We start from the raw sequence: 115,343 nt of genomic DNA on the forward strand, positions 1-115,343 counted from the left end.
AAGGTCTTCGCCAATCCTGAGCTGCTCAATGCCATGCGTTGCCGCGCCATGGCCGCTCCGTTCAATTGGCATAAGGCGATAGAACCCTATGCCGAACTCTATGTGGAACTGCTGGCGGCTGAGCGTGCAGCGCGTCGGAGCTAAACGGGGCGGACCGCCATGACCCTCCTGGACCCTGGCGGTCGGCACGTGACTACGTTATAGCCGCTCCCAATTTACCGTGAGGTGGGTTTCATCATCACTGTAGTGGTAGTGAGAGTTGCCTTTATAAGCTGCATTAAGTGCATGACCTATACGGCTGGCAAGGTGGATGCCTGTGGTAGTCACTTCGAGCGTATCATCCACTTCAACCACTTTAATGATTCTTTCCTGAGCGTGTTCGGCTTTCTCCACCTCCTCCGTGTGGTGGATCAGGTTCAAAATCTCCTCTTGGTGGTCGTGCAAAAATTTTCCAGAGAGCTTCAACGTGCCAGCGGGCCTGTCGTCTGCAATGCGCCGACACGCAGGGCAAACAGTCTCTTCTGCATCCCCGACGATAGTGCTTTCCGGGATATGCCACGTCCAGTTGCCTTCCTGATAGAGTGCGCCGCACTGTGGGCAGAGCGCCGTGCCGCTGACATGTTCCATCCGGTAGGGATCATGGGTGCCTTCTTTGAAAATTTTGTTCTTCTGACTCTGCTGATACTTGTCCATCGTCTTGCCCCCCGAGAGTGAGCTATTGCTGCATACGAGCTTCAATGTGCCTCCGTTCTACCCTTGGGCATCTTGATATTTGTCAAACCTGACGCGGACAGGCTGCACCCTCCTCCACTTCAATCTTTTCCGCACTTTTTTCAAGGCTGTTATCCCCTGAAAATATCGAAAGGCTCGATTCTGAGGACCTTGCGTATCCCCACATAACTGGAAACTCCGGCGATCAATAGCACCATGCCGAACGCAAGCCCCAGGTTCCAGAAGGTGATGATGGCCGCATAGTTCGGCACATTGGATCGTGCGATAGAAATCATTAACGTGACCAGGCCAATGCCCAGTCCATAACCGGTCATCGCCGTAAACGTCGCCATAAACAGGATCATATAAATCAGCTCGCGCCCCTTCGCACCGATAGCTTTCAAGGCAGCAAATTTGTCCAGATTTTCCAGGATAAAGGTGTAGAAGGTCTGCCCGGAGATCGACAGTCCGACGAGAAAACTGATAATGGTCATCATCAAGATGTTGACGCCCACCCCCGTCTGGTAGATGTAAAAATGGGTAATGTGCTGGTTGAACTCGTCCTTGGTCAGCGCGACATAACCCAATTGATCCACTTGCTTTTGAATACTCGCCACGTCCTCTGTGTTCTTTGGTTGAAGCAATATGTAAGAAACGGTGAACCGCGTGGTCGGGATGTATTCGATGGCACGTCGATAGGTTGTGTAGAGCGTCGGTACGCCCGTCAGCCCACTGGCAGCAACCTTGGCGATAGCGACGATCGTGCCACGATGGTCATTAAGTTCGAATGAGGTACCCACCTTCGGATTCTCCAGTTTGGAAAACTCAGCGTCATGCACCATGATGAAGGCGTTGTCAGCATAGATGTCTTCGATGTGTCCCTCTTCAAGTTCAGGACGGCCGAATAGACTGGAGTCGTCCAGACCGATAACGCTGACAGATTGATAGGTTCCGCTGTCCAGCCTGACCTGCGCGCCACCAATAAAGATGGGGACCGCGTAACTGACCTCATCCATGCTGCGTACGGCGTCGAGCAAATAGTCAGGGAGCGGGATGGTACTGGTCGGGGTATTGACCGCCGGGTCCATGACCCACATCGTCGCCCCAATGTTGGTCACGGTCGAGTAAGCGCGGTTCAGGATGCCCGCGAACATGGCGGTCATTTGCATCATTAGAAATACAGAAAAGGTGATCCCTATCAGCAAGGCAGAAAACTTGGCCTTGTCATTCACCAACAGCTTGAAACCGATTCGCAAGATGCCGGCGTACTTCATGGCGCGTGCTCATGGCTGACAGAACCCGGCGTATTCCACCAGCCGCCCCCCAGCGCGACGAACAGCGCAACCGTGTCCTGATGGCGTTGGGCGAGTGCTTGAAGATAAGCAATATTTACTTCATGAAGCTGTATGTCCGCCACCAGCAAGTCCAGGTAGGTCACCAGCCCCGACCGATAGCTGACTTGCAACACCTGAAGCGCCTCTTCGGCCGTCGCCTGCGCCTCCCCTTGTTTTTGCAGGGCTTGCGCATCGAACTCCAGCGCCCGCAGTGCGTCGGCGACCTGTGCAAACGACTCCAAGACGATTTGTCGATAGGTTGCGGCGGCTTGCTGATACGCCTCTATCGCCGCTTGGCGGCCATACCATAAGCTGCCGCCTTGAAACAAAGGCGCATCAACCGCAGGCCCTATGCTCCAGAATCTGTTTCCCCCGCCAATCAGTGAGCCCAGGCTGGAGCTGCCGGTCCCGTAGGTTCCGCTCAAGCTGAAGCTGGGAAAAAGGGCGGCCGTTGCAACCCCGATGTTGGCGCTAGCCACGTGCAATTGTGCTTCGGAGGACAGGATGTCCGGGCGTTGACGGACCAGCGCGGACGGCAAACTGACAGGCAAATCCTGGGGCAATGCAAGTCCCGCCAAATCAATGTCGGGCAATATGACGTCAGTCGGCACCACGCCTTCAAGCGTCGCCAGTAAATGTTCGGTTTGACTGATTTTCTGTTTTAGCGCCGGTAGCGCCGCTTCATTCGTGGCGATCAGGCTGCGCAGGCTCAGCACGGACGAGTAAGGCGCTGTACCGGCGCGAACCTGGACATCGGTGGTCTGAAGTTGTTCGTTTTCAAGCGCAATAAGCTGCTCGGTCGCACGCACTTGTGCGGCATAAGCGGCGCGAGCAATGGAGGTGTTGACGACATTCGCGGTCAAGGTCAGGTACGCCGCCTTGTTCAGGTACAACTGACGGTCGACCTGGGCTTGCAAGCCCTCGACTGTTCGCCGCTCGCCACCAAAGACATCGAGCGCATAACTGATGGTTCCACTCAGGGTCACCACGTTAAAAATCGAACCGGGCACCGTCGAACCCTGTTGTATCGGGGCGCTTAATTCACGAGAAGCACCAAAACGGGCGTCAACATGCGGGTAGAACACACCATACCCGGCGCGGAGATTGTCCTGGCTTTGACGCAAGCTTGCTTCCGCCGCCTGAAGGGTAAGGTTGTGGGAGATCGACTGACGGACAGTCGCATTCAACGGCTCGGATTTGAACAGTCGCCACCAATCGTGGGGCACTTCGGAGCCCGACAGAAAGTGTTGCGCCTGCCCTTCTGCCGTGACGGTGCGGGTCATCGGATCCTGCGTGTAGCGGCTCAGCGCAGGCGGTTCCGGGCGTGAGAAATCAGGACCGACCGTACAGGCATTCATGAACACAATACTGATGATCGGCCATGCAATGCCCTTGAGTAAACCCAGAGGTTTGCGAGGCAATGAACTGCAGGGCTTGCGCATTATTTCTGCCCTATGAAGACATCTACCAGTTGCCCCGGATACAGCCCCGGAAAGTCTTTTTTCTGGAACCTGAAAATGACCGGTAACACCCGGAGATCAACTTTCTCCTGACGTTGATTAGACAGCTCGATTTTCGGCGACACATAAGGCTGAACGCGAACGAATTCCAGGGGGACTTTTATGTCCGTGCCGCGAATAGACATTTGCGCACGAATATGGTCCGGAGCAGGTAAACGCGAAATCAGTATCTCGTCCACATAACAGCGCACAGCCAGGGTAGCCACAGAAGCGCTCATGACCACCAGCGGACTGAACCCCTGGATGTACGTGTCGTATGCGCCCTGAGACGATACATAGCTGCCAACAGTGGTATTGACGGCCAATATCACACCCTCCACTGGCGCCCTGACTGTATATTGCTGGAGTAATGCACTGGAGGCTTTCAGCGCTGCACTTGCTTGTCCCTCAAGGTCTTTTGCCGTATCCAGCGTGTCCTTACTGATCGACTTGGGATCAATCGTGTAAGAGGCAAGACGCTTTTGGTATTGGTCACGGGCCGTTTTCAAATTGGACTCAGCCAACTCAAGGTTGGCTCTGGGCACTGAGTCGTCGATGCTCAGCAATGGCATCCTGGTCGACACGACCTGACCTTCATGCACAAATACCTGGGTGACAGGCCCAGACACTTGCGGGTAAATCACAATGTTCGAACCACCCGACTGCTCGCCTTCAATGATGCCATTGGCAAAAATGGCAGTCTCATAGGGGCTGCTGGCTGGCTTGAACACGGGGGGTAACGCTTTTGCCTCTCTGCCAAGAATGTAAGCGGCTGTAAGCCCGGCCAACACACCCAGCACAGCAAGTGCGAACAGAATCTTGTTCCTCATTCAGTACCCCCATCGACATCCTTAATGCGACCATCCTCCATATGGATGATGCGGTCCGCATACTCGTTGATCCGCGCGTCATGGGTGACGATCAGGATGCAACGGCTTTTGTTGAGGACCTTCTCCTTCACAAAGGCGATGATCATCCTGCCGGTGTCACCGTCGAGCGAGGCTGTCGGCTCATCAAGAATAAGTATCTGCGGGCTGCTGACAATGGCACGAGCAATGGCGACCCGCTGCTGCTCTCCTCCTGAAAGTTTTACCGGTAGCACATCCCCCCGACCCTTGAGGCCGACCACTTCCAGGCTTTTCGTAGCCTGAGCGATGGAGTCATCCCAATCGTGATGTTTGAGGATCAGCGGGATCGCGACATTTTCGGCAGCCGTCAGTCGCGGAAACAGGTGATAGTCCTGGAATACGAAGCCAATGGTGTTCAGGCGAAAGTCAGCCAATTGATCGCTGCTCAACGCCCAGATGTCTGCGCCGTTGACCGTCACCGTCCCGGTGTTGGGACGCAAAATGCCAGAAATCATGCTCAAGAAGGTGGTCTTTCCACTGCCAGAGGGACCGACGATGAACACCATTTCGCCAAAATGCGCGACAAATTCAACGTTGTCCACGGCCGTCATTCGCACATCGCCTTCGCCAAACCACTTGCTCAGACCTGTCGAGACGATGGCCTGACTCTCGGATTTTTCTAAATGATCAGCGTTCATAGACCTTCCTGAGCACTCATAAACGCCAAAAAACAGATCCGAACACTCCATAACGATGGGGCAAAGCACTCAAAAAATTATGTTCTTCCTCTTCGCGGCTGATCGCGTTGATATATATCAATCGGTACGACGATCTGTCCACCGCCCTCGACCTGTGTCATGCCCCGGCACGGCTTACTCGAATTGAACAAACTCAAGACAAAGGGCCACGTTGATTTACATCAAGCTGATCGGTGGCTGCGGGTCTAAAGTTGAACGGTATCCACGTTCGCCCAAAAGCGGCTGAATGACCTTATGTTGCGTTGTAACGGGCTGATGTCCACATTCGTTGTTCACCCTTGAGCGAAGGCCATGAAGAAGAACCATCAGTTGAATATTTCATATTTTTTTATTGCCTTTGTTGCGCTGACACTGGTCCAGTTCTTGTTTGCCGGACGGGCGGCAGTGGAGTCGATTCCTTACAGCCAATTCCTTCAGTTGCTCAATGAACACAAAGTTAGCGAGCTGAGCGTCGAGAAGGATCATATCAGCGGAAAACTGCAAGAACCGATCAATGGGCACAACCAGTTCTCGACGGTCCGGGTTGACTCCACCTTGGCCACAGAGCTTGCTCAATCCAATGTCAGCTTCTCCGGTGTCAACGAAAATACACTTCTGAATGCGCTGTTGGGCTGGCTTCTGCCCTTCGTCATGATCATGGTGGTCTGGCACTTTCTGTTTCGCGGCCTCGCCGATAAACAAGGCATCGGTGGCATGATGAACGTCGGTAAATCCAGGGCGAAAATATTCGTCGAGCGCGATACAGGGATCACCTTCGCTGATGTGGCGGGCATCGACGAAGCCAAGGCAGAGCTTGTGGAGGTGGTGTCCTTTTTGAAGGATAAAGCCAAGTACGCCCGCTTGGGCGCCCACATACCGAAGGGCATTTTGCTGGTCGGCCCTCCAGGTACCGGCAAGACCCTGGTCGCCAAGGCCGTCGCAGGAGAAGCCGGGGTGCCATTTTTTTCCATCTCAGGCTCCGAATTCGTCGAGATGTTCGTCGGCGTCGGCGCAGCCAGGGTGCGCGACCTGTTCGAGCAAGCTCGACAGGCTGCGCCGTGCATCATATTCATCGACGAGCTGGACGCGCTGGGAAAGATGCGGGGCGTTGGCGCGTTTGGGGGCAACGACGAAAAAGAACAGACGCTCAACCAGCTATTGGCAGAACTGGACGGCTTCGATCCTCGCGAAGGCGTGGTACTGCTGGCGGCCACCAATCGCCCGGAAATTCTCGACCCGGCACTGCTGCGGGCCGGCCGCTTTGATCGTCAAGTTCTCATCGACCGCCCGGATCGCAAGGGGCGAGTCGCTATTCTCAAAGTGCACATCAAAAACATCACCGCCGAGCCCAGCGCCGACTGTGAACGCATTGCCGAGATCACCACCGGTTTCACCGGCGCAGACTTGGCAAACCTGATCAACGAAGCCGCGATTGTCGCAACCCGTCGCGGGGCCCAGGCGGTCAGCCTGGATGACTTTACGGCGGCGGTGGAGCGTATCGTCGCCGGCGTGGAGCGCAAGAGCAGCTTGCTGCAGCCCGAGGAACGCCTGGTAGTCGCCTACCACGAAATGGGCCATGCCTTGGCTGCCGGAACCTTGCCGGGAATGGACCCAGTGCATAAAGTCTCGATTATCCCCCGCTCCATCGGCTCGCTGGGCTATACCCTGCAACGCCCGACAGAGGATCACTTCCTCATCAGTTGCCAGATGCTCAAGGATCGTATCGCAGTGTTGATGGCCGGTCGTGCTGCCGAGTTCATCGCCTATGGTCAGATCTCGACAGGCGCCGCTGACGACCTGACCCGGGCCACTGATATAGCCCGACAACTGATTACCCGCTTCGGCATGAGCGCAGAGCTTGGTCAGTCGGTACTGGAGCGGCAAAATCCCACGTACCTGAGCGACCATATACCGGGATTGGGCCAGAAGGACTACTCAGAGCAAACTGCACGGGAAATAGACCTCGGCATCAGGGCCTTACTCGATGAAGCCTACAGTCGCGCCAAGGAGTTGCTTGAGAGTCGACGGGCTGACTTGGATACTGGCGCCAAACTCCTGATGGAAAAAGAAACACTGACGCCTGAAGAGTTTCCGGCGCTAATGTCCCTCAACCCCGCGGGGGCCGGGCCACGGTTGATGGTTGCTCGCAAATAGACTCATCGGCTGCCGATCCATATCCCGGATCTGTCAGGTGTTTAGTCATTGTCAGGGCATTTTCGAGTCCAATGTGATCGTCTCTCCGTCGACCACGAACCGACCGTAGCCCTGATGATGGATCGTCTTGGGGGCCTTCTGCTCTGGATCGATCCACGCCTTTACCACCTCGAGCACAAACAGATTGAATTTGTTCACCAGCCTCGTATCCACCACCTTGCATTCGAGATTGGCGAAGCACTCTGCAACCAGAGGCGCCGCAACCTCATGCGCGGGTATCGGCGTGAGTCCGAACTTCGTAAACTTGTCGACATTACGCCCAGAGCAATTGCCGACCTCAACCACCTTGGGTGCCAGCTCCAGCGCCGGGATGGCGATGACGCACTCCTTGGTCGCGCGCAATGCCGTGAAACTGTAATCGGCGCTGCTCACGATGCAGGCCACCAATGGCGGCGCGAACTCGACCATCATGTGCCATGACAAAGTCATGACGTTGCTACACCCACCGCTCGCGGTCGTCAGCAAGACCACCGGGCCCGGTTCAAGCAGCTGGTATACCTTGGACAGAGAAAGCACTTTCATCGTAGTCATGGTTCCTGGCTCGTGATGTCTTTCATAGAGACGGCGAAAGTCTGCTTGCCATCCTCTCCGGGGCTGTATTCAACCTAGCGGCTCGCCGAGCAGGTCAATAACGCCGGCAGCCAGTTTTATCCCCTGCTTTTTGGCTTCGTCGAAGCTCCGGTAAACAGCCTTTTCCCGGAGGATATGGATTTTTCTATCGGCGAATTTCACGGTGATACGCAGCCCCTTCGGGACCAGGTCATCTGTTGCACCCCATATAAAATGAATCTTTGCCGTCACGCCGTCCGGGTGAACGTAATCAACCGTCGAGACCTGATCCACGCGCGCCCTCATCTCAGCCCCCTTGATTCGGCTGCATGCCGAGGCGTAAACCAATAAACCACTGTTTAAAATCGCACCGAGTCGCCCGCAAACAGGCTTATCCCTTGCCAGAACATGACGTCAGATACCCTCTCAGTTCGACCAGCGAACGTGTATTGAGGACATCGTGTTTCTCCAGCCAGGCGCGTCGTGCCTGACCGACGCCATACTGCAAGTTAGCGAAGTCAGCGGTCCGGTGCGCATCCGAGTTGATGCAAATCATCACGCCTTGATCCTTGGCGTAATGGCACTGCAGGTCGATCATGTCCATGCGTTGCGGCTGCGCGTTCAGCTCCAGGCAGCAACCACGCTGTTTTGCTGCCTTGATGACCTCGGGCAGGTCAATGACCAGTGCTTCTCGCTCGTTGATCAAGCGGCACAAAGGATGCGCCAGAATCGTGAAATAACGATGCTCCATCGCACGCAGCAAGCGGCGAGTCTGTTGGCGTAGCGTCAGGCCGAAATGGCTGTGCACAGCACCGACCACCAGGTCCAGACGCCGCAAAATGTCATCCGGGAGGTCCAGATCGCCCTCCTCGAGAATGTCCACCTCAACCCCCTTGAGCAAGGTAATGCCCGACAAGCGTTCGTTGAGTGCATCGATCTGGTCGATTTGCCTCAGTAATCGGTCGGCATCCAGACCGTGGGCGATCCTGAGGTGTTGTGAGTGATCGGTGATTGCCAAATATTCCAACCCGGCCGCACGCGCGGCAAGCGCCATGTCTTCGAGACTACTGCCGCCGTCGGACGCCGACGTGTGGGCATGCAGGTCCCCTTTCAGATCGCGCAACTCAATCAGCTTGGGCAGTCGACCTGCTTGAGCCGCAGCCACTTCGCCACGGGCTTCGCGTAATTCCGGCTCGATCCATTCCAGCCCCAAGGCCTGGTACACGGAAGACTCGGTGACGCCGGCTATGCGCTTTTTTTCCTTGAACACGCCATATTCGCTAAGTTTCAGACCTTGCTTCTGCGCCCATTGGCGAATTTCGATGTTATGCGCTTTGCTGCCGGTGAAGTACACCAGGGCTGAGCCGTAGGCCGACGGTTTGACCACGCGCAGGTCAACTTGCAACCGGGTGCTCAGCACCACACTGGCGCGAGTAGGACCGTGAACCAGTACGGTCGCTATGTCCGGATGTTTGAGAAAAGAGGTCATGACCTCAACCGAGGGCTCGGCAGCAACCAGAATATCGATATCGCCGACGGTATCGCGCATGCGCCGCAAGCTCCCGGCCACTGTGGCTGAAACCACGCCGGGGATTTTCTGCAGATAATCGATCAGCGTTTGCGCGATGGGGGCGACAAAGGCCAACGGCAGACGCCGGTCTACGCCGATCCCCTTCTGCGCAGCCTCCAACAGTCGAGCCTCCATCTTTGCACCGAAGCCATGCAGATGACGAATGCGCCCCTCTTTGGCCGCCTGGCACAGCTGCTGCACGGTCTCGATGCCCAGATCGTGATAGAGGTGCTTCACCCGTTTAGGGCCCAGACCGGCGACAGACAGTAATTCAACCAACCCAGACGGCAACGTCAGACGTAACCGCTGGCGCAGCACGCAGTCGCCTGTGGCTACGATTTCTTTGATTTTGCCCGCAAGATCAACCCCGATACCTGGCAACTTGGGCGGCTCTTCACCCCGTCCGATCACCCGCGCAAGCTCAAGCGCCAGAGCCCTTAGGGTCCGCGCCGCATTGCGGTAGGCCCGGATACGAAAAGGATTGGCATCCTCGATTTCCAGCAGGTCGGCAATATCATCGAAAATCGCCGCAATCTGATCATTACTGACCACGTGTCCGAGTGTTGCCGGTGACGACTCCGGGTCTGGCAACAGGCTCTTGAGGGGTACTCCGGTGGGCGTCATGGCGCGGTACCGACACGTGGGCGTGGCAATGGGCGTAATAACGAGCATTGCCTATCCTGCCAGCCGCTCCTTGATGTAGATCAGAGTTCATGAAAGCACCCGTAGTGAATGGCCGCAGAGCAGATCATGGGTTTTATTGCGCCCGTTGTTGATGCAACTCAAACAATCGCCTGAATCCAGGCGTAGGAATGAGCAAAGAGGCAGCGCCTGAAGCGGAGGATCAACGCAAGATTCAAAAAAAGCGCTGCACGTCGAGTAACCCACACTCATCGGGATGACGGTCATGAACTCACCTTTGCAGAACATACTGAAGACATTCACAGGCCCCCATGGCAGCGGTACCCAGCCCCCCATTGCGCCCCTGTTGCGCCAATGCGCAGAACCGCTACCCGCGCTGGACTCAGAGGACTTCGGCGAAATGTTCGACCGTTATGCCGACGCTCGCGTAGTGATGATCGGTGAAGCCAGCCATGGCACCTCCGACTTTTACCGAACCCGAGCCGCCATCACGAAACGTCTGATTGAACGGCATGGGTTCACTATCGTTGCTGTCGAAGCGGATTGGCCGGACGCGGGCCATGTCGACCGTTATGTTCGCGGGCTGGCGCCCTCAGCCTGGAAACGCCACGTGTTCAGTCGATTCCCGGTCTGGATGTGGCGTAATACCGATGTGCAGGCGTTCGCCCGCTGGCTACATCATCACAATCATCAGAAGGCGCCCGAACTGCGCGTCGAATTCCGCGGACTGGATGTTTACAGTTTGCGCAACTCCATTCGCGAGGTCTTGAACTACCTGGACCGGGTCGACCCTCAGCTTGCGCACGAAGCACGGCGACGTTATGGCTGCCTGACACCTTGGCAAGATGATCCTGCGCTGTACGGCCACTTTGTCGAACGTGGTGGCGTAATGCCCTGTGAGCAACCCGTGGTCGAGCAACTCAATGCCATGCTGGCCGAGCAATTGGCCGGGTTTATCAAAGACGACGAAGCATTCTTCAATGCCACACAAAATGCCACGGTCGTTCAGGCGGCGGAACAATATTACCGCGCCATTTATCGCGGGACGTCAGCCTCCTGGAATCTGCGTGACAGGCACATGTTCGATACCTTGCGCGCGCTGCTCAAGCATCGAGGACCTGAAGCCAAGGCTGTGGTGTGGGCGCACAACTCTCATATTGGCAACGCAGCCGCCACGGAAATGGGCTGGGAGGGCCAGTTCAATATCGGCCAACTGTGCCGCACCGCTTATGGACGCGACGTTGTGCTTATAGGCATGAGCACAGACCGTGGCCAGGTGGCCGCAGCCGATGACTGGGACGGCGACATGCACATCAAGGACGTCCGCCCTTCGCGTGCGGACAGTTGGGAGCATCAGTTTCTTGAAGCGGGCGTCGCCGCGTCATTGACCGACTGGCGCGATCCCCTGCGCGAAGATTTGCGCCAGGCGCTGTCCACGCCACTGCTTGAGCGGGCCATCGGTGTGATCTACCGACCTGAAAGCGAGCGCAGCAGCCATTATTTCAAGGCGGTACTGGCCGAGCAATTCGATGCCATGGTCTGGATTGAACAGACACAAGCAGTGACTGCGATTCCACTGCCGTCAAGCCAAAGCGTGGAACCGGAAGACGACATGTTTCCCTTTGGCGTGTGATCCCCATCAACGGATGAAAAGCTTTATCGGGACGGTGTTTTTGTTACCGGCGTGCGCAGATGCACTTCAAACCAGTCGCCAGCCAGTCTGGCGACTTCCTCAAGGGTTCCGGGTTCTTCAAACAGGTGGGTGGCGCCCGCGACGACTTCCAGGCGCTGCTCACACTGCAGGGCATCGGCGCTTTCGCGGTTCATATCGAGCACCTGCAGGTCCTCACCACCAACGATCTGTAAGGTTGGCGCCTTTACCCGCCCCAGCGCCGGCCCGGCCAGGTCAGTCCGCCCTCCTCGGCTGACCACGGCATGCACCACGTCAGGCCGCTCTACCGCCGCCAACAGCGCTGCCGCAGCTCCGGTGCTCGCCCCGAACAGGCCGATACGCAAGGGTCTCAGTTCAGCACTGCCTTCTATCCAGTCGATCACACCCACCAGCCGTCTGGTCAGCAGCGGGATATCAAAGCGCAGTTCCCGTGTCAGGCGGTCCAGGACTTGCTCCTCGTCGGTCAGTAAATCGAACAGCAACGTGCCCAAACCTCGCTCGGACAGGTACTGCGCAACCTGCTGGTTACGCGGGCTTGTACGACTGCTGCCGCTGCCATGAACGAACACCACCAACCCGATAGCGTTTTTCGGCAGGCGCAAATCGGCTGATAAGTCCACATCTGCCAAGTCCAGTTTTCGATACTGCGGCTTAAACATCGGGATTCTCCAGAGGGGTCAGTGTGCTGACTTGGATTCTCTGCTCCAGGCCTGCTGCAACAGGTTGATGACTTCCTCGTCCGAGGTCTGAGAAAAGTCCATGTACCAATTGCCGATCGATACCAGCCACTCGGGTTCCATCGGGCAAACGACCTCATCCACTTCGCCACGCAATACCTCTGCGGTATCAAACGACGCCACCGGTACCGCAACGACGATCCGTGAGGGTTTTTGCAGAAGTACGGCTTGTATCGCCGCCCGCATGGAAGCGCCTGTGGCCAAGCCATCATCGACCAGAATCACCACTTGGCCCTGCAGATCCAAAGCAGGACGTGCTCCACGGTAGACGCGCTCACGACGCAGCAGCTCCGTCGTTTCCCGCGCGACCACACTCTCGATTGTGCGTTGATCGATATGGTTAGTCCGAACGACGTCTTCGTTGATTATCCGTATGGAGCCACTGGCAATGGCGCCCATTGCATATTCCTCGTGGAACGGAACGCCGAGCTTGCGGACCAGCATCAGGTCCAGACGGACTTCCAGTGCAGTGGCGATTTCATACGCGACCGGAACCCCGCCACGAGGCAACGCAAGGACAATCACATCGGGCCTTCGACGGTATTTCAGCAGTGGCTCCACCAAGCTTTGGCCCGCAGCAGTCCTGTCACGCAACGTGGTTTGCATAGAGGGATAATGAGTCATTTGACAACCTCCTATAGGTGGTATGCCTCGCCAAATAGCGCCGGACGGTTCTTGGCTGACAGCCTGAGTTGCTGGCCCGCCGGCCGATAACTGCAGTTCAGCTTGCACCGCGCGATCCCCTGTTACTTTGACTTTCATCAATTCCGGGCCAACGGATGCTCTGCGTCTGATGCCCCGTGTTGCGCCAGATAAGCGACGAGCGCATCCAGCGTGCTCACACGTTGGTAATCGACTTCAGGAATGTTGACCCCTACCCGCTGATACACGGCTGCGATGAAGCGCAGCCAGTCCATCGAGTCCAGATCGACCTCCTCGCGAAGTGGCCGGTCATTGCGTAAACGCTCCGCTTCGACTTCTGGAGCAATGCTCTTCAGGGCGATCAGCACGTGGCTACGGATGAGTTGCTGGTCCACTGTCTACTCCTCATAGATGCTCCGGCTCAAAGATTCTCTGGCGTTTGCAATACGCGACGAACTTCACCCAGGAAGCGTGCGCCATAGTGCCCATCGCTGGCACGGTGGTCGGCCGCCAGGCTAGTGACAACGGTAGGCATCACACACAGTTGGCCGTCCCGAACCCAAGGCCGCTCGCAGATGCGACCAAAGCCGATCAGCGCCACTTGGGGCGGATAGATCACGCCAAGCACACTGTCCACACCCTGGTCACCGAGTTGAGTGACCGTCACACTTGCGTCGCTCAGTTCTGAACTGCGCAGGGAGCCGTTGCGCGCGCGTTCCACCAGACTGGCGAGTTCACTCATCACCTGTGTCAGTGTCTTGTCGGCGACATCGTGCAGTGCTGGAGCGACCAAACCACCTTGGCGCAGGGTGATCGCTACGCCCAGATGGATCCCGGTTGCCGGCTGGAAAGCATTGTTTTTCCAGAAGCCATTGAGTTGCGGCAGCTCACGCAGGGCCACCGCGACAGCCTTGAGCAACAAGGCACTCGGCAATACGCGTTGCTGCGGCTTGCTTTGAGCATTGTGTGCCTGCAGCCACGCCATGGCATTTCCCAAGGGGATGGTCTCAAACAGGTAGTAATGGGGAATCTCACGTTTCGAGCGGCTCATGGCCACAGCAATGGCATGCCGCATGGCCCGATTGCGATCGGTCGGCTCAGCCTGACGGCCAGCATCCTCAACGTCCTCCAGGGTGACCACGCCCTGTGGGCCGCTGCCTTTCAACTCATCGAGGTTGATACTCAGTTCGGCCGCCCGCTTGCGCGCCGCTGGCGATACCCGTGGGCGGCTGGCTGATGCCATTGTTCCCTCAATCAGCGCGGTGACGGGCGTTTCAACAGGTGCAGGCGTTGGTGTGGGTCGCACGCTTGGCAAGGTCTCCCCTGACTCCAGCAACGTGGCAATCGGTGTCCCTACCGGAACCTTGGCCCCGACGCCAATAAGCAGTTCAAAGACCGTGCCATCATGCCAGCACTCCACCTCCACGGCGGCCTTGGCAGTATCGACGACAGCGATCACCTGTCCGCGATGGACCTTGTCACCGGGATGGATCTTCCACTCCAGCAAGGTGCCTTCGTCCATATCGGCACCCAGGGATGGCAGGTCGAATTCGATCATGATGGGTACTCCCGCCCTGGGTCAGCTGTTGCAATCATGGTCATGGCCCTCGGCACAAGCTCTGTGCGGCAGCAACGATCATCGACACTTGTGGTAGCGCCGCCTCTTCCAGATGCCGGGGATACGGCGTCGGCACTTCGGCGCCGCAGACGCGTAAGGGCGGCGCATCCAGTTCGAAAAATGCCTGTTCGACGATACGCGTAATAATCTCGGCGGCAAGACTGCCACTGCGCCAACCTTCGTCGACCACCAACGCTCGACGGGTTTTGCAGACCGAAGCCATGATCGTCACGTCGTCCAGTGGTCGCAGGACGCGCAGGTCAATGACTTCGACGCCAATACCCTCATCGGCCAGTTGCTCGGCAGCCGCCAGCGCCTTGCCGAGGGTACCGCCGTAGGTGATCAATGACAGATCGCTACCCTCCCGACGGACCTTGGCGGAGCGTATGTCCACTTCCGCTCCCTCACTCAGCTCACCTTCCTGGTTGTAGAGCTGGGCATGCTCGAAAATCAGAACCGGATCGGGATCGAGGAGTGCGGGCCAGAGCATTCCGCGGGCGTCTTCGAGGGTGGCCGGGGCGAGGATTTTCAGCCCGGGAATGTGCGCGTACCAGCCTTCCAGGCTATGGGAGTGCTGCGCCGCGAGCTGGCGTCCGGCCCCCGTAGCCATTCGCAGGACAAGGGGTACAGAGAACTGCCCGCCAGACATATGCCTCAGGGTTGCCGCCGTGTTCATCAGCGCGTCGAGGGCGAGCAGACTGAAGTTCACGGTCATGATTTCGACGATTGGCCGCATCCCCCCCAGCGCGGCACCAATGCCGGCACCGACGAAGCCTAATTCGGACAATGGCGTGTCGCGTATGCGCTCCGGGCCAAACTCAGCCAGCATCCCCTTGGAGACGGCATAACTGCCACCGTATCGACCGACGTCCTCACCCATCAAAAATACCCGGGCATCGCGCTGCAGGGCTTCGCGCATCGCCTCGCGCAGTGCCTCGCGGTACGTCGTGCGGCGGCTCACGAGGCCGACTCCGGTGTATAAACATCTCGACACAGGTCCTCAACCGGCTCCAGGCTGCCAGCCTCGGCATACACGACGGCAGCCTCTACCTCAGCCTCTACCTGGACGGTGATGGCGAGAAAGCCCGCTTCGTCCAGCAAGCCCTGGGCCTTGAGCCGCGCACTGTAGGTATGAATCGGCCCGCGCGCTTTCCATTGCTCAACCTCTGCCTTGTCCCGGTACAACTCTGGGTCGAACATCGAGTGGGCCCGAAATCTATAGGTCCGGAACTCCAGGAAAAACGGCCCGTGCCCTGCTCGAATCTGTTCCACCGCTGCACGGGTGGCCTCGTACACCGCGACCACGTCCATACCGTCGACCGATTGAGTGGCAACCTTGTACGCCGAGGCCTTGGCGCACAAATCAGTTTGCGACTGCGAACGTTCAAGCGCAGTGCCCATGGCATAGAGGTTGTTCTCACAGCAGAACAGCATCGGCAATTTCCACAGTGCCGCCAGATTGATTGACTCATGAAAGGCTCCTTCCGCCATCGCCCCTTCCCCAAAGAAGCACGCGGCAATCCGTGAACCACTCTGCAGTTTTTCGGCCAGGGCCAGCCCCACCGTCAGCGGCAAACCGCCGGCAACGATGGCATTGCCACCGAAGAAGCGTGTCCTGGCGTCGAACAGGTGCATCGAACCGCCGTGTCCTCGCGAGCATCCCTCCTGCCGGCCATACATCTCGGCCATGATCGCCGTCATGGGCACACCCTTGATCAACGCATGCCCATGTTCGCGATAGGTAGCGACCACCGCATCGTTCGCCGCGAGCGCATGCAGAGCGCCAACTGCCACGGCTTCTTCGCCGATATACAGGTGCAGGAAGCCTCGGATTTTTCCCTCCCCGTACAGTTCGGCGGCGCGCTCCTCAAGCCGACGAATTCGCAGCATGTCGCGCAGCAGATCGAGAGCAAAATCTCGCGTATAAGGCAGCGGCTCAATGCTCATCCCGGGTTCTCCAGGCTGGAGGTATCGCCTTCAGGCAGCCCCAGCTCCCGTGCCTTGAGCAGACGCCGCATGAGTTTGCCGCTGCGCGTGTGCGGGAGGTCCGGCAGAAACGTCAGCTCCTTGGGCGCCACCACGGCACCTAGGCGTTTACGCGCATGGCCCATCAGCTCATCGTGCAGGGCCTGGCTGGGAGTGAAACCGCTCTTGAGTGAGACAAAGGCCTTCACCGTTTCACCCAGCAAAGGATCGGGCTTGCCGATCACTGCAGCCTCCGCCACGGCCGGGTGTTCCATCAGCGAACTTTCAACCTCGAAAGGACCGATCAGGTGCCCGGCCGACTTGATCACATCGTCGCTGCGACCAATGAACCAGTAATAGCCATCAGCATCACGACGCGCCAGATCGCCACTCAAGTACCAGTCGCCGACAAAGCACTGGCTGTAACGCGCCTCTTGTCCCAGATAGGAACGGAACATGGCGGGCCATGGTTTTTTCAGGGCCAGGTCGCCAACCTCCCCATCACCGAGAAACGCCAATGCTCCGTCTTTGCCGCGTGCAACAATGGCCGCCTCAACGCCCGGCAGCGGTTTGCCCATAGAACCCGGTTTGATGTCCATGGACACTGTATTGGCAATCATGATGCCGCCGGTTTCGGTCTGCCACCAGTTGTCATGGATCGGTAAGCCCAGTACCTCCAGGCCCCACCAGACGGCCTCGGGATTGAGCGGTTCACCGACACTGGCAATAAAACGCAGATGCGGAAAGTGATGGTCACGCGCCAATTCTGCGCCGGCTTTCATGAGCAGGCGGATCGCCGTCGGGGCGGTGTACCAGACAGTGACTTGCTGTTTTTCGAGCAGGCGATACCAGCGTTCTGCATCGAACTCGCCGCTGTCGACCACACTGGTCACGCCCAGCAGCAGGGGGGCGAATATGCCGTATGAGGTGCCGGTGACCCAGCCGGGATCGGCACTGCACCAATAAATATCCTCAGGGTGCAGGTCCAGGGCGTATTTTCCGGTAACCCGGTGGGTCAGTGCTGCACCGTGTACATGCAGCACACCTTTCGGGGTCCCCGTGGTACCGCTGGTGAAGTGTAAAAGCGCGGGGGTATCGGCCGTGGTCTGTGCAATGTTGAAGTCTTCGCCTGCCTCAGCCAGCAATCGGTGCAAACTGAGCGTCCCTTCCACAGGTGTGGTGTTGCCGCCATTTTCGTCGTACAGCAACACATGTTTGAGTGCCGGTAAACGTTCACGGATACCTGCGACCTTGCGTTGGTAAAGTGTCTCGCTGGTGATCAGCACACCGCCCTCACCGAGGCGCAAGCGAGTCTCAATCGGCTCTGGACCGAACGCACAAAATAGCGGCGAAACCACGCAGCCATTCTTCAGACCACCGAGTACGCTCAGGTACAGTTCCAGCCCTCTGCCACTGAGCACGAACAGGCGGTCGCCCGGACCAACGCCCAGTGTTTTCAGGACATTGGCGAAACGGTTGGTCATGCTGCTCAATTGGGCGAAGCTGATGTCTCTGGGCCCACCGTTGCGATCAATAATACGCAAGGCCGTATGCTTCCTGTGCGCTCCCATGGCATGCCTGTCGACCGCCTCATACGCGAGATTCAATCCACCCCCCGGCAATCCGGCCAACTCGCCGGCTTCCGTCTGCCAGGAAAAAGCCTCACGGGCTTGCGCGCTGTCGAGCCAGTTAGGTACCACCGGGCAGTCGACCGGCGTTTTCTTGATAGTCGGCGAATGCATGATTTACCTCACAGCACGGTGTAGAGTTACCCGTCGCGGAACAGGTCGTCGAAATGCTCGGAGCGCCGTGCATCAATGTTGGCCCCGGCCTAAACCGCGAGAATGCTGCAGGACGTCTGGTACAAAATATGTTCGGTCGTACTGCCGATCAACTTCTCCAGCCCGTGGCGGTGGATTCGCCCCATCACGATGACATCCACCTGATGCTGGCTAGCGAATTCGGCGAGCACCGAGACCGGTTGTCCAAGGATGAAGTGCCGCCGATCAGGTGGCACGCCGTAGTGGTCCGCAAGCGTGAGAAAAGACTTCTCCAGCACGTTTCTCAGCTCCTTGGTCAGATTCGTCAGCGCCAGGCCACCACCGCCCGCATCGCCCAGATAAACCGATGACACGTCATAGGCATGCAGCAGGTGCAGTTCCGCGTCGCACTGGAGCGCCAGGCTGTTCGCTTCCTGAATAATCCGGTCATTGAGGCCGCTTTCCTGCAACTCAGGCCGTGAAGGATCAACAGCAGCGACGATGTTGTGCGGCAACGTATGACCGGTCGCACCGACCAGATAGACCGGGACCGGACACTCGCGAAGCAGGTACCAATCCATCGGAGTGATGAAGGCCCGCTTGATCGCAGGTTCATGCTGCACGTCCTTGATCAGCAGGTCAGGCTGTATTTTCGTGACGTGCTGGAGGATTTCGTACTCTGTGTCGTCAGCCCACGTCACCTCGGTAGTGACGTCGATGCCTCTCACGCGCATTCTTGTGGCTTCATCCTTAAGCCACTCACTGTGGTCCTTGAAGTAACTTTCGCGGACCTTCTCCTGAATATTTTTTTCGAGCAACAAGAGGGTTTCCACAGGTTTTATCAACGCGGCGATATGTAAGGTCGCGCCACTGGCCTTGGCCAAGGCGGCAGCACGGTTTATAGCGGGGGAGTGGCGTAACGCCGGGTCGATGATCAGCAACAGCCGTTGATACTGGCTCATGGTCTGCCTCCAGAAAGAGTGGGCTTCGACGCCTGCAGCTGATCAATCACCTGTTGCCAGCCCATGCGCCAATGCCGGATTGAGTACCAGCACAGGTCCACACTGCTCCCATGCAATGCCCGTTAACTTGATTTACATCAAATCTCTTCCTTGGGTTTTCAACGCGCCCGCCATACTCGGGCGTTTGCAAACATTCGACGTTGCCTGTGACAGCGCAACGCCGGGTTATGTGCCGATCAACCGTACGGGAAGGTCCGGATCATCCTGGATACGGAGGTTCCGCTGGCGTGTCCTTTTCCGGAATCTCGGTCATGGTCGCCTCTGTCAGTAGCAGGATGCTGGCGACCGAGACGGCGTTTTCCAACGCAATACGCACGACTTTTGTCGGATCGATGATCCCGGCTTCATACATATCCACGTAACAATTGGCCGACGCGTCGAAGCCGACATTTCCAGGCTCCGCTAGCATCCGGGCAACGACGACCCCGGCGTCCACCGCCGAATTTTCCGCGATGACTCGGGCGGGCGCTTCCAAAGCCCGACGAAGAATCTGTAACCCGGTTTTTACGTCACCCTCATAGAGGGCCTCCTCTGCCACGATAATCGGCACGGCCTTGAGCAGTGCCAAGCCGCCACCGGGGACGGTGCCTTCGGCAATCGCCGCCTTGGTCGCTGAAATAGCGTCGTCCAGAGCATCCTTGCGCGCCTTCATTTCAGCTTCGGTGGGTGCGCCCACCCGGATCACCGCGACACCGCCAGACAACTTGGCCAAGCGCTCCAGCAATTTCTCACGGTCGTAGTCGCTGGTCGTCGCGTCGACTTGCTGGCGGATCTGTTGCAGCCGGGTTTCAATCGCCTTGTGCGTGCCCGCGCCACCAATCAGGGTGGTGTTGTCTTTTTGCACCACCACGCGATGAGCTCGCCCCAGTTGGCTCAACTCCACGTGCTCCAGGCTAATACCCAGCTCGCTGGAAATCACCGTGCCCCCCGTTAGAATGGCAATATCCTGCAGCATCTCTTTACGACGGTCGCCGAAGCCGGGCGCCTTGATCGCCACCGCGCGCAATACGCCGCGAATCTGGTTGACGACCAAAGTAGTCAACGCCTCGCCTTCAATGTCATCGGCGATCAAGACCAGCGGCTGGCCGCTTTTTGCGATCATTTCAAGCAACGGGATAAGGTCTTTAAGTAAGCCAATCTTGTGGTCACAGAGCAGCAGGTAAGCATCTTCGAGCTCAACCTGCATCTTGTCGGCATCCGTCACGAAATAGGGTGAGACATAACCTCTATCAAAACGCATCCCCTCAACCACCTCGACCACTGTTTCGGTGGTCTTGGATTCCTCGACGCTGACCACGCCCTCAACACCGACCTTCTCCAGAGCGTTAGCAACCAGTTCGCCAATGGTGGCATCGTTGTGGGCTGAAAGGGTCGCTACCTGGGCCTTTTCCTTGAGCGTGCTGACCGGACGAGATTGTGCCGCCAGTGATTGCACCGCCAGCAACAGGCCCCGGTCCAATCCACGTTTGAGGTCTATGGCACTGGCACCTGCGACCACATTGCGCACACCGTCAGCAAAGATCGCATGGGCCAGGACCGTTGAGGTACTGGTGCCATCCCCCACCGCTTCACCGGTACGTTCAGCCGCCTGGCGCAACATTTGCGCACCGAGGTTTTCCTCCGGGTCCTGCAGGTCCACCTGCTTGGCAATGGTCACCCCATCGTTACAGACGATAGGCGTGCCCCATTTTTTCTGAATCAATACCGATTTCGACTTGGGTCCGAGTGTCACGCGGATGGCGTCCGCGAGTTGAGTCGCGCCACACAGGATTTTCTCGCGAGCAGCGGCGCGGAACAAAATTTTGCTGTGAGCCATCGGGGTAATCTCCTCTGCTGTCCAGTGACTGACGATTGCTTTCAGCCTCTATGAAACAGCTCGCTACCTTTTGACTTTTATCAATAAAGACCCAACCCCGGCACGCGGTCATTGGCTCAGGGCACCAGTACCGCAGCCCCTTCGAACCGGCCTTCACGAAGGTCTTCCAGCGCTTGATTAGCGTCAGTCAGAGGGTAGCGATGAGTACGCGTGACAATGCCGATTTCTGGCACCCGTTGCAGGAAATCCAGACCGTCACGGCGAGTCAGATTGGCGACTGACAGCAAGACCCGCTCTTCCCAGAGCAGTGCGTAAGGAAAGCTCGGGATATCGCTCATGTGAATGCCTGCGCACACCACGCGTCCACCCTTGCGCACAGCCTTTAGGGCAAGGGGTACGAGCGCACCGACCGGAGCAAAAATGATCGCTACATCCAGTAAGTCTGGAGGGGATTGATCCGCATTACCGGCCCATGTCGCACCCAGCTGTCTGGCAAAGTCCTGTGTAGCGGTATCGCCCGGACGCGTGAAGGCGTATACCGAGCGGCCCTGCCATTTGACGACCTGCGCCAGAATGTGTGCCGCAGCGCCGAACCCATACAAACCGACCCGCTCGCCTTCGCCCCCCATCACTAACGCTCGCCATCCGATCAGGCCCGCGCACAGCAGGGGTGCAAGCGATTCGTCGCTCCCTGTCTCGCCCAACGGAAATACATAGTGAGCCTCGGCGATGACCGAAGTAGCAAAGCCGCCGTCAAGCGTATAACCGGTAAACCGTGGGTGCTCACATAGATTCTCGCGGTGTCCGATGCAATAAGGACACACGCCACAGGTATGGCCCAGCCATGGCACCCCGACCCGCTCGCCCATCGATAACCCGATCACGCCGGGGCCGATAGCATCGATCCGCCCGACGATTTCGTGGCCCGGAATGATAGGCAGGTGCGGATTGGGTAACTCTCCGTCAACGACATGCAGGTCGGTACGACATACACCACACGCGGTTACCTTGATCCGTATCTGACCTTGACCGGGTTGCCGATCCGGAAGCTCGGTCCATTCCAGTGCGGCACCTAGCGTCTTCAACACCATAGCGTGCATCGGGTTACCTCGACGGTCCTTTAACCTGCGTTATTGCGTGAGCTGCATTCAGTGCCCCAGCACCGTCTGCGCCTCTGCGATTTCAGCAGTCGTGCCGTGCACCATCAACAGGTACTTGTCAGCCTTGAGGGCAGTCTCGTATTTGATGATCTCATCATTGGGCACCCCGACCCGGGACAAGGCCGCGCCCAACGCCGAAAGTCCCCCGACCACCAAAGCGCCTTCCAGTGCTCCCACCAGCAATGAAACCACCGGCCCGGCCAATGCGACAACTCCCAGGCCCGGCAAAAGAAAAACCGCGGGACCGATCAGCATGCCCCAGATGCTCCCCCAAAAAGCGCCGATCCCACCCCAGGTTTTCACACGATCCCCCAACGTATAGAAACCTACCGGGTGCTCCTCGCTGTGATAACCCTTGCCGACGAGAGACAGCTTCTTGACATCGAAACCGGACTGGCTCAAAAGGCGAATAGCCTCTTCCGCAGCGGCGTGGCTGTCAAAAATATACACCGATGGATTGCTCGATGATGTCATGGTGACCCCCTTACATGGACTCGATTGAACAGAGACTGTGAGGGTCCAGAGCACTCGACCCTTGGGTGCGTCAGCCAGCGATGACGTGCATGTACGACTACGACGTTCCGCGTGGGACTGGCTTTGAGCCAGACTATGCTGTGAGTAATGGAGTGGACTTGATAAAAATCAGAAAGACGGCTTGTCTCCCCCCACCCAGCGCTAACCCAAGTGACCTTATGTCAGGCGCTGGTATTGACCAACGAGCCCGAGGCACTGCCGCTTGCGCTCTTGATAGCCTGTACCAATGCGCTGGTAGCTGCCACCAACTGGCTATTGGTCGCCGCCACTTGGGACTGTGCCTGAGCGACTGCAGCGGCCTTGGCGTCTGAAGACTCGTTGCCTTTTTGCGCCGCAGCGAGAGCCTTCATTTGTACTTCCAGCTGCTTTTGCAGCTGGGCAATCTGCTTTTTCAGTTGTTTTACAATGTCGGATTCAGTGCTGCCGGTGCTGCCGGTGCTACTGCTTGCACTGGCGCCGCCTGCCTTAGTGGCGCCTTTGGCAGCAGTACCGCCCGAAACTGACGCTGCAGCGCTGCTTTTGTCGGTTGTTTCGCTGCTTTCAGCAGACGACGTCTTGGCTGTGCTGGTAGTCGCTGTCGCATAGTTGATCGTTACGCTGCTGATACTGACCATTACGTCTCAACTTTAAAAAGAGGTTTCCAGCGTATCGACACAATCCTAGAAATAGTTAGCCATATCTAATCTCGACCCGATCACGCCCTCACCAACCCTCGCCTCATGCGCTGAATGCAGAGAAAAGGGCAGGTGCGCAAAATAAGGCCTACCTATTGATCATCAATGATCACCTGAGCTTTCTTCGCTGCGGCGGTTGCGTATTCGTAGCAGATCCAAAAGTCGTGTTCGTTGACTGAATTTGAGCCCTCAAGATTCTCCAGGCATCTCGTCAGTGCGTGTTTTATGCGTCCATCATCGAAAACGATACGTGCAGCCTCTTCGCCATCTTCTGAGCGAATCACTTCCTCAAGTTGCGTTATTTGCTTGATCTTTTCCCTGAGGATGTCCTTGGCGAAAGAATCTCGCTCAATAATTTTCGTCCATTGATGATCAACCAGTTTGTCTTTCATCAGATCTCCTCGATCCAGCCCCATGCCGGACGCTCATGCAATAGTCCATAACCATCCCTAACGCCAGTCGACGCGACCGCCGCCATCATCATCATCATCATCATCATCATCATCATCTGCACTCAGCTACGCGAATCATCCGACACTTTATCTGTCGCGATTAGCGGGTCGATGCCCCAGTCACCGTGTAAATACCAATCGTCTCCGATCATCTCGGCCGGATGCATTGTGCGATCGGAACCGTTCCCGCACGCCATGGAATTCGTCGGACAGTATCTATCGCACCCCCAGCAAATGCGCTCGGGATGTTTCGGGTGGATGGGAAAATTCTTGGCCATGCCTATCTCCAAGTAACGTATAGGAGTGCCTTCAACCTATAGCGCCTGGGCGGAAATGCGCTTGATACAAATCAAGAACCACGCATTAAGATGCGTGCGTCACGCCGTGACACTGATGAAGCTAAGCTGCTCTGTATTGAAAGTGCTCGCAGGATGGTCAGCGTCAGCGATTTCCGGCCCCCTCGGACGGCACATACCTTTACCTGGAGATCTTTCTTATGCCTGAAAAGACCGCTTCATCAGTGCCTTCGGAACAACCCCAGAGCGCACTCTCAAAATGGGACGATGAAGATGCAGCAGGATCACGCCATGTCGAGGCGTTTGACCGAACACCTGAATTATCGAATGCCGAACTGGTTCATCTTCGTGTCCGTGTGATAGCCCTGGAAAATCTGGTTATCGCTTTGCTAGCGCAAGGGCCGGATCAACAACTTGCTGTAGCCCGCGAAATGGCCTCCTACATCTCGCCGAGACCGGGTTTCACCCAACACCCGCTAACGGTTCATGCGGCCTCCCACATGTTCGACAGCGTCGACCGCGCCGTGCGTTTTCGAAAACTCTCCGCGTTATAAACCTGATCGCTCCAAAAATTGACGCTAATCATTATTATTCGCAAGAAAGCCTCCTAGACTAGGGCCCTTACTCCTCAGTGCCCTCAGGAAGACCTCATGCGTGCCCCTTTTTTGCTGTCATTCGCCCTGATCTTGCTTGCACCGCTTGCCCACGCCAAGGAATACCCGATCGGGGAACCTCAGTCATGCCCGGGGCTGGAAGTCGGAGCGGTGTATTTGCAGCCAATCGAGATGGCTCCTGCCGGGATGATGCGGGCCACTGCGGATTCCGATGTTCACCTGGAAGCCGACATTCGGGCCACCGCTGACAATCGCCAAGGCTTTCAGGAAGGCAGTTTCATGCCCTACCTCAGCGTCTCTTTCAATCTGAAAAAACAGGGCAGCGAGTCGGAAATCAACGGTGACTTCCATGCGATGGTGGCCAATGACGGTCCGCACTATGGCGACAATGTAAAGCTGCTCGGCCCTGGTAAATACCACTTGACGCTCACCGTGCTGCCACCCAGCGGTCATGCGTCCCTCGGGCGTCATACCGACAAGGAAACAGGTGTGGAGCCCTGGTTTGAACGCTGCGAACTGCACTACACGTTCATCTATGCCGGCATTGGCAAAAAAGGTGGCTATTGAATGAACCGCCCACAGCCCGCACCGCGCGGCCCAAGGAGGTTCGCCTGGGTTCACCCGCGCGTTGTCTGGTTGATTCTGGCCTGGATGACCACGCCATTGACCGCCTACGCAGAGTTACCCAGCTACGAGCTGAGCCTGAACGACGGGCACTTTATCCCTGCCTTATTAGAGGTGCCTGCCGGTCAGCGCTTCAAGATCGTTCTGAAAAACATAGGTAACGGTCCAGCAGAATTCGAGAGCACGCCGTTGCGGGTCGAAAAGGTCCTGTCGCCGGGGGTGACAACCTTCGTCGTCATTCACCCCCTCAGACCCGGTCACTATCCGTTCTTCGACGAGTTCAATCCGCAATTGCCAGAGGGCGGCATCCTCGCCAAATAACCAGGCCGCACACGGGGTTTTTCATGAATCAATCAATGTTCATCGTCTGGCGTGAAAGCGTCGAGGCGCTGCTGGTGATCGGCATTCTCCAGGCCTGGGTCAGCCAACAAAGCCAAGGCAATCGTCTGGCCAGATACTTATGGACCGGGGTGACTCTGGGATTGTTGCTGTCGGGATTGTTGGCAGCGCTGATTCTGTTTGCCGGAGAAGCCATGAGTGGATCGGCCAACGAATGGTTCCAAGCCGCACTGGCATTGATTGCCAGCCTGCTGATTGTGAAAATGGTCGGCTGGATGCATCGTCATGGACGCACCCTCAAGCATGATCTACGGCGCCATGCCGATAGCCACCTGGCTCGGCAAGGTGGCCTTGGTCTGTTGTTGCTGGCAATGCTCGCGGTCAGTCGCGAAAGCAGCGAAACCGTAGTTTTCCTCTACGGCGCTGGAGCTCAGTTGCGCGGCCCGCAGCTCGGACTGTTCGCAGTCGGTGGGGTGTCGGGACTGGTGCTGGCAACGTTGACCATCGCCCTGCTGCACAGCAGCCGCCGATTCATTTCATGGCATAGGTTCTTTGTGATCAGCGAAATCCTTTTGCTCATGCTCGGCGCAGCCTTGTTGGTCAGCGGCACCGAGCGGATTGGCGGCCAACTGCTCGCCCTGGATCTGCCGGAAGTGGTTTATAGAGGCGTTGGTGAAGCCCTCTGGGACAGCAGCGCGTTGCTGAGTGACAGCCGCGGGCTGGGTGGCTTCCTCGCTGGCTTTACAGGTTATAGGGCAACCCCCAGTTGTGTGACCTTGCTGGTGTTGGTCGGCTACTGGCTGGCCGTCGGCGGCTGGTTGCGGCAACACCCTACGGGAAAAACCCCATGCCTGACCTGAGTCGCTGCAATCAATGGCTCCAGCGCCTGGGTCACGGAATGCGCCGCCACGCGCCAGTGATTCGCGCCGTGCAATGGGCCGTTGTACTTTTCTATGCCTTGCTTTTAGTGATACCCGCGATGTTACCGCTACCGGACAGCCAGGCACGGTTCCTCGACAACCTGACCTTGCTCGCGCAATTCCTGTTCTGGGGCATCTGGTGGCCATTCGTACTGTTGTCGATGGTGCTGTTCGGCCGGCTGTGGTGTGGTGTTCTGTGTCCGGAAGGGTCTCTGACCGAGTGGGCCAGCCGCTACGGCAAAGGCTTGGGCGTGCCGCGCTGGTTACGCTGGAGCGGCTGGCCAACGTTGGCGTTTTGCCTGACCACCCTCTACGGCCAATTGATCAGCGTTTATGACTACGCTCAAGCGGCGCTGTTGATTCTAGGGGGTTCGACGGTCGCAGCAGTCATCGTCGGCTTGCTGTTCGCCCGTGGCAAGCGGGTCTGGTGCCGATACCTGTGCCCGGTCAGTGGGGTCTTTGCCCTCCTCGCCCGACTGGCACCCGTGCATTTCAAGGTAGACGAACAACGCTGGATGGAAAATGCCGAACCACGCCTGCCGCCGCCCAATTGCGCCCCCTTGCTCGATATCCGTCGCCTGCAAGGGGCCAGTGACTGCCATGCCTGCGGACGCTGTAGCGGGCAACGCGGCGCGGTTCGGTTGATCGCCCGCTCCAGCAATCAGGAAATTCTTCAATCAACGAAACACAGACTATCGCCCTGGGATGCACGACTACTGCTCTTCGGCGTGATCGGTCTGGCCATGGGCGCTTTTCAGTGGACAGTCAGCCCGTGGTTCGTCTCCCTCAAACAACAGCTCGCCTCATGGTTGGTGGAACAGGACCTGCTCTGGCCCTTGCAGGACAACGCCCCCTGGTGGCTACTCACGCATTATCCGCAGCTCAACGACAGCTTCAGTTGGCTAGACGGCTTCAGCATTATTACTTATCTGGCCTTGAGTTCGATGCTGCTGGGTACGGCCTTGCTGATTCTGTTGCGTTTCACCGCGCGACTGGCAGGAAATCCGGCACTGTATTCGCCCCTGGCCCTGACCCTCACGCCCCTTGGCGGCGCCGGGCTGTTTCTGGGGCTGTCGGCAACTACCGTAAAATTGCTGCGCTATGAAGGTCTGCTGGTGGAGTGGGTGCAGCCGACAAGGGCATCGCTGTTGATGGCGGCGATGGGTTGGAGTTTGTCGCTGGGCTGGAAACTACTGGGCCACGAGCAGGTTTCATTGCCTCGGCGCGTCGCAGGCAGCGGGTGCCTGTTATTGGCTAATGGGTTGGTGGGGTATGGCTGGTGGCTGCGATTTTGGGGTTGGTAGCCGTCTCAAAGTGAAACTGTGGAGGTGTTCATCCCCCACGCAACACAAACTGCGGAAACAACTCACGCATGACAGCCCAAAGATCGGCTTGCTCAGCCTGTGCCGAAACGCTCGACAGGTGCGGATCAAGCATCCGCGCAGTCCTGACCAACTGCACGGCAAAACATTTGACCCCTTGAGCACTCAAACGCCGGGCCAGAGTCAACAACTGTGTCGGGTCGAACAAGTGCCAATGCACCGTAGTCCGACACTCATAGTCGACACCGCTGGCCAACAGATGCTCCAGGCTCAGCCAGTTGGCGGCACCGCTGCCCCCGACCCGGGTAATGGTTTGACAATCCTCAGGCAACGCCTTGATATCGAAACCGACCCAATCGGCCCCTCTAACGGCCTTGGCAAAGGCGGCCGGTTTGATTCCGGCGCTGTGCAAACCGATACGAAATCCCATCTCTCGCACTTGTTCCATAGCGCCAGGCAAGCCGTCCTGCAGCGTTGGCTCTCCGCCGCTGAACACCACGGCATCGAGCAAGCCCTGACGACGTCGCAGAAACGCCAGCACCTGACACCAATCCACTTCTTCACTGCCGCGAGGCGGGATCAATTGCGGGTTATGGCAATAACGACAGCGCCAGGCGCAACCCTGGCAAAACAACACGCAGGCTAGCTGTCCCGGATAGTCGAGAGTGGTCAGGGGCACCATGCCCCCGACCCGAAGCGTTCGACTCATTGGCGCCCGGCCAGCGCCGCACTTTCAGTGAAATGGACCCGTTCGCGATGCTCGGACTGCTTGCCCGGATTGAACGCCGATACCGGACGGTGATAGCCCATCACTCGGGTCCAGACTTCGCAGCGTTGACGTTGAGCCTGAGGCAGGGTTTGCGATGCATTCATGGTGAAGTTCCTTGCGGTGAGTGAATCGAAATCAATGAACGGTGCCGGTTTGCTGTTCCTTGAGCAGCAATGCCTCGTCGCATTTGGGGCAGAACTCATGTTCACCATCGAGGTAGCCATGTACCGGACAGATGGAAAACGTTGGGGTCACGGTCAGGTAAGGCAGGCGGAAACGTCCGAGTGCCTTGCGCACCAGCTGTTTGCAGGCCTCGGTCGAGGAAATCCGTTCGGCCATGTATAAATGCAGCACCGTGCCGCCGGTGTATTTGCATTGCAGTTCGTCCTGAAGCTCCAGCGCCTCGAAAGGATCGTCGGTATAGCCCACTGGCAGTTGCGAAGAGTTGGTGTAATACGGCGCTTCAACGCTACCAGCCTGAAGAATATCCGGATAACGTTTGCGGTCTTCCTTGGCGAAACGGTAAGTGGTGCCCTCGGCCGGGGTCGCTTCGAGGTTGTAGAGGTGCCCGGTTTCCTCCTGAAAACGCAGCAAAGTGGCACGTACATGGTCCAGCAGCTTCAGGGCAAACTCCCGGCCCTGCTCGGTGTGCATGCCCTGCTCGTCTCCGGTGAAGTTGCGCAGCATTTCATGCAGGCCGTTGAGGCCTATGGTGGAAAAATGGTTGCGCAAGGTGCCCAGATAACGCTTGGTGTAAGGGTACAAACCTGCGTCCATGTGGTGCTGGATCACCTTGCGCTTGACCTCCAGGCTTTCCATCGCCAGTTCCATCAGGGTGTCCAGACGGCGCAGCAGGCCGCTGATATCGCCCTTGAACACATAGCCCAGACGCGCGCAGTTGAGGGTAACGACGCCCAGTGAGCCAGTCTGTTCCGCCGAGCCGAACAAGCCGCCGCCGCGCTTGAGCAACTCGCGAACATCCAGCTGCAAGCGACAACACATCGAGCGCACCTGATTGGGTAGCAAGTCCGAGTTGAGAAAGTTCTGGAAGTACGGCAGCCCGTAACGTGCCGTCATCTCGAACAGGCGATCGGCATTCTCACTGTCCCAGGGGAAATCATGGGTAATGTTGTAGGTCGGAATCGGGAAGGTGAACACGCGCCCCTTGGCATCCCCGGCTTGCATCACCTCGATATAGGCACGGTTGAGCAGGTCCATCTCAGCCTGCAAATCGCCGTAGGCATAAGGCATTTCCACTCCGCCGACAACGGGAATCTGTTCACGTAGATCCTCCGGGCATACCCAGTCGAACGTCAGGTTGGTGAACGGTGTCTGGGTCCCCCAGCGCGAGGGCACATTGAGGTTGTAGATGAACTCTTGCAGCGCCTGGCGGACGTCCTTGTAGCTCAATTCGTCGTTGCGCACATAAGGCGCCATATAGGTGTCGAATGAGCTGAACGCCTGAGCCCCGGCCCATTCGTTTTGCAGGGTGCCGAGGAAGTTCACCATCTGCCCCAAGGCGCTACTCAGGTGCTGGGGCGGCCCTGCTTCGACACGGCCCGGCACACCATTGAGGCCTTCATGCAGCAACGTGCGCAGCGACCAACCGGCGCAATATCCAGCGAGCATGTCCAAGTCATGGATATGCAGATCGGCCTCGCGGTGGGCCTGACCAATGGCCTCGCTGTACACCTCATCCAGCCAGTAATTGGCAGTGACCTTGCCGGAGACATTAAGCACCAGCCCACCGAGCGAATACCCCTGATTGGCGTTGGCCTGCACCCGCCAGTCTTCGCGAGACAGGTACTCGTTCATCGAAGCAGCCACCTCGACGATCGCCTTGCGGTCACGACGCAGGCGTCCATGCTGCTCCCGATAGACGATGTAGGCACGCAGGGCCTGAAAGAAACCGGCATCCATCAAGACCCGCTCGACCCGATCCTGGATCTGCTCGACATGCAACTCCGGTAAATCCTCCAGATGGACCAGCACAGCGTCGAGCAACTCCTCGGCCATGGCCGCATCGACGAAATCATCGCTGGCGCGACCGGTGGCGATGATCGCCTGACGGATTTTGTCTGCATCAAAGGCGACCTGACTGCCATCGCGTTTGTGCAAGCGGTTACACCCTACTGTGATCAGCGTGCTCTGCATTTGGCCTCCAAACACTACATATAGATGTTTTAACTGTTAAAAACACAACATGCAGTTAAGACTACGGACAAAGGACTCATCTGCAATTGATCGACGTCAAGAATCGTCAGCAAAAAAAAGGCCGCCCACGGCGGCCAGAAAACACGAAAGATCAACCGCCACTCATGCTCATGAAGCGCAGAATCTGCACCTCACCTTCGGGGTTGAAATCGTGACGCAACGGCTTGCCGAGCAAGGCTTGGCGCACTGCGTTGATCACCGGTTGGTCCTCCAGCGGATAGCGGCGCAGCAAACCGCGCAAATCAAGGGCATCGTCCTGACCCAGGCAAAGCAACAGCCGCCCTTCAACCGTCATCCGCACCCGGTTGCAGCTGCCACAGAAGTTGTGGCTGTTGGGTGAAATGAAACCGATCCGGGTATCGGGGTAGCGCTCCAGGCGCACATAACGTGCAGGTCCGCCGCTGTTTTCGGTGCTGTCGAGTAACCGATGACGACTCGCGATCAGTGCACGTACCTCGTCGCTGGAACAGAATGTCTCGCCCCGCGAACGTCCGACGTCGCCCAAGGGCATCTCTTCAATGAAACTGATATCGATGTGTTGCTCGATGGCGTACTGCACCAACCCCAAGACTTCATCGAAGTTGCGCCCTTTCATGACCACGCAATTGAGCTTGATCCGCTCAAAGCCCGCACCGCGAGCCGCTTCGATGCCGCTGAGCACCTGATCGAGATCGCCGTTGCGGGTGATGGCGCGAAATTTCTCCCCGTCCAGGCTATCGAGGCTGATATTCATCCGCTTGACCCCGGCCTCCGCCAACGGCCGGGCCAAACGGCCCAGTTGCGAGCCGTTGCTGGTCATCACCAATTCGCGCAGACCGGGCAAAGCGGCGATGTTGCGGCACAGGCCGACAATACCGGGGCGAATCAGCGGCTCGCCGCCGGTCAGGCGGATTTTGCGCACTCCCAGACCGACAAACAGCGTCGCCAGGCGCTGCAACTCTTCGAGCGTAAGGACCTGCTGACGCGGCAAGAAGGTCATATTTTTCGCCATGCAATACACACAGCGAAAATCACAACGATCTGTCACCGACATCCGCAAATAATCGATCTGCCGCCCAAAACCATCCTGCATGACAGCGCTCATTACATCTCCCGGTTTGCCAAAGGTTACTGCACCAGCGGTGAGTCGGCGCCCTGCAGGTGAATACCGCGAATATCCGCGGCACCGATCAGGGTTTGCAGGTACTGCACCAAGGCTTTCTGCCAGACACCTTGCTGCAGCTGCGTGCGAATCGCTGTCGAAACCACCTCATAGGGCAACGGCATGCCTTCGATCCGTTGATCGACACTGATCACGTGCCAGCCGTAGCGACTCTCCAACGGTTTACTGGCCAGTCCCGGCGCAAGGGTAAACAGCTGGCGTTCCAGCTCGGGCACGGTTTGCCCTTTGCTGATCTGCCCCAGCGAGCCCCCTTGGGCTTTCGACGGACAGGCCGAATACTTCTGCGCCACCTCGGAGAAGCTGCCGGGGAAATCCTCCAGGCGCTGTAGCAGTACTTCTGCCTGATCGTGCGCCAGGCCGCGGGCCTCGGCATCGTCCGGGGCGCACTCAAGCAGAATGTGCCGCACCGCTAACAGCGGCGCGCTGTGGAAGCGTCCGCGATTGTTTTCGTAATAACGAAGGCTGGTTTCCTCATCACACTGAGGCACCTGCACCTCACGTTCGAGCAACAAACGGGTGGCCGCTTCCTCTTCGTTCTCACCGGCACCTATCTGCAACGACAGGTCGAGTTCGGCGATCCGCTGCTGCAACAATTCGCGGATCACCAGCGCCCTGGCGGCCAGATAGACCGCCTCCTCGCGGCTTTCGGCCGGGTGATATTGCAGCTCCAGAGCCATCATTTCTGGGGTGATCGATACATCGTTGACGCTGATGATCGGCCATTCCTGTTCGCTGCTGGCGATCAACTGCACCGGGGCGCCGTCGGCAGCCGCCGGTTCAGTTGCGCCTGATTCAACCGGGAGGGGCTCAAACTGCACCGCCCCGCCTGACGCGATATCGACGACGCCGGGCGCCGAGGACTCCGCTTGCTTTGAAGATCCGCAGCCACCGCTGCCGCCGTTACCGCCGCCACATCCACATCCACCTGACATGATTGCCTCCTCAGATTTTCTGCCGAACGATTTGATAACGCCGTCCCAGGTACCAGATCGGTGCACTGATCATGTGTACAAGACGGGTGAAGGGGAACAGCACGAACAGGGTCAAGCCGAGAAACACGTGCAGTTTGTAGGTCAAACCGACCGGTTCGATGGCCGCTGCCGCTTCCATCGGACGCAACAGCACGGTGTTCTGCGCCCATTCGGCGAGCATCACCATCACCGAGCCGTCCATGTGCGAAGTGGACGCCACGATCGTCAGCAGACCGAGTACCAACTGCGCCAGCAACACCAGCAGAATTAAAATATCTGAAGGGCTGGAAGTGGCGCGGACCCGTGGATCAGTGAGCCGTCGATTGACCAGCATCAGCAGACCAATCAGGCACAACAGGCCAAAAACCCCGCCGGAGACCATCGCCAGCAACTGCTTGTTCTCAGTGCTGATCACATGGTGATAAACCGACGCGGGCGTCAGCAGGCCGACAAAGTGCCCAGCCAATACAAACAACACACCAATATGGAAGAAGTTGCTCGCCACGCGCATCCCGCGCTTGTTGAGCATCTGGCTGGAACCAGCCTTCCAGGTGTACTGCGAGAGATCGAAGCGTGCCCAACTGCCTAACAGGCAGATCGCCAAGGCGACATAGGGGTACACCCCGAACAACAACAGATTCCATTTAGACATTACCTACCTCCCCGGCTGGCACGGCGGCCAACCCTTCATGCTGAAAATCGACCCAGTGCAGCGGGACTGCGCTTTCCTCACGGGCCTTGCCCGGCGCACTCGGCAGGGAGCCACAACGGTCCTGCTGTTCAGCCTGGAGAAAGTCCACAGCCTCTTCTTCCCATATCTTGTCGAGGGCTTCGAGGGAGTCGTCGCGGGGTTCCGCTGCAACCTGTGCGCGCAGATCGGCCACCGCCTGATGGGGCTCGGCTCCGGCGATCTGCAGCAGCGCCCGGAAGCAACTGGCATACGCACTCTCACGCTCTTCCAGACGCGCCGCCAGCAAGGCCAACAGATGCGACACATCGGCCAGGCCCTCGCGAGCCTCGATGTCTTCGCGGGTGGAGAGGAACTCCAGATACAGCGGGATGTAGTCCGGCAGCTCTTTGACGCCGATGGCAAAACCGGCCTCCTCGTATTGCGCCATCATGTCGACCATGGCTTGACCCCGGTCACGGGATTCGCCGTGCACATGCTCGAACAGCAGCAGCGACAGCGAGCGACCCCGACCAAACAGCGCACCGTAGTGCTCCTGCCCGTCCATCAGGTCATTGGCGCAGATCAGCTCAAGCAATTCGAACAACGCGCCGCGCTGCTTGGGGCTGATTTCCCGGGCCTGGATAATCGCCTGTTCCAGTTCTTCACGGCCGGCGATCAATGTCTCGGTCGGATAATCGAGCAGAAGCGAAATCACTTTGAGAATGCGCATGCTCATTCCTCCCACAACTGAACGGTTTTCAGGATGTCGCGGCGGTTGGCTTTCTTCGCGCCAAACATATTGGTGTCGGAACTGCCACTGCAGCCGCTACCGAAACTGAAGCCGCAGCCCGAGCGCTCGGCAAAGGCATCGCTCATGGCATCTTCACGGTGGGCACTGGGCACCACGAAACGGTCTTCGTAGTTGGCAATCGCCAGGTAGCGATACATCTCCTCGACCTGGGCCACGCTCAAGCCGACATCCGCGAGCACTTGCAAGTCCTGAACGCCATCGACTTGTTCGGAACGTTTGTAGGCACGCATTGCCAGCAAGCGTTTAAGCGCACGCTTGACCGGTTTTTCATCGCCTGCGGTCAGCAGGTTGGCCAGGTACTTCAGTGGAATACGCAGGCTGTCAACGTCCGGGATCACCCCGTTCATGCCCACGGTGCCGGCAGTGGCGGCGTTCTGGATCGGTGACAGCGGCGGTACGTACCAGACCATTGGCAAGGTGCGGTATTCCGGGTGCAGCGGCAGCGCCAGCTTCCAGTCCACGGCCATTTTGTAGACCGGCGAACGTTGTGCGGAATCGATCACCGACTGCGGCACACCGTCGGCCAGGGCCTGGCGAATCACTGCCGGGTCGTTCGGGTCGAGGAAGATCTCCAGTTGTTTTTCGTACAGATCCTGCTCATTCGCCGTGCTCGCCACTTCGCTGATGCGGTCGGCGTCATACAGCAGCACACCGAGGTAGCGAATCCGCCCGACGCAAGTTTCGGCACAGACCGTCGGCATCCCGGCTTCGATACGCGGGTAGCAGAAGATGCACTTCTCGGATTTACCGCTTTTCCAGTTGAAGTAGATCTTCTTGTACGGGCAGCCGCTGATGCACATCCGCCAGCCACGGCATTTTTCCTGGTCGATCAGGACAATCCCGTCTTCTTCGCGCTTGTAGATCGCCCCGCTCGGGCAGGCCGCTGCGCACGTAGGGTTGAGGCAGTGCTCGCACAGACGCGGCAAATACATCATGAATGTATTTTCATACTCGCCGTAGATGTCGGCCTGGATCTTGTCGAAGTTCTTGTCTTTGCGCCGTTTGGCGAATTCGGTACCGAGGATTTCCTCCCAGTTCGGGCCCCACTCGATTTTTTCCATACGCTTGCCAGAAATCAGCGAGCGCGGCCGTGCCGTTGGCTGGTGCTCGCCCAGCGGTGCGGTGTGCAGATGCTGGTAATCGAAGTCGAAGGGTTCGTAGTAATCATCAAGGCTCGGCAGATCCGGGTTGGCAAAAATGTTCGCCAACACGCGGAATTTACCGCCAATGCGCGGGTTAATCGTGCCGTTGGCATTGCGGATCCAGCCGCCCTTCCACTTGTCCTGGTTTTCCCATTCTTTCGGGTAACCGATCCCGGGTTTCGATTCGACGTTGTTGAACCAGGCGTATTCCATGCCTTCGCGACTGGTCCAGACGTTTTTGCAGGTGATTGAGCACGTGTGGCAACCGATGCATTTGTCCAGGTTCAGAACCATGCCGATTTGTGAGCGAATCTTCATCTCAGTTCTCCTCGATTTCGGTCGGCAGGGGACGCGGCAGGTCATCGCCTGTCGAACCATCGAGCCAGTCGACTTTGGCCATCTTGCGCACCACGACGAATTCATCGCGGTTGCAACCGACCGTGCCGTAATAGTTGAAACCGTAGGCTTGCTGGGCATAGCCACCGATCATGTGGGTTGGCTTGAGCACAACGCGGGTGACCGAGTTGTGATGACCTCCACGGGTCTTGGTGGTTTCGGAACCGGGTACGTTCACGATCCGTTCCTGGGCGTGGTACATCATCACCATGCCTTCCTTGACCCGCTGACTGACCACCGCCCGGGCGGTCAGCGCACCGTTGATGTTGAAGCACTCGATCCAGTCGTTGTCTTCGATACCGGCGCGTTTCGCGTCGATCTCGGAGAGCCAGACAATCGGCCCACCACGGCTGAGGGTGAGCATCAGCAGGTTGTCGCTGTAAGTGCTGTGGATGCCCCATTTCTGGTGCGGAGTGATCCAGTTCAGGACGATTTCGGTTTCGCCATTGCTGCGCTTGCCTTTCACCCCTTCAATGGTGCGGGTGTTGACCGGCGGCCGATAACTCATCAGTTGCTCACCGAACGCCTGCATCCACGGGTGATCCTGATAGAACTGCTGGCGACCGGTGATGGTGCGCCATGGAATCCCTTCGTGAACGTTGGTGTAACCGGCGTTGTAGCTGACGTGATCGTCTTCGAGTCCCGACCAGGTCGGGCTGGAAATGATCTTGCGCGGCTGCGCCTGAATGTCGCGGAAACGAATCGCCTCGTGAGCCTTGGACAGCGCCAGATGGCTGTGGTCGATCCCGGTGAATTCCGACAGCGCGGCCCAGGCCTTGACCGCCACCTGGCCGTTGGTTTCCGGCGCCAGGGACAGGATCACTTCAGCGGCATCGATCGCCGTGTCGATTTTCGGCCGACCCTGGCTGATACCGGCTGCGCCTTCGTGGTGATTGAGCTCACCGAGGAATTTCACTTCATCGTCGGTGTTCCAATTGATGCCCTTGCCACCGTTGCCGTTCTTCTCAAGCAATGGCCCAAGGGACGTGAACTGTTTGTAAATGTTCGGGTAGTCACGCTCCACCACGTGCAAGTTCGGGGCGTTTTTGCCTGGTTCCGGGGCCACGCCGGCACTTTTCCAGTCGGTACCGCCGAATGGCTGGGCCAGTTCGCCGACGCTGTCGTGCATCAGCGGGATGGTCACCAAGTCCTTTTCAACGCCCAGATGCCCTTCGGACATGCTGGAGAACGCCTTGGCGATGCCTTTGTAGATTTCCCAGTCCGAACGCGATTCCCAGGCCGGGTCGATGGCTGCCGACAACGGGTGAATGAACGGGTGCATGTCCGAGGTGTTCATGTCGTCTTTTTCGTACCAGGTTGCCGTCGGCAACACGATGTCCGAGTAGACGCAGGTCGAGGACATGCGGAAGTCCAGCGTGGTGACCAGATCGAGTTTGCCGATAGCGCCCTCGTCCACCCATTCCGCCTCTTCCGGCTTGCAGTCGCCAACCTTGCCGATATCTTCGTTCATCACACCGTTTTTGGTGCCGAGCAGGTACTTGAGCATGTACTCGTGGCCTTTGCCCGAGGAGCCCAGCAGGTTGGAGCGCCAGATGAACATGATGCGCGGGAAGTTCACCGGGCTGTCCGGCTGTTCGCAGGAGAACCGCAGGGAACCGTCCTGCAACGACTTGACCACGTAGTCTTTGGGGTCCATGCCAGCCGCAGCAGCGTCACGGCAAATATGCAGCGGGTTGGTGTTCAATTGTGGCGCGCTGGGCAGCCAACCGGCGCGTTCGGCGCGGATGTTGTAATCCAGGGCATGTTCGGGGAACTGACTTTTATCGGCCAGCGGCGAGAGCACGTCGTGCATGCTCATTTTCTCGTGACGCCATTGCGAGCTATGGGCGTAGAAGAAACTGGTGCCGTTCATTTGCCGTGGCGGACGATTCCAGTCCAGGCCGAATGCCAGTGGCAGCCAGCCGCATTGCGGACGGAGTTTTTCCTGACCGACGTAGTGCGCCCAACCGCCACCGGTCTGGCCGACACAACCACACAGCATGAGCATATTGATCAGCCCACGGTAGTTCATGTCCATGTGGTACCAGTGATTCATCGCCGCGCCGACGATGATCATCGAGCGACCCTTGGTCTTGTCGGCGTTGTCGGCGAATTCACGGGCGATCTGGATGGCTTTCTCACGGCTGACGCCGGTGATCTGCTCCTGCCAAGCCGGAGTGCCGGGTACGCTGGCGTCGTCGTAGTCCTTGGCCACGTTAGCGCCACCGAGGCCTCGATCGATCGCCAGATTGGCCGCCGACAGGTCGAACACGGTGGCGACTTTCGCCACGCTGCCGTCCGCCAGAACCACGTTATGCACCGGCACACGCCGGTATTGCACCGCATCGCCTGCCACGTGCTGGAAGTGTTCGTGGGACTCGCCGGCAAAATACGGGAACGCCACTTCGGCGACGTCATCACCGATCAGGCTCAGTTTCAGATCGATCTCACGGCCTTCGCCGCCTTCACGGGGAAGGATGTTCCACTTGCCCTTCTCGCCCCAGCGATAGCCGATGGAACCCTGAGGGGACACCAATTCGCCGCTGACATCCAGGGCGATGGTTTTCCATTCCGGGTTGTTTTCCTGGCCGAGATTGTCGGTCAGGTCACTGGCGCGCAAGAAGCGGTCCGGCTGGTAACCGGCGCCCGGCGCCTTGTCGACCATTTGCTTGAGCAGCACCAGCACCGGCAGATCGGTAAAGCGCTTGGCGTAGTCAGTGAAATAGGCGCTTGGCTTGTCCAGGTGGAATTCTTTGAAAATTACATGGTTGAACGCCTGGGCCAGCGCCGCATCGGTGCCTTGCTTGGGGTTGAGCCACAGATCGGTGAGCTTGGCCACTTCCGAGTAATCGGGAGTGATAGCGACCGTTTTGGTGCCCTTGTAACGGACTTCGGTGAAAAAGTGCGCATCCGGGGTACGGGTCTGAGGAACGTTGGAACCCCAGGCAATGATGTAGTTGGAGTTGTACCAGTCGGCCGATTCCGGCACGTCGGTCTGCTCGCCCCAGACCATTGGCGACGCCGGTGGCAAGTCGCAGTACCAGTCATAGAAGCTCAGGCACGCGCCACCTATCAGCGACAGGTAACGCGAACCTGCGGCATAGCTGACCATCGACATGGCCGGGATCGGCGAGAAACCGACGATCCGATCAGGGCCATATTGCTTAATGGTGTAGACATTGGAAGCCGCGATGATCTCGTTGACTTCCTCCCAGTTGGAACGAATGAAGCCCCCCATGCCGCGTTTGCTTTTATAGGAGTCGGCCTTGACCTTGTCCTCGACGATACTGGCCCAGGCTTCGACCGGTGCCATAGTCTGCCGCGCATCGCGCCAGAGTTTGAGCAACGGCTTGCGAATTTTCGGGTACTTGAGCCGGTTGGCGCTGTAGATGTACCAGCTGTAGCTGGCACCACGCGGGCAGCCACGGGGCTCATGGTTGGGCAGATCATTGCGGGTGCGCGGGTAGTCCGTCTGTTGGGTTTCCCACGTGATCAGACCGTTTTTGACGTAAATTTTCCAGGAACAGGATCCCGTGCAGTTCACCCCGTGGGTGGAACGCACGATCTTGTCGTACTGCCACCGCGAACGGTAGACGTTTTCCCAGTCGCGGGACTCCTTGCGGGTTTCTCCATGACCGTCGGAAAACTCGTTTTGCTTGCGATTGAAAAACCGCAGTTGATCCAGTAAATGACTCAAGGTGTATTCCTCTCAGGCTTGCCGCGGGGTCTGTGCCCCGCCCACGCAATGGTTGGATTCGGGTCGTGTCAGCAGGGCGTCGCGGCGCCCTTGCGGGCGTACCACCACCAAGTCACCACAATGCAACTCAGGTAAAAGCCGACGAACATATAGAAGGCCATCTCCGGGCCGCCGGTCTGCGCCATCGAAGTGCCGAAGGATTTGGGAATGAAGAACGCACCGAAGGCGCCCATCGCAGAACTGAAGCCGAGCACTGCAGCCGACTCCTTGCCGGCATTTTTCATCGCTTGTTCGCGGATGGCAGGCGCTTGCCCGGCGGAGAACTTTTCATGAAGGGTGCGGAAGATCACCGGGATCATCCGGAAGGTGGAGCCGTTGCCCACGCCCGTGGTGATAAACAGCAGCATGAACATGCCGAGGAAGCCGTAGAAGTTGCCACCCGAACCGTTCTGCGGCAGAAAGTGCAATACGCCGAAGACCATGACGATCATCAGGACGAAGTTCCACAAGGTCACTTTCGCGCCGCCGAGCTTGTCCGCCAACCAGCCGCCCAATGGGCGCACCAAGGCACCGACCAAGGGGCCGAGGAAGGCGAATTTCAAGGCGATGACATCCGGGAAGGAAGTTTTGATCAGCAGCGGAAAAGCTGCGGAGAAGCCGATGAACGAACCGAAGGTTGCCAGGTACAACCAGCACATCAGCCAGTTGTGCTTGCGCTTGAAGATCACTGCCTGCTCGCTGAACGAGGCTCTGGCGCTGGACAAGTCATTCATGCCGAACCAGGCAATCAGCGTCACCGCGACAATGAACGGCACCCAGATAAACCCTGCGTTCTGCAGCCACAACTGGCTGCCGTCTGGCAGGACTTGCGGTGCCCCGCCCATGAAGCCGAACACACCAAAGGTAATCACCAGCGGCACACAGAACTGCATCACCGAGACGCCCAGGTTGCCCAGCCCGGCGTTGAGGCCCAAGGCCGTACCCTGCTGGGACTTGGGATAGAAGAAGCTGATGTTGGACATGCTCGAAGCAAAGTTGCCGCCGCCGAAACCGCAGAGCAACGCAATCAGGACAAACACACTGTAGGAGGTGCTCGGGTCCTGCACGGCAAAGCCCATCCAGATCGATGGCAGCAACAGCGTCGCGGTACTCAGGGCGGTCCAGCGGCGGCCGCCGAAGATCGGCACCATAAAGGAGTAGAAGACCCGCAAGGTTGCGCCAGAGAGCCCAGGCAATGCCGCCAGCCAAAAAAGCTGATCGGTGCTGAAGCTGAAGCCAATGGCGTTCAAACGCACAATCACCGTGCTCCAGACCATCCACACTGCAAAGGCCAACAACAGCGCGGGAATGGAGATCCACAGATTACGTGTAGCGGTTTGTTTGCCGGTACGCCCCCAGAACGCGGGGTCTTCCGGGCGCCAGTCGTGAATGACCGGGCCTGAATCAGGCTTTTGCAGAACGGACATGTTCTTCTCCTTGGGCAATGCTGGAAAACGGGAATGGGGTCACTGGCGGCTGCTTACCGAGCCACGGACGTTTGCGGATTTCGCTGAAATACATCCAGGTGAGAGAGACCCAGACCACGCCATACATCAACATGAAGCAGGAGGAGCGCACGCCGGTCAGGTCCACCAGTGCGCCGAACAGAATCGGCAACACGAAACCGCCCAAGCCGCCGGCGAGGCCGACAATGCCGGACACCGCCCCCATGTTTTCCGGGTAGTCGTTGGCGATGTATTTGAAAACCGACGCCTTGCCGAACGCGAAGGCGATGCCCATGACGAACAGCAGCACAGTGAATAGCGTGGGGCTCAAGCCGATATGAAGGTTCAGCGGGCCGTTGATGGTCTGCACCTGCAATTGGGTCTGGGGATACGAGAGCAGGAACAAGCAGATCCAGCTGACCCACAACACCCACCAGGTGACGCTCTGAGGCCCCCAGCGATCCGACATCCAGCCGCCGACGGCGCGCAGTACGCCGCCGGGCAGGGAAAAGCAGGCTGCCAACAGAGCCGCGCTTTGCAAGTTGAAGCCGTATTCCTGCACGTAGTATTTGGTCATCCACAGCGCGAGGCCGACGTAGCCGCCGAAAACGATCGAGTAGTACTGGCAGTAACGCCACACCGCCGGGTCCTTCAACGCGCTTAGTTGTTCACGCAAGCTGGCGCCGGTGGCGCTGCGATGGCCTTTGTTTTCTGAGCTCAAGAACCAGAACAGCAGTGCAGTGATGAACAGGATTGCGCTGTAGACTTTCGGCACCAACTGCCAGCTGCCGGCAGCGATAAGCGCAGGAGCCAGAAACTTGGTCACCGCAGCCCCGGCATTCCCTGCACCGAAGATGCCCATGGCGAAGCCCTGATTCTCCTTGTCGAACCATTTGGCGACGTAGGCAATCCCCACTGAAAACGAGCCGCCGGCGAGGCCAACGAACAAGCCCAACGCCAAGAACTGCCAGTAGGCGGTGGCGTGGCTGATCAGATACAGTGGCGCCACGCAGGCCAGCATCAGCAGGAAGAACACGCTGCGCCCGCCGAAGCGGTCGGTCAGCAGGCCCAACGGCAAACGTACCAGCGAGCCGGTCAGCACCGGGGTTGCGGCGAGCAGGCCGAATTGGGTTTCGTTGAGCTGGAGAAGCTCCTTGATCGGCACGCCGAGCACGGCAAACATCATCCAGACCATAAAACACACGGTGAAGGCCAGCGTACTCATACCCAGCACTAGCCCTTGTTGCACACGCGGTTGGGTCACAACGCTCTCCAGTCAGTTATCCATGGCTGGAGACTAGTGAGGCGCACCCTGCAGAAAATTGACCCACATCAACGAAGCCCATGGCGGTATAAGCCTATGCTGATGGGCGCTACCTCCAAGGAGGTAGTCCAAAAAGACAATAAAACCCTATATTTATCAATATATTAACTTCGCCTTCAGACGTTTTAACCGACTGGGAGCGGCCGACAACTCTTTAGAGGTAGTGCGCCCGGGATCGGCTGCAAAACCACCCGCAGCCACCATTTGGAGTTCTACATGCCAGGTTTCCTCATCTTATTTCTGGATCGGCGCTGATGCTGCGCTGGTTGCGCAGCTCCCTGCCCGCTCGTGCGGCGCTAGCGGTAATACTGATCGCCATCCTGGCCCTCGCCAGCTCCCTGAGCGCCGGGCTTATCGCCTGGTTCAGTCAAGGCGATGCGGCGGCCATCAACACCGCCGGTTCCGTGCGCATGGAGACCTACCACCTGAGCTGGAAACTGGCCTCTGGCGCAACCGCCGAAGAAATCTCGAGCATCACCGACAGCCTGCAACAACGGCTGGACAGCCAGTCACTCAAGGCTGTGCTGGAAGATGGCCCGGCAACCGCGCTGCAGACCAGTTACCAACAAATCCAGCAACGATGGAACGCCGATTTACGTCCGGCGCTGGAGCGTGGCGACTCGGCGTTTTTCCAGGCCAACGCCTTGCCTTTCGTCGAGCAGCTGAACCAGTTCGTCAGCCTGTTGCAGCAACAAAGCGAACACAAACAAGGCTGGCAGCAGGCAATCCAGGGCATGGCCTTGTTCACCACCATCTTCATCCTGCTGATCGGTCTGTACGAGTTGCAGTACGGCGTCGTAAAGCCCTTGCAAGAATTGGTGGATGCCACCAAGCGCTTTCGCGACGCTGACTTCAAAGTGAGGGTCAACCATCAGTCGCAAGATGAGCTGGGCCAGTTGGCCATGAGTTTCAACGCCATGGCCGAAACAATCGAAGAGTCGCACCGTACTCTGGAGAGTCAGGTCCAACAGAAGACCCTGAACCTGCAACAAGCCAATGCTGCCCTGGAACTGCTGTACCAAAGCAGCCGCAGCCTGGCTACGCGCCTGGCCAATGCCGAAGGGCTGGATGAACTGATCCGTCGCTTCCAGCAACGCCTGCCTGGCTTGCGTCTATCGCTGTGTTTACGCGGCGCGGTACAGGCACCCGCCTCGCACATGCTCGCCCTGCATGGCGAAAACCAGCGGGAAGTCTGTGCCAGCAGTGAATGCGCCACCTGCCAGAAACACACTAAATCGAGTCCGAAAACTTTCAGCATCAGCAACCAGGGCAACGAACTGGGTGAGCTCAAAGCGTATTTTGACGACGGGCATCGGGCACAGAGTTGGGAGTCCCAACTGATCCAGGCGTTGGCCAACCTGATTGGCACCTCGCTCTCGCTCAAACGTCAGCGCGAACAGGATCATCGCCTGCTGCTGCTCGAAGAACGCACCATCATCGCCCGCGAGCTGCACGACTCACTGGCCCAGGCGCTGTCGTACATGAAGCTCCAGGTCAGCCGCATGCAAACCCTGATGCGCCGTGGCGAACCGGTCGAAACCCTGGAAACAGTCACCGCCGAACTGCGCGAAGGGCTGAACAATGCCTACCGCCAGTTACGCGAACTGTTGACCACCTTTCGCTTGCAGATTCACGACGAAGGGCTGGTGCAAGAACTCAAGGACACCGCCCTGGAGTTCTCCCGCCGTGGGGATTTCCTGGTGCACCTGCACGTCGATACCCTGGCCTTTCAACTGTCGGCCAGTGAGCAAATCCACATTCTGCAAATTACTCGCGAAGCGCTGTCCAACTGCTCGCGCCACGCCCATGCGCAAAACGCCTGGCTGCAACTGCGTCAGGATGGCGAAACCGTCAGGCTCTCGGTCGAAGACGATGGTCGGGGCTTCAGCGGCAATACCGACAAGCGTGAACACCACGGCCTGACCATCATGGAAGAACGCGCCCGCAGCTTGCACGGTCAACTGCAAATATGTTCCCGAGTGCCGCAAGGCACCCTCGTCCAACTGGAATTCCAACCGGAGTTTCTCGGGCAGCAAACAGAAGGTAGCGTTTCATGAATTCGCCCCTGCGACACAGAATCCTGCTGGTGGACGATCATCCGATGATGCGTCATGGCATCCGCCAAATGCTCGAACTCGAGGATGATTTCGAGATCGTCGGTGAAGCCGGAAACGGTGAGGAAGCACTCGCGCTCATAGAGCCGTTGCAACCCGATCTGATATTGCTCGATAACAACATGCCGCAGATGAATGGCATTGAAACCCTGCGGCGGTTACGGGCCACGCACTACACGGGAAAGGTGCTGCTGTTTACGGTGTCGGACGCCGAAGATGATATTCGTGACGCGCTGCGCCTGGATGCCGATGGCTACCTGCTCAAGGACATGGAGCCCGAACTGTTGATTCAATACATTCGTGATGCATTGAACGGTGCACTGGTCATCAGCCCCGGTCTGACTCGGGTCATGGCCCAAGCACTGCGTTCACCACCACGCCAGACTGTGGTGGAACTGACCGAGCGCGAACGCCAGGTACTGAAAACCATTGCCAGCGGCTTTAGCAACAAGGTCATCGGGCACAAGCTGGGCATCACCGAAGGTACGGTCAAGGTTCACGTCAAAAACCTGCTGCACAAGCTCGGCTTGCGCTCGCGGGTAGAGGCGGCCGTGTGGGCCATGGAGCATCTGCGCAGCACCAGCTGACGGACATCCCTCTTTGGAGGTAGACCTGCGGAGGCATAGGCCGAAGGGTCCGCGAGCTCTACCATGACCGCCAGCGGAGGTACGCCATGCTGACCCACCCTTCAATCGTTTTAATCTTGCGCCGTCACCACCTGTTCAGCCAATTGCCGGAAAGGGTCTTTCAGGACGTCTGCAATCTGGCCAATCTCAAACATTTGGGCTGTCACGCCACACTCATGCACCAAGGCGATCCGGCCAAACGTTTTTTTTTGCTGGTCAGCGGTCAGATCAAGCTGCACCGGGTCACGGGTGAAGGTCAGGAAAACCTGGTGGAGATCATCCATGCCGGGCAAACCTTCGCCGAAGCCTTGCTGTTCAGCCAGGCCAGACTCTACCCGGTGAGTGCCACGGCGCTGAAGGACTGCGTGCTGGTCAGCATTGAGGGCAGCCATTACCGCAACGCCCTGGAAGATCAGCCGAAGATCTGCCTGGCGATCCTGGCGAGCATGAGCATTCACCTGCACCAGCGCCTCAAGGACATTGACACCCTGACCCTCGCCAACGCCAGCCGACGGGTCATCAATTTCCTGTTCCAGGAACGGGACCCGGTCAACGGCCAGATCGTCTTGCAGGTGTCCAAGCGTCTGGTGGCGTCGAAACTGGGGATCCAGCCGGAAACCTTCTCGCGCATTTTGCATCGTCTGGTCGAGAGCGGCCTGATCACCATGGAGCGCCGCAATATCCGCATCCTCGCCGAAGAGGATCTGGCCGCCTACCAACAGTAGCCGCCCCCGGATTTGACCATGGTCAAGGCACAATGCTGCCAGCCTTGCACACTGGCAGAGTCCATCAGTGGAGAATGTTCATGCCCGATTCAACCCTGCCTTTGGTCTACTCCTGCTCCGGCTGTTCGAATGTCGCACAACTGGCCAACACCTTGGCCTTGCGCCTGGATCGCGCAGGCCTGGCCGAAATGTCCTGCATCGTCGGTGTCGGCGGCCATGTCGCGCCGCTGGTCAACAAAGCGCGCTCGGGACGGCGGATCCTCGCGCTGGACGGCTGCCCGCTGCAATGCGTCGAAGCCTGCCTGAACCAGCACGGCCTACACGCCAATGTGCACCTGATCCTCAGCCATCACGGCCTGCGCAAACGCTATGGCGAGGACTGCACCGAGGAGCAGAGTGATGAGTTATTCGAGGAGATCAAACGGTTGATCGTCGGGGAGGATTGTGAGGAGAAAAACCGGATAATCGTAGCCGCCGAGACGATGGTTTGAGGATCTGGCAGGGTCTTGATGCAATGAAAATCCAATGTGGGAGAGTGTACATCTGCGAAAGATAGCCGGCTGTAAGGCCGCCTTCATCGCAGGCAAGCCACACACCGAATCTGCGTAGGTCACAGCAATGCAGATTCTCACCCCGCCGCCAACCCCTTCCCTGCCCGCTCCAGATTGCGCCACAACCAAACAGGCAATACATCAGGGTCCAGGCTATCGATCAGGTTCTTCAACGCCAACCCCAATTCGGTATCCCCCTCAATCACCAGACGCCTGCGAAAAAACAGGGTGTCAGGGTCCTCCTGACGACTGGCCAGGAGTAAAAACTCCCGCCAGTTGCCACTGATGGTCACTTGCGCCTTTGCTCGCTCGGCGATCTGCAATCCCTCACGCCCCAGGGTCAGGTACCAAGACAAGCTCAGATCTGGAATCCGCAGGCACATCCAACGACCCCGTAGCAGTTCAAAACTGCCGTCGCGCAGCGGCTCGGCGAGGCAGCGATTGAGCGCTTGCTGCAACACCAACCGCTGTACGGCAAAAGGCACTCGGTGCGCCAGCGGCAACAACCGATCAGCACCTTTCAATAACCATTTTTTTCGGTTCAACACAGGCCTGCCTCCTCGACGCGCAACATGCCAGCCTGGCCATGCCAATAACCATTACAGCCCTCAACGAACAGCGGCGGCGTCTCGCCCAGGCGAACCCGTTGATAGGCGGCAATCACTTCCTCCATGCCCTGGGCTCGCGGGCTCAGGCGCAACAGATCGGCACCGCAGGCCACCAGTCCGGAATAATCAGCCAGCAGGTTGGTCACGTCGGCCGACATTGTTTGAATGCCGTTGATGGTGAACAACGGCTGGCCTTCCTGACTGCTCAAGGCCAGGCCGTCGGGGTAGTTGATGCAGCAAAACTGACAGTCGTCCTTGGGTCGGTTTTCCGCCCTGGCGGTAAAGCAGCGTGCGGAATAGGCCAGGGGCAAATGCCCATAGGCAAAGATTTCAACTTCCGGCACCTCACGTCCCAACTCGCGCACCTGCTCGATCACATCGCCAATCAGCGCCGCCGAACACTCCACCGGTGGCACCCAGCGGGTCATTCCGCAGTCCAGCAGTTGCGTCAGCGCATGGCCGTTGTACAGATTGAGTGCCGGGCCACCAACAAAGGGCAGCTTGCGCTCGGCCAGAAACTGCACCGCGCCCATGTCGTTGGCTTCCACCAGCAACTGGCCGTTGTCGCACAGGCGGCGCAGGCTGGAGAGCTCGGAGGCTGCTTCGATCAGCGTCAGGCTGGAAAGCACCATCTGCGCCTGGCTGCACTCGTGCAACTCGCGCCCCAGGCCCAGCCATTGATCCAATGAAAATGCCCGGCGTTTCGAACACACGGTTTCCCCCAGATAAATCACATCCAGAGGCAAGGCCGACATCTCGGCGTAAAAGTTACTGAGTTGCTCTTTGTCCCAATAAAACAGGACCGGTCCCAAGCTGAGCTTCATGTCCAGTCCCTCATTGCCATGATCGATGATAAGCACCCAATGTGGTCTGGCTGCCTTCGGACAAACCGGCCAGCACCTGACGCCATTCATCCTTGACCCGAAAGCTGCCCGGCGAGCCGCGATGGGCATCCAGGGCGGCGCGCCAGACGCGGGTGACTTGTTCCACATAGGCGGGGCTGCGTTGGCGACCCTCGATTTTTACCGCTTCGACGCCGATAGCCGCCAGTTCCGGCAGCAGATCCAGGGTATCGAGACTGGTAGGTTCCTCCAGCGCATGAAAGCGCTTGCCACCCACCAGAAAACGGCCTTTGCACAAGGTCGGATAACCGGCGGGTTCGTCAGGGGTGTAGCGATCGATCAGGACTTCACTGAGGCGTGCGCTCAGGCCTTGGGCGTCTTCGCTCCAGCGTACTGCCTTGGCCGGCGAACAGACGCCACACAGGTTCGGCGATTCGCCCGTGACGTAGGAGGAAAGGTGGCAACGCCCTTCGGCCATGATGCACAAGCTGCCGAAGCCAAAGACTTCAATGGGCACCGGACTGCTGGCGGCAACCTGGCGCACTTGCGTCAACGACAGCACCCGAGGCAGCACGGCGCGGCGAATACCGTAGCGCTGCGCATAGAACGTCAGCGCCGCGGCATGGGTTGCCGAACCCTGAACAGACAAGTGCAGCGCCAGTTGCGGGTGACGCTGACTGGCATAGTTGAGCACGCCAGGGTCGGCGGCGATCAGCGCATCCACGCCGAAGTCGGCGGCGCGATCCACCGCCCGCTGCCAGCGCTCCCAGCCCTTGGGCTGAGGGTAAGTATTAACCGCGACGTAGAGTTTGCGTTGATGTTGGCGAATGAACGCGACTGCGGCGTCGAACTGTTTGTCGTCCATATTCAACCCGGCGAAATGCCGGGCATTGGTGTCATCACGAAAACCGACGTAGACGGCATCGGCGCCTTGGCGCACCGCCGCTTTAAGCGCAGGCAGGTTCCCTGCCGGGCAGACCAGTTGCATGGGTAATCCTCATGAAAGAACTCGTCTCGACCCTCGGCGGATACCTGCCGTCCGCAGACTCAGAGCAGTCGAAAATGCGCTGCCAGTCTAGCGAGACCGGTAGACAGGGCATTGACGGTGATCAATTGCTATCAATGCATCAGGTCGGCGAAGGACAGGAACATGACGTTGTCATGCTTGAGAACCTGCTGCCCGCACTCGATCACGGCAAGGCCGTCGGCCCAGCAGGCGGCGCTCAACATGGCCGAACTTTGCTGAGGGTGCAGCTCCACGCTCAATTGCCCATCAGCGCCTGGGGTCAGCTTTGCCCGCAGATACTGCCGACGCTTGTTGCGCTGCAGCCAATCGAACCCGGCCGGCACGGCCAATGGCACAGGCATCACCTCAGTGACCCCCTGTGCCCTGAGCAGAAACGGACGCACGACCACCAGCGCGGTAATCAGCGCCGCCGATGGGTTGCCCGGCATGCCTATCCAGGGTTTTCCAGCGACTTCGCCAAACGCCAGCGGTTTACCCGGCTGGATTGCCAGTCGCCAAAAATCGACGCTGCCCAGCGCTTCGATGGCCTGTTTGAGATGGTCTTCCTCACCCACCGATACGCCGCCAGAGGTCAGCAGCAGGTCGCACTCCGACGAAGCCAGGCTCAAGGCATGCCGGCTGGTCGCTAACTCATCGGCCATGACCCCATAGTCATGCACTTCCACGCCCCAACCGCGCAACAACGCGGCGAGGCTGTAACGATTGCTGTTGTATATCTGCCCCGGCGCCAACGGTTCGCCTGGCTCTCGCAATTCATCTCCGCTGCTGAGCAGGCACACCTGCAACGGTCGGTAGACCTCGACCTGCGCGATTCCGGCACCCGCCAGAAACCCTAGCTCTTGTGCGCGCAAACGCTTGCCCGCCTTAAGCAACAGATGCCCTTGGCGTACTTCCTCGCCCTCCTTGCGCACATGCTCGCCAACGCTTACCGGTGGGCACCAGACTTGCGCGCCCTCGACCCGGCAACGTTCTTGCGGCACCACGGTATCGGCTCCCGGTGGCAATGGCGCTCCGGTAAAAATCCGCACCGCCTGTTGCGGCAACAATGGCGAGCTGTCGCTGGCCCCTGCGGCAATCCGTCCAATCACCGACAGATAACCGCCCGCCGGTGGCAGGTCAGACGCCTTGAGGGCATAACCGTCCATGGCACTGTTGTCCCAGGCCGGCAGGTTTACCGGGGAATGGATGTCACTTGCCAACACTCGCCCCAAGGCTTGATCCAGGGGAATCTTTTGCACCGGTGGCGGCGGCCGTACCTGGCTCAGCAGGCGGCTGATGGCCTCGTCCACAGGCATCAAGTTGCCGCTGTCGCACACCGGGCCGGTCATGAGCGTGCCTCGCAGGCGTCAATCACCTGCTGCGCCTGCTGCTTCAAATGTGGCGCGAAATTACATGGGCCGGTGCGACTGTCCAGTTGCCCGAGCAGGATCTTGTCCCAGGCAGTTCGGCACGCGCCCGGTGAGCCCGGTACGCAGCACACCAGCACCCCATTGCTCATCCCGGCCAATGCCCGCGACTGCAGACTGGACATGCCGATTTCCGCCAGAGACACCTGACGGAACAGTTCACCGAAGCCTTCCACATGTTTATCCAGCAAGGGCAGGACCGCTTGCGGCGTGTTGTCACGTGGAGTGAATCCGGTGCCGCCGATCATCAGTACCACTTGCACCTTGGGGTCGGCGATCCAGTGGGAGAGTTTTGCGCGGATCTGATAAATGTCGTCCTTGACCAGATCACGGTCGATCAATACATGCCCGGCCGTTTGCAACAAATCCGTCAGCGTCTGTCCCGAGGTGTCGGTCTCAAAGGTTCGCGTATCGCTGATGGTCAGTACGGCGATGTTCAGCGGTTGAAACGTGCGTTGCGCCAGATGGGCCATATCCAAGCCTTCCCGTAGATGAGGGTATGGCCCAGCCTGAACCGGAATCCAGATCGAGCCTATTCCTCCAAGGAGGTACCTCGACAGGGCAACGGGTCAGTGCCGGCCGGCCAAGTATCCGGACGATCTTTTGGGCTCAAGGCGCCAAACGATTTCGTTGCCACACGCCATTCTGCAAACGGTAGTCGAGACGATCATGCAGGCGATCAGCACGCCCCTGCCAGAATTCAAGCCGTTCAGGATGCAGGCAGTAACCGCCCCAATGCTCGGGTCGCGGCAACGTCTGGCCGACGAGGTGCTGTTCGGTTTCTGCCAATAAGGATTCCAGCGCTGCCCGACTCGCCACTGGACGGCTTTGCGGTGAAGCCAAGGCACCCAGACGGCTGGCCAGCGGGCGGGAGTCGAAGTAAGCATCCGAGAGCTGCGGGTCGAGCCTGGACACCTGGCCTTCAATACGAACCTGACGTTCAAGACCGGGCCAGAAAAAAGTCATGGCAGCACAGGGATTGCTCGCCAGTTGCAGCCCCTTGTCACTCTGGTAATGGCCGAAAAACGTAAAGCCTTCATCGCTGAAACCCTTGAGCAGCAGAATCCGGCAATGTGGTCGCCCCGCGCTGTCAACCGTCGCCAAGGCCATGCTATTAGCCTCGACGGGGGCACTCTCGGTCTCACGGGCTTGTTGCATCCACTGTCGGAACAAGGCCAAAGGATCGTCTATCGCCAGATCGTCTTGCAGGCCATCACGGGTGTAACTACGGCGCATTTCAGCCAGGGAAAGGGGCATGGTGGTGATCTCCAGAAGGTTCTGCCCAGTGTGCAAGCCACTGCGCGACACTACCTTGACCACCATCAACACAGAGCAACGACACCCAGCAGCCGTCCCTCACTTGAGCCGCAAACGCCGGGCCAGTTTGTGCAAATTGCTGGGATCGACCTCCAGAAGCCGTGCGGCACTGGCCCAGTTTCCCCCAGACACGCTCAAGGCGTGGAGAATTTTTTGTCGCTGGTAATCGTCCACAGCCTCGCCCAAGGGCTGGAATGGCACGTCAGGCGCAGCATCCAGCGGCAACTTGGCAACCGAGCCCTGTGACCCCATCGCGCTGTCGAGATCCAGGATCTCGGGCTCCAGCGTCATGATCAGGTTACGACTGGTGCCGCGGCTTAACTGCTTCAACGCGGCTCGACTGATCACATGTTCCAGTTCACGCACATTGCCCGGCCAGGCATAGCCCAGTAGCGCGCGCTCGGCCGCCGGCGACAGACGCAAACCGCGCAGGCCGAGCCGCGCCCGATTGAGTTCAAGGAAATGCCCAGCCAGCATCAACACATCGCTACCGCGCTCGCGCAGGGCCGGAATGGGCACTGGGTACACCGAGAGACGGTGATACAGATCGGCACGAAACAAGCCGTCGCGAATGCTGTCCGGCAAGTGTCGGTTAGTCGCGGCGATGATCCGTACATCGACATGCAGCGGCTTGTCGGCGCCCAGCCTCTGGATCTCGCCGTTTTGCAACGTGCGCAGCAATTTTGCCTGCACGCTCAATGGCAACTCCCCGACCTCGTCGAGAAACAGCGTGCCGCCGTTGGCCGCATCAAAACGTCCGGCGCGATCACTGGTCGCCCCGGAAAAAGCTCCTTTGACATGCCCGAACAACTCGCTCTCCGCCAGTGATTCCGGCAAGGCGGCACAATTGACATGCACCAGAGGCTTGTGACGCCGACGTGAAAGACGGTGCAAACGCCGGGCAAACAGTTCTTTACCGACCCCGGTTTCACCCAGTAGCAATACCGGTAGTTCGGAATCGGCCAACACCTCCAGCTCATTGAGCAACTGGCGCAACACGTCGCTCTGACCGAGAATTTCACCTTCTTCAGCGGGCATCCGCACGTCCTGATTATCGCTGCGCGACAAGCGCAAGCTGCGATTTTCCTGCTCGAGCCGGGTTACCCGCACGGCGGCCTCGATCTGCAACGTACAGCGTTTGAGCTCCTCCCGCGCGTGGCTGTCGAAGGTCCCTGCATGCAACGCATCGAGAGTGATCGCCCCCCATATCCGCCCTTCCACATACAGACTCACGCCCATGCAGTCATGCACTGGCAACGGTTCTCCGACATGGCCGTCGAGCAAGCCGTCATAGGGATCCGGCAGGCGGCTGTCGGGCTCGAACCAGGTGGGCTCGCGTGAGGCCATGATCGCCGCGAGTCGAGGATGCTGGGCGATGACAAACCGCCGCCCCAGCGCTTCGTGAACCAGTCCTACCGTCGCGACTGGCCTGAGGCTGTCATCGTCCAGACGCAGCAACCCCACGGCGCCACTGTGGAAGTACTCGCGCAGGGTGTGGACAAGCCGTTGCAAACGCACGGCATTCGGCAGCTCGACGATCAAGTCAGCAGCCAGGCTTTCACGCAGCATGGTAATAATCACCCTTTATGGTTCTGTTCACCCTAGGCTGCCAGGGTACTTATCACCACAACAAAAAATTAATCGAGTATTTTCAATAGGTTAACTATGGCATGCCGGATGCAAAAGGGTTGGTAACCTGTGAAACCTAAAAGGAAACCCGATGAGCCTGACCCTTCTGGACCAAAGTCTCGGCCAACTGGCCTGCGACATTCCCGGCGCCACCCGGACTTTTCACGCCTTCAATCTGGACTTCTGTTGCGGCGGGCAAAAAAGCCTGCGTGAAGCAGCCCTCGGCAAAGGCCTCGATCCCCTGCTGATTGCAGACGCGCTCCACGCCTTGCAAGACGCCGGTGAAACCCAACATGACTGGCGCAACGAAACCGAGGAACTGTTGATCGCCCATATCCTGGCGCGCTACCACGCCCGCCACCGCGAGCAACTGCCGGAACTGATCCGCCTGGCCCGCCGTGTCGAGCAGGTCCATGGTGCACGCAGCAGTTGCCCCAATGGGCTGGCCGACCACCTGCGGGACATGCAGCAAGAACTCGAAGGCCACATGCTCAAGGAAGAACAAGTGCTCTTCCCGATGCTGCAACAGGGAATGGGCCCCCGGGCCGCACCACCGATCCAGGTGCTGCGCTTTGAACATGATCAACACGGTGAAGCCCTGGAAAAAATGCTCGCCCTTACCGACAACATCACCCCGCCTGCCGATGCCTGCAATACCTGGCGCGCCCTTTATCGCGGGCTGCTGGAATTTCGAGACGACCTGATGCAGCACATCCATCTGGAAAACAACGTGCTGTTCGTCAAGGCCCTGAACCCTCGCCATTGATCACTTGCCTGCACTACAAAACCCGCGTCGGCCAACCGGTTGACGCGGGTTTTTCCTGGGTTGGATGAAGCTACGATGATGAGATGATCAACCGTGCCAATAGAACATGGCCTTGGCCAGGATCACGATCAACAGCATGTGTCCAAGAATGCTGCGGCGAATCCAGTTGGCGCGGACCGACGTCATCCGTGCGCTTTTCAGCCAATACGCCAGTAGCAAGTAATGCCCGATGATGCTCAAGGCCAGAACGATTTTCAGGCTCAATAGCGTGCCAAAACTGCTGGCCAGCGGCTGACTCAATACACCACGGTGCTGCCACGCCAGCCCGATGCCAGCGCCATACAACAGCAACACCACCCCATGCAGCACCTTGCGCGAGCGCACCGCAATCGCCTGATCCGCCATCAGTTGCCCACCGTTCGCCAACTGCTGGCGGGCGGAATGCCAGATGAACACCTCGAAAAACAGCGTGCCGATAAAGGCGATGGCCGCCAGCAGATGAGTGACCAGCAAAAAGGGATACATCATTGGCAACCTCCGTCAGTTCGTCTGCTCATCCTGGATGGCCATCAACCCGGGTCCGTAGCAGCATCGGTCCATAGCGCCAGGCATAGAGCGCAAACGCCAACGCCCAGCACAGCCCCGCCAGCCATAACGCCCCCAACGGAAACAACAGCACCAGCGCCACCCGACTCAGACATGCCAGGTTCAGCAAAATAAACGCCAGGGTCATGCCTGACGGCGGCTCCAGCGCACGACCGGTATGCCCCAGAGTGACCCGCGCGATCATCGCCAGAATCAAGCCGCCCATGGCACCTATCGTCAGGCAATGCACCGCCAGACTCGGGTTCACCGGCACACCGAAATGCCACAACGCCATGCCCACGCAGGCCACCGCCAACCAGCCATAGGCCAGGTGCAACGACCACAGCAACGGCACGCGCCAGAGCGCCCGATCATGCCAGCGAACCAGACGCAGCAAATGCCCTGCTGCCAACACTGCAAACAGCAGGCCGACCCATACATTGGGGTTAAGCGCAGGTCCGGCGGCATACAACAGCGCCACCAACGGTGAGCCCACCAACAACAAGCGATCAAGCCAGGGCCAGGCGGCAACGCCATTGACCCGACCGAGGCCGCGCTGGGTGAAAAACGGAATGATTCGCCCGCCGATCAAACCCATCATCGCCGCCACCAGCCAGATGCCAGTCAGAACGCCTTGACGCTGCCAGCCTTCATGGCCGTCAACCAGGCCGTACACAGACAACCCGTCAGCCGCGGTCAACAGCAGCAACACCAACACAATCGGGTAGTTCCGTTTCTGCCGCACCTTCCAGAGGGTGAAGCCCATGAGCGCCGCCACCGCCAGCGGGAAAGCCAGCTCCAGAACAGCGAGCAGTGGCCACGGCACATTCGCCAACCAGGCCAGTCGTGCGAACAACCACACCAGCGCCAGAGCCGCCAGCGGTCTGCCGCTGATGCCAGGACGACCGGTCCAGGTCTGCACGGCAGTCAGCAGAAAACCCGCGATAATTGCCAACGCAAAGCCGAACAGCAGCTCATGCCGATGCCACGCCAGCCAACCGCCTGCAGGCTGCCAACTGGATATCGCGCCACTCAAGGCTGCCAGCCAGAGCGGTATGGCCAGCAACGCCAGAAGACAGCCGACCAGGAAAAATGGCCTGAAGGCCAGGCGTAACAGCGGCACAATCGCCATCGCTGTACGGCGGTCAAGTACTTGCATAAAGCCACTCCTCTACCTTACTGCCAGCGGGTAAATCCCAGTTCAATCATTGGTATTAACGATGAGCGATATTTGTCACACATCAAGCTTGCAAACTGTCGGGGGGTTAGATTGACCGTCTGTAGCCCAATACGAGTCTGCAAAGGGCGTGCCCTAAAGCCAATCAGGGCCGAGCCGCCCCGCCTGCGGCGAGTGAGACAAGCACTCTCACCATGACAGCTGAATCATGCAGGGTAAAATTGACCATTTAATGGTTTTTTTAACCATAAAGCACAGGGTGTTTTTAACCTCGGTCTTTGATACCCGCCGTAAATAAGGGCCTCCGGGCATGGCCCGCGTCTTGCTCAAGCATGAAGGCTTTCAAAGAAACTTCCCCCCCACTCGATTACCCGGAGTCGTCATGAAAAAAGTCATTCAGCCACTGGCATGGTTTGTGGTTTTGACCTCGATCGTGGCCGTGGCCAGCGGTGTGTCTCTAGGCCTCATTTGACCTGATAGCCGTCCCTCTCCCCAACCTTCAGGATGAATTTTTATGGTGCTTCATCGCGTCCACCACCAAATTCTGCGCAGTCATCATTTGTTCGAGCCATTGAATGAAGAACAGATGGATGAATTAATGAGTACCAGCCACTTGCTGAGCATCGACAAAGGCGAGCCGCTGTTTCGCCAGGGTGAGCTGGCGGACTCGTTCTATTTCGTGATTGCCGGAGCGGTGAAGATCTACCGCCTGACGCCCGACGGGCAGGAGAAGGTGTTTGAAGTCATCGGCGATCGGCAAACCTTCGCCGAAGCGATGATGCTGATGGATACCCCAAATTATGTAGCATCGGCCGAAGCGGTCTGCCCCACTCAGCTCTACCGAATCTCCAACAACACCTACATGCACCTGCTGCAGAGCAATAGTCGATTGACCTTCGCCTTGCTCGGCAAGTTGTGTGTACGCCTGCACCAACGGGTCAACGAGATCGAAACCCTGTCGCTGAGAAATGCGACCCACCGGGTCGTACGGTATCTGCTGACGCAACTGATGCGCCTGCAAACCATTGACAGCCAATTCGAACTGCCAATGGCCAAACAACTGATTGCCGGGCATCTCTCGATCCAGCCGGAGACGTTTTCACGAATCATCCGTCGCTTGATCGACGAAAAAATCATCACTCAAGACGGTCGTCAGATCGAGATTCTTGATCGCCTGCGCCTGGAACAATTCGAGTGAGTGACATGCCCATATGTCTGTATTGCCAACACGCGAACCCTTCACAGGAGTCCGAATGCCACCAGTGCGGCATGCCCCTGCCGGCGCTGGCCGAACACGCCTCAGAACGTCGGCAGCGCCGATTCATGTGGTTCTGCATCGGCCTGACGATCTTTTGCGTGACGATGTTTTTCTGGCTGCCGCGCAGCATCAATTGAGCCGCACCGCGATGTTCAAGCCTGGGCTCAAGGCTGAGTCAGCTGGCGATACAGCTGCGGCAAACGCAGGGGGAGTTGTTCAGGCTGGCGGATCAAAGTGTAGCCATTGGCGCCAAACATATACGGCAAGTAATCGCCGGCCTCGCGGTCAATGGTGATACAGAACGGCGTCAATCCCTGACGCCGCGCCTCCAACACCGCCTCGCGAGTGTCTTCAACACCGTAGCGACCTTCGTAGAGATCCAGATCATTGGGCTTGCCATCAGTCAGTAGCAGCAACAGTTTGCGCCGCCGCTTGCAGCCACTCAGCAGTTGCGTGGCCTGGCGAATGGCTGCGCCCATACGCGTGTAATAGCCTGGTTTAAGCCCCTGAATTCGGCCGCGAGTGTTGTCGTCATAACGTTGGGTGAACGATTTGAGCTCCTGCATGCGCACCTGCTGACGACGCAGCGAGGAAAATCCGTACAGGGCGAAATCATCCCCCAGCACCGACAAGGTTTCACCAAACAGCAGCAGGCTGTCCCTGACCACATCGATCACGCGATGCTCATCGTTCAGGTGGGCATCGGTGGACATCGACACATCGGCCAGCAAAAGACATGCCAAGTCGCGACGCGTTTGCCGCTGCTCCATAAACAGCCCCCGTTCGGCGCACTGACCATGCTCACGTTCAACGTGAAAATCCAGCCAGGCCTGCATGTCCAGCTCTGAGCCCTGGGGTTGCTGGCGTAACCATTGGCGGTCATTGCGCAAGTGCTCGAACTGACGCCGCAAACGGTGCGCCGAGGCCTTCAGCCGTGACGGCAACGGTTGCGCCTCGCCATCGCGCGGCAGCATCATTTGCAGATTGACGAAGCCGTCCTGCATCTGCTGCTTGCGGTAGTCCCATTCCGGCAACTTGATGCCCTCGCCCAGCGGAATATCGTCGACATCGGCCGGGGGCAAGTCCAGGTGCAGCTTCAGGCCGCCACCTTTGCGCAGACGCGTACGCGACAGGGTCAACTCATCCAGGTCCTCGGCGATTCTGGCGGCGTCCGGGTCTTCGCTGTCGTCCGACCAACGATCCAGATCCACGTGTTCGGTCCAGCTGAACAGGTTCTCCAGACGCACCACCAACAGCCCGCCTTTGCTAGTGCTCTCGTCAATCCGCTTGGCGCGCTTGCGTCCGCCTTTCTGCTCGCCGGGAGGCGTAGCCAGATACTCTTCCGACTCTTCGCTCAGATCGGCGGCCTGCGGACTTGCGAGGTGCTGCGGTGGGTATAGCCACAACGGCAGCGGCCAAGCCGCCCGTTCACAGCGCGGAAAATGTTCGACACTGCCCGGTACGCGCAACGCCTGGCATAGCGCCCGCTCCAGTGCCGCTTCGCCGGCGCACAACGATGCCGGATCCGGGCGCAATTGCAGATGGGCATCGACCAAGCGTTTATAGCGAGAATGCAACGCGGGGTAGCGCTGCAGCAGCATCTGCGTCCAACGCTGATTGTCCCGACCCCAGTGACGCATCTGGCCGGCCTGTGCCGCCAGCAGCGCCAGCCAACGATAGAGTTCCTCATTCAATGCGACCTCAGGGAAGACCGCGAGGCTCGACGGTAGACGAAGATTATTCTCGTCGCACCAGGCCAATGGCACTTGCTTGCAGGTACCGGCGATCTGCTGCAGCACGTTGCGGCGCAGCAACAGATCACGGTCGCTGGCGGCTTCCAAACCTATGCCACTGGCGCCGCCCATGGCCCGAAACAACAGCGCCAGCGGTCGTTGCTGACTGACCAGCTCAACCCGCGCTTCCGGGAAATCCGGGCTGGCGCGCCGCGTGATGAAGCGATGCCAGACACTGCCTACCCACTCTTCCAGTTCGACGGTAAAGGCCATGGGATTCGTCCTTTTTGGACACCAAAAAAACGGCCCGCTGTATCAGCCGGGCCGACCTTTTCTAGCCGTTGTACCGGCTCATGAAGGGACAACAGCGGCCGGGGCGCGCATGGCTGCGCGACCACGCTGCTTGAAACTGAACAGATAACAGAGCAGCCCTGCGAGGAAACCAACACCGCTGGCCAGACGGGCCCAGAACAGCACTTGCAGATGATCGACAGTGGCCATGAACGGCAACGCGACCCCATCGACCGGCCAGCGTTGCAGGTAGATCTGGACAGCCCCGGCAGCGGTGAGGAACAGCGTGATCATCACCATCGATAGGGTCATCAACCAGAAGCCCCAGATCTCGAGGGTCTGCGAGCGCTCGTCCGCTGCTTCACCGAGCCCGCGCAAGCGTGGCATGGCGTAGCTGATCAAGGTCATCACGATCATCGCGTAAGCACCGTAGAAGGCCAGGTGGGCGTGAGCCGCCGTCAGTTGCGAGCCATGGGTGTAGAAGTTGACCGGTGCCAGGGTATGCAGAAAACCCCAGACGCCAGCGCCGAAGAAGGCCGTCACCGTGGTGCCCTTGGCCCACAGCGTCGCCGCGCGGTTCGGGTGTTGCCGACGACGTTTCTTCACCATGCTGAAGGCGAATATCACCATGGCCAGGAAGGGCAGCGGCTCCAGTGCAGAGAAGATTGAACCGACCCACAACCAAACCTCAGGCGCACCGATCCAGAAGAAGTGGTGACCGGTGCCGATGATCCCGGTAATCAGCGCCATGGCGATGATCACATAGAGCCATTTCTCGACCACTTCCCGATCCACACCGGTGATCTTGATCAGCACGAAGGCCAGCATTGAGCCCATGATCAGCTCCCACACGCCTTCAACCCAAAGATGCACCACCCACCACCAGTAGAACTTGTCGCGAGCCAGGTTTCCGGGGTTGTAGAAGGAGAACAGGAAGAACACCGCGAGACCGATCAACCCGGTCATCATGACCATGCTGATGGTGGTCTTGCGACCTTTGAGCAGGGTCATCCCGATGTTGTAGAGGAAGCCCAGACACACCACCACAATGCCCATCTTGGTGATGGTCGGCTGCTCCAGAAACTCCCGGCCCATGGTCGGCAGCAGCTCGTTATGGGTCAGCCTGGCCAAGCCCGCATAAGGCACCAGCAGATAGCCCAGAATCGTCAGCACACCCGCGGCGGCGAATACCCAGAACAGGATGATCGCAAGCTTGGGACTGTGCAGTTCGCGGTCGGCCTCTTCCGGAATCAGGTAGTAGGCGGCGCCCATGAAGCCGAACAGTATCCAGACGATCAGCAGGTTGGTGTGTACCATCCGCGCCACGTTGAAGGGAATGGCCGGAAACAGAAAGTCCCCCACCACGTATTGCAGGCCCATGATCAAACCGAACACCACCTGACCGAGAAACAGAATCAGGGCAAACACGAAGTAAGGTTTGGCCACGGCTTGCGAGGCGAATTTCAGATGTGGATTAGCAATACTCATCTCTCAGCCCTCCTTGTTTGGCGGCCAGCCATTGGTATTGATTTTCGAGCTCCATTTGAGGAACTCGGAGATGTCGTCCACTTCCTGATCGCTCAGGTTGAACTGAGGCATCGCTCGCCGACCTGGTACGCCCAGCGGCTGCATTTTCATCCAGGCATGCAGAAAGGGTTTGAAGCCCTCCTCTCCACCGCGCCGTTGGAACACGTTGCCCAGCTCAGGCGCGAAGTAAGCGCCCTCGCCCAGTAATGTGTGGCATCCGATGCAGTTGTTTTGCTCCCAGACCAACTTGCCGCGTACCACCGACTCGCTTAATTGCGCTTCATTGCTGCGCTCTGGAAAGGTCTGTTCCGTGTGATAGGTCAAGGCCAGAAATATCAGGAAAAAGAACACGCTTCCCCCGAAATAGATATTCCTGGCCATGCCTTTTGTGAAGGTCTCTGACATAGCCGCTTCCTCTTTGCTTGGCCTGTCCATGATAGGAAGCTAAGGGCTGAAACCTGCTTGATGGCGATCAAGAAAGTCCGATGGTTTTGGTCGGGTATAAATCTCCAGGCCATAGAATCGGCCCCAATGCCGTGTTCGGTCCGCCTGGCGTTGCCTGCGCTCAGCGGCTACGACACCAGGGTCAGTCCGACCCCAGCCGCCAGAACCACTCCCCAGCTCAACATCAACCTGCGCCACAGTCGCGGCGCGTGGCGCATTTCCATGAAGCCGTCGGCGATCAGCCAGGCCTTGCCGACGGCAACCAGCAAGATGGCAATGGACAGCTGCGTTGAGGCGCCAGCATGCCCCAACATCACGGTGCACACGCTTAAGGCAGCCAGCGCTGCCCAGCAGACGACCAGAACCCTGGAAGCGGCCATGAGAACCTCGTTAATTCAGAACGTAGACCAGCGGAAAAAGCACGACCCAGATCAGATCGACCATGTGCCAATAGAGCACGCCGGACTCCAGTCCGCTGAGGTTGTTGGTGCTGTACAGACGCCGCCGACAGCGCTCGGCCAACCAGCCGAGAATAAGCATGCCGAATAGCACGTGGAGGAAATGAAATCCGGTGAGGATCCAGTACAGGGTGAAAAACGTGTTGTGTTCCAGGTTCAGCCCTGAGGCCAGCAAGTGCCGGTATTCGGTGAGCTTCAACACCACGTAGACACTGGCAGCCAACAGCGCCCCCAGCAGAAAGACCCCGCCGCAACGTGCCCGCGACTGCCTGACCTGTTCCTGAGCCAGCGCGGCGAACAGTCCTGCGGTGAGCAGACTCAAGGTCATTGCCAACCCAGTGGAACTGTTTAGCAACTGGCGGCTTTCGCTAAACATCTGGGGTTTCAGTGCCTGGGTCCCCGCGAACACGAGGATCAGGATCGCGAATACCGAGAGCTCGGCGAGGATAAAAAACCACATCGCCAGATCGCCCGGTAAATATCCCTGAGACGCGGTAGCGGTTTCAGGAGAAGTGGACATCAACCACGTCCATCAGCGCGGCAACGGTCAGCGGATCATCGCTCAGCGGTTCAGCCAGACAGGCCATGCACGCCTCACGCGGGCTCATCCCGGAATGGATCATTCTTGCCGTGAAAATCAGCAACCGGGTGGATGCGACCTCTTCCAAGTCATGTTGATCCAGCCGTCTCAGGGCCTGTCCCAACCTGACCACCTGCGCCGCCAGCGCGACGTCCACCTGGGCCTCTCTGGCGACAATGCGCTCTTCATCGGCCACCGGCGGATAGCCGAAGCGCATCGCCACGAAGCGCTGTCGGGTGCTGGGTTTCATGCCTTTGAGCAGGTTTTGGTAACCGGGGTTGTAAGACACCACCAGCATGAAGGACGGCGGCGCCTGCAGAATCTCCCCGGTGCGCTCCAGGAACAGCTCTCGACGATCATCGGCCAGCGGATGCAAGACCACCACCGTGTCCTGACGCGCCTCGACCACTTCGTCGAGGTAACAGATGCCGCCTTCACGCACCGCACGGGTCAGCGGCCCATCCTGCCACCAGGTGCCCTGTGCACCAATCAAATGACGGCCGATCAGGTCGGCAGCGCTCAGGTCGTCGTGGCACGCCACAGTGTACAGCGGCAGTTTCAGCCGATGGGCCATGTGCTGAACAAACCGGGTCTTGCCGCAGCCCGTGGGGCCTTTGATCAGGACCGGCATGCCATGTCGCCAGGCTTGCTCGAACAGCGTCTCTTCATTGTCCAGTGGTTGGTAGAACGGTTCGGCCTTGTGTTCGAAAGAATGCGTACGGTCCATGGGCACCTCATGCAAAAGCAGGACTCAACAGCGAGTGTGAGGGCCACGCTACGGGTGCCCATGACAACCTGGCAAGCGACATGGCCGGCAAACTTGATCGCCGTCAAACGGTGCGTGAAAACTGCCCTTTTTGTTCGCCGCCGAGATAGGCGTCAAACGCCATAGCGGCACTGCGCATCATCAAATGCCCTCGCGGCAATAGCACCAACGCATCCTCGTGAATCTGCAGCAGCCCGTCGCTAACATGCTCGTCCAGTTGCGCCAGCGCATCGGCAAAGTACTCGGTAAAGCGTATGCCATGCTGCGTTTCAAATTTTTCGAAACTGATCCGGCCGTGACACATCAGATCGCTGATCAGCTCGCGACGCAGCATGTCATCGGCGCTCAACCTGTAGCCTCGATGCACAGGCAATAGCCCTTGATCCAGACGCGCGTAGTACTGGGAAAGCTCCTTGACGCTCTGGCTGTAGCTATCACCGACCTTACCGATAGCGGATACGCCAAGGCCGATCAAATCGCAGTCGGCATGGGTTGAATAGCCCTGAAAATTGCGTTGCAGGGTGCCGTTTGCGCGGGCTAACGCCAGCTCATCTTCCGGTAAGGCAAAATGATCCATGCCGATATAGACATAACCGGCCTCGGTCAGACGGCGGATGGTCAGTTCAAGCAATTCCAGCTTGCGCTCAGGTGGCGGCATGTCCGCTGGGCGAATCAGCCGTTGCGCGCGCACCAGTTCCGGTAGATGAGCATAGCTGTAGGCGGCAATCCGGTCCGGACGCAGTGCGATGATCTTGCCGAGGGTGACATCGAAACTCTTTACGGTTTGCAACGGCAGGCCGTAAATCAGGTCGACACTGACCGACTTGAATCGAGCCTGACGAGCGGCCGCGACCAGCGCATAAATCTGTTCTTCGCTTTGCTGCCGATTAACTGCAGCTTGCACGTCGGGGTCGAAGTCCTGCACGCCGAAGCTCAGGCGATTGAAGCCCAACTGGCGCAGCGATTGAATCTGCTCGGTGCTGATGGTGCGCGGGTCGACTTCAATGGAGAACTCGTGATCATCACTGTCATCCATATCAAAGGCTTGATGCAGGCAGTCCATCAGGTCAGCCAACTGCTCGTCGGTCAAATACGTCGGCGTGCCACCGCCCAGGTGCAGTTGCGTGAGTTTGCGGGTGCTGTCGAACAAGGCCGCCTGCATGACAATTTCACGTTTGAGGTACGTCAGGTATTCGACGGCGCGATGAGTTTTCTGGGTGATGATTTTGTTGCAGGCACAGTAGTAGCAAAGACTCTTGCAGAACGGAATGTGGATATACACCGACAGCGACTTGGGAACGGCCGCCTGATTACTGTCCCGGGCAGCGCGCTGGTAGTCGTCAACGGCAAACGCCTGATGAAACTGTGGCGCGGTGGGATAAGAGGTATAGCGCGGCCCTGGGCGGTCATACTTTTCGACCAGGGCTCGATTGAAATCAAACGCAGAATTCATGATCAATCAACTCTCAGTTGGGTTAATGCCTTGCATCGCCCAAATCCTTTTCAAACAGGTTGCAGATGGCATCCACTTCCGGCCGACCAGCAGGAAGAATGCAAATAAAACGGTCTGACAGCTCAATCAACCCATCCCGACTCAATTGCTCCAGCAAAGGCCAGGCGGATGAAAAGTACTGGCGAAAAATAAGTCCATAACGCGTTTCGATGGCATGGATATGCAGCTCAAGGTCACACGCCAGGCGCTCCATGACCATTTCTCTAACCTGATCACCGGCCTCACAGCGCCAGCCACGACAGGTTGTCAGCTGCCCCCGGTCCAGTTGTCGCTGGTAGTGCTGCAGATCGTCAGTGTTTTGCGCGTACAAATCATCAATCTGACTGATGGCGCCTATCCCGAAGCCGACGTGATCGCAATAGCCGTGGCTGGTGAAGCCCTGACAGTTACGGCGTAACCGGCCTCTTTCCTGAGCGATCGCCAGATCATCATCGGGCCTGACAAATTGCCCCAAGCCGATGTAGTGGTAGCCTGCAGCACCCAGCTGCTCAAAACATATCTGGCGCATCGCACTTTTATCGTCCTGGCTGCACGGCGCTCCGACGTTGTCCCCGATCACCGGCCGATAGCGTTGTGGCGGCTGGGCATAGTCGAACACCTGGAGCCTGTCCGGCTCCAGCGCGATAATGGTCGCCAGCTTCAGCGCGAAGCTCTCGGGCGTCTGCCATGCATGACCATAACCGAGATCAACATTGATGGATCGATAGCCGAAGGTGCGCGCGGCATCGATAAGCGACTGGATCGGAGCCGGGTTCTGATAACAGGCAACTGACATTTCACTGTCAATACCGATGTCTGGAACACCGATACTGACGTGATTGAAGCCCTGATCGCGCAGCAAACCCATAGTCGCCCAGTCAGTATGGTGAAGATCCACCTCAATGCTGTAGTCGCCGCAATCATGGTCGAGAAAGTTGAACCTGTTGCGCAGATGTCTCATCAGCCGCTGCACATCGGCAATCGCGGGTGTACCGCCGGCCAGATGAAACTGCTCGACCCGTTGCTCGGCACCCAGGTGGCAACCGACCAGATCGATCTCATGCTCCAGACGTTGAAGGTACTGTTCGATACTGCTGCGCTCACACGCGATATCGCGCGGGGAACACACCGAAGGCTTCAGGCTGGAGGGTAACTGCACGTTCAGGGACAGCGGGCGTTGTTTCTGACGACTGCCGCGCAATGCACGAAGCAAATCCAGAGAGCCGATACCGCCATGAAATTTTTGAGTGTCAGCATGACAGTTTGGGTTGAGCACGCCGTGATCGCGCCGAATGTTCAGCTCGCTGGGGGTGTGAAATAAATCGAGCATGACGGTCTCCGAGACTGGCTGCGGGTCGCCAGTGTCAGGGTTTACCGGTCGATGCTCCTTGATTTGTATCAAGCACCTGCCTTTTGCGTAACGTGAAAAGAATGATGACGGGGCTGCAAAGCGAATTCGCCCCCTCACACCTCTATCCGACGCACGCTATTGACCCTCTCCAAGAAGACCAAGCCGATAAGCCCATTGCGTCATATCTGCAGCGTTGTGTGCGTCCAGCTTTTTCATGACATTGAGTCGATGGGTCTCCACGGTCTTGAGACTGATACACAAGATTTCGGCAACATCGCGATTACGGGACCCTTCGGCGACCAATTTGAGTACCTGGCGCTCGCGCTCGGTCAGTGTAATGCCGCTGGCGGTTTCACCGCTATTGCGCAGAGCAATGACCTGGGAGGCGTCGAGGCCAGCATCAATAAAGATCTTCCCTGCACGAACCTGGGTGATCGCTTGCAGCAGGTCATCTCTGCGACTGCGCTTGAGTACATAACCGACCGCGCCGGCTTCCAGCGCCAGAGCCGCATGGTGCTCTGAGACGTCGGATGTCAGGGCTATGATCAATATTTTCGGCCAGCGTCTGCAAATCAGGGTCAGTGCCGACACCCCGTCGAGCAGTGGCATCTTCAGGTCCATCAGGACCACATCGGGCTGCAAGCTGCGACACAGGGCAATGGCCTCATGACCATCTTGCGCCTCACCCACCACAACTATTCCAGGGGCATTGGCAAGCAAGGCGCGCAAGCCTTCGCGGATCATCCCGTGATCGTCGACGATCAATAAACGGCAGTCAGGCATTGTTTGGATATCCAGTCTCGGAAAGGGCAACAGGCTGGCGGGCAGCAAGAATCGAACGGTGTCTGTCCAGTTGCAGCATTGCGGCGGTCATCGCCGGGACGTTTGATTGCGAGGCAGCTTGTTCCATCAAAGCAGCACTTGTTTCAAGACCCTGCTCTCCGAATTGTCCGGCGCTACCCTTGAGGCTGTGAGCGATACGCGCGACTGCGCCATGATCGGACCGTACTACGGCATCATTGAGCTGAGCCAACAGCGCCAGGCAATCTTCGATGAACAGGCGCTGCAAGCGTGGCGTGCGCAACGGATCCTGTTCATCGACCATCGATAAGGCAGGCGCAATGGATGCCGTCACTGTAGGGGGCAGCGAGGGTGCGACAGTGCACAACTCCATCCCGCGCTCCAGCTGTCGCACAATCACGCGCGTTATCGCATCGAACAACTGCATAGGCAGCACCGGCTTGGCCAGGTAGTCATTGGCACCGGCCTCAATAAAACGCTCACGATCACCGCTCATGGCGTTGGCTGTCAGGGCGATGACGTAAACCTCCTCATCCAGCGCACCCGACTGCCCGGAGCGCAGTTGACGGACCGCTTCCATACCGTCCATTCGCGGCATTTGCCCGTCCATCAACACCGCATCGAAAACCTTGCGGGCGAGTATTTCAAGGGCCTCGACCCCGTCGCGGGCAAGGCTGACCCGATGGCCGAAACGTTCCAGGAACAGCTGCGTGATTTCCCGATTGGTGGCGATATCATCGACGACCAACACATCAAGACCGTATTCATGACGCTCAAGGGTCCGTAAAGGAGAGAGCGCTTCGTTGAGCGTCGGAGTGGCGCCGCTCTGGACCTCGCACAAGCTCCGATAGAAATGCTGGCGACGCAGCGGCCTGACGACGCACGCTGCCAGACCATGGGCGCGCAGTTCATCGGCAGACATCAACGACTCGACATGCGAAGCCATCAGCACGATGCGCGCGGATGCCAGCTGCGGATCAGCACGGCATAGGCTGGCGAACGCCACACCATCGATGAAAGGCAAACGCCAATTCACCAATACCAGATCGAACATGACGCCCAGCTGTGCTTGCTCACGCATCATTTTCAATGCATCTTCAGCAGACGCGGCCCCTTGGCACAGCATCTGCCACTGGCCGAGGATCCCCATCAACGCCTCTCGCTCATCAGCGTGCTCATCAACCACCAAGGTCCGTAAACCCCACAACCTCGGGGCGTCGGCCGCCCGGGCCGGGCAGTTGGGCAATGGCAACATCAGGCTGAATGTCGACCCCACACCTGGCTGACTCTGCAACTCGATAACACCGCCCATGAGCCCCGCCAGACGTTGGCTGATCGACAAACCAAGGCCGGTGCCGCCGTACTTCCGAGTGGTGGACGCATCCGCCTGCAAAAAAGCGTCGAACACGGCAGCCTGTGCCGCCGGTGCAATACCGATGCCGGTGTCGACGACCTGAAACCCGAGCATCTCATCGTCACCCCGCCAAACCGCCAGCTGGATCGAACCGCAGGCCGTGAATTTGACGGCATTACTCAAGAGGTTAAGCAAAATCTGCCGCAGTCGCCACGGATCTCCCAGCACCTGCCCCGGCACATTGGTAGCGATCTGGCAGATCATTCGCACGCCCTTTTCAGCGGCGCGCGGTGCCAATAGCTCCGTGACCTCTTCCACCACCTCAGTCAGATCGAACTCGATCCGCTCGATATTCAGATTACCTGACTCAATTTTGGAGAAATCCAGAATGTCGCTGATCAACGCCAGCAAGGCTTCGGAATTTTCGCGTATAGCCTTGACGAAATGCCGCTGCTGAGGCGCCAGCGGCGTGTCCGCCAATAGATGGTTCATGCCAATGACAGCGTTCATCGGCGTACGAATTTCGTGACTCATGTTAGCCAGGAATTGGCCTTTGAGCTGATTCGCCTGGTCTGCCGTTCTACGGGCGGTTTGCAGCTCGTGAGTGCGTACTTCGACCAGATTTTCCAGACCGGCTTGCTGGGCCTGCAACGCATCGAGCAACCCGTTATAGGCCTTGGCGAAGCGCCCGAGTTCGTCTTCTCGAACCACTGGCAAACGGCGCGAGAGATCATCACCACGAAGCGTAAGTTCAATTTCCCGGGCAAACAGGGCCAGTGGCCGAGCCAACTCCCGACGCAATACCAGGAGCAAACCGAGGGTCAGCAAGATGAAACCGATCACCGCAAAAGGCACTTCTCTGAGAATCAGCCCCAGCGCACCAGCGCGTAATTGCGCTTGAGGATAGAGCGTCAACAGATACCAGTTCGGTTGATTCAGTCGAGCGATGACCATAGGTGTGTCGTCATCGAAACGACCGATCTGCGGGAAATCGGTCTTGACAGAAAAGCCCGCGACCAGATGTTTCAGCGCATCCGGAGATACCGCGTCCATCGACTTGCCGGAAAGGTCGGCAACCCGTCGACCGTGTGCATCCAGAAGCAGACTTGGGTAGCCGTTGAGCAACTGCTCAATACGCGCCAGACGTTCATCAAGCTTCAACTCATAACCCGTCATGAACAATGGCTTGCCTGACGTATCCCTCGATACCACAGCAACACTGATTAACTGTCGATTCAGCAGTGGGTCGTAATTCGGCCCATCCCAGACGACATCGGGACCGCCGGGTGTCAGACGTTCAAACAGCTCCCGCAAATGAGCGGTGCGGGCCTGCACAAAACCTGAAGGGATGTCGACTTCGGTAGAGAAAGCCGCGCCGACCTCTGGAAAATAGAAAAACGTATCCACGGTCATCGACTGACCGGCCGTACCAAACGCTTCAGCCGCAGAGGCTGCGCGAGCCAACATGTCGATGCTGGCGGCGCTGTCAGCATCGCTTTGCTGCGCCTGGTTGAGTACCCAATGCATGGTGCTGCGCTGAAAAATGTTGCTGCCAAACTCTTTGGCCGCGCCATTGTTCCAACGCGTCATGAGCCGCTTGGCGCCCTCCTCCGCGTCTCGAAAATCATCGTTATCCACGCTGGAGAGCAGGCGCAGGCGCTGACTGAGATCATCCAGCGCCTCGCTTTGCAACTGCTGATAAGTCCGCCAGGCGCTGAGCCCGGCGGCCACACACCAGCTCAAGGCCAGAACAAGCGCCAGTACGCAGGTAATGCGCAACGCCAGAGAATTTCGCCAGCCCTTCATCGCATGCCGACTGTGCTAGAGGCAGTACTGTCAAGCTTTGCAGCAACCCCCATCTTGTTAGCAATGTCACGAATAGCCCGTTGTGCGGCCGCATCGTCGCGCAGCGACACCACCAGCAGCCTCTGCCCTGTCCCACCAGCCCCCGTTTGCAGCGGCTCGCGTTGGGTAGCGAAACCGAGCGTGCGCAATTGTGCTTCAAGGTTTCTCAAGCGCTTCTCGTTGTCATAGATCCCAATATCCAGACGCAGGCCTTCACCCGCTGCAAAACCTGTATCAACCGGCCTCGGCGTCCAGCACCAGGCGATTTGCGTTGGCGGCTGAATACTCGCAAGACTTTGCTGAACCGGCGAACCCTGGGCTGCCAGACTGACATTCATCGCTGCTGCCTGAGTGTCCATGGCTGTGAGCTGCCCTGCGATGCTGTTCAATCGTTCATTGATAACGTTGACCTGGATCTGCAACTGATCGGCCTGGCGATACTTGTCCAGCAAAGCCTGCCCTCCCTCCTGACGGTAGGTCAGCTGAATGCCGATCAAGTTCTCGCTGCCCATCACATTGCGCTGGCTCGGGAAGTCATTGACGGTAAAGGTGTGTTGCCCCCCGTTGAACAGCCGCAGGAAATCCACGAACGCGCGGTCTCCGGTCCAGTGTTTGGTCAGCTTGAAGTTGGCGAAGCTGATTTCCAGAGCGACGTCCGAACAGGCTCCCGGCGCCCAGACAAAACTGGCGCTGGTCGGGAAGTTGAAGTTATCCAGTACCGTTGAACGACCACTGCACTGCATCGTCAGACGCGTCTGCTGCGGCAGCGAACGGGCGCTGATATTGACCTGAGACGGCGTAGCGGATAGCTCAACCACCGCCGCGGTGGCCTGCATCGTCGCAATACTCTGCTTGAGCTCGGCCCGTTGCGCGGCCAGGGTCTTCTGCTCGGCATCCAGAGCCTGCTTGCTTTGCTGCTCGGTAGCTAGTTGAGCCTGGCTTTGCCGCTGAGCACTGACGAGATCGTTCTGGGCATGTTGCATGCGACTGACATACGCATAGAAAGCCCCAGTCAATGGAATCTGAACGCCCAGTGCTTCACGCCCGCTGTAGCGCTGTACATCGCGCTGCAGGAAGGCTTTCACCGAACCATTCATGAAAACCGGCAGCTGCCCACGATCGCCATAAAGCAATTCATTGAGCATGACCGGATCACGCACACCCTGGATTGAGCTGAGCAACTGCCCACTCCAGTCACTTTGCAGACGGCAGGCCGCCACTTCGGACGCGTAGTGCGAGGCGAAATCAAGCTGCCCCGTTAGCAGCGACCAGACCACATCCTCTCGCGGATCAGGACCTTTGAGTGACTGAATCAAATCGACACGAATAGTATCGGCATCCCAAAGCGGCGCAGATTTGACTGCAGGATCGGCACCAAAGCCCCAGGTATCGAGCGCGACCTGGAAAGCTTGCGCATCGCTTTTCTGCAGGTCGATGACAACACCTTTCATCAACTGCTGAAATTTCGCCAGGGTTCGGGCCTGTGTCAGCTCGTCACGCACGACATTCACGCCCGTTTTGACAGAACCTCCACTGGCCATGCCCTTGAGCACATCGCCGCCCAGGGCGTTGGTGACTTTCAAGCTGCCCAGCGCGCCAGCATCGGCATGCAGATCGTCGTTACTGGCCAGTTTGAGCAGACGATCCATCGCCACCGCCCGACTGGCCCATGGAGCCCGATGTTCAATCGGAATCAGCGCAAACCGCTCCGCACTGCGGTGCAGCAGCTTGAAGAACGGATCATTGGGAGTACCGACCACACTCAGGGTTTGCTGCCAGTCGCTACGGGTTTTCAATCGCGTTTGCGCGCTCAGCAGGCTGCCCTGGATAAAGCGATACCAGGCATCCTGGGTATCGCTCTGATACTGATCCAAAAACCGTATCCTTTGCGCCTTCCACACATTCTGATCGCGACTGGCCCGACCCAGTTCATCGATAAAACCCAGAATCGCACTGTGCCCTTGCAAGGTAAAGGCCCCGGAAAGGCTCAAACCTGGGTTGTCGGTGTCGGCCCAGTATTCGCTGAGCAGGATCGGCTGTAGATTGCCCTGAAAGTCCGCCCACGCCGTCAGCCACGTCAAGGGACGACCCTCAAGCCCCATGTTTTCGAGCTGGCCCAGCAAGGCAGCCCGCTGGCTCTGCATCTGCGCCATATCGGTTTGCCATTCCAGATAAGAGCGATAGCTGGTTCCCAGGGTCACCAGTTGCCCAGCGCTGATCGGGGTTTTAGAGCCGTAGATCAGATTCAAAAAACCCACCTCCGACCCCGGCACCGGCAGTTCGTCCATGGACTGATTATTCAGGCGTGCGTCGAGCAGATTGATCCGACGCACGAGAAACTCTGCGTAAGCGGCAATCAATCGAGGATCACCGCTGTTCAATGCGTTGCGCAGGTTTTGCGAAATGAAACCATCGAATACGGGGGTGCGTATTTCGCTGTCGAAGAGCCTTACGTAGTCAGAACGATAGTGTTCCTGTACTCGCTCGATGTGGCGTGAGAACGGTAGCAAACTACGCCAGCCACCCTGTTGCTCGTTAGACAGGTTGATCAGCGCCTGCCGGAAACGGCGCAACGCATCCAGATCGGTTTCCATCCCGCCTGCAAAGTCTTCAGTCGCGGGAGGCTCGTTAAGCGCTTCGGTGAGCACCGCCTGGGTATGACGGTCGGCATAAACCATTAATGCGCCGAACCCGAAGCAAAGCCCCAGCCAGCCAATGACTGCGGCATGAGCAAGCAGACGCCGCCAACGATGCCAGCTATCGATGGACTGATAAGCATAACGTTGCCCTGGCAACAGTTGCCCCAGCAGATCATGGCTGAACCAGCCTTCATGCTGAGCGTCGGCATCCAGCCCTTGACCGGTAAGGAATAGCCCGCACAGCAGAGGCGGCTCGCTGTAGGGATTAGCGTCAAAGGCCGGCAACAAAAGCTTTTCTAGACGCGGCCGCAAATCGCCGATGCGTTCCGGCAGGCTAAAAGCATCTGGGTCAGGCACGCCGCGCACGCCCAGTTCTATGCGTAGATCGAACAACCGCTGGCCAAGTCCGCCAAACATTTCATCGAGAAACGCGCCCGCCCCGCCAGCACGGTGCTGGCTGAGCAAACCAAAGGGTTGCTCACGCTGTGGCGGTGTCAATGCGGCACCCCACTGGGCGAAACCAGGCACGGCTTCGGCACCCGTAATGATGAAATACACCGGTAGCCTGGCACCGAAAACCTTCACCAAGTCATCCAGACGGCGACGCAGATTGTGTCCCTGTTCGGCCAAACGCTCATCAGAATCGGTCAACAGGCGTTTGCTGTCGATCACCAGCAACACACCGTTGAGCGGCTCGCGACGCCGCGAACGCAGCAGCCAGTAAAGCAAACGCCGCCATTCCGGGCCAGCGTCGCTATTCCCTTCAGCCAAGCGGCCTGCAGGATCGATGATCACACCCCGTTCGAGGAACCACCAGTCGAGCGTTCCAGTAGGCATTGCCTGCTTGCCACGACTGGTCGAGCGCAATGCCGAAGTCAATCCACTGTTGACCAACACGCTGCTTTTGCCACTGCCACTCTCACCCAGCATCAGGAACCAGGGCAGCACGTACAGCGGTGAACCCAGTCGACTCAGACGCGAATGGCGCAGCATGCGCACACCGCTGTTCCAGTCCTGATCCAGGTTGGGAGCCTCATCGCGACGACTCTGTGGCAACTCGCTTTTCATTCGCGCACGCAAGCGCCAGGCGTACCAGCGTCGCCCGATCCAACGGGCGACCAGCGCCAACAGAATGGTCCCGATAAAAATGGCCGGCACGTACCACAGCGGCCAATCCTCATAGAGTGCCAGCCCCCAAAGCACCAACGCAAAACTTGCCAGCAGCAACACCCAGAGCAACAAGACCCCCGCTTTCTTCAACATCAGCGCATCTCCAGCAATTGGCTGACTTGTCGACCCAGCGAGAGGTCGAAACTGATGTAAAGCACGGTCAACACAATCAAGGGAATCCCAATCAGCAGAAGCAGCGAAATACCGGGCAAGCCACGGCGTACCACACGAACCCGTTTCGGTAGCTGGTCTTCGGGTTGTTCAAAGAGGTGGCTGGTGGCATCCAGCGGCACCATTTTGTTATCGAGGATGATCCGTTCCAGGCACAACCGGCGGTACTGAGCCAGCTCGCCACCCGGACGTGTCGCGTAGCGGCCCTGAAAGCCGCTCAACAACGCCAGACCAAAAACCTCACGGGCACCCACCGCCGCTTCGGGCAACGCCTCCAGGCGCTGAAAGAACTCAACGCCGGCACGACTGGTTGAAAAGTAATGACGTTGCAACGGCGCACGACGCCATTGTGCAGCGCCTGGCCAATCACGAGACATGGCTGTTTCGTCGACCCAGGCCACCACAGCGAACAGTGCCTCGCGCACATCAGCCTCGGTAAAGTGCAATTCGCGGGCACGATTGGCAGCGGCGTCGAGCAGCACGATCAGCCCCGGCGCGAGGGTTTCGTAGGATTGCGCAGGATCGATGACGCCACTTTTGGCAGCGTCAAATATCGACATCCAGCATTCAGCCAGGCGGGGATTGATCATGTACGCACCACCACCAGATCGATGATCAAGTCAGCCGGCGGCTGGGGCAGGAAAAACGCAGCCTGACGCTCGTGCTGCAGCGCTTCCCAGCCATCACTGAGTGTCTCCAGGCGGAAGTACAATGCCCCCGCTACCCTCGGCAGACCTTGTGGGGGCACCTGGAGGTAGATCAGTTCAATACCGGGTAACGCGCGATTGACCAACCCTTCCATGACGCTGACCGCCCCCAGCTTGCCATCCAGCGGTAAGCCCTCGGCCAGCCACACAGGGTCGACCGCGCTGCGAGCCACCAGGAAATAACGATGACGCGGGCCGAAAAAGGCGTCCGGCAACTCGGCTTGATAGAGACCTTCCTGCAATTGCAGGCGCACAAGCAACTCGGAGCCGATACTTATTTCATTGAGTTGCTGGCCGATCAGGGCCACCAGGGCAATGGTCGCGACCCCGGCCTCTTCATGCTTGTAAGGCGGCACCAGCAAGCGGCCATCAGGGGTTTCACCGAGCATGTCGCAGACGTCGGAAAACAGGCTCAACTCACCGACCAACTGGCGCAGGGTGCCGTAAAGCTGCCACGGCGAAACCTGCGGCGTTTCCAGCATGTGGGTCAGCAATGGGCCATAACGGTTCAGTACCGCCAGGGCCATCAGATGGTTGACCTGAGCACCGTCGAAATCGCCCCGACGCGATTCACCCGGCTGCTTGTACACCGACAGCTGTCGCGCCCGGCCGACCAATTCGTCGCGAACTTCGCGCAGGGTTTGCAGCAACATCGGTGACGCTGCCAGGTTGACCGACGGCGGCACATAGCGCTGCGCAGGTCGCACGCGGTCGCCGTCGAGGTCAAGACGGGCAATCGGCAACAATTCATACGCGCTCAGATGCTCCAGCTCGTCTTCCCAGAACAGCCGCAACACGTAAGACATTGGGCGCACCCGCGCTTCCGGGGAATTGCCGAGACGGTCACCGATCACTTCCGGGTCAGCGGCCACGACAAAGCGCGCTTCCGCCCGAGAACCGTCGGACAGTGTCTCGAACACTTGCGCGTTGGCATCGCCTGGCAGTAAGCGGCGCAGACCCACAAACAGCGTGCGGCCGCCACTGAAGTCGCCCAAGTCCAGGGTACGCGACTCCAGCACCGCATTACCTGGATACTCAGCCAACGTGCCTTCGGGGAAGCGCACCGACAATTGATCCAGCAGGCACTGTTTGGCAACCAATGCAGATTCGTTGATCTTCAGGGAGATCAAGCCCCACGGGTAAGGATGGTTCAACTCCGTGGTGCGGGTCAGACGATGCTCGATACGGGCATCGTTCTGTTGAAAATGCTGAGGCTGGAGAAACAAGCCCTGGTGCCAATACAACAACTGATCGATATTCATAGGGCTCGCGTTCGGGCAAAAGATTGAAAAAAAGTGGCGACTGCAACGCTCACGATAAAAAAGTCAGTCCTGTGCGCCCGGCAGGCGCACCTCGCCTTCTCTGGGTTGCACAGGCTTGGGCAGCGCAAGACGACTTTCCTTGCCACGCAGCAGAGCCTCGGACCCTACGAGCAGGTCAATGGCGATGGGGCGCGGCGTGGCGGTCCAGGTTTTGCTGAAGAAACCAGTGGAAGTAACGTCGACGCCGATCTGATACAGCTTGGCGCTGCGCATCGGGTCCAGGTGGGCGTAGCCTGCCGAGATGCCGACCATCTTCGCGCCCTCGAGCCGAGGCAGACTCAACTGCTTGCTCTGACCCGGCTCGATGAACAGCCGCGTGAGGCCGATCATTCCGGTCGGCGCGCTGTTCATCAGCAACAGACTGCTCAATTGCTGGGAACTGCCGGTGTAGGCCGAAAACGCACTGATCTGATCGAACTGCGTGACCACCACCAACAGGTTATGCGCCTGGCCGTCGTACTGATTGAGGTCGTTATCGGCGGTAAAGCTCAGCTCGATGGCATTCTCGGTGTAGTCCCATTTGAGTTCGGTGAGGGCCTTTTGCTCGGGGGTGAGTTCCTGGCTGCTGCAGGCGGTGAGCAGCAGACAGAGTGTGAGCAGTATCGCGAATACCTTAATCATTCGAGCACCAGTGCTTGTGTCGGCGCTTTGCACCTATTGAAAGCAGTGAAGCGGGTCGTCACCCCTCCACTTTTAAGCATGTTCATCACACCACTCCTCTAACCCAATTTTATCCATTCGCCATCAGGGCGACTGTTACTTCAAGGTGATTGACTCAGGACATGACCATGACCACGGTCTGGCTTGGCGCAGAGACCATGCCCATGGTGTTGGGCGGGGTTCCGTTGTGAGCTGTCTGAGAGGTGAGCCGCACGGCGGGCATGCCACCAACCATGACCGTGGCGCTGCCATCAATAAACGCCATCGAGCCCATTATTTTGCCGCTCACCACGCCCCCCGCCGCGCCAGCCTGATCGCCATTGCTCAACAAGACCTTGCTCATGAGATTCATTGCAGGCAAACCACAGACCAAAACCGCCATTACCAACCCGCCTGGATCAGCCATGGATGTATCAGCCGTATTGGGATAAGGCATTGGCATCGGCCCCGCAGGCGTAGGCGTTTTGCAGATGTCAGGCACCGTGGAATTTGCGGTCGCTCCGCCATTGTTGAGCATGTACATAGCTACGTCCTTTTCAGCCCAGTTTGATTCGTTCGCCGCTTACGGCAACGGTGACTTCGCCAAACAAATCAAGCGTCTCGCCGCGCAGGCTCCAGTCTTTGTCGACTCGCTGGCGAAGCGACCCCGAGGTCAGTTCCTCATGACCTTCGACTTCACGGCGGCTCTGAATGTAGCTAGCGGTATGTCGCACAGCTTTTTCGCAATGCCTGATTGCGCTGTCGTTGCGCTCGCTCCAATAGTGGTCAGAACGCTCTCCAGTGACGCTGAGCGTCGTGACGCCGACTTGAGCCTCAGCGAAATGCGCCACCGCCTGATCGGCACGCAGTGCAAGCATGGGGCCCGTATCCAGCGAAAGGCCGTCTCGGGCTTCAATGCTCAATGCGCCGCTGGGCAGGTTGAAATGCACGTCACCCTCTACACGCAGTTGAGCAGGTTGCAGTTGAGTGCGCTCCAGAACGCTAAGGATGTAGCCGTCCTCCCCCGCCAGAGTAATAAGCACCGTGTCGCCGACGGCAGGCTGAAGCAGGCAACCCATGGCCGGTTTCAACCAGTAGCGATAGCCTTGAGTGCTGACGACGCCAAAACGTTCGCCGCTGACCGCATTGATCTGTGCATGGCGCAACACAGCAGGGGTGTCGATAAAGTTCAGGGCTTCTTGCATCGCTGGTTCCTATAGGGTTGGTAGCCAGTGTTGCGCCGCCAGGCGCTCGCTGTCTTCGGGACGGATGGCGTCTAAGTTGGCACCGCGCCAGTCACAATGGGCGAGGTCGGCGCCGTGAAAGTCGGCACCGTTGAGGTTGGCGTCGATGAAGCTTGCCTTCGGCGCATGAAGCTCCTCGCACAGCGCATACTCAAGCGAAGCCCTGGACAACATTGCATCGGATAAATCGGCGTTATTGAGACACGCCATGTTCAGACTGGCCTCAGTGAAATCGGCACCTGACATCTGCGCATTGGAAAAAATAGCTTTGTCCAGGCGTGCGCCTTTGAACACCACTCGTTGACCCTGGCTCTGGTAGAAAGACGCTGACTGGGCATCGCACCCCGTGAAATCCGCATCCGTCAGCGTCGAACGATCAAAGGCGCATTGATGGAGGACAATTGCGGCGAAACGCGCCCGCTCCAGCAGACAATTGATAAAGCGTGTCTGTGACCAGCGAGTTTGAGCGGTTTGCAGATCAGTCAGGGTGCACGTGTCCCACTGACTGGACTCCATGGTTGCCTCGTTGAAACGCGCGCGGGCAAATACGCTCTCGATCACCGACAGCCCCTTGATTCTGGTCTTGCGCAAATCCAAGTCATTGCCACAGCAGCGCAGCCATAGACCATGATCCAGTCGGGCACCTAGCAGGCTCGCCCCGTTTAACGTGCAATCGGTCAGCATTGAGTCCGTAAACGTACAGTCGTCGAATTGCGCTGCGGACAATTCGCTGGATATCCACGAACAGCCGTCAAGATGCGCCTGGGAAAAGATGGCCCCACGCGCATTGACCCGCTCAAAACGGGCATTGCGAAGATCAATTGCGCGGTAGTTTCCGCCTTCCAGATCAAGGCCCACTAACGGTTCATGATCCGCGACCAGCATTTGCAACTGGTCAGCTGTCAATGTTTGCTTAGACATGGGCGAGATCCTCTTTCAGACGACACCGCCCTAGCAGAACTCGATCCAGTACAACGTCCTTGCCACGGACCGCTTCGGTCACGACACCGAATAGATTGCTACCGGTCAGGTCCGCTGCGTCCAGTTGCACTTTACGTAACCGCGCCTCCATCAGATTTGCTCCTTGCCAACGGACCTGCCTGAGATCACTGCCGGTGAAGTCAGCCTGTACCGCGTTCAGGTGGTAACCGTCGCTGTCTCGCAGATCGCAGCGACTGATAAGCGCCTTCTTCAGAGTCGTGCCTTTTAAACTGGCCCCCCGTAGATTCACGCCTTGAAAACTGGCCCGCTGTAATTGCGCAGCATCCAGGCAGATACCGGACAACTGGCAACTTTGATCAAGGCGAAAATTAGCTGCCTTCACGGCTTTGGCATCCACTGCAGTGCCGGTCACTTGCGACCAGGACGCTTGCTCAAGATCGGCGCCAGAAACCTGCAAACAGTCCACCGCGCAGGCATGCAGGCTGGATTTTGACAGGTCGGCTTCAACGGCACTCACCGCCGTCAGCGTGCAGGTGTGAAAGCTTGCACCGGCCAGTCCGGCACGGGTGAAGTCGGCGTTGTCCAATGCACAGTCGACGAACTGTGCTTGAGGCAGGATGGCCGCTGTAAATTGTGTTCGCAGGAGGCTGCATCCGGTGGCGTAAAGTTCACTAATCCTCGCGCCACTGAACTTCGCGTCGTCAATATTGCAATGTTGGAAGAACGCACCTTTCAGGTGTGCTTCGCACATATTGACCCGGGTTAGATCACAATCGATGAATACTCCATCATTCATCGCGGCACCGTTCAGCTTTGCATCCTTGAGTTGGCAACGTTCAAAATACACGCCGCTCAAAACTGCACCGCTCATGTCGACGCCAGAAAGATCAATATCCAGAAAGCGCTGTCCGATCAACGATTGTGAGGCCGAGTGAGCGGCCTCCAAAAGCTCGCGAGTCCAACTAACAGCAGGTAAGGTCGATAGAACCTCAGGCAAATACTCAGTTCCCCCAGTTAGTTGCGAGGTCATTTCAGCGATTGCACGAGTGATTTCAGCTTCCACCGATTTGGCTTGGGTAAGCCCTTCTTCAATTTTGGCTTGATATTCAGCCTTTTTAGCGGTCGACAGGGGCAGTCGAGAAACCATCGAGAACGCATTAAATTGTTGGCCCGCAGCTGTGCTATCAGCAGAAGCTGCCTGACCATAAATCGATTCAGCGCTACGGTTCATGCGCTTGGCGATTTGCTCAACATAAAGGTGCGCCCGTTCGAGCTCTGCTGCGACCGATGCGCGAAGATCAGCCTCAAGTGCGACCGCATCGAAAATCGGGACCGGCGCTATCTCGCCTCGCCTTATGGCGGCGGCAAAACCAGGGCGAGCCGGAGGCGGATACTGTGACGGGTCAAATGGATGCCCCAAACGACTGGCAATTTTCTTTGCTGACTCGATGCCTTGTTGATGCATATTAGCGACTTCTGCATAAATTATATTTGCATCCGCCTCAAGTGCGCTCAAGATAACTTCGTCATCAACTGGCAGTGAAACCATTGCTGCCTGGAGGGGTTCGACCTCGGCTTGTGGCCACAGTTTGTCGACCCATTCTTCCTTACTCAGAATCGGATCGTTGCGCCGCTCACATCCCACACCCAACGCTGCGATGTCTTGCGCATCGGTTTCGTGAAGCGGCAATTGTGCTCGGTACAGCAGCAACTGATATTCCTCGTTTGGAAACAGCCAGACGGTGTCCAGGTCGAGTAATACCTCAGTAATATTCAGCGCCGAGTCCGCATGCTCGACAAACAACCGGGGCCTTAGCCCGGGCAGCGTCCCCGTCAATTCTGGAAATCGGGCGTGCATACCAATCACCGACCATGCCTCATCCCCTCGCCAGTATTGATTGTGGCATTGATCCTCAGCGACTTCGTTGAACCAGCGCACGTCGGTATCCGCCGGCAACCATGGAGCACCGTCAGCCTGCCACCGCTCATCAACCGTCCCGATGAATGAACGGCGTTCTGAGCATTGAGGCGGTAGCGGCAGAAAACTGGCCAGCGGTAGACGCTCTAGAGGGCTTCGAAGTCCTGGTAAAGGATATTCGATTTGGGCCAGCGCGCTACCGGCAATCCGATCCGGTTCGTCTACGTAACCCACTCCATCAGGATTATCTGAGAAACCAGCGCCCCCGAATGCGTGTTCAAAATCCAGCGCGACAGCATCAAGCCGAGCCGTCGCAACGCCACTCCAGCCCGTCAATTCGCGCCTCCACACTCGAGAAGGGAAAACGTGAAGGGTTTTGTCGCAAGACCCTATTCGAACGCGGACAGCCATACCATCGCGTTGCTTTTCGTTAAGCGAAAAAGCAAGCCCATGAACGGCAAAAGTGCCGACGCTTTTTTTTAATCCATGATCAAAAGGTTTACCTGAAAATCGTGAGTTGATCCACTCAACACAAGCCTCGGTAGATAACGGGTTTCCGCTGGCATCAATCAAGATGCAAACAGTGGCTACCAGATACGGCACCTTCAGAGCCTGGTAGCGGGCGGTCAACAAAAGACAATGCTCATCCAGCTTATAGTTCATATACGGCGTCCTCGGAGAATGAATGCCGCACGGTCAGGGAGCTGGAGTTATCGCTGCCAACGCCCGAACAATCTGGGCCGCGTTATTTTCAGCCGCTGCGGCCGCATTAATTGTTTTGGCCGCCGCCTCTGTTGCTTTTTGCACAAGACCAGCGGCTTTCATGGCCGCTATCATCGCAACTTCCTCTACCACTACACTCGGAACAAACGGAACACCTTGTTTGGAGGTCAGGCTTTTGAACGATAAACATGCGATCTGTGTAGCGCTTATCGACTTGCCCACCTTGAGAAGCTCCGTCGTGCAGTTTTTGAAAATACCCGTATTGGAAACAACAAGACTGCCATTGATATTGACATCGGCATTAATAGAAACCGGAATCGCTGAGTTAATGGATATCCCGGACGGTGTTAACGAAATACTGTGCGGCCCGCAGCTAAAAGTGACCAAGGCCGTTGTGTTATGAACGTGGGTACCTGTCGTTACCGTAGAATTCACTGATAACTTCGCTTCATTGACGTGGGATTTCTGAGCGTTGAGCACTTTTTCCGCCCTCGCCGCAAGTAACTCTTCACATCCATGTTTAAACTTTTTTACTCCCGGATGTAGCGTGTATGTCGTTTTGGGTCCGGCAATACTGACGGCAACCTCCCATCCCATGACACTCAAGCTTTGCTTCAGCAAACCTATCGACGCAGAGGTCTGCTCCAGCGTCGCCTCCATTTTTATTGACCAAGACGGCGTAAACGTCGCAGTCGGTGCGATCTGATAATCCTGGAATCTCCCGGTGTGCGAAAAAGCAGGAAAGACGTCATGCGATTTTGCTGATGCCGCCGGCTTCGTGGATGTGGATGTGGATGTGGATGTGGAATCAGTCGCGGGAGGGGCGTCACTCTGCTTACTTTGCGAGCCATTTGACGAAACGCTGAATCCGCCTCCCATGCTATGAGAGTACATGTCGGAGACTTCGTGCTTGTACGAGTTGGATGCCAACCGCATATGATTATCGGTTTGCAGATGAGCACCGCTGACATTGCCCTCACCCAGGGTCAATTTAGTATTGCCGATGGGGGCTCCCATACTCATCATCGGCCCTGATGCACTGTCTTCCATCGCCAGATAATGACCACCCGGTGTGTTAATGCCACTTTGTGTCGCATTGGCCATCGTGACTCGCGCTGGGTTTTCCGAGTTGGGTACGCTGCCGGTGATAACGGGCCGATCAGGGTCCCCCCCCAGGAAAGACACCAGCACTTCCGTGCCCTTTAATAACGGAAATGCCATGCCATGACTTGATCCATTGGATATCGTCGCCATGCGCAACCAGGCCGAGCCACGGTTGGCGTTCTTTGCGCCGCGAATAAACGGAAAGCTGACTTTGTAGCAACCCTTACCGTTAAGCAGTGGGCGACCGGTGTCTTCATCACCATCCACTACCGCACTGAGCACACCCTGCACATAAGGCCGGGGCGTGACACAGAGTGCACGGAATTGCACATCGCCGGGCAAGGCGATAAAACGGGTGTTGATGCCCTGCCCCGGACCTTCACCCTCCGAGCCCAGGCCCGGCAACGGCTGATAACCCTCATGGTGAACTTCAATAACTTGATAACCGGCATTGAACATCGGACGCGGATGGCCCACTAACAGCATAGGATAGCCTGCGCGCAACCCCGTGGCTCGACCGGCGCCATGAAACTCCCGTTGACGACAACCGATGGCCTGGGCGCGTCGATTGGCCAACCATTGCCCCTGTTCGAGGGAACCGAAGTGCTCGCCATATAGCCCTTGCCCGCCGATAAATACAGGCGAACTCGATACCGCCGTGCGTTGTTCGAGTGAGGCATCTGCCCCAAGGCTGGCACTTGCCACCGAGGCGTTGACCTCTAACTTCAACTGCGCGTTGGTCGCGGAAAAGTCCTGTAGCGTGACTCCCGCCGCTTGCCGGACCAGCTTGCGCTCGAAGCTACGGGCTACCGCCAGGACCCGGCCTACATCCAGTTCCGAATCTTGACGACGATAGGTCAGAAGACTGGGGAGTTGCGGCTGGTAAAGCCTGTCGCCACACAGCACCAGCGCCTCTCCGTCAGGCCCTTGTTCAAAGAAGTAATACACACCGAAATATTCAAGAAGACGTGAAATAAAGGCGAAACTCGTTTCTTCGAACTGGCAGGTAAAAGTCGCCTGTGTCAGCGGATCATCAGCCAGAGGCAGGCGGATATCGAAGTCATAAGCCGAACCGGGCAAACCGTTGATACCCGGCCCTTCGACATTCAGATCAGCCAGCTTGAGCACGTCGCGAATCAGTTCCGGCAGGCTTTTGTCCAGCCAGATTTCGGAAAAGCGGAAATGACGCAACTGCACAAAGCGCGGTTCCAGCACCACACGGTAGTAGTAATAAAGGGAATCGGCGTCGAGATAATCGACCTCCGTTACCATGCCCTGATAGGGGTGCGGCAAACCCAATGCATCACTCAGGGTCAATACCGCTCGGTTGCCAAGTAGCGCTTCGTCATCGAACAAGGGATTGATCGTGGCCAGCCGAACCTCGAAACGATACGGCTGAGAGAGCTTTTCCTCGCCCTGCCACTGCTGCACCCACAACGTTTCTAGCAACAGCGAGGGTGCAAGGCTGGCGAAAGTACAGAGCGCGTGATCATTGAGAGCCATCAATCAATCCTTGTTCTTCAGTAGGTAAACGAGCGGTCACTCTAGGGTTTCAAGCAGCGCTTCACCCTCGGGTAAAGACCTGATCGCATCGGCCTCTACCTGGGTAATCACCCACTCCCCGCCACCACCCACCGCCACATGTAGCCCGGCCAGCGGGCGCTGATCGGCAATCGCCCCCAGCAACACGTCGGACAAACGCGGCGTCAGGCTTTTGCGCAGAATGAAGTCGATGTTGCGCGCTCCGCTCTCCACTTCTGTGCAGCGTGCGGCGATGGCGTCGGCGACCTCCTCCGAAAACGTCAGGCGTACTTTCGACGAGGCCAGCAGGCGCTCGCTGAGCCGGCCCAGCTTGAGGCGCACGATGCCTGCCAGTTGCTCGCTGCCCAAGGTGAAAAACGGCACGATGGTCATGCGCGCCAACAACGCAGGTTTGAAATGGCGGGACAGGGTCGGACGGATCTTTTCCGCCAGGGTGTCCGGGTCTGGACGCCCATCGATGCACAGGTTCTGGATTTCTTCGGTGGCCAGGTTACTGGTCAGCAGCACCACCGTGTTGGAGAAGTCGATCTGCCGTCCTTCGCCGTCGGACAGGCTGCCCTTGTCGAAGACCTGATAGAAAATGTTCACCACGTCCAGGTGGGCTTTCTCCACTTCATCGAGCAGCACCACCGAATACGGACGCTTGCGCACCGCCTCAGTCAACATGCCGCCTTCGCCGAAACCGACATAACCGGCAGGCGAACCCACCAGACGGCTGACGGTGTGCTTCTCCTGGTACTCGCTCATATTTACCGAGATCATCGCCTGCTCGCCGCCGAACAAGTGTTCGGCCACGGCCAAGGCGGTTTCGGTCTTGCCGACACCCGATGGACCGACCAGCAGGAATACTCCCAAAGGCTGTTGCGGATCGCGCAGGCCGGATTGCGCGGCCTTAAGGATTTCCGCGATCTGTTCGACGGCAGTGTCCTGACCGCGAATGCGCGTCTTGATGTTATCGGCCAAGGCCAGCACACCACCCGCAGCGTCGCGCAGCACTTTGCCCAGCGGCACGCCGGTCCAGTCGGAGACGACCTTGGCAATCGCATCCGGATTGACTTCGGTGAACAGCAGCGGTTCGTCACCTTGCAGCGCAGCCAGCGCCTCGCGGGCCTGATCCAGCTCGGCCTGACGTTCGCCCAGCGATGCCAGTACCTGAGCAGCTTCGCCCTCAGCCAGTGTCGGCAGATCCTGTTCTTTCAGGGTCAGCTGCTTACGGGCTTCGAGAACGCGTACCGCTGCATCACGCTCGGCCAGCCAGCGGGCTTCCAGCACGGCACGCCTGTCGTCAATGTCAGCCTGTTCGTCTGCGATATCTGACAGGCGCAGGTCTTCCACAGGGAAACCGTTGGCGCGGTCGCGCTCCAGTGCGTTCAGCTCGCGAGCCAGACCGGACAACTGCCGCTCCATGCGCTCCAACTCGGCAGGCTTGATGCCCAGGCCGATCCGCACCCGAGCGCTGGCGGTGTCGAGCAAGTCTACGGCCTTGTCCGGTAGCAAGCGCCCGGTGATGTAGCGATCCGACAATTCGGCGGCGGCAACGATAGCGTCATCACGCACGCTGACACCGTGGACTTTTTCGTAATGACCCTTGAGACCACGCAAGATCAGCACGGCGGTTTTGACACTCGGCTCATCCAGTTTGACCAGTTGAAAACGGCGCGCCAAGGCTGGGTCTTTCTCGAAGTACTTTTTGTATTCCGACCAGGTCGTGGCGGCGATGGTGCGCAACTCGCCACGGGCCAATGCGGGCTTGAGCAGGTTGGCCGCATCGGACCCCCCTGCCGCGCCGCCAGCACCGATCAGCATGTGTGCTTCGTCGATGAACAGGATCACCGGCGTGGTAGATGCCTTTATCTCTTCGATGACGCCACGCAGGCGGTTTTCGAACTCGCCCTTGACGCTGGCGCCCGCTTCCAGCGCACCCAGATCGAGGCTCAGCAGGCGGGTATTTTTAAGAAAGTCCGGCACTTCGTTCTGGCTGATCAATAACGCCAGGCCTTCGACCACGGCGGACTTGCCCACACCGGGTTCGCCCACGGCGATAGGGTTGTTTTTACGGCGTCGGGCAAGGATGTCGATCATCTGACGAATCTCATCATCGCGGCCGAAAATCGGGTCGATGCGCCCCGCCGCTGCCTTGGCGGTAAGGTCTTCGCAAAAGCGACCGATATTGTCTTCAGCGGCGGGCGCGATACCGCCTGCACTGGCGACCGAAGAAGACCCCAAGCCGGATTGCAGACTGTCCAGCGGACCTTCACTGGAGCCGCCCAACAGGTGGGAAAATTCAGCCGTCAGGGCATCGGCGGAAATGGGCTTGAGCATTTCGCCGTAACGAGTGCCGGCGGTGTAGTAACCCAGACGGGAAATCAGCGCCAGCAGCAGCGAGCCACCGCGAATCCGCCCGGTGCCGACCACCAGCGAGGCAATCAGCCAGGCATCCTGAATCCACTCAGTGAGCAGGCTGGCGAACACCGGCCGCCCGGGATTACCGTTTTTCAGCTGCGCCAGGCCGTCGTCAAGCAGCGCGCGCAGGCGCATCGGATCGATTTCGAATCGCGTAAGGATGCGCGTCACATCGGCATTCGGATCTTCCAGCAACTGACGCAGCATGTGCTCCAGGGAAATCTCGTAATGAGTGCGCGCCAGGGTCAGGCCCGCCGCGTTCTCCAGGGCCTTGGTGCTGTAAACATTGAGCCTTGCGAACAGCGGTTTGAGTTCTACCTGAATCATCTATCGAGCCCTCTCTTCGAGCATTGGTCCGTGTTCGGCCGTAAGCATGAATACAACGTCGTCCTGTGTGTCGCCGTCACCCAGCCAGGTATCGAGGCCGAGCCGCTGCCAGCCGCCCCCCAGCGAAGCGCATTGCTGCTCATCTGCAGCAAGACGCATGACCAATCGGCTGCGTAGCGGCGTCTGCAGGTACAACGCCACCAACCGTTCGAGCTTTTGATAAAGCGCTTGCCCTGGCAGCAACCCGTGAAAACGCTCGGCACTCAGTGAGTCCAGGCGGATATCCAGCGTGCCACTGCGGTCCATGACCTCTCGACCGAGCAGGCTGTTTTCGCCTAATACACCGCACTGCATTCCCAGGTAAGTGCGCGCCGGACGGTCAATGCGCAGACGCGTCTCGACACAGGGCACCACTTCCACCGGCACATCTTCGAGCACCGCCTTGACCAACTGTTGCAGGCCGAGGGCCGAGCGCGGGTGCTGGTTGAATAAACCGGCATAACGCAGCAGATCGACGGATTGATCCCGTTGCTCGGGACGCGCATCCGCAATGCCGATCAATGCCTGTAGCTGGCGCAGGCTCTTGACGTCCCGTCGCTCGGTAATATCAATCCAGATCCGGTGCTTTTCCCAAGCCCGAAACAGCAGTGGGTAAAGCGCGGCATGCAGGATGTCGAGAAAGTCGCGCCCCGCTGAATGGCCCTGCAGTTGCTCGTCGATCAGGTCTTCGGTGTAAAACGTCGGCAACGGCGAGGTGACGCCATACAGGCCAAAAAAGTTGGCCTCTATCCGATAGCGGCCATCTTCGCTTTGCTCGATACGCTCGATATCCCGTTGGGGAAATCCAAGCCCTAGCCGTGGCCGGACCCGCACGTTCTCGACGAAATCTTTTTCGCTCGGGAAACGCAATCGCAACAGGCGCAAGGCCTGGAAAAAACCATAGTCGCCGCCGTCATCGAGCAGCGGATCGATCACAGCAGGCGTTGGTGCCCGATCTTCGCTGGCCATTTCAAGGTCTCATGGTTGACGCTGTCGAACAGCGTGAAAGCGGTAAAGCTATTAATAGCTGTACAGCCAGCGAAAAATTCATCGAGCACGCAACCGAACATGTAGAAATTGCCTGGACTCAGGAAGTGGTCGCCCCGGCACTCGACCCGGACCACGCTGCCTTCAATGGGCAGCCCGCGAATGAAACGGCGCTCGTGGGTAACCGTGACGTTTTCGATAGCATCGATTCGCCGCTCGTTGGCGTCCTGGGCGCCTTCGCCGACGCTAGGCAGATAGAGCGACAGCAGGCCTCGCAGGTAGTCGCGATCAGCCAGGCGGAAGTGATTGGCATTGAGCTGCGAAAGCATGCGCCACAACAGTTTGTCGTCGAACTTGGGAGGCTGGCACGGAGTAATACTGCGAATGCTCTTGAATTCGACCCTGGGTGGCGTGTTGTCGGTGGGCTGATTCAAATCACCCAGACGCAAGCTTTCCGGCAACTTGCCATTGGTACACAGCAAACCGATGGACAGCGTCATCTCGCCAGGCACTTTGCCTTCGCGGTAGGGCAGGCTCAAATAATGGTCATAGCCGTGAGCGTCGATAGTCGACTGTCGGATTCGCAAGTTGTAGGTATCACGCTGCGAGAACGTATTGAACGGCTCCAACTGCCGCTCGCCCCCTGCGGCAGAATAAGCGCTGACCTTGAGCACCGAATGAATTCGCATGCTCATGCGTTGGCCATGATCGGCGGGCTGGATGCGGTAGTCGACTTGCTTGTGGTCGATGCGCAACGGGTGCGCTTCCTGGGCAAACAGGTTGATCGCTGGGGTTACCCCCATCATGAAACTGTTGGCGGACAGATTCGGCGTCCAGTCCGGCAAGCTCTCGAACATCAGACGTACGCTGAATCGGCCGTCCTTGCCCCTGACACGCCACTGTTTGAAACCGGAAAGCTCGACGAAAAGAAACTTCTCGGGCAGCGCGAAGTACTCCTGCAAGCAGCGATAGGCAGGATGGGCGGTGTCGGGAAAAGGCAGCAAGACATTGCTCGCATCGAACCCCAGGCCACGTAAATGCCTGGCTGGCAGCAACGTCATGGGCTGCCCTTGCGCACAGATACGAATCTCACGCAGGTTGAGCTGCAGCAGACGCAACAACTTGCAGCCATCCACCAAGCCATCGCCGAGATAGAAACGCAGGGTGTCAGCGTGCCAGTCATCTGGATCGGCGGTGGTGAAAGCGAAATCCAGGACCAGACTGCGTTCTTCACCGGCACCGCCATCCCAGCGTGTACCGATCAGTTGCAGCGGTTCGAGGTCTACCGCCGAAGTGCTGCGAAAGCGCACCCGCTGTCCATCGACAGGCACCGAGGCGACCTCGCATCCGGCATCGATACGCGTGGCTTGTTGTAACGGCCCGCGGGGCTGGAATTGAAGCAGTGTCAGGCAGGGCAATGGCTGCAGATAATGTGGATAAAGCAGCTGCGCCAGCTCTTGAATGAACTCGGGAAACTCGTCGTCCAGCCGTTGGCGAACCATCCCGGTGAGAAAGGCGACACCTTCGAGCAAGCGCTCGACATCCGGATCATTGGCCGAGTCCACACCCAACAGCGGTGCCAGGGCCGGGTTGCTACGGGCAAACTCATCGGCCAGGCGGCGCAGGTGGTTGAGTTCACTTTGATAATGGTTGTTGAGCATGACTTAGTGCATCGCCAGGGAAACGCGGCCGTCCGAAGACACGCGCGTTGCCAGGTGAATGGGAATGTCCCGATCATCAATCGCCACCAGGCCTTCAAGGCTGAAGCTCAGCGACAACACTTCCTGAGCGCCTTCGGCGACCAGAATGCGCGGCGACTTCAACCGAGGCTCGTAGCGGGCGATCATGCGAGTCATGTTCTCAATTATTTGCGTGGTCTCGCCGGTCGCAAACGAACCGGCCAGATTGGTGAAATCGGGTACGCCAAAATCGGCGTCGATTGGCACGCTGCCGCGCCGGGTGTTCAAGATGCGTTGCAGGTGCTGAACGATTGACTGCGTAAGCACTTCCGCCTGGGTCAGGTGCGTGCGGCCGGTTTCAACCTGCAAGCCCGTGATGCGTTCCAGCAATCGTTTTTCTCTCAACGCCGTGTACCTTCTGAAATTGAAAGAACACCGCCCTGAACCAGGGCGGTGAAGGATGACTCAGGCTTTGCTTACGCTTTTGGCGCCAGCCACGAATCTTCGGCTTCGATGCCGTCCGGCACCCAGGTCCAGACGATTTTTTCGTAAGTGATGCCGATGTCTTCCATGTGGCCCATTTGCTTGAACTCAGGGCTCAATACGTTGGGTACCCAGGTACGGGCCGAAACAAGCACTGCGTTGCTCAGGGTGATGGTGTAGTACTTTTCTTCCGTGCCTTTGGGCGAGATGCGATAGAACTCAAGCACAACGGACTTGAGTTGTTCGCCGGAGGTCAGGGCTTGCAGCAGCTTCGGCGAAGCCTTGTCGATCTCTTTGGTCAGGGTCATGCCCTGGTGAACACGCTTGCCTGCGGGCAAGCCGGTCTGCGGGTTCTTGGGAATATCGATCAGGTGTTCAACGGCTTGTACGAGGATCATCCCTTCGTGGCCGGTAACACTGCTTGAACCTTCGATCTTGCCTTGGTTCTGGCCTTCGATACTCAGGTAGCATGGCATTGGCATAACGTGTACTCCGGGTTTAATCAGTTAGTTTTCAGGCACCGATCAGAACGTGTGGCCCTGTGTCGTTGCGTTGAATCCATCTTATGGAACCCCCGAGGCGATGACCCTCGGGTGAACACCTGAACGAACGACATTTAAGTCATTCGTTCGCTCTGCCAAATCAGCTCTTGTCGAGCTTGCCGACCAGCGACAACGTGAAAGAAGCGCCCATGTACTTGAAGTGCGGACGAACCTTCAACCCTACGCGGTACCAGCCTGGATCGCCGTCAACGTCGCTGACGGTAATGTCGGCCTGACGCAATGGACGGCGGCTGCGTACACCGGCCGCAGGGTTATCCATGTCGGCCACGTACTGACGAATCCAGGTGTTGAGTTCAGATTCCAAGTCACCACGCTCTTTCCAGGTACCGATGTTTTCGCGCTGAATGACCTTGATGTAGTGCGCCAGGCGGCTGACCACGAAGATGTATGGCAGCTGGGTGCCGAGCTTGTAGTTCAGCTCAGCTTCCTTGCCTTCTTTGTCATTGCCGAAAAACTTGGGCTTCTGGCACGAGTTGGCGGAAAAGAACGCCGCGTTATCGGTGTTCTTGCGCATGGTCAGCGCGATGAAACCTTGCTCGGCCAGCTCGAACTCGCGGCGCTCGGAGATGAGCACTTCGGTCGGAATTTTGGTCTGGGTTTCACCCATGGCTTCATAGTTGTAGATCGGCAAGTCGCCGACCGTGCCCCCGCCCTGCGGACCGATCACGTTGGCGCACCAACGGTACTGGGCAAAGCTGTCAGACAAGCGGCTGGCAAACGCAAACGCGGCGTTGCCCCACAGGAAATCGTTGTTACCACCACTGACGCTTTCGTTGTAACGGAAGGTCTTGGCCGGAACAGTGTCCTCGCCGTAAGGCGTGCGCAGCAAAAAGTGCGGCAAGGTCAGACCGACAAAACGGGCATCATCGCTTTCACGGAACGCGTTCCACTTGGTGAACTGCGGGCCTTCAAAGACCGCTTGCAGATCCTTCAGATTGGGCAAGTCCGCAAAGCTGTCGATACCAAAGAACTGTGGGCCAGCCGAGGCAATGAATGGCGTATGGGACATGGCCGAAATGGAGGCGACCGATTGCAGGAGCTTCATGTCCTGCGCGCCGGGATTGAACTCGTAGTTACCGATGATGGAGCCGAACGGCTGACCACCGAACTGGCCAAACTCAGCGGTGTACACCGCCTTGTACAGACCCGAGCGGGTGATTTCAGGAGCATCTTCGAAATCTTCGAGCAACTTTTCCTTGGAGACGCTAAGAATCTCCAGCTTGTTGTTCTCACGGAAATCCGTACGGTCGACCAGAAACTTCAGCGAGCGCCATGACGACTCAAGCTTCTGAAACTTCTCGTTGTGAATGATGGCGTCGACCTGACGGCAAAGCTTGGCGTCCAGTGTGGCGATCATGTCGTCGATCAGCCCCGCGCTGACTTTCTCGGTCTGCCTTGCCGGTTCGAGCAGCTCGGTGACGAAGGCTTCGAGTCCCTGACGGGTAACCGCATAAGCTTCATCGCCCGGCTTGACGCGGGCGGCTTCTACCAACTGATCCAGCAACGAAACGGACTCGACCGCTTGACCAGTGCTGCTCGCGGCCTGACTTTTTTCTTCACTCATGGGTTATTCCTTGTCCTTTACGCCGAGTTCCGAGAGCAGGCGCTCGCGGGCACCGTCATCGTTCATCAGGGCCTGAAGTTGCTTGCGAAATTCCGGCAGGTTGCCCATCGGGCCTTTGAGCGCCTTGAGCGAGTCACGCAGGGCAATCAGCTGCTGCAGCTCAGGAACCTGGGCAACGATGGCATCGGGCTCGAAGTCGCGAATGGACTGGAAAGTGAGCGACACAGGAATCTGCTCGTCTTCCGGGGCGTTCTCCGCCAGACGATTGGGCACCGCCAACTGCAGGCTCAGGTTTTGCCCCTTGAGCACATCGGTGAAGTTGTCTTTGTCAACGCGGATCGGCTTGAGGTCTTCAACCGGCGTGTCGTCTTCACGCAAGGTGAAGTCACCGATAACCAGTTGCTTCAGAGGCAGCTCAACCTGCTCTTGGGCGCCACCGGTGTCGGAGCTGTACACAATGTTGACGCGTTCTTTAGGCGCGACTGAACCTTCACTAGCCATTTAATCTCACTCCTGTTTAGCGGGCTCGCTCAACGCAGCCGTTATAAAACCCATGGCATTGATATGCGTATGTCTGTCAGGTATCGCGTATTGCTGAACTCAACTTGCCTGTGGACTGGCCAGACGCCAGAAAGCGGGCAAATCCATGGCGGCCAACTGCTGCGCCCATACCGTTTTTGAACCGCCATCCTCTTGAACCAACGCCAGTTCCAATAAAGGCCGAACCAGATCCGGTTCCCAACGATCCAACCCCTGCTCCGTTGCTTCTTGCAGCAATACATCCAGGGCCACTCGCAACTGGGCACGGGGCTCGAAACGGTGCAGCAACTCGCATTGGGCACGGCGCAAACGGAACCGGTCGCGGCCACTGCCGGCCTCGCGCAGGCTCGCTTGCAGGCTGGCCAATGCATCGTTCAGACGTCCGTCAGCGGCTTCTCGCCCTGCACCGTCAATCAGCGTTTGCACAGTATCCCCAGCCCCAGCGCTGACCGCCGGGGCCAACCCTTCGAGCCAGCTACGCGTTGCCCCATCGGCGAACGGCTGACCGTCGGCGAAGGTGAGTTCGACCAGCGACGGCAGGCGTGCCAGAAAATGCCGAGTCTCCAGGGAAAGGCTCGCAAGCCCGGCCAGGGAGCCTGAGCCGAGGCGCGAAAGCGCTGCATGACTGGCTCGATTAAGGTCAAGCCAAAATGGATACGTGTTCAGCCGGCCTTCGCAAAAACGCACAATATCCAGCGGCTCGCCAGCGCTCTGCAACCGGCTGAAACTCTGCAGTTCGGCTTCCGAAGGTGGAGGAATACGTGTGGTGTTGCCTTGCGCGGGCGGAGCCTGCTGCAAGGTGGTCCAGGCCGACTGTCGGTTCAGGCGAAACAGCAACGGCAACGTCGGACGAGCGTCGAGACAAAATGCTACCAGCGGCGTTAACGACGCAAACACAGCGTCTACGGCGCTCTCAATCGCCTCATCGTTTTCAAAGCTGTCCAATACATGGACCGGAGCAAGCGTCGGCGGTGCCTTGCCGGGTACCGAAGTAGACTGCGGAACCGGTACTGCCACGGCGATAGACTCGACCGGCTGAACAGGCTCAGGCGCAACAAATGCTGGCTCGGCGCTGGCCTGCACGGGCAGTTGTGACAACCGTCGACGCAACGCAAAGAAACTCGGACCGTCAGCGTCCTTGTCGCGCCAAAAACGATCGATGGCGTCCCAGTTTTCGAGCAAGACAGCCAACTGATCGCCAGGCACCGGTTCGAAGCTTTCTTCGACCTTCGCCGTGAGCCATTCGAGCATCCATTCGGCCTGGTTACGCCGAGCACGCAATCGGGCTGGTGGTGGCGTCAACGTGTCCCAGTACTGCTCGAGCATTTCGCGCAGTACGTGTACCCCGGTCGCAAGGCCAGCTATACCGTTGAGCGTGGTCCAGGCACACAACAACCAGACCGCAGCATTGAAATCCTTGCCTTCCTCGCGAAGAACTTTTGCGCAGGTGTCAGCCACTTTCTGCCAGTCCACTCCGGATTCGGCATGAATATTGGTCAGCTTTTCAACTTCAATTTGCGCCAGCGAAAAGGCAGCGCCTTCTCGAGGATTGGCGCCAGCCGGACTGGCCACGCTGATCGCAAACGAACCCAACTCCTGATCGAGACAACTCATCCGTCATTCCTGCTACATCGATATGCCGCTTGATACACCGTCATGCACGCAAAAGAACTTTGCTGTCGATGCCCAGATCACTGCTGCACTTAAGGCATTATTTCCAATGACTAATTAATCAAATAGATGTCAACTCACTCGACCCAACGCCCCATTAAGAGCGTGCGATGGCCGCCGACTAAACCGCCGGACAAGAATGCGCTGACACCCCCGTCGGCAACATCAGGTGAACACCTGAATTGATCCGCGCCGCGTCTTTAACAGCGCACCACCGAAGAGCAAAAAAAGACTTTCGCCCCTATTCAGTGCAAAAAAACACCTGACAAACTCAAATAAAAATAACTGTTTTAAAATACGAACCTGCACGGAACTTATCAGGCTTTTTTTGTACGGCTTGACCGTGCGTTGCAGTTTTTGAACTATTTTTAGCCTATGCGGTATCCCCTATACCGTATGAGTAGCATGGGGTTCCTGTAGCGAAAGCGGAAAAACTTTCATAGCGCTGAAAAAAACAGGTACGCACGGGTCCGTACAGCGATAATGGCTGCCTACATGAAACCTCAGCCTACATTCAGTGGACGCCATTCCGGTCCGGTTATCGATGCAAACCTTGATCTACTGGTCAGCAGTGAAGTTATGAACAGTCTCGCGTCAACTCAATCGCTTCAACTCCCATTCGGTGCACGCCAGGCTCCCGATCACTTCAATGTCAGCGCGGAGCCAGTCTCCAATCAGTTTTTGGCCTGGCGCCGTCGGGTTGGGCACGTCATTGACGCACTGCCCTCGTCCAAGTCAGTCGAGTCACCTTTTAACGGCTGTATCGATCGTTATACGTTAGGGGCTCGACTGTTCACCGATTGCTCGAGTGACGCCTTGCTGCTTGATCGCTCGGTCGCACGCATCTCGACGGACAGCGTCCGGGATTACGTTTTCCAAGTGTTCACCGAGGGCGGTATTGACTCTATTCAGGGCGGGGGCCTTGAAAGCCGCAACCCCGTTCAGGCCAGCATTGTCGCCATGGACATGAACCAACCGATAAGAATGCACCGAAGCCATTGTCGGGTACTGACATTCTTCGTACCACGACCGATAGTGGACGCCGCGCTACCACACGCAGAGTCGATCCATGGCCGCGTCTTCGCCAATACAACACCACTTACCCAACTGATGATCGAGCATGTCGCGACACTCTCGAAACGTCTGCCAAACATGAATCCAAATCAAGCAACGACAGCGTTCGATATCGGCATTCAGTTAATGCTCGGCGCATTTGCCAAACAGGCCAAACTGGGGGGCAACGTCAGGGCGGCGGCGCGTAGCGCAATGTTCGACAAAGCCAGACGCTATGTGCAAGACAACCTGTATCAACCCTGGTTGACACCGGAGAGCGTTCTGTCGGCGGTACAATTGCAACGCCATACGCTGTATCGGCTGTTCCAGCATGAGGGCGGATTGGGCCGCTACATCCGTAATTGCCGACTGCGTGAAGCAGCAGACGAATTGGTGCGATACCCCAATCGGCAGGTTATTGAAATCGCTTACAGCCTGGGCTTCAAAAGCGCCTCGGACTTTACCCGCGCTTTCAGCCGCAGTTATGGCATGTCCCCGCAGGACCATCGCATCATGGCTGCACAGCGAAAGTGTGAGCCTGTATAAGGCAGCAGCATAGCCACTGCCTGAAGCACTTAGTGATGCGACCTATTGACGGGAACGACCCCATAACGCGTCGCCCTGGTCAGCCAATCCAGCGGACCTCTGGCTCCTTGTGCTTAACGGGGACAGGCACGGATTTCGGGTGGCCAACAATGATTGGCGCAACCGGCTTCCACTCGGCGGGAAGACCAAGTGCATGCTTCCCCTCCGGTGTATTAAGAAAACTTTGGGCGAAACCGATCCAACAGGTGCCTAGCCCTTCAGCGTACGCGGCGAGCATCAGATTCTCGGCAGCCAATGCGCAGTCTTCGACGACCCACTGACCTTGCGTGTTCCCCGAAATCAAGATGAGTGCCGGCGCGTGGTAGAAGATCTGGAAATTTGGATCATTGAGCATTGAATGAAAGTGCTCGGACTGGGTTGCTGCGGGCATCGTCGCGAGCATGCAGGCCTTCGCTTCGCGCGAGACTCGATCCAGCAGTCCTTGATCGCGTATCACCGTGAACGTCCACGGTTGTTGGTTTACCGCGCTGGGCGCATGGGCTGCGGCGTTAATCAATCGACGAATGATTTGTTCATCAACGGGTTCTATCGTGTACTCCCGTGTCGAGCGGCGCCCCAAAATCGCGTCGTTGATATTCATGCTGGCAAGCCTCAAATAGTGTCGTTTCACAACGTCGCCCGCCAACGACGATTCAACATTGATTTAGATCAAATCAAGGCGGGACCAGCCTCTCCCCTCGTTTCGTCTAGCACTCGCGCCAACCTGAGCGGCTCCACGTTGCGCGACATTGATCTGCATCAGAAGGACGATGCGCGTTCAACGCACACTGGATACGCCTCGCTCTCGCGAGACACGCAACGCGGGTGAAAATGACTCACGCAGGAGTACAGATATGTACGAAAAAACCATGGCGTGTATCGACGGTAGTCCCGCGTTCCGCCCGATCCTGCTGGCGCCAACCACGGACCCCGGGTTGCTTATATGAGCCGCTTGATCCGGCTTTTGGTGTACACCATGCTGGTGTGCATCTGCGAGCTTGCCTGGGGATCGGACGAAGCTGCTCAGAGCGCCGAATCGCGCGTCACAATCCTCGTTTACCACCGTTTTTCGGAGACGGCGGACGACTCCATGACCGTCCGCATGAGCACCTTCGAAACCCAGTTACGTGTCCTGCGCGAGCATGGCTACCACATCGTGCCGCTGCGCGAGGTGGTCGGCTGGCTGCGGGATCCCAATGCGACGTTACCGCCGAAGCCAGTGGCGATCACCGTCGACGACGGGCATCGTTCGGTATTCGACAAACTGCTGCCCGTCGTGTTGCGCGAGCGGTTTCCGGTCACGCTGTTTATCTATCCATCGGCGATCTCGAACGCGTCCTATGCGCTGACCTGGGAGCAATTGCGTACATTGAGACAGACCGGGCTCATTGACATCCAGTCGCATACGTTCTGGCATCCCAATTTCAACGTCGAGCGCCGACACCGTACGCCGGCGGATTTCCAGCAATTCGTCCGCACACAACTCGACAAATCGCGTCAACGTATCGAGTCGCAAACCGGTGCCCATGTCGACATGCTCGCGTGGCCGTTCGGCATCTACGACGACGAGTTGATCGCGCTCGCCTCCGAAGAGGGTTACACAGTCGCCGTCACACTGGAGGCGCACAAGGCAGACCGGCACGCGCGGCTGCTCGCATTGCCACGTTTTCTGATGACCGATGCCTACGGCACAAGGGCGTTCGCGCACTTGCTCGGCGAACCGGACTCACTGCCGATGCCCGCAGCGGGGAACGCACGATGACCTTCATCCGCGTATTCAGGCGACACGCGATCCCGGCGCTGCTGGCCGTCACTGCCCTGCTGACCGAGCAAGGCGCCCTGGCCGTCACCGGTGTCGTGCTCGACTCGAGTACGCGAAATCCACTTGCCGGCGCGATCATCACGACGTCGGCCGGTGTGACGCGAACCGACGAACACGGCCGGTTCGAGACCGCTCACTCGGCCGAGAGCGTCGCGGCCCGCGCCCCAGGGTATCTGCGTACCGAGGCCAAAGTGTCCGGTGAAACGCCCGTGATGCTCACGCTGACCCCGTTTCGCCCGAAAGCGGTCTATCTGTCGGTGTTCGGCGTGACCAGCGCGACTCTGCGCAACAAGGCCGTCAGCCTTGCTGACAGCACCGTGATCAATGCACTCGTCATCGACGTCAAGGGCGACCGCGGCCTGACGCCCTATCGCAGTGCGGCGCGCGAGGCAATTGGCGCGGCGGCCCGAGTAACCACGCGCGCAGCACAGGAACAGGACTTTCCGGCGCTGCTTGCCAGGCTGCATACGCAACACCTGTATTTGATCGCACGCATCGTGGTACTCAAGGACGACCCACTGGCCGACGCGCATCCGGAGTGGAGCGTGCACACCGCAGAAGGCACGCCGTGGCGTGATCGCGAGAACCTGCAATGGATGGATCCGTTTTCGCACGACGTATGGCAGCACAATCTCGATGTCGCCGAGGAGGCGGCACGGATGGGCTTCGACGAGGTCCAGTTCGACTATGTGCGCTTTCCCGACAAGAGCGGGCTACGCTTTGCCCTGCCGAACACTCGGGCCAACCGGACTGCGGCAATCGTCGGCTTCCTGCAGGCCGCACGCACACGGCTAGCGCCCTACAACGTATTCGTTTCCGCAGACATCTTCGGCTACGTCTGCTGGAATCTCGACGATACCGCGATCGGCCAGCAAATCGAATTGCTAGGCGAGCCGCTCGACTATATTTCGCCAATGCTGTACCCGTCCGGTTTCACCTGGGGGCTGCCGGGCTTAACCAACCCGATCACTGATCCCGGTCAGATCGTCAGGCGCTCCCTGGCGGAGGCGGTGCATCGCACCCATCTACCGGGCGTGCGTTTTCGTCCGTGGCTACAGGCCTTTCGCGACTATGCGTTCGACCATCGCCTGTTTGACGCGGCGGCGATCAGTGCCCAGATAACCGCTGCCGACGCAGCTGGCACCAATGGATGGATGTTATGGAACCCGCGCAATCACTACGACGCCGCCGATTTTCCGCTCCGTTGATCGGTGCGCTGAAGCGCTGGGCGATACTGGTTGGAATGGCGACGGCGGTGCAGATCGCGAGCGCCGCCGATTTCGATACGGCGGCGCGCCTGCAAGCCGCACAGATCGTCGAGGGACAGATCGCCGCCGGACGCGTTCCGGGTGCCGTCGTCCTGATTGGGGACGCCACGCACGTGCTCTATCGCCAAGCCTTTGGACAACGCGCGACGAGGCCCGACCCCGAGCCGATGACGCTGAGCACCGAATTCGATCTCGCGTCGCTGACCAAGGTCATCGCGACCACCACGGCAATCATGCAACTGGCCGAAGCACACCGCATCGACCTAGACGTACCTGTTGTGCAATATTGGCCCGCTTTTGCGGCGAACGGCAAAGACGCGGTGACGGTGCGTCACCTGCTTGCGCACACCTCAGGGCTGCTGCCAGACCTGCCTGCGCGGCCACGGCATCCGGGCCGCGAAGGCGTATTGAGCGCTATCGCTGCGCAGCGTCTACGCAGCGCACCAGGCGAACGCGTCATCTACAGTGATCTGAATTTCGTGGTGCTCGGCGAACTGGTCGAGCGCATCACCCACCTTCCGCTCGACGCGTATTGCCGGGCTCACATCTTCGGACCGCTCGGTATGCGCGACACGGTCTTTGTGCCGAACGCAGGGCAAGTGGCACGCAGTGCGCCGACGATCGCCAACAAGGCCGGCATCCGCCGCGGCCGCGTGCACGATCCGACGGCCCAATGGATGGACGGCGTATCCGGCAACGCCGGGCTGTTTTCCACGGCGGACGACCTCGCCCGCTTCGCGCAGATGATGCTGAACGAGGGGCGCGCGGGTACCCAGCAGATTCTGCGACCAGCGAGCATCGCCGCGCTCGCGGCTGCCGCCTCGCCACTCGCGACCGCGCCGTGGCGCGGCCTCGGCTGGGATCTGGCGGCACCGTTCGCGCCGAACCATGACCGCCTGCCGCCGATTGGCATCATCGGCCACACCGGATACACCGGCACGGGCCTGTGGATCGATCTGGTGACGCGCCAATTCATCGTCATCCTGACCAACCGCGTATACCCCGACGACAGCGGCGACGCGCGCCCGCTTCGTGCGCAGTTGCTCGCGCTGCTGGCAAGCCGGGCCGCGTCGGCGAACGTCGCGCAAATCGGCCGGTTGCTGCCGTCGGCATTGCCAGCGCTGCGTGCCGCCGATCGCCTGCCAACCTCGACGGGGCCGGTGCAGACCGGCATCGATGTGCTCGAGGCGCAGCGGTTTGCACCGCTCGCTGGCATGCGCGTGGGCTTGATCACCAATCGCAGCGGCTTCGACGCCGAGGGCAGGCGCACCATCGACGTACTCGCGCACGCGCCAGGCGTCAGGCTGGCAGCGCTGTTCTCGCCTGAACATGGGCTGAACATCGACATGGACGAGCGAGTCGGCGACACACTCGACACGGCGACGGGCCTTACCGTACACAGTCTCTATGGCGCGGCGCGGCGCTTCCCGACCAGTTCGCTTTACGGACTGGATGCGCTGATCTTCGACATTCAGGATGCCGGCGTGCGCTTCTTCACCTATGAGACGACACTTGGCTACGCTCTCGAGGCCGCAGCGGCGCGTGGCATTCCGCTGTTCGTGCTGGATCGGCCCGATCCGCTCGGTGCGCAGCGATTCGGCGGACCGGTACTGGACAGCCGCCACGAATCGTTCACCGGCTATTTCCCTGCACCGCTGCAGCCCGGCATGACGATCGGCGAGCTGGCGAGTCTTTTCAACCGCAACAAGCACATTGGTGCAGATCTGCGCGTCGTGCCGATGCAGGGGTACCGACGCACGATGGCCTTCGCAGACACCGGTCTCGGTTGGGTGCCGCTATCGCCGAACCTGCGCACGCTGCCCCAGCTCGATCTATACCCGGATGTCGGTTTGCTCGAAGGCGCGAATCTGAGTGTGGGTCGTGGCACACCGCATCCGTTCGAGTGGATCGGCGCACCGTGGATCGACGCGACTCGGCTCGCACACACGCTGAATGCGCTTGACGTCGGCGCGCATTTCGAGCCGCTCGACTTCGTCCCCACCGAGTCAACCTGGCACGGTCAGCTCTGCCATGGCGTGAGCATCGCTCGTGACGCAGTGCCAGCGCGACGTCCCATAGCGAGCCTGGGATTGGCGCTGCTTGCCACACTGCACGCGCTCTATCCCGACACGTTCAATCTTACTGCGACCCGCGATTCGATCGGCTCGCAAACAGTGTGGCAAGCGATTCGTGACGGTGCTGCGCCTGACGCCGCGCAAGCGCTCGACTCAGCACCGCTTGAGCGCTTCGCGCGACTACGGCAGGAAAATTTGCGTTATTGACTTCGACACTGTGCGCAACCCGTGCAGCCTGTAGTCAACGTCGACACCCTAGCAATAGCGGTGCACTCGCAACGCGTATGCCCAGTCCGTAGATCAAGCGAACCACATTGGCTCGACCGGCTCGAAATCAATACTGAGAGGTTTACCCACCAAGGCTAGCGAGCCAACCCTGGGTAGAGCCTGGAGGCCAGCAGCAAAAGAATGGCAAAAACAAACAGCATCACCGAAAAACTCGTACTCACAGCATAAACACTGTTGCCGCCGACAATCATGGCCCCGCGCAACGCGTCCACCAAATAGGTCAGCGGGTTGCACACCGCAATGACTTTCAACCAACCAGGCATCAGTTCCAATGGATAAATAGCATTCGACGCAAAAAAAAACGGCATGGTCAATACCTGGCCGATCCCCATAAAACGCTCACGGGTTTTGACGATGCAAGCAATGACCAGAGAAAAGGTCGAAAAAATACAGGAGCCGACGAACACACCCGCGGCAACGGTGAAAATCGGCAGCAACTCCCATCTGATTTCCACCTGCAAAGCGATAGCTATCAGATAGACCACGATAGCTTGCACCAGCCCGCGGAGACCGGCGGCAAAAGCCTTGACGAAGGCGGCGGAGTCATAGCCTTTGTCTGTCAAGGCTGCATCGGACATAAAGCCGTCAACCTGGGCTGCTTGGGTGGAGAACCCAAGGGTGAAAAGTCACTGAGCCAAGCGGCCGTGGCAATCGACGTACCGCAATCAATGATCAGCCGTCATATTTCCCAACTGGAACGTGAATGGGGAGTGAAGCTATTCAATCACTCCTGCGCGAAGACGATGTATCGGCTTCGGAAGAGTCGGTACTGGTGCAGCCCAAACTCATGCTGAGTCGGCCGTGCGTAAGCGTCTGGCCACGGCATCAACGCCAATCTCGTGCGCAAATGGATACCGCTTTACCGCGATGTTGACGGTAAAAACCTGCCGGCTTTTATTCCGTTGAACATGGAGCCAATCGCCCCCACCCTCGGCACACTAAGCACCTTCCATCAACCACCCTCTTCATTCTCCTCTTCTTCGCCCTTCCCCTGCGCTTCCTAGGTCACGGGCATTTCCTCACAGTCCTGTTGCCAAAGTTGGTTCGGGTTGTTAGCAACTTGTCGCGACCGGCAGCAACCGGCCGATTCTGTTAAAACGCCAACCTTGGCTTCCACGGTAGAAAATACGCGCCTGAGATTGAAATCCTTACTTTGGGCAGAGGCTACCCGGGCTCAGATTTCACATAGCAGCGTGCAAAAATGGCGTTTTCACCAGCCAATATCCGAGCAGTTTGATCGGTCCGACTTTGTAAACACAACAGGCCAAAGCAGACTGTATTACACAAGGAACCTTGAACATGAAAATCCCCCGACACACGCACCACCGACAACGCTCAACGGATGGTGTAAGGCTCCGTTTGCAGCTTCGGGCCACCTTCGTTGTCTGTTTCCTGATTTACGTATGCAGGTGTCCCACTATTACTACGGTATCGCATCGAACGTGGTGCATGACGCACGATTTTTTACCAACGCCTGGGACACGAACTCGTCAGACAAAACCCAGGCACAATGTTACCGACTGGGCAAAAACGAAGATAATTACTCTTCGGCGAGCCGTGTCGCTTTCGCCGCGGTTCGTAGCTGAACCACCTGCGATTCCTCACTCACTGTCGAGGTGACCATCGTCGCAATAATCGACTTCAGCGCCAACTGCCCCACAGGCCGACCCTGGCTGTCAGTGACCACCAATTCATCGAGTCCCGCTTCAACCAGTCGTTTGACCGCAGACTCGAGTGACGTCCCCATGGGCACTGCAAGCATTGTTCCGGCCTTCACCCTAACAAAAGGACGCATGATTGCCTCGACGCTGATCACCCGGCCACGGTTCACTTCCTTGACGAAGTTAGCAATGTAATCGTCGGCAGGACTCATGACGATCTCCTGCCGGGTGCCTTGTTGCACCACCTCACCGTCACGCAAGATCGCGATACGATCACCTATGCGCAGCGCCTCATCAAGATCATGGGTAATGAACACGATGGTCTTCCTGATCTCTTTTTGCAGATCCAGAAGCACCGATTGCATGTCCATGCGGATTAACGGATCAAGTGCCGAGAACGCTTCATCCATCAACAGGATCGGCGCATCGCTGGCCAGTGCCCGGGCCAGGCCGACACGTTGCTGCATGCCTCCGGACAGCTGATTGGGATAGCGCCCCTCGTAACCGTTGAGCCCAACCCGATCCAGCCAGCCCCTGGCGATCTCTACTTGCCTGCCACGAGGCAATCCCTGGATCTCCAGACCATAGACTGCGTTGTCGAGCACGGTCCGGTTCGGTAGTAGCGCGAACTTCTGAAACACCATGGAAATGCTATGCCGGCGAAATTCCCGTAGGTCGCTCGGGCTCATCTTGAGCACATTCACGCCACCGACGATGACTTCGCCGGCCGTGGGTTCGATCAATCGGTTGATGTGGCGGATCAAGGTCGATTTGCCCGACCCGGAAAGCCCCATGATCACCTGAATGCCTCCAGAGGGCATGTTGATATTGATGTCCTTCAAACCCAGCACATGACTGTGATTGCTCAGCAACTCAGCCTTGCTCATGCCCTGTTTGACCCGCTCGATACTGGCTTGCGCCTGGTAACCGAAAATCTTATAGAGATGCTTGATTTCGATGCCGAAATCGTTGGTCAGATTAGTGGCCATGAACCATCTCCAGATGCTTTTGCAATCTTCTGCCGTAGGCTTGGCTGACCCGGTCGAAGATCACCGCAATGCCTACAATGGCCAGGCCGTTGAACATGCCCAAGGTGAAGTATTGGTTGGAAATGGCTTTGAGCACCGGTTGCCCGAGCCCCTGAACCCCGATCATCGACGCGATGACCACCATGGCCAGCGCCATCATAATCGTCTGGTTGATGCCAGCCATGATCGATGGCAATGCCAGAGGTAACTGGACGTTTTTCAGTTTCTGCCAACCGGACGAACCAAAAGCGTCGGCGCACTCCAGCATCTCGGCATCGACGTGGCGGATGCCGAGATTGGTCAGACGAATCATCGGTGGCAAAGCATAGACCACCACCGCAATCAGCCCCGCGACCTTGCCGATGCCCAGTAACATCACCACCGGAATCAGGTAGACAAAACTCGGCAGAGTCTGCATTACGTCGAGTACCGGGCTGACCAGGTTCTGCAGACGATTAGAGCGGGCCATGGCAATGCCGGTCGGCAAGCCGATGACAATGGATATCACGGTGCAAACGAAGATCATCGACAGAGTTTTCATCGTGTCGGTCCACATGTCCAGATACCCGATCGCCATCAGCGTGAGCACGCAACCCAGGACAATTTTCCAGCTGCGGCTGGCGAACCAGGCAATCAAGGCAACCAGCAAAATGATAATCGGCCATGGCGTCGTGGTCATGAACCTTTCGGACTGATTGAGGAAAGTTTGCAACGGCTGGAAAAAAACTTCGAAGCTATCGCCGTAGGTGCTGGTGAAATTGCGAAAGGCACCGTCGATGGCCTTTTTCAAAGCCCGAAGTCTTTCGTCCTCCATATGTGGAAAGCCTAATAGCCACTCCATAACATTCCCCTTTTGTAGAAGACCGTAAGAACGCTGGCAGGTCATTTCAATACACGGGTGTTTTTATTTTTATCGGCGCGCAAGGGGCAATGCAGCATGCCGCAACGGGCTGCATTGACCCGAGGGTTTAAAGCGCAGCCTTGATCTTGCCAGACGCTTCGGGAGTGACCCACTGACGCCAGAGTGCTTCGTTGTTTTTCAGGAAGTACTTGGCCCCTTCCTCGCCGGTGGCCTGGTTATCGGTCATCCAGGCAATCAGTTTGTTCACCGTTTCGTTGGACCAGGCGCGCTTGTTCAGGTACGCCATGACGTTTGGCGAACGAGTGGAGAAGGACTTGGTGGTCAAGGTAAATACCCGATCGATCGGCCAGCCATTGGGTTGGGGATCAGAACAGTCGGCGACCGTGTTGCAACGCTTCCACTCCACCGGATCGACAGCATGACCATTTTCCAGCTTCACCATTGGGTACTTGCCCAACAAGGCGGTGGGTGCCCAATAAAACCCCAGCCAAGGCGCCTTGCGCTCGTAGGCTTTGGCAATGGACCCGTCCAGCGCCGCCGCCGAACCGGTGTCAACCAGCACAAAACCGGCCTTTTCAAACCCGTAGGCTTTGTAGAACTGGGCCGTTACCACGGTGCCGCCCCAACCTTGCGGGCCGTTGTAGATCGCGCCTTTTTTTGCGTCGTCAGGGGCCGGGAAGAGTTCGGGATGCTTCTTCACATCGTCGAAACTCTTGATGTCCGGATGGGCATCGGCGATGTATTTCGGAATCCACCAGCCTTGAGAGCCACCGTCGGATAACGAGCTCGCTGCCTGAACCAGATTACCGCTTTGAATACCCGTCTTGGCGACCTCAGGAACCAGGTCGATCCAACCTTCAGGGGCGATATCGGGCCGACCTTTTTCGACCATTGAGGTGATGGTTGGTACTGTATCCCCCGTCACCAGATCGGCATTACAACCGTAGCCTGCATTGAGAATCAGCTTGTCAACGTTGGCCATCACTTCAGCCGATTGCCAGTTCATGTTGGCGATCGTCACATCACCACACTCAGACGCTGATACCCAACCACTGAAGGCCATGATCCCTAGTGCAAGTCCTGTCTTCGAGAAAAACTTTATATTCATAAACGCTAACCTCGATTGCGGCCAGAGTTAAGGAGGGCCAACTACCGCGTCATTGGACCTTCTTTCGTGTCAGCAGAATGGGCAATTGGACTCATCGAACTGGCGACTGAGGTCGCCGAATCCAGACCTGCTTTTATTGTTTTATCGAAGCCGTTTGCAATCATGGCTTCGAGGCCCGCAGCTGTGACGCCGCGATAGCTGACGAACGCTTGCAGGAGTTCATCGACGGAGTGTCCATTGCCGATCAGTTGGCTGGCATCCACCACCACCGCATTGGCTGCGCGTCGGGCAATGGCGGGAGGCAAGCCACTGTTCACGGCATGTTGGAACAGGCTGCGAGCCAGCAACGCCGGGTAAGCAGGCCCTGTTCCCACCAGCGCTGTCATGTAATTCAACTGGTGTTCGGTGAAGACTTCATCGGCGCTGCCGAAGATTTCGAACAGCCGCTGGGCGAACGCTTTCTGCTCGTCGGTGACCTCTTGCGTGACCAACCAGGGCGTATAGGACCTGCCGATCTCTGCGGCGGCATTGACCATGGCGCGAATCACCTGCCGACTGCCAGTACGCTGCATCACGTCTTCCAGGGACACGCCGGCCATCAACGAAATCACCAGTCGGTTTTCAGCAAAAATCTTTACATCGACAAACTGCTCGGGGCGTACGGACACGATGACCACATCACAACGTTCCACCAGTTCCTGATTGTTGCGCGTTACCATCACCTGCGACCACTTGGGACTCGATAATGGATTGCTTGCGGAGCGGTTCGAAAGCACCAACGCACCGGGCTGGATAAAAGCCCTGTCGAGCATCGCCTGGGCTATCGAGCGGCCAAGCCATCCCGATCCGCCGATAATACCTATCGTGGGCTCGTCGAACATTTTGAACCTGCCTTCGTCAGTCAGAAGTTGCGGTCAGTCAGGGGTTGGCGGTGAAACTTCATCCATCACATACCCATGGCGGGAGTAGAAGCGTTTCAATTCGCGATCCAGTGGTTCCTGGCCGGTGAATATCTTCACGTACTCTGGAATCCGCCGCATTCGCTCCCCGACATCCTCTAGGGTGTTGGTGCTGATATAGCCAATCTGCGTCAGGTAAATCGTTCGAGCCCGCACATCGGCGGCGTCAAATGCATAGTCGAAACGCACGAACATCCGGATAAGGGCTTCGCGCCGAGCAATGTCAGCCACCCGGATATGTTCGGCCACTTCGGCGGACTGCAAGGCCCAGCTGCGCATGGCAAATTCAAACTGAGAATCGAACAGGTCCGGGTTCAGCCAACAGTCGAAAACGTTGAGCATCGCCTCAGCAATGCTTTCGGCATAACACTCGGTCTGGGCGATCAGATTGCCAGTATTCTTCACCCGCCAGCGCTCGATCAATGCGACGAGCAGCTCTTCACGATCCTTGAAAAACCAGTAAAAACTGGTTCTCGACAGCCCCAGTTTTTTGGCCAGTGGCATCACCCGCACCGTGTCGACACCGCACTCGGTCAGGCTTTCATACGCTGCATCGAGCCACCCTTCCAGGGACCCTCTCCAGCCTGTTTCTACCGCTTTGGTTTGTTCGTTCATGACTCGATCCTAGTCGCTCACCCGATACCGCGCAAGTAAAATGTACACCTATGTCTATCTTGTTGACACAGGTGTACATTTCACCCTAACGTAATTTCAACTTAGGTCCTTGCCCTCTTCCGGAGAGTCTTGACGATGCTGAATGATCCGCTCCTCCAGCCCTATCAGTTGAAGCACCTGATTCTCAGAAACCGCATCATGACCACCGCCCACGAGCCGGCCTATCCCGTAGATGGCATGCCCAAGGACCTCTATCGCGCCTACCACGTTGAACGGGCGAAGGCTGGCGTGGCCCTGACCATGACGGCGGGGTCTGCTGCGGTTTCGCGAGACAGCCCACCGGTGTTCAACAACATCCTGGCCTACAAGGATGAGGTGGTCGGCTGGATGAGAGACCTCACCGACGCCTGCCACGAACATGGCGCGGCGGTCATGATCCAGTTGACCCACCTCGGTCGGCGCACACGCTGGGACAAGGGGGACTGGTTGCCCGTGGTGTCACCGTCATTCGAGCGCGAAGCCTCCCATCGCTCTTTCCCGAAGAAGATGGAAAACTGGGATGTGGAACGAATCATCAAGGACTATGCGGACGCCGCCGAGCGGATGAAAGCTGCGGGCCTGGATGGCATCGAACTGCAGGCCTACGGGCATCTGATGGATCAGTTCTGGTCGCCGCTGACCAACGACCTCGATGCCCCGTATGGCGGTTCCATCGACAACCGGCTGCGTTTTACCTTCGACATCCTCCGCGCCATTCGCCAGCGCGTCGGCCATGAGTTCATCGTCGGCGTGCGTTATACCGGCGACGAGCAAATGCCCGGCGGACTGACCCCGGCCGACGGTCTGGACATCTCCAGGCGCCTGAAAGACAGCGGCATGGTGGACTTTCTCAACGTTATCCGCGGCCATATCGACACCGACGCCGGCCTGACCGACGTAATTCCGATCCAGGGCATGCGCAACTCGCCGCACTTGGACTTCGCCGGAGAGATTCGCGCCGCCACCGACTTCCCCACCTTTCATGCGGCGAAAATTCCGGACGTCGCCACCGCCCGCCATGCCATCGCCTCGGGAAAGATCGACATGGTTGGCATGACCCGCGCGCACATGACCGATCCACATATCGTGCGCAAAATTATCGAGGGACGCGAAGAGGATATTCGCCCCTGTGTCGGAGCCAACTATTGCCTGGACCGGATCTACCAGGGCGGTGCGGCCTATTGCATCCACAACCCGGCCACCGGCCGTGAAACCACTATGCCTCATGACATCCCCAAGGCGGCGAGAAAACGCAAAATCGTGATTGTCGGTGCTGGTGTCGCCGGGCTGGAAGCGGCGCGAGTGGCGGCCGAGCGCGGTCATGAGGTAGTGGTATTCGAAGCCACCAACCAGGCCGGCGGCCAGGTTCGGCTCACTGCGCAATCGGAGCGGCGGCGGGAAATGATCAGCATCGTCGAGTGGCGCATGGCCCAGTGCATGGCCCGAGGTGTCAGCTTTCGTTTCAATACCTGGGCCGAGGCCAGCACTGTCCACGACGAAAACCCGGACGTGGTGATAATCGCCACCGGCGGCCTGCCCCACACCGAGATTCTCTCGGCAGGCAATGAGCTGGTGGTCTCGGCCTGGGACATTATCTCCGGGGATGTGAAACCCGGGCGCAATGTCCTGCTGTTCGACGACGCCGGTGATCATGCGGGCCTGCAGGCGGCCGAGTTCATCGCCCGAAGTGGCGCAAAAATCGAGATCATGACACCGGACCGGACCTTCGCACCGGAAGTCATGGCGATGAACCTGGTGCCCTACATGCGCTCACTGCAAGCGCTGGACACCACCTTCACCGTCACCTTCCGACTGCTCGCCGTCGAGCGCGAAGGTCAATATCTGCTGGCGATGATCGACAGTGACTACGGCAGTGCACGCAAGGTCCGGCGGGTCGATCAAGTGGTGGTCAACCACGGCACCCGACCGCTGGACGAACTGTACTTCGAATTGAAATCCGCCTCGAGCAACGGTGGCGTGGTTGAACATCAGGACCTGATCGTCGGCAACCCGCAACAGCTAGTGACCAACCCGGAGGGCAGATTCCAGTTGTTTCGCATTGGCGATGCGGTGGCTGCGCGTAACACCCACGCAGCGATCTACGATGCGTTGAGACTGGTCAAGGACTTGTAAACGAACCCGCTGCCCAGGTGAAGACAAACATGTCAAAAAATGAAACACCATTCTGGAGAATCGCTGGAAAACACGGCACTCACGGGCCGGTCGAAGGCTCTACCTATTACTCGTCTTCGGCTGATGATTGGCTGCCGACAACGGCTGAAGGTTTCTGGATCAAACCGCTGTTCGAGGACACCGAACGCGGTGAAAAGACCCTATTGATGAAAGTCGACGCAGGCGCTCATGTCGCCAGCCATACCCATAAAGGGGAGCTTGAACAACTGTTCGTACTGCAAGGCTCACTTTATGATCAGGATAGAACACTGAACGTCGGCGACTACTGTTGCCGGGCTCCGGACGCGGCACACAGTGCAGGGTCGGTACAAGGGGCTATTTTGATGGTGATTTATACCCGCCGGTGAACAGGAGCTGCATACGAAGGACAGAAAGCGTTAGGGAAACGCTGAAAAAGACTTCCAAATCTGGTGAAAAACGCCTGTTCCACGAACTGAACGGTTGAGCCCCGATGAAGCAAATGTCCTTCGCTGATGCCGAATACGCTGGCAAACGTAAGCAAACCCGCCGCGAGCGTTTCCTGATTGCATTGATCGAGCCGCATTATCCGAAGGGCGAAGGCGGTCGTCCGGCGTATCCGTTGATGGCCATGCTGCGGGTTCATCTGATGCAAAACTGGTTCGGCTACAGCGACCCGGCGATGGAAGAGTCCCTCTACGAAACCACGATTCTGCGCCAGTTTGCCGGGTTGCATTTGGATCGGATTCCGGATGAAACCACGATCCTCAACTTCCGCTGGCGGTTGGAAAAACATGAGCTGGCCGGTGGAATTTTGCAGGTCATCAACGGCTATTTGGGCGACCGAGGTTTGCTGCTACGCCAAGGTACTGTGGTCGATGCGACGATCATTCATGCGCCCAGTTCGACCAAGAACAAGGATGGTAAACGCGACCCCGAAATACACCAGACAAAGAAAGGAAATCAGTACTATTTCGGGATGAAATCGCACATCGGTGTCGATGCTGAATCCGGTCTGGTGCATAGCGTAGTGGGTACGGCGGCGAATGTGGCGGACGTGACTCAGGTCGATCAGTTGCTGCATGGCGAGGAAACTTACGTCTCTGGCGATGCCGGTTACACCGGCGTGGAGAAGCGTCCGGAGCATCAACACCGGCAGATGATCTGGTCGATCGCAGCGCGACCCAGTAGCTATAAGAAGCATGCAAAAAAGAGCCTGATCGGTCGCATACGCCGAAAAATCGAATACGCGAAAGCTCAAGTCCGGGCCAAAGTTGAGCATCCATTCCAGGTGATTAAGCGCCAGTTTGGTTATACGAAAGTCCGCTTCCGAGGCGTGGTGAAAAACACCGTACAACAGACCACACTGTTTGCCTTATCGAACCTGTGGATGATGCGAAAACGGCTGTTGAATGCAGGCGAGGTGCGCCTGTGATGCGGACAATTAGCCCTGAAAAGGTGTTATTCAGCAAAAAACAGCGAACTGAACTGAGAGGAGGAAAGGTCTGATTTTCGATTCAGTCGCCGTTTTTTGAACCTCAAACAGCGAGGCCGTTAAAAACGGCTGCTTACTTCAGACCCTCCCTAGTTGGCAGCTGATTTTGTCAGCCCGGGGCATGAGTCCCTCATGGGGCCTTTGGTGTCGCGGATTGAGGCCCATGGATCATGTATTGTGATGCCCTACGCACTCAAAAGTTCAACAGATATAAGGCTGTGATAGATCTCAACGAATGACTTTCATTGATAAAAAAGTGCCACCCTGATGAACGTCGGGTATGTTCGCTTCTACCTAATGTCAGGCCGTCGCAAAACGTTCTGTGTCAAATCAACCCTGGACTGCTGGTAGAGTCTGGCTTTGATCACTCTGTACATTTCTGATGCGAAGCACGTCCTCTAAAACCTCCTTGAAAATAGGTGCTGCAATCGCTCCTCCGAAGTAACCTTTAGCGGTGGGCTCATCCACCAAAACAGCCATGATGAACTCAGGTGCATTGGCCGGTGCAATACCCACGAACATGGCTCTGTATGCGTTGTTTTGATATCCGCCTCTGGACGCCTTGCGTGATGTTCCGCTTTTTCCGGCAATTACATAACCTTTGATTGCTGCGCGCTTTCCTCCTGCCCCAGGCCCATCAACTGCGTGCACCAGCATTTCCAGAATCCTGTTCGCGACCTCCGGTTTCATGACGTTTCGGGGTGGATGAGCTTCGTTTTTTATTATCGATAATGGAATCAGGTCTCCATTATTTGCAAAAACGGTATAGGCCTGAACCAATTGAGCCAAATTGACCGACAAACTGTATCCGTATGAAAGGCTCGCAGTGGCTATATCCGACCATGCTGTCCTAGTTGGAACAGAACCAACACTTTCTCCAGGAAAAAAGACGGAGGTGCTATTTCCGAATCCCAGGTCAAGTAGCATTTGAGAGATGATTTTTCCACCTGTTGGTATTGCGATTTTACTCATGCCAACATTAGAGGATCGACGAATGATACCTGCTAGATCTAACTGATCATCCCTTCCCACATCACGAATAGTATAGCCATTGATCTTAACAAAACCTGGCGCTATCTGAATCATAGCGTTTTTGTCAACGATACCTGCCGTTAACACGGCGGCCATGCTGAATGGTTTTATTACTGAACCCGGCTCATACACATCAGTAAATACACGATTTCGAATCACATTCGGGCTAAAGCTTTTTCGAGAATTAGGATTGAATGAAGGCACTGTGGATATCGCCAGTATCTCTCCTGTTTTTGCGTGTATAAGAATTGCGCTCACAGACTGGGCTTTATTATATACAAGTGCTTTCCATAGCGCTTTTTCAACGTAGTATTGCAGGGTGGAGTCTATTGTCAGGTATACATTTTTTCCAGGAGTCAGGGGCTTGTGAACAAGGATTTCTCTTGTGACGCGCTTGTGTAAGTTCAAGGTGAGCTCTTCAAGGCCAAACGCTCCTGAAAGTCGCTGATCATACATTAGCTCAATGCCTTCGATGCCTTTCTGGTCAATATTGGTAAAGCCTAACGTCTGAGCTAACATCGATGATTGGGGGTAGAATCGCTTGTACTCTTTTCGCTCATAAACTCCGAAAATAGACAAGGCTTCTACCTTTTTCGCGGTCTCTGGAGAAACCCTTCTTGCTAAATAGGCGAACGATTTTCCTTGGGCATTCAATTTCAAATAGCTAATTCGTGAAGCATCAATATTAAGATGCTCGCTTAATAATTCTACTTGCTGTTTTGTTGGAGAAAATTGTTTAGGGTTAACCCATATTGTGCTTACGGGGGTAGAGACCGCCATGGGCTGATTGAATCGGTCAAAAATGGTGCCGCGAACTGGAATTGTCTCAATTAGGCGCGTAGATCGTTTGCGGCCTTCGTCGTTTAGAAACTCATGAGAAAAAATAGAAAGATAGGTAATTCTCGCCATAAGGACTATCGCTAGAGAGCAAAAAATAACTAAAACCGTCATAAATCTCGGATTTCGCGTTAGGAGGCTCATGTAGGTTTCCTGATTTATTCGTGCGACGGCAAATCAGCCTAACGAACTTGTGGTTTTTTTGCTTTGTAATATCCAGAAACAGCTTCGTATATTAATATCCATGTAAAAGGTTTATTTTTTGTTGATCTCTATGTTGAAGTTTTGATGTTATGTTTTTTTGCTCTCTCTCCAAAAAAACATAACAATTGGTGGCTAGCCGGATGTTGAGCATTTGCGTCCGACCTACCATGAGGCCTATTTGCGACGTGGCAAGTACCCCACAGCATGCTAGGGATTCTCCGAACAAGTCCTCAAATGTGCTGGAATACACCCTCACCACCTGACCTGAGCCTCGCATGAGTCAGATGAGCTTTTCCGATTTCAAATATGCAGGCAAGCGCAAGCAAACCCGTCGTGAACGCTTCCTTGCCGAAATGGATCAGGTGGTGCTCTGGAGTGGTTTGTTGGGGTTGATCGAACCGTATTACCCGAAGGCTGGTGGTGGCCGTAAACCGTATCCGCTGGAGACCATGCTGCGCATTCATCTGCTGCAAAACTGTTTCGCCCTGAGCGACCCGGCCATGGAAGAAGCGCTCTATGAAATCACCCCCATGCGCCAGTTTGCCCATCTCACGCTGAGTGCGCCGATCCCTGAAGACACTGCGATCATGAACTTCCGGCACCTGCTGGAGAAACACTCGCTGACGCCTGCGATTCTCGCCGTCATCAACGGTTATTTGCAGGAAAAAGGTCTTTCCCTGCGTCAGGACACTATTGTCAACGCCTCGATTATTCACGCGCCCGGCTCGACCAAAAACGAGGAAGGCAAACGCGACCCAGGGTAAGTAGGACCTGGCACGGATCTACCAGTTGTTTCCACGGTTACAGGAACGCCAGGATCAGTTGTCGAAAACCCTCTCTGGTGACGAACAGCAGATCATGGTGGTCGCCCGCGCCCTGTTGACCAACCCGCAATTGTTGATTTTCGACGAGACAACCGAAGGCTTGGCGCCGATCATTCGCGGAACCATCTGGAGTTGCCTGGCGAGCTTGAAAGCCGAAGGCGAGGCGATTCTGGTCCTACAAGAACCTCAAGGAAATGGCCCGGGCGGTCGACTGCCATCACATCATCGAAAAGGGCCGACAGGTTTGGCACGGTACGCATGTGCAACTGGCCGAAACACCAGAATTATCCTGGCGCTACTTGGGCGTCTGAAACCCAAGGCTCGTGGTGCGACGTTCCCCTTCTGGGGGAACGGCCTTGCTTACAAAGGGTTCGGCAAATCTCATTGCAGTGGCGAAAAGCTCGCAGGCAGGTAGATCGTCGAATGCATGTCGCGCAGTTGCGGGCCTGAATTTTCCGGCGGCCAGACGCCGTCCTGTACGGCACGTGCGCGCACGTCCAGTCGTTGTTCGAGTGAGGCGTAAGGCCAGATGTGCAGGTAACGCGGCAGTTGACCGTCAGTGGCGTAGAAGGCGGCATACACCGGGGAGTACTGCACGTCTGTTCGTGGCCCTACGGCTTTTTCCCAGCCCTTGAGCGTGGGAGCCAGGCCCGATGGCATGAGGTCGTAGACGCGAAGTTCATAGAACGGCCCGTGGCACCCGGCAGACAGTGGCTGGATAAAGGGAAACAACGTGTAGCTTTCCACGCGCATGTCCGTCAGATACGCCTCGATGCCAAACACGTCGGCACTCGACAGATAACGTTCGCGCTCAGCCTGGCGAGACGCCTCGTCGACAAAACCACGCAACACCGCGATCTGATTCAGCGGGCCGAT

General features: G+C 57.8%; 101 protein-coding genes and 1 pseudogene (1 of these 102 running past the window's edge). 24 read left to right on the top strand and 78 right to left on the bottom strand.

Annotation, left to right across the window (positions count from 1 at the left end; all coding sequences use genetic code 11):
- Nucleotides 1-198 precede the first annotated feature (198 nt).
- From QN399_RS13910 to QN399_RS13930, 5 genes are all read right to left on the bottom strand, one after another.
- Nucleotides 199-693, bottom strand: coding sequence for a BCAM0308 family protein (locus QN399_RS13910; RefSeq protein ID WP_322178906.1), 495 nt, complete (start codon nt 691-693; stop codon nt 199-201).
- Nucleotides 694-842: 149 nt separating this feature from the next.
- Nucleotides 843-1,985, bottom strand: coding sequence for an ABC transporter permease (locus QN399_RS13915; protein ID WP_322178905.1), 1,143 nt, complete (start codon nt 1,983-1,985; stop codon nt 843-845).
- Nucleotides 1,982-3,487 (bottom strand): efflux transporter outer membrane subunit, encoded by a 1,506-nt coding sequence (locus QN399_RS13920; protein WP_322178904.1) that lies wholly within the window; start codon nt 3,485-3,487, stop codon nt 1,982-1,984. The genes QN399_RS13915 and QN399_RS13920 overlap by 4 nt, the downstream gene beginning before the upstream one ends.
- Nucleotides 3,487-4,374, bottom strand: a complete 888-nt coding sequence (locus tag QN399_RS13925) for an efflux RND transporter periplasmic adaptor subunit (protein WP_322178903.1) — start codon at nt 4,372-4,374, stop codon at nt 3,487-3,489. Before QN399_RS13925 ends, QN399_RS13920 begins: the two co-directional genes overlap by 1 nt.
- A complete protein-coding gene (locus QN399_RS13930; RefSeq protein ID WP_322178902.1) occupies nt 4,371-5,090 on the bottom strand; it encodes an ABC transporter ATP-binding protein in 720 nt (239 codons plus the stop codon). The genes QN399_RS13925 and QN399_RS13930 overlap by 4 nt, the downstream gene beginning before the upstream one ends.
- 351 nt (nt 5,091-5,441) lie before the next feature.
- Between QN399_RS13930 and ftsH the strand changes: the two genes are divergently transcribed.
- Nucleotides 5,442-7,283, top strand: a complete 1,842-nt coding sequence (gene ftsH / locus QN399_RS13935; protein WP_330201056.1) for an ATP-dependent zinc metalloprotease FtsH — start codon at nt 5,442-5,444, stop codon at nt 7,281-7,283.
- A gap of 51 nt (nt 7,284-7,334) precedes the next feature.
- On the opposite strand, the gene QN399_RS13940 is transcribed toward ftsH, so the two are convergent.
- From QN399_RS13940 to polX, 3 genes are all read right to left on the bottom strand, one after another.
- Entirely contained in the window at nt 7,335-7,874 is a 540-nt protein-coding gene (locus QN399_RS13940; RefSeq protein WP_322178900.1) for a flavin reductase family protein, read from the bottom strand.
- A gap of 69 nt (nt 7,875-7,943) precedes the next feature.
- Complete coding sequence (locus QN399_RS13945; protein WP_322178899.1) at nt 7,944-8,186, bottom strand: hypothetical protein; 243 nt, start codon at nt 8,184-8,186, stop codon at nt 7,944-7,946.
- 97 nt (nt 8,187-8,283) lie between these two features.
- Nucleotides 8,284-10,134 carry a DNA polymerase/3'-5' exonuclease PolX gene (gene polX, locus QN399_RS13950; protein WP_322216684.1) on the bottom strand — a complete coding sequence of 617 codons (1,851 nt, stop codon included), beginning with the start codon at nt 10,132-10,134 and terminating at the stop codon, nt 8,284-8,286.
- Between the two features lie 235 nt (nt 10,135-10,369).
- Between polX and QN399_RS13955 the strand changes: the two genes are divergently transcribed.
- On the top strand, nt 10,370-11,737 hold the full coding sequence (locus QN399_RS13955; protein WP_322178897.1) for an erythromycin esterase family protein: 1,368 nt from the start codon (nt 10,370-10,372) through the stop codon (nt 11,735-11,737).
- A gap of 23 nt (nt 11,738-11,760) precedes the next feature.
- On the opposite strand, the gene QN399_RS13960 is transcribed toward QN399_RS13955, so the two are convergent.
- The 14 genes from QN399_RS13960 to QN399_RS14025 all read right to left on the bottom strand — a co-directional run bounded on the left by QN399_RS13960 (nt 11,761) and on the right by QN399_RS14025 (nt 24,434).
- On the bottom strand, nt 11,761-12,435 hold the full coding sequence (locus QN399_RS13960; protein WP_322178896.1) for an alpha/beta hydrolase: 675 nt from the start codon (nt 12,433-12,435) through the stop codon (nt 11,761-11,763).
- Nucleotides 12,436-12,453: 18 nt separating this feature from the next.
- Nucleotides 12,454-13,137: a phosphoribosyltransferase gene (locus QN399_RS13965; RefSeq protein WP_330201057.1), complete on the bottom strand. Its 684-nt coding sequence runs from the start codon at nt 13,135-13,137 to the stop codon at nt 12,454-12,456.
- A 137-nt stretch (nt 13,138-13,274) separates the two neighbouring features.
- Nucleotides 13,275-13,550 carry an acyl carrier protein gene (locus QN399_RS13970; RefSeq protein ID WP_322178894.1) on the bottom strand — a complete coding sequence of 92 codons (276 nt, stop codon included), beginning with the start codon at nt 13,548-13,550 and terminating at the stop codon, nt 13,275-13,277.
- Nucleotides 13,551-13,576: 26 nt separating this feature from the next.
- Entirely contained in the window at nt 13,577-14,713 is a 1,137-nt protein-coding gene (locus QN399_RS13975) for a dihydrolipoamide acetyltransferase family protein (protein ID WP_330201058.1), read from the bottom strand.
- 40 nt (nt 14,714-14,753) lie between these two features.
- Nucleotides 14,754-15,734, bottom strand: a complete 981-nt coding sequence (locus tag QN399_RS13980) for an alpha-ketoacid dehydrogenase subunit beta (RefSeq protein WP_330201059.1) — start codon at nt 15,732-15,734, stop codon at nt 14,754-14,756.
- The gene (gene pdhA, locus QN399_RS13985; RefSeq protein ID WP_322178892.1) at nt 15,731-16,720 is read right to left on the bottom strand and encodes a pyruvate dehydrogenase (acetyl-transferring) E1 component subunit alpha; all 990 of its coding nucleotides are present in this window, start codon (nt 16,718-16,720) and stop codon (nt 15,731-15,733) included. The genes QN399_RS13980 and pdhA overlap by 4 nt, the downstream gene beginning before the upstream one ends.
- A complete protein-coding gene (gene acsA / locus QN399_RS13990; protein WP_330201060.1) occupies nt 16,717-18,480 on the bottom strand; it encodes an acetate--CoA ligase in 1,764 nt (587 codons plus the stop codon). The genes pdhA and acsA overlap by 4 nt, the downstream gene beginning before the upstream one ends.
- 89 nt (nt 18,481-18,569) lie before the next feature.
- Nucleotides 18,570-19,460, bottom strand: coding sequence for a universal stress protein (locus QN399_RS13995; RefSeq protein WP_322178890.1), 891 nt, complete (start codon nt 19,458-19,460; stop codon nt 18,570-18,572).
- 259 nt (nt 19,461-19,719) lie between these two features.
- Nucleotides 19,720-21,336 carry a chaperonin GroEL gene (groL, locus tag QN399_RS14000; RefSeq protein WP_322178889.1) on the bottom strand — a complete coding sequence of 539 codons (1,617 nt, stop codon included), beginning with the start codon at nt 21,334-21,336 and terminating at the stop codon, nt 19,720-19,722.
- Between the two features lie 116 nt (nt 21,337-21,452).
- Nucleotides 21,453-22,436, bottom strand: a complete 984-nt coding sequence (locus tag QN399_RS14005) for a zinc-dependent alcohol dehydrogenase family protein (RefSeq protein ID WP_330201061.1) — start codon at nt 22,434-22,436, stop codon at nt 21,453-21,455.
- 48 nt (nt 22,437-22,484) lie between these two features.
- Nucleotides 22,485-22,970, bottom strand: a complete 486-nt coding sequence (locus QN399_RS14010) for a hypothetical protein (protein WP_322178887.1) — start codon at nt 22,968-22,970, stop codon at nt 22,485-22,487.
- Between the two features lie 221 nt (nt 22,971-23,191).
- The gene (locus QN399_RS14015; RefSeq protein ID WP_330201062.1) at nt 23,192-23,644 is read right to left on the bottom strand and encodes a hypothetical protein; all 453 of its coding nucleotides are present in this window, start codon (nt 23,642-23,644) and stop codon (nt 23,192-23,194) included.
- Nucleotides 23,645-23,796: 152 nt separating this feature from the next.
- Nucleotides 23,797-24,096 (bottom strand): hypothetical protein, encoded by a 300-nt coding sequence (locus QN399_RS14020; RefSeq protein WP_322178885.1) that lies wholly within the window; start codon nt 24,094-24,096, stop codon nt 23,797-23,799.
- A gap of 122 nt (nt 24,097-24,218) precedes the next feature.
- Nucleotides 24,219-24,434, bottom strand: a complete 216-nt coding sequence (locus QN399_RS14025) for a DUF3079 domain-containing protein (protein ID WP_330201063.1) — start codon at nt 24,432-24,434, stop codon at nt 24,219-24,221.
- A 218-nt stretch (nt 24,435-24,652) separates the two neighbouring features.
- On the opposite strand from QN399_RS14025, the gene QN399_RS14030 reads away from it, so the two are divergent.
- The 5 genes from QN399_RS14030 to QN399_RS14050 all read left to right on the top strand — a co-directional run bounded on the left by QN399_RS14030 (nt 24,653) and on the right by QN399_RS14050 (nt 28,253).
- The gene (locus QN399_RS14030; protein WP_322178883.1) at nt 24,653-25,006 is read left to right on the top strand and encodes a hypothetical protein; all 354 of its coding nucleotides are present in this window, start codon (nt 24,653-24,655) and stop codon (nt 25,004-25,006) included.
- Nucleotides 25,007-25,102: 96 nt separating this feature from the next.
- On the top strand, nt 25,103-25,633 hold the full coding sequence (locus QN399_RS14035; protein WP_322178882.1) for an iron transporter: 531 nt from the start codon (nt 25,103-25,105) through the stop codon (nt 25,631-25,633).
- Nucleotides 25,634-26,011 carry a cupredoxin domain-containing protein gene (locus QN399_RS14040; protein ID WP_322216705.1) on the top strand — a complete coding sequence of 126 codons (378 nt, stop codon included), beginning with the start codon at nt 25,634-25,636 and terminating at the stop codon, nt 26,009-26,011. It abuts the gene before it with no gap.
- Between the two features lie 23 nt (nt 26,012-26,034).
- Nucleotides 26,035-26,889: an FTR1 family protein gene (locus QN399_RS14045; protein ID WP_322178881.1), complete on the top strand. Its 855-nt coding sequence runs from the start codon at nt 26,035-26,037 to the stop codon at nt 26,887-26,889.
- Nucleotides 26,877-28,253 (top strand): 4Fe-4S binding protein, encoded by a 1,377-nt coding sequence (locus QN399_RS14050; protein ID WP_330201064.1) that lies wholly within the window; start codon nt 26,877-26,879, stop codon nt 28,251-28,253. Before QN399_RS14045 ends, QN399_RS14050 begins: the two co-directional genes overlap by 13 nt.
- A 28-nt stretch (nt 28,254-28,281) precedes the next feature.
- Here the strand turns inward: QN399_RS14050 and QN399_RS14055 are convergent, their stop codons facing one another.
- From QN399_RS14055 to QN399_RS14105, 11 genes are all read right to left on the bottom strand, one after another.
- On the bottom strand, nt 28,282-28,980 hold the full coding sequence (locus tag QN399_RS14055; RefSeq protein WP_322216711.1) for an anaerobic ribonucleoside-triphosphate reductase activating protein: 699 nt from the start codon (nt 28,978-28,980) through the stop codon (nt 28,282-28,284).
- Nucleotides 28,977-29,144, bottom strand: coding sequence for an anaerobic ribonucleoside-triphosphate reductase (nrdD, locus tag QN399_RS14060; RefSeq protein WP_219060010.1), 168 nt, complete (start codon nt 29,142-29,144; stop codon nt 28,977-28,979). The genes QN399_RS14055 and nrdD overlap by 4 nt, the downstream gene beginning before the upstream one ends.
- A 31-nt stretch (nt 29,145-29,175) precedes the next feature.
- Nucleotides 29,176-31,194 carry a ribonucleoside triphosphate reductase gene (locus tag QN399_RS14065; protein ID WP_322178878.1) on the bottom strand — a complete coding sequence of 673 codons (2,019 nt, stop codon included), beginning with the start codon at nt 31,192-31,194 and terminating at the stop codon, nt 29,176-29,178.
- 151 nt (nt 31,195-31,345) lie between these two features.
- Complete coding sequence (gene moaA / locus QN399_RS14070; RefSeq protein WP_322178877.1) at nt 31,346-32,338, bottom strand: GTP 3',8-cyclase MoaA; 993 nt, start codon at nt 32,336-32,338, stop codon at nt 31,346-31,348.
- Between the two features lie 23 nt (nt 32,339-32,361).
- Nucleotides 32,362-33,348 carry a peptidylprolyl isomerase gene (locus QN399_RS14075; protein ID WP_322216714.1) on the bottom strand — a complete coding sequence of 329 codons (987 nt, stop codon included), beginning with the start codon at nt 33,346-33,348 and terminating at the stop codon, nt 32,362-32,364.
- Between the two features lie 10 nt (nt 33,349-33,358).
- The gene (gene narI / locus QN399_RS14080) at nt 33,359-34,039 is read right to left on the bottom strand and encodes a respiratory nitrate reductase subunit gamma (protein ID WP_322178875.1); all 681 of its coding nucleotides are present in this window, start codon (nt 34,037-34,039) and stop codon (nt 33,359-33,361) included.
- Nucleotides 34,032-34,787, bottom strand: a complete 756-nt coding sequence (gene narJ, locus QN399_RS14085) for a nitrate reductase molybdenum cofactor assembly chaperone (RefSeq protein ID WP_219060015.1) — start codon at nt 34,785-34,787, stop codon at nt 34,032-34,034. Before narJ ends, narI begins: the two co-directional genes overlap by 8 nt.
- Before the next feature lie 2 nt (nt 34,788-34,789).
- On the bottom strand, nt 34,790-36,328 hold the full coding sequence (narH, locus tag QN399_RS14090; RefSeq protein ID WP_046047388.1) for a nitrate reductase subunit beta: 1,539 nt from the start codon (nt 36,326-36,328) through the stop codon (nt 34,790-34,792).
- A gap of 1 nt (nt 36,329) precedes the next feature.
- A complete protein-coding gene (locus tag QN399_RS14095) occupies nt 36,330-40,103 on the bottom strand; it encodes a nitrate reductase subunit alpha (protein ID WP_322178873.1) in 3,774 nt (1,257 codons plus the stop codon).
- A 68-nt stretch (nt 40,104-40,171) separates the two neighbouring features.
- On the bottom strand, nt 40,172-41,569 hold the full coding sequence (locus tag QN399_RS14100) for a NarK family nitrate/nitrite MFS transporter (RefSeq protein WP_330201065.1): 1,398 nt from the start codon (nt 41,567-41,569) through the stop codon (nt 40,172-40,174).
- A complete protein-coding gene (locus QN399_RS14105; protein ID WP_322216720.1) occupies nt 41,547-42,851 on the bottom strand; it encodes a nitrate/nitrite transporter in 1,305 nt (434 codons plus the stop codon). The genes QN399_RS14100 and QN399_RS14105 overlap by 23 nt, the downstream gene beginning before the upstream one ends.
- A gap of 314 nt (nt 42,852-43,165) precedes the next feature.
- Between QN399_RS14105 and QN399_RS14110 the strand changes: the two genes are divergently transcribed.
- The 4 genes from QN399_RS14110 to QN399_RS14125 all read left to right on the top strand — a co-directional run bounded on the left by QN399_RS14110 (nt 43,166) and on the right by QN399_RS14125 (nt 46,867).
- Complete coding sequence (locus tag QN399_RS14110; RefSeq protein ID WP_322178870.1) at nt 43,166-44,968, top strand: HAMP domain-containing protein; 1,803 nt, start codon at nt 43,166-43,168, stop codon at nt 44,966-44,968.
- Entirely contained in the window at nt 44,965-45,612 is a 648-nt protein-coding gene (narL, locus tag QN399_RS14115; protein ID WP_330201066.1) for a two-component system response regulator NarL, read from the top strand. Before QN399_RS14110 ends, narL begins: the two co-directional genes overlap by 4 nt.
- A gap of 86 nt (nt 45,613-45,698) precedes the next feature.
- Nucleotides 45,699-46,376, top strand: a complete 678-nt coding sequence (locus QN399_RS14120; protein WP_322178868.1) for a Crp/Fnr family transcriptional regulator — start codon at nt 45,699-45,701, stop codon at nt 46,374-46,376.
- An 80-nt stretch (nt 46,377-46,456) separates the two neighbouring features.
- Nucleotides 46,457-46,867 carry a putative zinc-binding protein gene (locus QN399_RS14125; RefSeq protein ID WP_322178867.1) on the top strand — a complete coding sequence of 137 codons (411 nt, stop codon included), beginning with the start codon at nt 46,457-46,459 and terminating at the stop codon, nt 46,865-46,867.
- 137 nt (nt 46,868-47,004) lie between these two features.
- Here the strand turns inward: QN399_RS14125 and QN399_RS14130 are convergent, their stop codons facing one another.
- From QN399_RS14130 to norR, 7 genes are all read right to left on the bottom strand, one after another.
- The gene (locus QN399_RS14130) at nt 47,005-47,475 is read right to left on the bottom strand and encodes an SCP2 sterol-binding domain-containing protein (RefSeq protein WP_322178866.1); all 471 of its coding nucleotides are present in this window, start codon (nt 47,473-47,475) and stop codon (nt 47,005-47,007) included.
- Nucleotides 47,469-48,359: a U32 family peptidase gene (locus QN399_RS14135; protein WP_322178865.1), complete on the bottom strand. Its 891-nt coding sequence runs from the start codon at nt 48,357-48,359 to the stop codon at nt 47,469-47,471. The genes QN399_RS14130 and QN399_RS14135 overlap by 7 nt, the downstream gene beginning before the upstream one ends.
- A gap of 10 nt (nt 48,360-48,369) precedes the next feature.
- A complete protein-coding gene (locus tag QN399_RS14140) occupies nt 48,370-49,365 on the bottom strand; it encodes a peptidase U32 family protein (RefSeq protein ID WP_219060025.1) in 996 nt (331 codons plus the stop codon).
- A 131-nt stretch (nt 49,366-49,496) separates the two neighbouring features.
- Nucleotides 49,497-50,732 (bottom strand): gephyrin-like molybdotransferase Glp, encoded by a 1,236-nt coding sequence (gene glp, locus QN399_RS14145; protein WP_322178864.1) that lies wholly within the window; start codon nt 50,730-50,732, stop codon nt 49,497-49,499.
- Nucleotides 50,729-51,283, bottom strand: a complete 555-nt coding sequence (gene moaB, locus QN399_RS14150; protein ID WP_330201067.1) for a molybdenum cofactor biosynthesis protein B — start codon at nt 51,281-51,283, stop codon at nt 50,729-50,731. The genes glp and moaB overlap by 4 nt, the downstream gene beginning before the upstream one ends.
- A 136-nt stretch (nt 51,284-51,419) precedes the next feature.
- Nucleotides 51,420-52,067 carry a pyridoxamine 5'-phosphate oxidase gene (gene pdxH / locus QN399_RS14155; RefSeq protein WP_322178862.1) on the bottom strand — a complete coding sequence of 216 codons (648 nt, stop codon included), beginning with the start codon at nt 52,065-52,067 and terminating at the stop codon, nt 51,420-51,422.
- Nucleotides 52,068-52,166: 99 nt separating this feature from the next.
- A complete protein-coding gene (norR, locus tag QN399_RS14160; protein WP_322216723.1) occupies nt 52,167-53,696 on the bottom strand; it encodes a nitric oxide reductase transcriptional regulator NorR in 1,530 nt (509 codons plus the stop codon).
- 151 nt (nt 53,697-53,847) lie between these two features.
- Between norR and ytfE the strand changes: the two genes are divergently transcribed.
- Complete coding sequence (gene ytfE / locus QN399_RS14165) at nt 53,848-54,522, top strand: iron-sulfur cluster repair protein YtfE (RefSeq protein WP_322178860.1); 675 nt, start codon at nt 53,848-53,850, stop codon at nt 54,520-54,522.
- A gap of 87 nt (nt 54,523-54,609) precedes the next feature.
- Here the strand turns inward: ytfE and QN399_RS14170 are convergent, their stop codons facing one another.
- Nucleotides 54,610-55,047 carry a hypothetical protein gene (locus QN399_RS14170; protein ID WP_322217796.1) on the bottom strand — a complete coding sequence of 146 codons (438 nt, stop codon included), beginning with the start codon at nt 55,045-55,047 and terminating at the stop codon, nt 54,610-54,612.
- A gap of 28 nt (nt 55,048-55,075) precedes the next feature.
- Nucleotides 55,076-56,266 (bottom strand): NnrS family protein, encoded by a 1,191-nt coding sequence (locus tag QN399_RS14175; RefSeq protein WP_322178859.1) that lies wholly within the window; start codon nt 56,264-56,266, stop codon nt 55,076-55,078.
- Nucleotides 56,267-56,798: 532 nt separating this feature from the next.
- Here QN399_RS14175 and QN399_RS14180 point away from each other — a divergent pair.
- Both QN399_RS14180 and QN399_RS14185 read left to right on the top strand, forming a co-directional pair.
- Nucleotides 56,799-57,482 carry a Crp/Fnr family transcriptional regulator gene (locus QN399_RS14180; RefSeq protein ID WP_322178858.1) on the top strand — a complete coding sequence of 228 codons (684 nt, stop codon included), beginning with the start codon at nt 56,799-56,801 and terminating at the stop codon, nt 57,480-57,482.
- A gap of 5 nt (nt 57,483-57,487) precedes the next feature.
- Nucleotides 57,488-57,679 carry a protein DnrP gene (locus QN399_RS14185; protein WP_322217798.1) on the top strand — a complete coding sequence of 64 codons (192 nt, stop codon included), beginning with the start codon at nt 57,488-57,490 and terminating at the stop codon, nt 57,677-57,679.
- Between the two features lie 27 nt (nt 57,680-57,706).
- Here QN399_RS14185 and QN399_RS14190 read toward each other — a convergent pair whose 3' ends face one another.
- The 27 genes from QN399_RS14190 to tssA form a co-directional block, all read right to left on the bottom strand.
- On the bottom strand, nt 57,707-59,548 hold the full coding sequence (locus tag QN399_RS14190) for a VWA domain-containing protein (RefSeq protein ID WP_322178857.1): 1,842 nt from the start codon (nt 59,546-59,548) through the stop codon (nt 57,707-57,709).
- Nucleotides 59,549-59,626: 78 nt separating this feature from the next.
- Complete coding sequence (locus QN399_RS14195) at nt 59,627-61,054, bottom strand: cbb3-type cytochrome c oxidase subunit I (protein ID WP_322178856.1); 1,428 nt, start codon at nt 61,052-61,054, stop codon at nt 59,627-59,629.
- Nucleotides 61,055-61,057: 3 nt separating this feature from the next.
- Nucleotides 61,058-61,498: a cytochrome c gene (locus QN399_RS14200; RefSeq protein ID WP_322178855.1), complete on the bottom strand. Its 441-nt coding sequence runs from the start codon at nt 61,496-61,498 to the stop codon at nt 61,058-61,060.
- Between the two features lie 167 nt (nt 61,499-61,665).
- Nucleotides 61,666-61,917 carry a cytochrome C oxidase subunit IV family protein gene (locus tag QN399_RS14205; protein ID WP_330201068.1) on the bottom strand — a complete coding sequence of 84 codons (252 nt, stop codon included), beginning with the start codon at nt 61,915-61,917 and terminating at the stop codon, nt 61,666-61,668.
- 10 nt (nt 61,918-61,927) lie between these two features.
- Nucleotides 61,928-62,515: a cytochrome c oxidase subunit 3 family protein gene (locus QN399_RS14210; protein WP_330201069.1), complete on the bottom strand. Its 588-nt coding sequence runs from the start codon at nt 62,513-62,515 to the stop codon at nt 61,928-61,930.
- Nucleotides 62,499-63,302, bottom strand: a complete 804-nt coding sequence (locus QN399_RS14215) for an AAA family ATPase (RefSeq protein ID WP_330201070.1) — start codon at nt 63,300-63,302, stop codon at nt 62,499-62,501. Before QN399_RS14215 ends, QN399_RS14210 begins: the two co-directional genes overlap by 17 nt.
- Before the next feature lie 103 nt (nt 63,303-63,405).
- A complete protein-coding gene (hemN, locus tag QN399_RS14220) occupies nt 63,406-64,794 on the bottom strand; it encodes an oxygen-independent coproporphyrinogen III oxidase (protein ID WP_330201071.1) in 1,389 nt (462 codons plus the stop codon).
- Between the two features lie 22 nt (nt 64,795-64,816).
- Entirely contained in the window at nt 64,817-66,163 is a 1,347-nt protein-coding gene (locus QN399_RS14225) for a coproporphyrinogen III oxidase (RefSeq protein WP_330201072.1), read from the bottom strand.
- 156 nt (nt 66,164-66,319) lie between these two features.
- Nucleotides 66,320-66,967 carry a two component system response regulator gene (locus QN399_RS14230; RefSeq protein WP_330201073.1) on the bottom strand — a complete coding sequence of 216 codons (648 nt, stop codon included), beginning with the start codon at nt 66,965-66,967 and terminating at the stop codon, nt 66,320-66,322.
- Nucleotides 66,960-70,145, bottom strand: coding sequence for a response regulator (locus QN399_RS14235; protein ID WP_330201074.1), 3,186 nt, complete (start codon nt 70,143-70,145; stop codon nt 66,960-66,962). Before QN399_RS14235 ends, QN399_RS14230 begins: the two co-directional genes overlap by 8 nt.
- Nucleotides 70,142-74,086 (bottom strand): type VI secretion protein IcmF/TssM N-terminal domain-containing protein, encoded by a 3,945-nt coding sequence (locus tag QN399_RS14240; protein WP_330201075.1) that lies wholly within the window; start codon nt 74,084-74,086, stop codon nt 70,142-70,144. The genes QN399_RS14235 and QN399_RS14240 overlap by 4 nt, the downstream gene beginning before the upstream one ends.
- The gene (locus QN399_RS14245) at nt 74,086-74,754 is read right to left on the bottom strand and encodes a DotU family type IV/VI secretion system protein (RefSeq protein ID WP_322216786.1); all 669 of its coding nucleotides are present in this window, start codon (nt 74,752-74,754) and stop codon (nt 74,086-74,088) included. The genes QN399_RS14240 and QN399_RS14245 overlap by 1 nt, the downstream gene beginning before the upstream one ends.
- Entirely contained in the window at nt 74,751-76,133 is a 1,383-nt protein-coding gene (gene tssK, locus QN399_RS14250; RefSeq protein WP_322216789.1) for a type VI secretion system baseplate subunit TssK, read from the bottom strand. Before tssK ends, QN399_RS14245 begins: the two co-directional genes overlap by 4 nt.
- Before the next feature lie 63 nt (nt 76,134-76,196).
- Entirely contained in the window at nt 76,197-76,814 is a 618-nt protein-coding gene (gene tssJ, locus QN399_RS14255; protein WP_322178840.1) for a type VI secretion system lipoprotein TssJ, read from the bottom strand.
- A 154-nt stretch (nt 76,815-76,968) separates the two neighbouring features.
- On the bottom strand, nt 76,969-77,376 hold the full coding sequence (locus QN399_RS14260) for a DUF4150 domain-containing protein (RefSeq protein WP_322178839.1): 408 nt from the start codon (nt 77,374-77,376) through the stop codon (nt 76,969-76,971).
- A 13-nt stretch (nt 77,377-77,389) separates the two neighbouring features.
- Entirely contained in the window at nt 77,390-78,037 is a 648-nt protein-coding gene (locus QN399_RS14265; RefSeq protein ID WP_322178838.1) for a DUF3540 domain-containing protein, read from the bottom strand.
- A 9-nt stretch (nt 78,038-78,046) separates the two neighbouring features.
- On the bottom strand, nt 78,047-78,997 hold the full coding sequence (locus tag QN399_RS14270; RefSeq protein WP_322178837.1) for a pentapeptide repeat-containing protein: 951 nt from the start codon (nt 78,995-78,997) through the stop codon (nt 78,047-78,049).
- Nucleotides 78,990-81,599, bottom strand: a complete 2,610-nt coding sequence (locus tag QN399_RS14275) for a DUF2169 domain-containing protein (RefSeq protein WP_330201076.1) — start codon at nt 81,597-81,599, stop codon at nt 78,990-78,992. The genes QN399_RS14270 and QN399_RS14275 overlap by 8 nt, the downstream gene beginning before the upstream one ends.
- A 33-nt stretch (nt 81,600-81,632) precedes the next feature.
- Nucleotides 81,633-84,266, bottom strand: coding sequence for a type VI secretion system tip protein TssI/VgrG (locus tag QN399_RS14280; RefSeq protein ID WP_330201077.1), 2,634 nt, complete (start codon nt 84,264-84,266; stop codon nt 81,633-81,635).
- A gap of 36 nt (nt 84,267-84,302) precedes the next feature.
- On the bottom strand, nt 84,303-87,035 hold the full coding sequence (gene tssH, locus QN399_RS14285; protein WP_322216805.1) for a type VI secretion system ATPase TssH: 2,733 nt from the start codon (nt 87,033-87,035) through the stop codon (nt 84,303-84,305).
- Nucleotides 87,036-88,043: a type VI secretion system baseplate subunit TssG gene (tssG, locus tag QN399_RS14290; RefSeq protein WP_322178833.1), complete on the bottom strand. Its 1,008-nt coding sequence runs from the start codon at nt 88,041-88,043 to the stop codon at nt 87,036-87,038.
- Nucleotides 88,007-89,722 carry a type VI secretion system baseplate subunit TssF gene (gene tssF / locus QN399_RS14295; RefSeq protein WP_322178832.1) on the bottom strand — a complete coding sequence of 572 codons (1,716 nt, stop codon included), beginning with the start codon at nt 89,720-89,722 and terminating at the stop codon, nt 88,007-88,009. Before tssF ends, tssG begins: the two co-directional genes overlap by 37 nt.
- A gap of 3 nt (nt 89,723-89,725) precedes the next feature.
- Nucleotides 89,726-90,145 (bottom strand): type VI secretion system baseplate subunit TssE, encoded by a 420-nt coding sequence (gene tssE, locus QN399_RS14300; protein ID WP_322178831.1) that lies wholly within the window; start codon nt 90,143-90,145, stop codon nt 89,726-89,728.
- Between the two features lie 71 nt (nt 90,146-90,216).
- Entirely contained in the window at nt 90,217-90,705 is a 489-nt protein-coding gene (locus QN399_RS14305; protein ID WP_322178830.1) for an Hcp family type VI secretion system effector, read from the bottom strand.
- A gap of 160 nt (nt 90,706-90,865) precedes the next feature.
- Nucleotides 90,866-92,350 carry a type VI secretion system contractile sheath large subunit gene (tssC, locus tag QN399_RS14310; protein ID WP_322178829.1) on the bottom strand — a complete coding sequence of 495 codons (1,485 nt, stop codon included), beginning with the start codon at nt 92,348-92,350 and terminating at the stop codon, nt 90,866-90,868.
- A gap of 3 nt (nt 92,351-92,353) precedes the next feature.
- Nucleotides 92,354-92,851, bottom strand: coding sequence for a type VI secretion system contractile sheath small subunit (gene tssB, locus QN399_RS14315; RefSeq protein ID WP_219060056.1), 498 nt, complete (start codon nt 92,849-92,851; stop codon nt 92,354-92,356).
- Nucleotides 92,852-92,950: 99 nt separating this feature from the next.
- Nucleotides 92,951-94,504, bottom strand: a complete 1,554-nt coding sequence (gene tssA / locus QN399_RS14320) for a type VI secretion system protein TssA (protein ID WP_323569101.1) — start codon at nt 94,502-94,504, stop codon at nt 92,951-92,953.
- A gap of 552 nt (nt 94,505-95,056) precedes the next feature.
- Between tssA and QN399_RS14325 the strand changes: the two genes are divergently transcribed.
- Entirely contained in the window at nt 95,057-96,160 is a 1,104-nt protein-coding gene (locus QN399_RS14325; RefSeq protein WP_323566147.1) for a helix-turn-helix domain-containing protein, read from the top strand.
- A 79-nt stretch (nt 96,161-96,239) separates the two neighbouring features.
- Here the strand turns inward: QN399_RS14325 and QN399_RS14330 are convergent, their stop codons facing one another.
- The gene (locus QN399_RS14330; RefSeq protein WP_322178826.1) at nt 96,240-96,800 is read right to left on the bottom strand and encodes a nitroreductase family protein; all 561 of its coding nucleotides are present in this window, start codon (nt 96,798-96,800) and stop codon (nt 96,240-96,242) included.
- Between the two features lie 342 nt (nt 96,801-97,142).
- Here QN399_RS14330 and QN399_RS14335 point away from each other — a divergent pair, with 342 nt between their 5' ends.
- From QN399_RS14335 to QN399_RS14345, 3 genes are read left to right on the top strand one after another with little or no spacing between them, the layout of a single operon-like run.
- The gene (locus tag QN399_RS14335) at nt 97,143-97,961 is read left to right on the top strand and encodes a polysaccharide deacetylase family protein (protein ID WP_330201078.1); all 819 of its coding nucleotides are present in this window, start codon (nt 97,143-97,145) and stop codon (nt 97,959-97,961) included.
- Nucleotides 97,958-99,229, top strand: coding sequence for a putative glycoside hydrolase (locus tag QN399_RS14340; protein ID WP_330201079.1), 1,272 nt, complete (start codon nt 97,958-97,960; stop codon nt 99,227-99,229). The genes QN399_RS14335 and QN399_RS14340 overlap by 4 nt, the downstream gene beginning before the upstream one ends.
- Nucleotides 99,181-101,571, top strand: coding sequence for a serine hydrolase (locus QN399_RS14345; protein ID WP_330201080.1), 2,391 nt, complete (start codon nt 99,181-99,183; stop codon nt 101,569-101,571). The genes QN399_RS14340 and QN399_RS14345 overlap by 49 nt, the downstream gene beginning before the upstream one ends.
- A 155-nt stretch (nt 101,572-101,726) precedes the next feature.
- Here the strand turns inward: QN399_RS14345 and QN399_RS14350 are convergent, their stop codons facing one another.
- Nucleotides 101,727-102,230: an ABC transporter permease gene (locus QN399_RS14350; protein WP_322216818.1), complete on the bottom strand. Its 504-nt coding sequence runs from the start codon at nt 102,228-102,230 to the stop codon at nt 101,727-101,729.
- A gap of 21 nt (nt 102,231-102,251) precedes the next feature.
- On the opposite strand from QN399_RS14350, the gene QN399_RS14355 reads away from it, so the two are divergent.
- Nucleotides 102,252-102,446, top strand: a complete 195-nt coding sequence (locus QN399_RS14355; RefSeq protein ID WP_323566464.1) for a LysR family transcriptional regulator — start codon at nt 102,252-102,254, stop codon at nt 102,444-102,446.
- Between the two features lie 746 nt (nt 102,447-103,192).
- On the opposite strand, the gene QN399_RS14360 is transcribed toward QN399_RS14355, so the two are convergent.
- The 5 genes from QN399_RS14360 to QN399_RS14380 all read right to left on the bottom strand — a co-directional run bounded on the left by QN399_RS14360 (nt 103,193) and on the right by QN399_RS14380 (nt 107,885).
- The gene (locus tag QN399_RS14360; RefSeq protein WP_322216825.1) at nt 103,193-104,302 is read right to left on the bottom strand and encodes a glycine betaine/L-proline ABC transporter ATP-binding protein; all 1,110 of its coding nucleotides are present in this window, start codon (nt 104,300-104,302) and stop codon (nt 103,193-103,195) included.
- Nucleotides 104,292-105,182 carry a proline/glycine betaine ABC transporter permease gene (locus QN399_RS14365; RefSeq protein WP_322216827.1) on the bottom strand — a complete coding sequence of 297 codons (891 nt, stop codon included), beginning with the start codon at nt 105,180-105,182 and terminating at the stop codon, nt 104,292-104,294. The genes QN399_RS14360 and QN399_RS14365 overlap by 11 nt, the downstream gene beginning before the upstream one ends.
- A gap of 127 nt (nt 105,183-105,309) precedes the next feature.
- Nucleotides 105,310-106,311, bottom strand: a complete 1,002-nt coding sequence (locus QN399_RS14370) for an ABC transporter substrate-binding protein (protein ID WP_323566465.1) — start codon at nt 106,309-106,311, stop codon at nt 105,310-105,312.
- 41 nt (nt 106,312-106,352) lie between these two features.
- Nucleotides 106,353-107,192 carry a pyrroline-5-carboxylate reductase dimerization domain-containing protein gene (locus tag QN399_RS14375; RefSeq protein ID WP_330201081.1) on the bottom strand — a complete coding sequence of 280 codons (840 nt, stop codon included), beginning with the start codon at nt 107,190-107,192 and terminating at the stop codon, nt 106,353-106,355.
- Between the two features lie 33 nt (nt 107,193-107,225).
- Nucleotides 107,226-107,885 carry a TetR/AcrR family transcriptional regulator gene (locus QN399_RS14380; RefSeq protein ID WP_330201082.1) on the bottom strand — a complete coding sequence of 220 codons (660 nt, stop codon included), beginning with the start codon at nt 107,883-107,885 and terminating at the stop codon, nt 107,226-107,228.
- A 135-nt stretch (nt 107,886-108,020) separates the two neighbouring features.
- On the opposite strand from QN399_RS14380, the gene QN399_RS14385 reads away from it, so the two are divergent.
- The 3 genes from QN399_RS14385 to QN399_RS14395 all read left to right on the top strand — a co-directional run bounded on the left by QN399_RS14385 (nt 108,021) and on the right by QN399_RS14395 (nt 111,510).
- Nucleotides 108,021-110,057: an NADH:flavin oxidoreductase gene (locus tag QN399_RS14385; RefSeq protein WP_322178816.1), complete on the top strand. Its 2,037-nt coding sequence runs from the start codon at nt 108,021-108,023 to the stop codon at nt 110,055-110,057.
- 29 nt (nt 110,058-110,086) lie between these two features.
- On the top strand, nt 110,087-110,464 hold the full coding sequence (locus tag QN399_RS14390; RefSeq protein ID WP_322178815.1) for a cupin domain-containing protein: 378 nt from the start codon (nt 110,087-110,089) through the stop codon (nt 110,462-110,464).
- Between the two features lie 104 nt (nt 110,465-110,568).
- Entirely contained in the window at nt 110,569-111,510 is a 942-nt protein-coding gene (locus QN399_RS14395) for an IS5 family transposase (RefSeq protein ID WP_323565899.1), read from the top strand.
- A 390-nt stretch (nt 111,511-111,900) separates the two neighbouring features.
- Here the strand turns inward: QN399_RS14395 and QN399_RS14400 are convergent, their stop codons facing one another.
- Nucleotides 111,901-113,583 carry a penicillin-binding protein 2 gene (locus QN399_RS14400; protein WP_330201083.1) on the bottom strand — a complete coding sequence of 561 codons (1,683 nt, stop codon included), beginning with the start codon at nt 113,581-113,583 and terminating at the stop codon, nt 111,901-111,903.
- 335 nt (nt 113,584-113,918) lie between these two features.
- Here QN399_RS14400 and QN399_RS14405 point away from each other — a divergent pair.
- Both QN399_RS14405 and QN399_RS14410 read left to right on the top strand, forming a co-directional pair.
- Nucleotides 113,919-114,401: pseudogene (locus QN399_RS14405) on the top strand (transposase); the annotation flags it as partial.
- A gap of 31 nt (nt 114,402-114,432) precedes the next feature.
- Nucleotides 114,433-114,882, top strand: a complete 450-nt coding sequence (locus tag QN399_RS14410) for an ATP-binding cassette domain-containing protein (RefSeq protein WP_322178812.1) — start codon at nt 114,433-114,435, stop codon at nt 114,880-114,882.
- On the opposite strand, the gene QN399_RS14415 is transcribed toward QN399_RS14410, so the two are convergent.
- On the bottom strand, nt 114,849-115,343 hold the 3' portion of the coding sequence (locus QN399_RS14415) for an NIPSNAP family protein (protein WP_330201084.1). The gene runs 129 nt beyond the window's last position; only the last 495 of its 624 coding nucleotides appear in the window; its start codon lies off the right edge, out of view — the gene reads right to left on this strand; the stop codon is at nt 114,849-114,851. The two genes, QN399_RS14410 and QN399_RS14415, sit on opposite strands and share 34 nt — an antisense overlap.

Source organism: Pseudomonas sp. 10C3, assembly GCF_036346185.1.
GTDB lineage: Bacteria > Pseudomonadota > Gammaproteobacteria > Pseudomonadales > Pseudomonadaceae > Aquipseudomonas.

Coding starts and splice junctions, on each gene's coding strand:
- QN399_RS13975 (WP_330201058.1), bottom strand. CDS start 14,713: ATGATCGAATTCGACCTGCCATCCCTGGGTGCCGATATGGACGAAGGC.
- narL (WP_330201066.1), top strand. CDS start 44,965: ATGAATTCGCCCCTGCGACACAGAATCCTGCTGGTGGACGATCATCCG.
- QN399_RS14240 (WP_330201075.1), bottom strand. CDS start 74,086: ATGTTGAAGAAAGCGGGGGTCTTGTTGCTCTGGGTGTTGCTGCTGGCA.
- tssB (WP_219060056.1), bottom strand. CDS start 92,851: ATGGCTAGTGAAGGTTCAGTCGCGCCTAAAGAACGCGTCAACATTGTG.
- tssH (WP_322216805.1), bottom strand. CDS start 87,035: ATGATTCAGGTAGAACTCAAACCGCTGTTCGCAAGGCTCAATGTTTAC.
- QN399_RS13910 (WP_322178906.1), bottom strand. CDS start 693: ATGGACAAGTATCAGCAGAGTCAGAAGAACAAAATTTTCAAAGAAGGC.
- QN399_RS14400 (WP_330201083.1), bottom strand. CDS start 113,583: ATGAGCCTCCTAACGCGAAATCCGAGATTTATGACGGTTTTAGTTATT.
- QN399_RS14010 (WP_322178887.1), bottom strand. CDS start 22,970: ATGACATCATCGAGCAATCCATCGGTGTATATTTTTGACAGCCACGCC.
- moaB (WP_330201067.1), bottom strand. CDS start 51,283: ATGGCCCATCTGGCGCAACGCACGTTTCAACCGCTGAACATCGCCGTA.
- QN399_RS14340 (WP_330201079.1), top strand. CDS start 97,958: ATGACCTTCATCCGCGTATTCAGGCGACACGCGATCCCGGCGCTGCTG.
- QN399_RS14215 (WP_330201070.1), bottom strand. CDS start 63,302: ATGGACCGTACGCATTCTTTCGAACACAAGGCCGAACCGTTCTACCAA.
- narH (WP_046047388.1), bottom strand. CDS start 36,328: ATGAAGATTCGCTCACAAATCGGCATGGTTCTGAACCTGGACAAATGC.
- polX (WP_322216684.1), bottom strand. CDS start 10,134: ATGCTCGTTATTACGCCCATTGCCACGCCCACGTGTCGGTACCGCGCC.
- QN399_RS14275 (WP_330201076.1), bottom strand. CDS start 81,599: ATGAACTATAAGCTGGATGAGCATTGTCTTTTGTTGACCGCCCGCTAC.
- QN399_RS14065 (WP_322178878.1), bottom strand. CDS start 31,194: ATGCAGAGCACGCTGATCACAGTAGGGTGTAACCGCTTGCACAAACGC.
- QN399_RS13925 (WP_322178903.1), bottom strand. CDS start 4,374: ATGAGGAACAAGATTCTGTTCGCACTTGCTGTGCTGGGTGTGTTGGCC.
- QN399_RS14235 (WP_330201074.1), bottom strand. CDS start 70,145: ATGAAGGGCTGGCGAAATTCTCTGGCGTTGCGCATTACCTGCGTACTG.
- QN399_RS14110 (WP_322178870.1), top strand. CDS start 43,166: ATGCTGCGCTGGTTGCGCAGCTCCCTGCCCGCTCGTGCGGCGCTAGCG.
- tssJ (WP_322178840.1), bottom strand. CDS start 76,814: ATGATTAAGGTATTCGCGATACTGCTCACACTCTGTCTGCTGCTCACC.
- QN399_RS14025 (WP_330201063.1), bottom strand. CDS start 24,434: ATGGCCAAGAATTTTCCCATCCACCCGAAACATCCCGAGCGCATTTGC.
- QN399_RS14100 (WP_330201065.1), bottom strand. CDS start 41,569: ATGTCCGTTCTGCAAAAGCCTGATTCAGGCCCGGTCATTCACGACTGG.
- QN399_RS14205 (WP_330201068.1), bottom strand. CDS start 61,917: ATGGCCGCTTCCAGGGTTCTGGTCGTCTGCTGGGCAGCGCTGGCTGCC.
- QN399_RS14395 (WP_323565899.1), top strand. CDS start 110,569: ATGAAGCAAATGTCCTTCGCTGATGCCGAATACGCTGGCAAACGTAAG.
- QN399_RS14030 (WP_322178883.1), top strand. CDS start 24,653: ATGCCTGAAAAGACCGCTTCATCAGTGCCTTCGGAACAACCCCAGAGC.
- hemN (WP_330201071.1), bottom strand. CDS start 64,794: ATGAATTCTGCGTTTGATTTCAATCGAGCCCTGGTCGAAAAGTATGAC.
- pdhA (WP_322178892.1), bottom strand. CDS start 16,720: ATGAGCATTGAGCCGCTGCCTTATACGCGAGATTTTGCTCTCGATCTG.
- QN399_RS14330 (WP_322178826.1), bottom strand. CDS start 96,800: ATGAATATCAACGACGCGATTTTGGGGCGCCGCTCGACACGGGAGTAC.
- groL (WP_322178889.1), bottom strand. CDS start 21,336: ATGGCTCACAGCAAAATTTTGTTCCGCGCCGCTGCTCGCGAGAAAATC.
- QN399_RS14020 (WP_322178885.1), bottom strand. CDS start 24,096: ATGAAAGACAAACTGGTTGATCATCAATGGACGAAAATTATTGAGCGA.
- QN399_RS14140 (WP_219060025.1), bottom strand. CDS start 49,365: ATGCAACTGGTCTGCCCGGCAGGGAACCTGCCTGCGCTTAAAGCGGCG.
- narJ (WP_219060015.1), bottom strand. CDS start 34,787: ATGCGCATTCTCAAAGTGATTTCGCTTCTGCTCGATTATCCGACCGAG.
- QN399_RS14305 (WP_322178830.1), bottom strand. CDS start 90,705: ATGCCAATGCCATGCTACCTGAGTATCGAAGGCCAGAACCAAGGCAAG.
- QN399_RS14230 (WP_330201073.1), bottom strand. CDS start 66,967: ATGCCTGACTGCCGTTTATTGATCGTCGACGATCACGGGATGATCCGC.
- QN399_RS13965 (WP_330201057.1), bottom strand. CDS start 13,137: ATGACTCATTATCCCTCTATGCAAACCACGTTGCGTGACAGGACTGCT.
- QN399_RS14245 (WP_322216786.1), bottom strand. CDS start 74,754: ATGATCAATCCCCGCCTGGCTGAATGCTGGATGTCGATATTTGACGCT.
- tssF (WP_322178832.1), bottom strand. CDS start 89,722: ATGCTCAACAACCATTATCAAAGTGAACTCAACCACCTGCGCCGCCTG.
- QN399_RS13920 (WP_322178904.1), bottom strand. CDS start 3,487: ATGCGCAAGCCCTGCAGTTCATTGCCTCGCAAACCTCTGGGTTTACTC.
- QN399_RS14390 (WP_322178815.1), top strand. CDS start 110,087: ATGTCAAAAAATGAAACACCATTCTGGAGAATCGCTGGAAAACACGGC.
- QN399_RS14225 (WP_330201072.1), bottom strand. CDS start 66,163: ATGCTCGATTTATTTCACACCCCCAGCGAGCTGAACATTCGGCGCGAT.
- QN399_RS14120 (WP_322178868.1), top strand. CDS start 45,699: ATGCTGACCCACCCTTCAATCGTTTTAATCTTGCGCCGTCACCACCTG.
- QN399_RS14195 (WP_322178856.1), bottom strand. CDS start 61,054: ATGAGTATTGCTAATCCACATCTGAAATTCGCCTCGCAAGCCGTGGCC.
- QN399_RS14180 (WP_322178858.1), top strand. CDS start 56,799: ATGGTGCTTCATCGCGTCCACCACCAAATTCTGCGCAGTCATCATTTG.
- QN399_RS14370 (WP_323566465.1), bottom strand. CDS start 106,311: ATGAATATAAAGTTTTTCTCGAAGACAGGACTTGCACTAGGGATCATG.
- QN399_RS14200 (WP_322178855.1), bottom strand. CDS start 61,498: ATGTCAGAGACCTTCACAAAAGGCATGGCCAGGAATATCTATTTCGGG.
- QN399_RS14380 (WP_330201082.1), bottom strand. CDS start 107,885: ATGAACGAACAAACCAAAGCGGTAGAAACAGGCTGGAGAGGGTCCCTG.
- QN399_RS13955 (WP_322178897.1), top strand. CDS start 10,370: ATGAACTCACCTTTGCAGAACATACTGAAGACATTCACAGGCCCCCAT.
- tssG (WP_322178833.1), bottom strand. CDS start 88,043: ATGGCCAGCGAAGATCGGGCACCAACGCCTGCTGTGATCGATCCGCTG.
- QN399_RS14265 (WP_322178838.1), bottom strand. CDS start 78,037: ATGCAAGAAGCCCTGAACTTTATCGACACCCCTGCTGTGTTGCGCCAT.
- QN399_RS14125 (WP_322178867.1), top strand. CDS start 46,457: ATGCCCGATTCAACCCTGCCTTTGGTCTACTCCTGCTCCGGCTGTTCG.
- QN399_RS14185 (WP_322217798.1), top strand. CDS start 57,488: ATGCCCATATGTCTGTATTGCCAACACGCGAACCCTTCACAGGAGTCC.
- QN399_RS13930 (WP_322178902.1), bottom strand. CDS start 5,090: ATGAACGCTGATCATTTAGAAAAATCCGAGAGTCAGGCCATCGTCTCG.
- QN399_RS14075 (WP_322216714.1), bottom strand. CDS start 33,348: ATGTCAGGTGGATGTGGATGTGGCGGCGGTAACGGCGGCAGCGGTGGC.
- QN399_RS14325 (WP_323566147.1), top strand. CDS start 95,057: ATGAAACCTCAGCCTACATTCAGTGGACGCCATTCCGGTCCGGTTATC.
- QN399_RS13995 (WP_322178890.1), bottom strand. CDS start 19,460: ATGAGCCAGTATCAACGGCTGTTGCTGATCATCGACCCGGCGTTACGC.
- norR (WP_322216723.1), bottom strand. CDS start 53,696: ATGCTGCGTGAAAGCCTGGCTGCTGACTTGATCGTCGAGCTGCCGAAT.
- moaA (WP_322178877.1), bottom strand. CDS start 32,338: ATGAGCGCTGTCATGCAGGATGGTTTTGGGCGGCAGATCGATTATTTG.
- QN399_RS14260 (WP_322178839.1), bottom strand. CDS start 77,376: ATGTACATGCTCAACAATGGCGGAGCGACCGCAAATTCCACGGTGCCT.
- QN399_RS14035 (WP_322178882.1), top strand. CDS start 25,103: ATGCGTGCCCCTTTTTTGCTGTCATTCGCCCTGATCTTGCTTGCACCG.
- QN399_RS14050 (WP_330201064.1), top strand. CDS start 26,877: ATGCCTGACCTGAGTCGCTGCAATCAATGGCTCCAGCGCCTGGGTCAC.
- tssC (WP_322178829.1), bottom strand. CDS start 92,350: ATGAGTGAAGAAAAAAGTCAGGCCGCGAGCAGCACTGGTCAAGCGGTC.
- tssA (WP_323569101.1), bottom strand. CDS start 94,504: ATGAGTTGTCTCGATCAGGAGTTGGGTTCGTTTGCGATCAGCGTGGCC.
- QN399_RS14350 (WP_322216818.1), bottom strand. CDS start 102,230: ATGTCCGATGCAGCCTTGACAGACAAAGGCTATGACTCCGCCGCCTTC.
- QN399_RS14270 (WP_322178837.1), bottom strand. CDS start 78,997: ATGTCTAAGCAAACATTGACAGCTGACCAGTTGCAAATGCTGGTCGCG.
- QN399_RS14175 (WP_322178859.1), bottom strand. CDS start 56,266: ATGCAAGTACTTGACCGCCGTACAGCGATGGCGATTGTGCCGCTGTTA.
- QN399_RS14055 (WP_322216711.1), bottom strand. CDS start 28,980: ATGAGTCGAACGCTTCGGGTCGGGGGCATGGTGCCCCTGACCACTCTC.
- ftsH (WP_330201056.1), top strand. CDS start 5,442: ATGAAGAAGAACCATCAGTTGAATATTTCATATTTTTTTATTGCCTTT.
- QN399_RS14365 (WP_322216827.1), bottom strand. CDS start 105,182: ATGGAGTGGCTATTAGGCTTTCCACATATGGAGGACGAAAGACTTCGG.
- QN399_RS14360 (WP_322216825.1), bottom strand. CDS start 104,302: ATGGCCACTAATCTGACCAACGATTTCGGCATCGAAATCAAGCATCTC.
- QN399_RS13940 (WP_322178900.1), bottom strand. CDS start 7,874: ATGACTACGATGAAAGTGCTTTCTCTGTCCAAGGTATACCAGCTGCTT.
- narI (WP_322178875.1), bottom strand. CDS start 34,039: ATGTCTAAATGGAATCTGTTGTTGTTCGGGGTGTACCCCTATGTCGCC.
- nrdD (WP_219060010.1), bottom strand. CDS start 29,144: ATGAATGCATCGCAAACCCTGCCTCAGGCTCAACGTCAACGCTGCGAA.
- QN399_RS14135 (WP_322178865.1), bottom strand. CDS start 48,359: ATGAAGCTCAGCTTGGGACCGGTCCTGTTTTATTGGGACAAAGAGCAA.
- QN399_RS14335 (WP_330201078.1), top strand. CDS start 97,143: ATGAGCCGCTTGATCCGGCTTTTGGTGTACACCATGCTGGTGTGCATC.
- QN399_RS14280 (WP_330201077.1), bottom strand. CDS start 84,266: ATGGCTCTCAATGATCACGCGCTCTGTACTTTCGCCAGCCTTGCACCC.
- QN399_RS14190 (WP_322178857.1), bottom strand. CDS start 59,548: ATGGCCTTTACCGTCGAACTGGAAGAGTGGGTAGGCAGTGTCTGGCAT.
- QN399_RS13960 (WP_322178896.1), bottom strand. CDS start 12,435: ATGTTTAAGCCGCAGTATCGAAAACTGGACTTGGCAGATGTGGACTTA.
- QN399_RS14375 (WP_330201081.1), bottom strand. CDS start 107,192: ATGTTCGACGAGCCCACGATAGGTATTATCGGCGGATCGGGATGGCTT.
- QN399_RS14210 (WP_330201069.1), bottom strand. CDS start 62,515: ATGTCCACTTCTCCTGAAACCGCTACCGCGTCTCAGGGATATTTACCG.
- QN399_RS13915 (WP_322178905.1), bottom strand. CDS start 1,985: ATGAAGTACGCCGGCATCTTGCGAATCGGTTTCAAGCTGTTGGTGAAT.
- QN399_RS14345 (WP_330201080.1), top strand. CDS start 99,181: ATGGAACCCGCGCAATCACTACGACGCCGCCGATTTTCCGCTCCGTTG.
- acsA (WP_330201060.1), bottom strand. CDS start 18,480: ATGCATTCGCCGACTATCAAGAAAACGCCGGTCGACTGCCCGGTGGTA.
- tssK (WP_322216789.1), bottom strand. CDS start 76,133: ATGAATATCGATCAGTTGTTGTATTGGCACCAGGGCTTGTTTCTCCAG.
- glp (WP_322178864.1), bottom strand. CDS start 50,732: ATGACCGGCCCGGTGTGCGACAGCGGCAACTTGATGCCTGTGGACGAG.
- QN399_RS14385 (WP_322178816.1), top strand. CDS start 108,021: ATGCTGAATGATCCGCTCCTCCAGCCCTATCAGTTGAAGCACCTGATT.
- QN399_RS14170 (WP_322217796.1), bottom strand. CDS start 55,047: ATGTATCCCTTTTTGCTGGTCACTCATCTGCTGGCGGCCATCGCCTTT.
- pdxH (WP_322178862.1), bottom strand. CDS start 52,067: ATGCCCCTTTCCCTGGCTGAAATGCGCCGTAGTTACACCCGTGATGGC.
- ytfE (WP_322178860.1), top strand. CDS start 53,848: ATGAGCCTGACCCTTCTGGACCAAAGTCTCGGCCAACTGGCCTGCGAC.
- QN399_RS14045 (WP_322178881.1), top strand. CDS start 26,035: ATGAATCAATCAATGTTCATCGTCTGGCGTGAAAGCGTCGAGGCGCTG.
- QN399_RS14005 (WP_330201061.1), bottom strand. CDS start 22,436: ATGCACGCTATGGTGTTGAAGACGCTAGGTGCCGCACTGGAATGGACC.
- QN399_RS14015 (WP_330201062.1), bottom strand. CDS start 23,644: ATGGTCAGTATCAGCAGCGTAACGATCAACTATGCGACAGCGACTACC.
- QN399_RS14040 (WP_322216705.1), top strand. CDS start 25,634: ATGAACCGCCCACAGCCCGCACCGCGCGGCCCAAGGAGGTTCGCCTGG.